The sequence below is a fragment of the Aquirufa antheringensis genome, assembly GCF_004307425.1.
Taxonomy (GTDB): domain Bacteria; phylum Bacteroidota; class Bacteroidia; order Cytophagales; family Spirosomataceae; genus Aquirufa; species Aquirufa antheringensis.
Window position 1 is genome coordinate 1 of the sequence record NZ_SEWZ01000003.1, and the last position, 115,343, is coordinate 115,343.

At 44.0% G+C, this 115,343-nt stretch carries 104 protein-coding genes, 1 tRNA gene and 1 riboswitch (1 of these 106 running past the window's edge); of the genes, 51 read left to right on the plus strand and 54 right to left on the minus strand.

Annotated features, from left to right (window positions below; translation table 11 throughout):
• Nucleotides 1–274 precede the first annotated feature (274 nt).
• The 4 genes from EWU21_RS05850 to EWU21_RS05865 are packed head-to-tail and all read right to left on the minus strand — an operon-like array spanning nucleotide 275 to nucleotide 6,133.
• Complete coding sequence (locus EWU21_RS05850) at nucleotides 275–694, minus strand: Fur family transcriptional regulator (protein WP_130895886.1); 420 nt, start codon at nucleotides 692–694, stop codon at nucleotides 275–277.
• Complete coding sequence (locus EWU21_RS05855; protein WP_130895887.1) at nucleotides 695–2,503, minus strand: ABC transporter ATP-binding protein; 1,809 nt, start codon at nucleotides 2,501–2,503, stop codon at nucleotides 695–697.
• 1 nt (nucleotide 2,504) lies between these two features.
• Nucleotides 2,505–3,509: a gliding motility protein GldB-related protein gene (locus EWU21_RS05860; protein WP_130895888.1), complete on the minus strand. Its 1,005-nt coding sequence runs from the start codon at nucleotides 3,507–3,509 to the stop codon at nucleotides 2,505–2,507.
• On the minus strand, nucleotides 3,509–6,133 hold the full coding sequence (locus EWU21_RS05865) for a valine--tRNA ligase (RefSeq protein ID WP_130895889.1): 2,625 nt from the start codon (nucleotides 6,131–6,133) through the stop codon (nucleotides 3,509–3,511). Before EWU21_RS05865 ends, EWU21_RS05860 begins: the two co-directional genes overlap by 1 nt.
• A 98-nt stretch (nucleotides 6,134–6,231) precedes the next feature.
• Here EWU21_RS05865 and EWU21_RS05870 point away from each other — a divergent pair, with 98 nt between their 5' ends.
• A complete protein-coding gene (locus EWU21_RS05870) occupies nucleotides 6,232–6,669 on the plus strand; it encodes a sterol desaturase family protein (RefSeq protein ID WP_130896486.1) in 438 nt (145 codons plus the stop codon).
• 2 nt (nucleotides 6,670–6,671) lie between these two features.
• On the opposite strand, the gene EWU21_RS05875 is transcribed toward EWU21_RS05870, so the two are convergent.
• Genes EWU21_RS05875 through EWU21_RS05885 form a run of 3 tightly spaced genes read right to left on the minus strand, consistent with a single transcriptional unit; the run spans nucleotide 6,672 to nucleotide 9,554 of the window.
• On the minus strand, nucleotides 6,672–7,922 hold the full coding sequence (locus EWU21_RS05875; protein ID WP_130895890.1) for a sulfate adenylyltransferase subunit 1: 1,251 nt from the start codon (nucleotides 7,920–7,922) through the stop codon (nucleotides 6,672–6,674).
• Nucleotides 7,923–7,943: 21 nt separating this feature from the next.
• Complete coding sequence (cysD, locus tag EWU21_RS05880; RefSeq protein ID WP_130895891.1) at nucleotides 7,944–8,858, minus strand: sulfate adenylyltransferase subunit CysD; 915 nt, start codon at nucleotides 8,856–8,858, stop codon at nucleotides 7,944–7,946.
• 3 nt (nucleotides 8,859–8,861) lie between these two features.
• The gene (locus EWU21_RS05885; RefSeq protein ID WP_130895892.1) at nucleotides 8,862–9,554 is read right to left on the minus strand and encodes a phosphoadenylyl-sulfate reductase; all 693 of its coding nucleotides are present in this window, start codon (nucleotides 9,552–9,554) and stop codon (nucleotides 8,862–8,864) included.
• 86 nt (nucleotides 9,555–9,640) lie between these two features.
• Here EWU21_RS05885 and EWU21_RS05890 point away from each other — a divergent pair, with 86 nt between their 5' ends.
• From EWU21_RS05890 to EWU21_RS05900, 3 genes are all read left to right on the plus strand, one after another.
• Nucleotides 9,641–10,336, plus strand: a complete 696-nt coding sequence (locus EWU21_RS05890) for an AlbA family DNA-binding domain-containing protein (protein WP_130895893.1) — start codon at nucleotides 9,641–9,643, stop codon at nucleotides 10,334–10,336.
• A 166-nt stretch (nucleotides 10,337–10,502) separates the two neighbouring features.
• Nucleotides 10,503–12,464: a KUP/HAK/KT family potassium transporter gene (locus tag EWU21_RS05895; RefSeq protein WP_130895894.1), complete on the plus strand. Its 1,962-nt coding sequence runs from the start codon at nucleotides 10,503–10,505 to the stop codon at nucleotides 12,462–12,464.
• 1 nt (nucleotide 12,465) lies between these two features.
• Nucleotides 12,466–12,861 carry an HIT family protein gene (locus EWU21_RS05900; protein WP_130895895.1) on the plus strand — a complete coding sequence of 132 codons (396 nt, stop codon included), beginning with the start codon at nucleotides 12,466–12,468 and terminating at the stop codon, nucleotides 12,859–12,861.
• Here EWU21_RS05900 and EWU21_RS05905 read toward each other — a convergent pair.
• A complete protein-coding gene (locus tag EWU21_RS05905) occupies nucleotides 12,853–13,878 on the minus strand; it encodes an NAD(P)H-dependent glycerol-3-phosphate dehydrogenase (protein ID WP_130895896.1) in 1,026 nt (341 codons plus the stop codon). The two genes, EWU21_RS05900 and EWU21_RS05905, sit on opposite strands and share 9 nt — an antisense overlap.
• A gap of 86 nt (nucleotides 13,879–13,964) precedes the next feature.
• Here EWU21_RS05905 and EWU21_RS05910 point away from each other — a divergent pair, with 86 nt between their 5' ends.
• The gene (locus tag EWU21_RS05910; protein WP_130895897.1) at nucleotides 13,965–16,676 is read left to right on the plus strand and encodes a glycoside hydrolase family 2 protein; all 2,712 of its coding nucleotides are present in this window, start codon (nucleotides 13,965–13,967) and stop codon (nucleotides 16,674–16,676) included.
• On the opposite strand, the gene EWU21_RS05915 is transcribed toward EWU21_RS05910, so the two are convergent.
• The 3 genes from EWU21_RS05915 to ettA are packed head-to-tail and all read right to left on the minus strand — an operon-like array spanning nucleotide 16,642 to nucleotide 21,502.
• On the minus strand, nucleotides 16,642–18,825 hold the full coding sequence (locus tag EWU21_RS05915; RefSeq protein ID WP_130895898.1) for a glycosyl hydrolase family 28 protein: 2,184 nt from the start codon (nucleotides 18,823–18,825) through the stop codon (nucleotides 16,642–16,644). The genes EWU21_RS05910 and EWU21_RS05915 overlap by 35 nt on opposite strands.
• Nucleotides 18,826–18,875: 50 nt before the next feature.
• The gene (locus EWU21_RS05920) at nucleotides 18,876–19,835 is read right to left on the minus strand and encodes an AAA family ATPase (protein WP_130895899.1); all 960 of its coding nucleotides are present in this window, start codon (nucleotides 19,833–19,835) and stop codon (nucleotides 18,876–18,878) included.
• A 2-nt stretch (nucleotides 19,836–19,837) separates the two neighbouring features.
• On the minus strand, nucleotides 19,838–21,502 hold the full coding sequence (gene ettA / locus EWU21_RS05925; RefSeq protein WP_130895900.1) for an energy-dependent translational throttle protein EttA: 1,665 nt from the start codon (nucleotides 21,500–21,502) through the stop codon (nucleotides 19,838–19,840).
• Between the two features lie 121 nt (nucleotides 21,503–21,623).
• Between ettA and EWU21_RS05930 the strand changes: the two genes are divergently transcribed.
• Entirely contained in the window at nucleotides 21,624–22,898 is a 1,275-nt protein-coding gene (locus EWU21_RS05930) for a DUF349 domain-containing protein (RefSeq protein WP_130895901.1), read from the plus strand.
• Here EWU21_RS05930 and EWU21_RS05935 read toward each other — a convergent pair.
• The gene (locus tag EWU21_RS05935) at nucleotides 22,884–24,254 is read right to left on the minus strand and encodes a UDP-N-acetylmuramate--L-alanine ligase (RefSeq protein WP_130895902.1); all 1,371 of its coding nucleotides are present in this window, start codon (nucleotides 24,252–24,254) and stop codon (nucleotides 22,884–22,886) included. The genes EWU21_RS05930 and EWU21_RS05935 overlap by 15 nt on opposite strands.
• A gap of 103 nt (nucleotides 24,255–24,357) precedes the next feature.
• Here EWU21_RS05935 and EWU21_RS05940 point away from each other — a divergent pair, with 103 nt between their 5' ends.
• Entirely contained in the window at nucleotides 24,358–25,815 is a 1,458-nt protein-coding gene (locus tag EWU21_RS05940; protein ID WP_130895903.1) for a type III PLP-dependent enzyme domain-containing protein, read from the plus strand.
• Between the two features lie 98 nt (nucleotides 25,816–25,913).
• Here the strand turns inward: EWU21_RS05940 and glpK are convergent, their stop codons facing one another.
• Both glpK and EWU21_RS05950 read right to left on the minus strand, forming a co-directional pair.
• Entirely contained in the window at nucleotides 25,914–27,404 is a 1,491-nt protein-coding gene (glpK, locus tag EWU21_RS05945) for a glycerol kinase GlpK (RefSeq protein WP_130895904.1), read from the minus strand.
• Nucleotides 27,405–27,410: 6 nt separating this feature from the next.
• Nucleotides 27,411–28,112: an MIP/aquaporin family protein gene (locus tag EWU21_RS05950; protein ID WP_130895905.1), complete on the minus strand. Its 702-nt coding sequence runs from the start codon at nucleotides 28,110–28,112 to the stop codon at nucleotides 27,411–27,413.
• An 88-nt stretch (nucleotides 28,113–28,200) separates the two neighbouring features.
• Here EWU21_RS05950 and ruvB point away from each other — a divergent pair, with 88 nt between their 5' ends.
• Both ruvB and EWU21_RS05960 read left to right on the plus strand, forming a co-directional pair.
• A complete protein-coding gene (ruvB, locus tag EWU21_RS05955) occupies nucleotides 28,201–29,226 on the plus strand; it encodes a Holliday junction branch migration DNA helicase RuvB (protein ID WP_130895906.1) in 1,026 nt (341 codons plus the stop codon).
• A gap of 9 nt (nucleotides 29,227–29,235) precedes the next feature.
• Nucleotides 29,236–31,338, plus strand: coding sequence for a prolyl oligopeptidase family serine peptidase (locus EWU21_RS05960; protein ID WP_236633192.1), 2,103 nt, complete (start codon nucleotides 29,236–29,238; stop codon nucleotides 31,336–31,338).
• A gap of 57 nt (nucleotides 31,339–31,395) precedes the next feature.
• Here EWU21_RS05960 and EWU21_RS05965 read toward each other — a convergent pair whose 3' ends face one another.
• Nucleotides 31,396–32,199 (minus strand): T9SS type A sorting domain-containing protein, encoded by an 804-nt coding sequence (locus EWU21_RS05965; protein WP_130895907.1) that lies wholly within the window; start codon nucleotides 32,197–32,199, stop codon nucleotides 31,396–31,398.
• 121 nt (nucleotides 32,200–32,320) lie between these two features.
• Between EWU21_RS05965 and EWU21_RS05970 the strand changes: the two genes are divergently transcribed.
• Nucleotides 32,321–34,006, plus strand: coding sequence for a sensor histidine kinase (locus EWU21_RS05970; protein ID WP_130895908.1), 1,686 nt, complete (start codon nucleotides 32,321–32,323; stop codon nucleotides 34,004–34,006).
• Entirely contained in the window at nucleotides 33,990–34,691 is a 702-nt protein-coding gene (locus EWU21_RS05975; RefSeq protein ID WP_130895909.1) for a response regulator transcription factor, read from the plus strand. The genes EWU21_RS05970 and EWU21_RS05975 overlap by 17 nt, the downstream gene beginning before the upstream one ends.
• Here the strand turns inward: EWU21_RS05975 and serS are convergent.
• The 4 genes from serS to EWU21_RS05995 all read right to left on the minus strand — a co-directional run bounded on the left by serS (nucleotide 34,688) and on the right by EWU21_RS05995 (nucleotide 38,526).
• Entirely contained in the window at nucleotides 34,688–35,959 is a 1,272-nt protein-coding gene (serS, locus tag EWU21_RS05980) for a serine--tRNA ligase (RefSeq protein WP_130895910.1), read from the minus strand. The two genes, EWU21_RS05975 and serS, sit on opposite strands and share 4 nt — an antisense overlap.
• Before the next feature lie 10 nt (nucleotides 35,960–35,969).
• Nucleotides 35,970–37,289, minus strand: coding sequence for an aspartate kinase (locus EWU21_RS05985; RefSeq protein WP_130895911.1), 1,320 nt, complete (start codon nucleotides 37,287–37,289; stop codon nucleotides 35,970–35,972).
• An 11-nt stretch (nucleotides 37,290–37,300) separates the two neighbouring features.
• Nucleotides 37,301–37,777 carry a 6,7-dimethyl-8-ribityllumazine synthase gene (ribH, locus tag EWU21_RS05990; RefSeq protein WP_130895912.1) on the minus strand — a complete coding sequence of 159 codons (477 nt, stop codon included), beginning with the start codon at nucleotides 37,775–37,777 and terminating at the stop codon, nucleotides 37,301–37,303.
• A 71-nt stretch (nucleotides 37,778–37,848) separates the two neighbouring features.
• Entirely contained in the window at nucleotides 37,849–38,526 is a 678-nt protein-coding gene (locus tag EWU21_RS05995; RefSeq protein WP_130895913.1) for a tetratricopeptide repeat protein, read from the minus strand.
• Between the two features lie 133 nt (nucleotides 38,527–38,659).
• Between EWU21_RS05995 and EWU21_RS06000 the strand changes: the two genes are divergently transcribed.
• Nucleotides 38,660–40,186, plus strand: coding sequence for a glycerol-3-phosphate dehydrogenase/oxidase (locus tag EWU21_RS06000; protein WP_130895914.1), 1,527 nt, complete (start codon nucleotides 38,660–38,662; stop codon nucleotides 40,184–40,186).
• 2 nt (nucleotides 40,187–40,188) lie between these two features.
• On the opposite strand, the gene EWU21_RS06005 is transcribed toward EWU21_RS06000, so the two are convergent.
• Nucleotides 40,189–40,410, minus strand: coding sequence for a DUF2795 domain-containing protein (locus EWU21_RS06005; protein WP_130895915.1), 222 nt, complete (start codon nucleotides 40,408–40,410; stop codon nucleotides 40,189–40,191).
• Nucleotides 40,411–40,563: 153 nt separating this feature from the next.
• Here EWU21_RS06005 and EWU21_RS06010 point away from each other — a divergent pair, with 153 nt between their 5' ends.
• The gene (locus EWU21_RS06010) at nucleotides 40,564–41,328 is read left to right on the plus strand and encodes a copper homeostasis protein CutC (protein ID WP_130895916.1); all 765 of its coding nucleotides are present in this window, start codon (nucleotides 40,564–40,566) and stop codon (nucleotides 41,326–41,328) included.
• Here the strand turns inward: EWU21_RS06010 and ftsZ are convergent.
• From ftsZ to EWU21_RS06030, 4 genes are read right to left on the minus strand one after another with little or no spacing between them, the layout of a single operon-like run.
• On the minus strand, nucleotides 41,314–42,591 hold the full coding sequence (gene ftsZ, locus EWU21_RS06015; RefSeq protein ID WP_130895917.1) for a cell division protein FtsZ: 1,278 nt from the start codon (nucleotides 42,589–42,591) through the stop codon (nucleotides 41,314–41,316). The two genes, EWU21_RS06010 and ftsZ, sit on opposite strands and share 15 nt — an antisense overlap.
• 51 nt (nucleotides 42,592–42,642) lie before the next feature.
• Complete coding sequence (locus EWU21_RS06020) at nucleotides 42,643–44,121, minus strand: M20/M25/M40 family metallo-hydrolase (protein ID WP_130895918.1); 1,479 nt, start codon at nucleotides 44,119–44,121, stop codon at nucleotides 42,643–42,645.
• A gap of 53 nt (nucleotides 44,122–44,174) precedes the next feature.
• Nucleotides 44,175–45,701 (minus strand): YifB family Mg chelatase-like AAA ATPase, encoded by a 1,527-nt coding sequence (locus EWU21_RS06025; RefSeq protein WP_130895919.1) that lies wholly within the window; start codon nucleotides 45,699–45,701, stop codon nucleotides 44,175–44,177.
• A 41-nt stretch (nucleotides 45,702–45,742) separates the two neighbouring features.
• Nucleotides 45,743–46,648 (minus strand): S66 peptidase family protein, encoded by a 906-nt coding sequence (locus tag EWU21_RS06030; protein WP_130895920.1) that lies wholly within the window; start codon nucleotides 46,646–46,648, stop codon nucleotides 45,743–45,745.
• Between the two features lie 193 nt (nucleotides 46,649–46,841).
• Between EWU21_RS06030 and EWU21_RS06035 the strand changes: the two genes are divergently transcribed.
• Genes EWU21_RS06035 through EWU21_RS06045 form a run of 3 tightly spaced genes read left to right on the plus strand, consistent with a single transcriptional unit; the run spans nucleotide 46,842 to nucleotide 49,355 of the window.
• The gene (locus EWU21_RS06035; protein WP_236633193.1) at nucleotides 46,842–47,444 is read left to right on the plus strand and encodes a glycosyltransferase; all 603 of its coding nucleotides are present in this window, start codon (nucleotides 46,842–46,844) and stop codon (nucleotides 47,442–47,444) included.
• An 11-nt stretch (nucleotides 47,445–47,455) separates the two neighbouring features.
• Nucleotides 47,456–48,226 (plus strand): polysaccharide deacetylase family protein, encoded by a 771-nt coding sequence (locus tag EWU21_RS06040; protein WP_236633194.1) that lies wholly within the window; start codon nucleotides 47,456–47,458, stop codon nucleotides 48,224–48,226.
• Nucleotides 48,219–49,355, plus strand: a complete 1,137-nt coding sequence (locus tag EWU21_RS06045; RefSeq protein ID WP_130895923.1) for a glycosyltransferase family 87 protein — start codon at nucleotides 48,219–48,221, stop codon at nucleotides 49,353–49,355. Before EWU21_RS06040 ends, EWU21_RS06045 begins: the two co-directional genes overlap by 8 nt.
• Here EWU21_RS06045 and EWU21_RS06050 read toward each other — a convergent pair.
• The gene (locus EWU21_RS06050) at nucleotides 49,333–49,605 is read right to left on the minus strand and encodes a DUF721 domain-containing protein (RefSeq protein ID WP_130895924.1); all 273 of its coding nucleotides are present in this window, start codon (nucleotides 49,603–49,605) and stop codon (nucleotides 49,333–49,335) included. The genes EWU21_RS06045 and EWU21_RS06050 overlap by 23 nt on opposite strands.
• A 409-nt stretch (nucleotides 49,606–50,014) precedes the next feature.
• Between EWU21_RS06050 and EWU21_RS06055 the strand changes: the two genes are divergently transcribed.
• The 8 genes from EWU21_RS06055 (at nucleotide 50,015) to EWU21_RS06085 (ending at nucleotide 56,779) form a co-directional block, all read left to right on the plus strand.
• Nucleotides 50,015–50,851 (plus strand): MotA/TolQ/ExbB proton channel family protein, encoded by an 837-nt coding sequence (locus EWU21_RS06055; protein ID WP_130895925.1) that lies wholly within the window; start codon nucleotides 50,015–50,017, stop codon nucleotides 50,849–50,851.
• 68 nt (nucleotides 50,852–50,919) lie between these two features.
• Complete coding sequence (locus tag EWU21_RS06060; RefSeq protein WP_130895926.1) at nucleotides 50,920–51,519, plus strand: ExbD/TolR family protein; 600 nt, start codon at nucleotides 50,920–50,922, stop codon at nucleotides 51,517–51,519.
• 26 nt (nucleotides 51,520–51,545) lie between these two features.
• Complete coding sequence (locus EWU21_RS06065) at nucleotides 51,546–52,061, plus strand: ExbD/TolR family protein (protein WP_130895927.1); 516 nt, start codon at nucleotides 51,546–51,548, stop codon at nucleotides 52,059–52,061.
• Nucleotides 52,062–52,094: 33 nt separating this feature from the next.
• Nucleotides 52,095–52,913: an energy transducer TonB gene (locus EWU21_RS06070; protein WP_130895928.1), complete on the plus strand. Its 819-nt coding sequence runs from the start codon at nucleotides 52,095–52,097 to the stop codon at nucleotides 52,911–52,913.
• A 68-nt stretch (nucleotides 52,914–52,981) separates the two neighbouring features.
• Nucleotides 52,982–53,224, plus strand: coding sequence for a hypothetical protein (locus EWU21_RS11280; RefSeq protein ID WP_161566443.1), 243 nt, complete (start codon nucleotides 52,982–52,984; stop codon nucleotides 53,222–53,224).
• Nucleotides 53,199–54,101 (plus strand): PstS family phosphate ABC transporter substrate-binding protein, encoded by a 903-nt coding sequence (locus tag EWU21_RS06075; protein WP_161566442.1) that lies wholly within the window; start codon nucleotides 53,199–53,201, stop codon nucleotides 54,099–54,101. Before EWU21_RS11280 ends, EWU21_RS06075 begins: the two co-directional genes overlap by 26 nt.
• 156 nt (nucleotides 54,102–54,257) lie before the next feature.
• Nucleotides 54,258–55,943 (plus strand): tetratricopeptide repeat protein, encoded by a 1,686-nt coding sequence (locus EWU21_RS06080; RefSeq protein WP_161566480.1) that lies wholly within the window; start codon nucleotides 54,258–54,260, stop codon nucleotides 55,941–55,943.
• A 62-nt stretch (nucleotides 55,944–56,005) separates the two neighbouring features.
• The gene (locus EWU21_RS06085; protein WP_130895931.1) at nucleotides 56,006–56,779 is read left to right on the plus strand and encodes an SDR family NAD(P)-dependent oxidoreductase; all 774 of its coding nucleotides are present in this window, start codon (nucleotides 56,006–56,008) and stop codon (nucleotides 56,777–56,779) included.
• Here EWU21_RS06085 and EWU21_RS06090 read toward each other — a convergent pair.
• From EWU21_RS06090 to EWU21_RS06110, 5 genes are all read right to left on the minus strand, one after another.
• Complete coding sequence (locus EWU21_RS06090; protein ID WP_130895932.1) at nucleotides 56,760–58,922, minus strand: T9SS type A sorting domain-containing protein; 2,163 nt, start codon at nucleotides 58,920–58,922, stop codon at nucleotides 56,760–56,762. The genes EWU21_RS06085 and EWU21_RS06090 overlap by 20 nt on opposite strands.
• 127 nt (nucleotides 58,923–59,049) lie before the next feature.
• Nucleotides 59,050–59,934 carry a hydroxypyruvate isomerase family protein gene (locus EWU21_RS06095; RefSeq protein WP_130895933.1) on the minus strand — a complete coding sequence of 295 codons (885 nt, stop codon included), beginning with the start codon at nucleotides 59,932–59,934 and terminating at the stop codon, nucleotides 59,050–59,052.
• Nucleotides 59,935–59,953: 19 nt separating this feature from the next.
• The gene (locus tag EWU21_RS06100) at nucleotides 59,954–61,606 is read right to left on the minus strand and encodes a complex I subunit 4 family protein (RefSeq protein ID WP_130895934.1); all 1,653 of its coding nucleotides are present in this window, start codon (nucleotides 61,604–61,606) and stop codon (nucleotides 59,954–59,956) included.
• A complete protein-coding gene (locus tag EWU21_RS06105; protein ID WP_130895935.1) occupies nucleotides 61,603–63,384 on the minus strand; it encodes an NADH-quinone oxidoreductase subunit 5 family protein in 1,782 nt (593 codons plus the stop codon). Before EWU21_RS06105 ends, EWU21_RS06100 begins: the two co-directional genes overlap by 4 nt.
• A 34-nt stretch (nucleotides 63,385–63,418) precedes the next feature.
• Entirely contained in the window at nucleotides 63,419–63,664 is a 246-nt protein-coding gene (locus EWU21_RS06110; protein WP_130895936.1) for a MoaD/ThiS family protein, read from the minus strand.
• A gap of 37 nt (nucleotides 63,665–63,701) precedes the next feature.
• Between EWU21_RS06110 and moaA the strand changes: the two genes are divergently transcribed.
• Nucleotides 63,702–64,694 (plus strand): GTP 3',8-cyclase MoaA, encoded by a 993-nt coding sequence (moaA, locus tag EWU21_RS06115; protein ID WP_130895937.1) that lies wholly within the window; start codon nucleotides 63,702–63,704, stop codon nucleotides 64,692–64,694.
• 15 nt (nucleotides 64,695–64,709) lie between these two features.
• Nucleotides 64,710–65,687 carry a bifunctional heptose 7-phosphate kinase/heptose 1-phosphate adenyltransferase gene (locus EWU21_RS06120; RefSeq protein ID WP_130895938.1) on the plus strand — a complete coding sequence of 326 codons (978 nt, stop codon included), beginning with the start codon at nucleotides 64,710–64,712 and terminating at the stop codon, nucleotides 65,685–65,687.
• A gap of 49 nt (nucleotides 65,688–65,736) precedes the next feature.
• On the opposite strand, the gene EWU21_RS06125 is transcribed toward EWU21_RS06120, so the two are convergent.
• From EWU21_RS06125 to EWU21_RS06135, 3 genes are read right to left on the minus strand one after another with little or no spacing between them, the layout of a single operon-like run.
• Nucleotides 65,737–66,123 (minus strand): RidA family protein, encoded by a 387-nt coding sequence (locus EWU21_RS06125; protein WP_130895939.1) that lies wholly within the window; start codon nucleotides 66,121–66,123, stop codon nucleotides 65,737–65,739.
• Nucleotides 66,113–66,907 carry a uroporphyrinogen-III C-methyltransferase gene (gene cobA / locus EWU21_RS06130; protein WP_130895940.1) on the minus strand — a complete coding sequence of 265 codons (795 nt, stop codon included), beginning with the start codon at nucleotides 66,905–66,907 and terminating at the stop codon, nucleotides 66,113–66,115. The genes EWU21_RS06125 and cobA overlap by 11 nt, the downstream gene beginning before the upstream one ends.
• 4 nt (nucleotides 66,908–66,911) lie before the next feature.
• Nucleotides 66,912–68,987, minus strand: a complete 2,076-nt coding sequence (locus EWU21_RS06135) for a HEPN domain-containing protein (RefSeq protein WP_130895941.1) — start codon at nucleotides 68,985–68,987, stop codon at nucleotides 66,912–66,914.
• 115 nt (nucleotides 68,988–69,102) lie between these two features.
• Between EWU21_RS06135 and EWU21_RS06140 the strand changes: the two genes are divergently transcribed.
• From EWU21_RS06140 to EWU21_RS06165, 6 genes are all read left to right on the plus strand, one after another.
• On the plus strand, nucleotides 69,103–70,584 hold the full coding sequence (locus tag EWU21_RS06140) for a S10 family peptidase (RefSeq protein WP_201738096.1): 1,482 nt from the start codon (nucleotides 69,103–69,105) through the stop codon (nucleotides 70,582–70,584).
• Between the two features lie 32 nt (nucleotides 70,585–70,616).
• A tRNA-Ser gene (locus EWU21_RS06145) sits at nucleotides 70,617–70,704 on the plus strand.
• 345 nt (nucleotides 70,705–71,049) lie between these two features.
• Complete coding sequence (locus EWU21_RS06150; RefSeq protein ID WP_130895942.1) at nucleotides 71,050–71,295, plus strand: DUF6364 family protein; 246 nt, start codon at nucleotides 71,050–71,052, stop codon at nucleotides 71,293–71,295.
• Nucleotide 71,296: 1 nt separating this feature from the next.
• Nucleotides 71,297–71,710 carry a type II toxin-antitoxin system VapC family toxin gene (locus EWU21_RS06155; protein ID WP_130895943.1) on the plus strand — a complete coding sequence of 138 codons (414 nt, stop codon included), beginning with the start codon at nucleotides 71,297–71,299 and terminating at the stop codon, nucleotides 71,708–71,710.
• 65 nt (nucleotides 71,711–71,775) lie between these two features.
• Nucleotides 71,776–72,360, plus strand: a complete 585-nt coding sequence (locus EWU21_RS06160; protein WP_130895944.1) for a 3-keto-disaccharide hydrolase — start codon at nucleotides 71,776–71,778, stop codon at nucleotides 72,358–72,360.
• A 49-nt stretch (nucleotides 72,361–72,409) separates the two neighbouring features.
• Nucleotides 72,410–72,682 carry a rhodanese-like domain-containing protein gene (locus EWU21_RS06165; protein WP_130895945.1) on the plus strand — a complete coding sequence of 91 codons (273 nt, stop codon included), beginning with the start codon at nucleotides 72,410–72,412 and terminating at the stop codon, nucleotides 72,680–72,682.
• A gap of 51 nt (nucleotides 72,683–72,733) precedes the next feature.
• On the opposite strand, the gene lpdA is transcribed toward EWU21_RS06165, so the two are convergent.
• The gene (lpdA, locus tag EWU21_RS06170) at nucleotides 72,734–74,128 is read right to left on the minus strand and encodes a dihydrolipoyl dehydrogenase (RefSeq protein WP_130895946.1); all 1,395 of its coding nucleotides are present in this window, start codon (nucleotides 74,126–74,128) and stop codon (nucleotides 72,734–72,736) included.
• A gap of 81 nt (nucleotides 74,129–74,209) precedes the next feature.
• On the opposite strand from lpdA, the gene prfB reads away from it, so the two are divergent.
• A protein-coding gene (prfB, locus tag EWU21_RS06175) for a peptide chain release factor 2 (RefSeq protein ID WP_394364236.1) occupies nucleotides 74,210–75,284 on the plus strand; the annotation gives its coding sequence in 2 pieces (ribosomal slippage) (nucleotides 74,210–74,260 and nucleotides 74,262–75,284; 1,074 coding nt in all).
• Between the two features lie 137 nt (nucleotides 75,285–75,421).
• Here prfB and EWU21_RS06180 read toward each other — a convergent pair.
• The 8 genes from EWU21_RS06180 to EWU21_RS06215 form a co-directional block, all read right to left on the minus strand.
• On the minus strand, nucleotides 75,422–75,742 hold the full coding sequence (locus EWU21_RS06180) for a hypothetical protein (protein WP_130895948.1): 321 nt from the start codon (nucleotides 75,740–75,742) through the stop codon (nucleotides 75,422–75,424).
• Entirely contained in the window at nucleotides 75,729–76,034 is a 306-nt protein-coding gene (locus EWU21_RS06185; RefSeq protein WP_130895949.1) for a hypothetical protein, read from the minus strand. Before EWU21_RS06185 ends, EWU21_RS06180 begins: the two co-directional genes overlap by 14 nt.
• Before the next feature lie 3 nt (nucleotides 76,035–76,037).
• A complete protein-coding gene (locus tag EWU21_RS06190) occupies nucleotides 76,038–76,421 on the minus strand; it encodes a TraR/DksA family transcriptional regulator (protein WP_130895950.1) in 384 nt (127 codons plus the stop codon).
• A 95-nt stretch (nucleotides 76,422–76,516) separates the two neighbouring features.
• Complete coding sequence (pnuC, locus tag EWU21_RS06195) at nucleotides 76,517–77,074, minus strand: nicotinamide riboside transporter PnuC (RefSeq protein WP_161566481.1); 558 nt, start codon at nucleotides 77,072–77,074, stop codon at nucleotides 76,517–76,519.
• Nucleotides 77,074–77,718: an endonuclease III gene (nth, locus tag EWU21_RS06200; RefSeq protein ID WP_130895952.1), complete on the minus strand. Its 645-nt coding sequence runs from the start codon at nucleotides 77,716–77,718 to the stop codon at nucleotides 77,074–77,076. Before nth ends, pnuC begins: the two co-directional genes overlap by 1 nt.
• Nucleotides 77,718–78,077: a DUF2752 domain-containing protein gene (locus EWU21_RS06205; RefSeq protein ID WP_130895953.1), complete on the minus strand. Its 360-nt coding sequence runs from the start codon at nucleotides 78,075–78,077 to the stop codon at nucleotides 77,718–77,720. Before EWU21_RS06205 ends, nth begins: the two co-directional genes overlap by 1 nt.
• On the minus strand, nucleotides 78,077–78,415 hold the full coding sequence (locus EWU21_RS06210) for a TM2 domain-containing protein (protein WP_130895954.1): 339 nt from the start codon (nucleotides 78,413–78,415) through the stop codon (nucleotides 78,077–78,079). The genes EWU21_RS06205 and EWU21_RS06210 overlap by 1 nt, the downstream gene beginning before the upstream one ends.
• A 240-nt stretch (nucleotides 78,416–78,655) precedes the next feature.
• Nucleotides 78,656–79,255 (minus strand): RNA polymerase sigma factor, encoded by a 600-nt coding sequence (locus tag EWU21_RS06215; protein ID WP_130895955.1) that lies wholly within the window; start codon nucleotides 79,253–79,255, stop codon nucleotides 78,656–78,658.
• A 192-nt stretch (nucleotides 79,256–79,447) separates the two neighbouring features.
• On the opposite strand from EWU21_RS06215, the gene EWU21_RS06220 reads away from it, so the two are divergent.
• Entirely contained in the window at nucleotides 79,448–80,065 is a 618-nt protein-coding gene (locus EWU21_RS06220; protein ID WP_130895956.1) for a hypothetical protein, read from the plus strand.
• A 51-nt stretch (nucleotides 80,066–80,116) separates the two neighbouring features.
• Here EWU21_RS06220 and EWU21_RS06225 read toward each other — a convergent pair whose 3' ends face one another.
• From EWU21_RS06225 to EWU21_RS06240, 4 genes are read right to left on the minus strand one after another with little or no spacing between them, the layout of a single operon-like run.
• Nucleotides 80,117–80,833 (minus strand): pyridoxine 5'-phosphate synthase, encoded by a 717-nt coding sequence (locus EWU21_RS06225; protein WP_130895957.1) that lies wholly within the window; start codon nucleotides 80,831–80,833, stop codon nucleotides 80,117–80,119.
• Complete coding sequence (locus EWU21_RS06230) at nucleotides 80,833–81,825, minus strand: aspartate-semialdehyde dehydrogenase (protein WP_130895958.1); 993 nt, start codon at nucleotides 81,823–81,825, stop codon at nucleotides 80,833–80,835. The genes EWU21_RS06225 and EWU21_RS06230 overlap by 1 nt, the downstream gene beginning before the upstream one ends.
• A 10-nt stretch (nucleotides 81,826–81,835) precedes the next feature.
• Entirely contained in the window at nucleotides 81,836–82,318 is a 483-nt protein-coding gene (locus tag EWU21_RS06235; RefSeq protein WP_130895959.1) for a hypothetical protein, read from the minus strand.
• 60 nt (nucleotides 82,319–82,378) lie between these two features.
• The gene (locus tag EWU21_RS06240; protein WP_130895960.1) at nucleotides 82,379–82,915 is read right to left on the minus strand and encodes a 5-formyltetrahydrofolate cyclo-ligase; all 537 of its coding nucleotides are present in this window, start codon (nucleotides 82,913–82,915) and stop codon (nucleotides 82,379–82,381) included.
• 113 nt (nucleotides 82,916–83,028) lie between these two features.
• Between EWU21_RS06240 and ileS the strand changes: the two genes are divergently transcribed.
• The 4 genes from ileS to EWU21_RS06260 are packed head-to-tail and all read left to right on the plus strand — an operon-like array spanning nucleotide 83,029 to nucleotide 89,716.
• On the plus strand, nucleotides 83,029–86,415 hold the full coding sequence (gene ileS / locus EWU21_RS06245; RefSeq protein ID WP_130895961.1) for an isoleucine--tRNA ligase: 3,387 nt from the start codon (nucleotides 83,029–83,031) through the stop codon (nucleotides 86,413–86,415).
• Nucleotides 86,416–86,419: 4 nt separating this feature from the next.
• On the plus strand, nucleotides 86,420–87,478 hold the full coding sequence (locus EWU21_RS06250; RefSeq protein ID WP_161566482.1) for a tetratricopeptide repeat protein: 1,059 nt from the start codon (nucleotides 86,420–86,422) through the stop codon (nucleotides 87,476–87,478).
• Nucleotides 87,479–87,506: 28 nt separating this feature from the next.
• Nucleotides 87,507–88,316 (plus strand): DUF4292 domain-containing protein, encoded by an 810-nt coding sequence (locus EWU21_RS06255; RefSeq protein WP_130895963.1) that lies wholly within the window; start codon nucleotides 87,507–87,509, stop codon nucleotides 88,314–88,316.
• Nucleotides 88,313–89,716 carry a murein hydrolase activator EnvC family protein gene (locus tag EWU21_RS06260; protein ID WP_130895964.1) on the plus strand — a complete coding sequence of 468 codons (1,404 nt, stop codon included), beginning with the start codon at nucleotides 88,313–88,315 and terminating at the stop codon, nucleotides 89,714–89,716. Before EWU21_RS06255 ends, EWU21_RS06260 begins: the two co-directional genes overlap by 4 nt.
• A gap of 10 nt (nucleotides 89,717–89,726) precedes the next feature.
• Here the strand turns inward: EWU21_RS06260 and EWU21_RS06265 are convergent, their stop codons facing one another.
• On the minus strand, nucleotides 89,727–92,045 hold the full coding sequence (locus tag EWU21_RS06265) for a TonB-dependent receptor (protein ID WP_130895965.1): 2,319 nt from the start codon (nucleotides 92,043–92,045) through the stop codon (nucleotides 89,727–89,729).
• Nucleotides 92,046–92,249: 204 nt separating this feature from the next.
• Here EWU21_RS06265 and EWU21_RS06270 point away from each other — a divergent pair, with 204 nt between their 5' ends.
• From EWU21_RS06270 to EWU21_RS06290, 5 genes are all read left to right on the plus strand, one after another.
• Entirely contained in the window at nucleotides 92,250–92,753 is a 504-nt protein-coding gene (locus EWU21_RS06270) for an RNA polymerase sigma factor (RefSeq protein WP_130895966.1), read from the plus strand.
• A 132-nt stretch (nucleotides 92,754–92,885) separates the two neighbouring features.
• Nucleotides 92,886–94,355: a phytoene desaturase family protein gene (locus tag EWU21_RS06275; RefSeq protein ID WP_394364237.1), complete on the plus strand. Its 1,470-nt coding sequence runs from the start codon at nucleotides 92,886–92,888 to the stop codon at nucleotides 94,353–94,355.
• 1 nt (nucleotide 94,356) lies between these two features.
• Nucleotides 94,357–95,175, plus strand: coding sequence for a phytoene/squalene synthase family protein (locus EWU21_RS06280; RefSeq protein WP_130895968.1), 819 nt, complete (start codon nucleotides 94,357–94,359; stop codon nucleotides 95,173–95,175).
• Between the two features lies 1 nt (nucleotide 95,176).
• Nucleotides 95,177–95,890, plus strand: coding sequence for a sulfite exporter TauE/SafE family protein (locus tag EWU21_RS06285; protein ID WP_236633195.1), 714 nt, complete (start codon nucleotides 95,177–95,179; stop codon nucleotides 95,888–95,890).
• Between the two features lie 8 nt (nucleotides 95,891–95,898).
• A complete protein-coding gene (locus EWU21_RS06290; RefSeq protein ID WP_130895969.1) occupies nucleotides 95,899–96,813 on the plus strand; it encodes an ion channel in 915 nt (304 codons plus the stop codon).
• 31 nt (nucleotides 96,814–96,844) lie between these two features.
• On the opposite strand, the gene EWU21_RS06295 is transcribed toward EWU21_RS06290, so the two are convergent.
• Nucleotides 96,845–99,187: a M1 family metallopeptidase gene (locus EWU21_RS06295; RefSeq protein ID WP_130895970.1), complete on the minus strand. Its 2,343-nt coding sequence runs from the start codon at nucleotides 99,185–99,187 to the stop codon at nucleotides 96,845–96,847.
• 144 nt (nucleotides 99,188–99,331) lie between these two features.
• Here EWU21_RS06295 and xylA point away from each other — a divergent pair, with 144 nt between their 5' ends.
• The 3 genes from xylA to EWU21_RS06310 are packed head-to-tail and all read left to right on the plus strand — an operon-like array spanning nucleotide 99,332 to nucleotide 103,833.
• Complete coding sequence (gene xylA / locus EWU21_RS06300; protein ID WP_130895971.1) at nucleotides 99,332–100,660, plus strand: xylose isomerase; 1,329 nt, start codon at nucleotides 99,332–99,334, stop codon at nucleotides 100,658–100,660.
• Nucleotides 100,661–100,678: 18 nt separating this feature from the next.
• Nucleotides 100,679–103,177, plus strand: coding sequence for a glycosyl hydrolase (locus tag EWU21_RS06305; RefSeq protein ID WP_130895972.1), 2,499 nt, complete (start codon nucleotides 100,679–100,681; stop codon nucleotides 103,175–103,177).
• Entirely contained in the window at nucleotides 103,174–103,833 is a 660-nt protein-coding gene (locus tag EWU21_RS06310; RefSeq protein ID WP_130895973.1) for a DNA alkylation repair protein, read from the plus strand. Before EWU21_RS06305 ends, EWU21_RS06310 begins: the two co-directional genes overlap by 4 nt.
• Before the next feature lie 15 nt (nucleotides 103,834–103,848).
• Here EWU21_RS06310 and EWU21_RS06315 read toward each other — a convergent pair whose 3' ends face one another.
• On the minus strand, nucleotides 103,849–105,651 hold the full coding sequence (locus tag EWU21_RS06315; protein ID WP_130895974.1) for a glycosyltransferase: 1,803 nt from the start codon (nucleotides 105,649–105,651) through the stop codon (nucleotides 103,849–103,851).
• Between the two features lie 5 nt (nucleotides 105,652–105,656).
• A complete protein-coding gene (locus tag EWU21_RS06320) occupies nucleotides 105,657–106,592 on the minus strand; it encodes a N(4)-(beta-N-acetylglucosaminyl)-L-asparaginase (RefSeq protein WP_130895975.1) in 936 nt (311 codons plus the stop codon).
• Nucleotides 106,593–106,702: 110 nt separating this feature from the next.
• On the opposite strand from EWU21_RS06320, the gene EWU21_RS06325 reads away from it, so the two are divergent.
• The 4 genes from EWU21_RS06325 to smpB all read left to right on the plus strand — a co-directional run bounded on the left by EWU21_RS06325 (nucleotide 106,703) and on the right by smpB (nucleotide 110,667).
• Entirely contained in the window at nucleotides 106,703–109,138 is a 2,436-nt protein-coding gene (locus EWU21_RS06325; protein ID WP_130895976.1) for a penicillin acylase family protein, read from the plus strand.
• 3 nt (nucleotides 109,139–109,141) lie between these two features.
• Nucleotides 109,142–109,483 (plus strand): hypothetical protein, encoded by a 342-nt coding sequence (locus EWU21_RS06330; protein ID WP_130895977.1) that lies wholly within the window; start codon nucleotides 109,142–109,144, stop codon nucleotides 109,481–109,483.
• Between the two features lie 68 nt (nucleotides 109,484–109,551).
• Complete coding sequence (locus EWU21_RS06335) at nucleotides 109,552–110,148, plus strand: OmpH family outer membrane protein (protein WP_130895978.1); 597 nt, start codon at nucleotides 109,552–109,554, stop codon at nucleotides 110,146–110,148.
• Between the two features lie 57 nt (nucleotides 110,149–110,205).
• Entirely contained in the window at nucleotides 110,206–110,667 is a 462-nt protein-coding gene (gene smpB / locus EWU21_RS06340; protein WP_130895979.1) for an SsrA-binding protein SmpB, read from the plus strand.
• On the opposite strand, the gene EWU21_RS06345 is transcribed toward smpB, so the two are convergent.
• From EWU21_RS06345 to EWU21_RS06355, 3 genes are read right to left on the minus strand one after another with little or no spacing between them, the layout of a single operon-like run.
• Nucleotides 110,668–111,210: a CopD family protein gene (locus EWU21_RS06345; RefSeq protein ID WP_130895980.1), complete on the minus strand. Its 543-nt coding sequence runs from the start codon at nucleotides 111,208–111,210 to the stop codon at nucleotides 110,668–110,670.
• 1 nt (nucleotide 111,211) lies between these two features.
• On the minus strand, nucleotides 111,212–111,985 hold the full coding sequence (locus tag EWU21_RS06350; RefSeq protein WP_130895981.1) for a polyprenol monophosphomannose synthase: 774 nt from the start codon (nucleotides 111,983–111,985) through the stop codon (nucleotides 111,212–111,214).
• The gene (locus tag EWU21_RS06355) at nucleotides 111,986–112,555 is read right to left on the minus strand and encodes a DNA-3-methyladenine glycosylase I (RefSeq protein WP_130895982.1); all 570 of its coding nucleotides are present in this window, start codon (nucleotides 112,553–112,555) and stop codon (nucleotides 111,986–111,988) included.
• A gap of 80 nt (nucleotides 112,556–112,635) precedes the next feature.
• Nucleotides 112,636–112,828: riboswitch (cobalamin riboswitch) on the plus strand.
• Between the two features lie 75 nt (nucleotides 112,829–112,903).
• On the opposite strand from EWU21_RS06355, the gene EWU21_RS06365 reads away from it, so the two are divergent.
• A complete protein-coding gene (locus EWU21_RS06365; protein ID WP_161566483.1) occupies nucleotides 112,904–115,033 on the plus strand; it encodes a TonB-dependent receptor plug domain-containing protein in 2,130 nt (709 codons plus the stop codon).
• A gap of 95 nt (nucleotides 115,034–115,128) precedes the next feature.
• Here EWU21_RS06365 and EWU21_RS06370 read toward each other — a convergent pair whose 3' ends face one another.
• Nucleotides 115,129–115,343, minus strand: partial view of a DUF4833 domain-containing protein gene (locus EWU21_RS06370; RefSeq protein WP_161566484.1) — the end only. The gene runs 301 nt beyond the window's last position; 215 of the gene's 516 nt are visible here — the last part of the coding sequence; its start codon lies off the right edge, out of view; its stop codon occupies nucleotides 115,129–115,131.

Below are 115,343 nucleotides of genomic sequence, written 5' to 3' on the forward strand. Positions count from 1 at the left end.
ATTAGTCGTCAGTTATCAGTGGGCAGTAATCAGGAAATAGAGTAGAGAGTATAGAGCAAAGAGTAGAGATACGGCATAAAAAAGAGGCTGCCGCCTCGTTTTTTATCCACTCATGAAATATCGCCCCACGCACTCAGCAATTTGAACTTTGCTCTTTGAACTTTGCTCTTTAAACTTTGCTCTTTGCTCTTTGCTCTTTGAACTTTGCTCTTTGAACTTTGGTCTTTGACTATCGACTATCTCCTTTCGCCATCTATCCTCTCTACTCTATTATCTAAACTCGACACATTGAGCATGTCCCCTGTATCAACAAATTACTCTCTTGCTTCGTGAAGCCTGCAGGCAATTGAATACTTGGAATATGAACGGTCTCTAAACAGGTTGTTTGGCCACATTGATTGCACTTGAAATGTACGTGGTCGTGTTGGTGAGTATGATCTCCTTGGTGGCATAGTTCCTTACATAAAGCGTATTTTACGCCACCATTGTCATCTAAAACTTTGTGAAGTAGGCCTTGTGTTAAAAAGGTCTTTAAGGTGCGGTATACCGTTACGCGATCGTATTGATCGCTTAATTTTTGTTCGATGTCGCCTTGGCTTAACGCAAAGTCTACCGCTTGAAAGGTAGCTAGCACATCAACTCTGCAGGGGGTTGATCGAAGGTCAAAATCTGAAAGTGAATAGGATGAATTCATCTAGCCTAAATGTTCGGTTTGTAATTTGACCATATTTTGGTAAATCCCCGATTTTTTCTTCATCAATTCTTCGTGAGAACCGGATTCAACGATCTTACCCTCTTCCATAACGATGATTAAATCTGCCGAACGAATGGTCGATAAACGGTGAGCGATGATCAAGCTCGTCCGGTTTTTCATGAGTTCCTCGAGAGCGGATTGTACCCATTTTTCTGATTCTGAATCGAGGGCACTAGTGGCCTCGTCTAGTAATAAGAACTTGGGGTTTTTAAGGATGGCGCGGGCGATGGCGATGCGTTGTCTTTGGCCACCTGATAATTTAACGCCGCGTTCTCCTACCATGGTATCCCATTTCTCTGGGAATGATTCGACGAATTCTTTGGCATAGGCTAATTCGGCAGCGGATTCGATCTCTGCTTGAGTAGCTCCTGGTTTACCATAGGCGATGTTCTCGCGGATAGTTCCTCCGAAAAGTAGCACTTCTTGTGGGACAAGAGCCACCATTTTACGCCATTCGGTAATGTCGATGTCTGCGATGGAGCGATCCCCTAGTGAGATAGTGCCCGCGTTAGGCTCATAAAAACGCATAAACAATTGCGCTAGGGTTGATTTACCCGTTCCTGAAGTTCCTACTATGGCTACCTTTTGACCGGGTTCAATGGTAAAGTTAATACCTTTGATGATTTGTACGGATGGACGGGAAGGGTAGGAGAACTCGAGGTCTTGAACCTTTATTTGGCCGAATGATACCGCAGAGGCGGATGAATCACGCGTCAAATCAATCTCCGATGGATCGCCCAAGATTTCTAGGATACGATCTGAGGCACCAATGGTCTTTTGTAATTGGGCATAGATGTCACCTAATCCTCCTACGGAACCTCCGATGAAGGCAGTGTAGAAGATGAAGGTCAATAGGTCAGCAAGTATTAAATCGCCATTCGCAACTAAGGAAGCACCATACCAAACCACGCCTACAATGCCGCCAAACAAGGCGAAAATGATGAAACTGACAAATCCTCCCCGCAAGGTCGCCGCTTTTAAGGCCTCGCCTACTACCTTATTTAAGGAAGAGGTGTAACGATCGACTTCGTATTTCTCGTTGGTGAAGGCTTTAACGGCTTGAATGGACGTTAACGTTTCCTCTACGATGATGTTGGTATTGGCTAGTTCGTCCTGTGCCTTTTTGGAGATCTTCCGGATGAATTTACCGAAAACGATTGCTGAAATAACCAATACCGGGAATGTCGCCAGCATAAATAGGGTCAGCTTCCAGGAGATATAGGTAATGAGCGCAACGCCACCCACGAGGGTGAAAACCTGGCGAAAGAACTCTGCTAAGGTAATCGATAACACATCCTGTAATTGGGTGATATCAGAAGTGATACGGCTCATCAATTCCCCTACGCGTCTTTTCTCGAAGTGAAAGATGGGTAGTGTGATGATTTTGGCGTATAATGTTTGGCGAACATCGCGCATTGCTTTCTCTGATACTTGCGCAAATGTATAGATGCGGAAGAAAGAGAGAATGGCTTGTACGATCAGAACCGCGAAGAAAAACAGGGTTACTTCGTTGATCTTATAGGTTGATTTGCCTTCGATGACTTTGGTCATTTCCCCGATTAAAAGGGGAAAACTGAGGGTTGTTAAGTTAGATAACAACAAGAAAGCCATCCCCACGATGAACGTCCATTTGTAAGGAATGACGAATCGGAAGATTTTAATGGCCTTAGATAGACCCTGTTTGCTTACTTTGACGGCATCTTTTGGATCCACTCCTCCGCCTATATCACCGTGTTGTTTTTTTGCCATCTTATTTCTTATCTGCTTCGCCGCGGTAGCCTGAATCGAGGAATAATCGATTGGCTTCTGGGTCGGTCAATATCTTTGCTAATGTTGTTTTAGGCTTTTGTTTCCAATAGGAGTCCACAATGCGCCAGCCTAACCAGCGTCCGATGCTGCCTGGGCAGGCGGGACCGACTTCGGTCGTTTTGGGACGATCATCTAAGTATTTTGCCTTGACGTTTTTATCGCTACTAAATAACAATTTGCGATCGATAAAATGCTCCCAAACTTCTTTTTGAAAGGCATTTGTCTCAGCGATTTCTTGCTGAGAATAACCGAAAATAAGACTGTCAGGGACGGAAGGTAAAATCGTTTTCGTGAAAACGTAGCCTTTGCCATACCAAATCATATCGCTTAATAAACTCGCATCATTCTCTGTTTGTTTGATCAAAAAGGCAGAATATTGTAGGATCACTTGTGCCACTAAGGCTTTGGGTTCTAAACGGCGCATCTGGTACTCATACACATTGGGCGCTTTATAGAGACCGCGAGATCCCATAAAGTAGTCAAGACCAATGATGATCAAGGAGTCTGAAACGACTAGGTTCTGTGCAGTATATTCGCCGCCTCCCACACCTCCGAAACCGGAAAATACCGTTCTGATTTTCGGTGTTTTAACGCCAGGGAATTCCTGTTGAATTTTGGTAAACGCTGTTTTGAGTTCTATTTCTAGTGAATCGCCACCAAAAAAGCTAGCCTCTTGACTTTGATCATAGAATTTACGCAACGCGGGATTAGCATATAATCGATAGAGATCTTGAGCAAGAAAGGGGGTGTTTTCGGTTGTAGCGCCAAAATACCCCACTGTGATCTCCGGGTATTTAGTTAGCACCGCACTCATCTCCGCATCCGATTTAGCTGAGGACATTTCGCGTTCCACTCGCTGAAAATCCCACTGAATGGCCGGCGCTTCCTTTTCTGAAGAACAAGACCATAGTAGCAAACCGAAGAAAATCGCGTAAAGAAATTTCATTATCCTAAACGGGCTAACAATTCTTGCAAGGACTGAATCTTGGTTTCTGCATCCGCTAATTTTTGTCTTTCACGCTCTACTAAATCCGCTTTTGCATTCGCTACGAATTTTTCGTTGGCAAGTTTCGCTTCCACTGATTTTTTGAAACCTAACAGATACACTAATTCCTTCTCTGATTCCGCTTTCACTACAGCTGGATCTTCGTCGTTTGCTAAAGGAACGAAGAACTGATCCGCTTTCACGACAAAGGTTTGGGCATCAGCTACCGCATCCGCTACAAACGTGATGGATTCTAAATTAGCTAGTTTGATCATAATCGCCTCTAGCGGAGCATAGGCGGCTTTATTTTCTGCTTTAATATGTAAGGCCAAAGCCAATTTAGGTGACAATTGCTTCGAATTACGGATCTCGCGAACTTTCGTTACCACTTCGAAAACTACATCGAATTGAGCGACTAACGCCGCATTAACTGGACCTGCTAACGGGAATTCAGCTTTGCAGATGGACTCTCCCGCCTTACGTTCATCGATCACCTGCCAAATCTCTTCCGTTATAAACGGCATGTACGGATGCATTAAGCGCATCAAAGAATCGAATAAACCTAGCGCCGCTTGTAGCGTGTCTGCGTGAATGGGGCTTTGGTAGGCCGGTTTAATGATCTCTAAATACTTACCGCAGAAATCATCCCAAACTAGCTCATATATGCTTAAAAGGGCATCTGAAATGCGGAATTTACTGAAGTGATCTTGAACGTCAATAATGGTTTGGTTTAATTTTGATTCAAACCAAGCCGTTGCTAAAACGTGTTCAGGTAATGAGGCACCTGGAACCACTTCTAAACCGCGTAAAAGTCGGAACGCATTCCAAATCTTGTTCGAGAAGTTACGTCCTTGTTCGCACAATTTATCATCAAATAATAAGTCATTCCCAGCCGGAGCGGAGAACAATAAGCCAGAACGAACTCCATCCGCGCCGAAACGCTCAATCAGCTCCAAAGGATCAGGCGAGTTGCCTAATGATTTGGACATCTTACGACCTTGCTTATCGCGCACAATACCTGTTAAATAGACATTCTTGAACGGCAATTCATCTCTCCATTCGTAACCCGCCATGATCATACGCGCTACCCAGAAGAATAAAATATCTGGTCCAGTCACTAAGTCATTCGTAGGATAATAGTAGTTAATCTCTTCATTATCTGGGTTTTCGATACCATCAAAAACCGAGATAGGCCATAGCCAAGAGGAGAACCAAGTATCCAAAACATCCGGATCCTGTGTCAAATCATCTTCCACTAAGGCATACAATTGGTATGTATCTCTTGCGATGCGCAAGGCTTCTTTTTTATCTTTCGCTACGATCACCGTGCCGTCTTCTAAATAGAAGGCAGGGATTTGTTGCCCCCACCATAATTGACGGGAAATACACCAATCGCGTACATTTTCCATCCAAGAACGGTACGTATTCTTAAACTTCGCCGGGTGTAATTGAATAGTGTCATTCATGACGTTGTCCAAAGCTGGCTTCGCCATCTCCTCCATCTTCATGAACCATTGCAAGGATAGTTTGGGCTCGATGACCGCGCCTGTTCTCTCCGAAGTTCCCACGGTGGATTTGTATTCTTCTGTTTTGGCCAAATAACCTTCTTCGGTTAATTGTTTCACAATGCGTTTACGCGCCTCGAAACGGTCAACACCCACAAATAGGACGGCCTTTTCATTCAAGGTTCCATCGTCGTTTAATAGATCGATGACAGGCAACTTGTGTTTTAAACCTAACTCGTAGTCATTCAAATCGTGAGCAGGGGTCACTTTTAAACAACCCGTTCCAAACTCCGCAGTAACATATTCGTCAGCAATAATCGGAATTTCGCGATCAATCAATGGGATACGAACCTTTTTGCCTTGCAAATGCAGGTAGCGCTCATCTGTTGGATTCACGCAAATGGCTGCATCCGCCATGATGGTTTCAGGTCGAGTCGTTGCAATGGTAACAAATCCAGATCCATCGATTAATGGATAATTGATGTAATGTAATTTGGCCTGAATATCCTTGTAAATCACTTCTTCGTCTGATAAAGCGGTTTTCCCTTGTGGATCCCAGTTCACCATACGCACGCCGCGGTAGATCAAACCTTTGTTATATAAACGCACAAAGGTGTCAATAACCGCTTGGTATAAAGAGGGTTCCATCGTAAAACGGGTACGATCCCAGTCACAAGAAGCCCCTAATTTTTTCAATTGATCAAGGATGATTCCACCGTATTTGTCCTTCCATTCGAAGGCATATTTCAAGAATTCCTCGCGAGTAATGTCGGCCTTAGAGATGCCTTTTTCCTTCAACATGGCCACTACTTTCGCCTCTGTCGCAATCGATGCGTGGTCCGTTCCCGGTACCCAACACGCCTCTTTGCCTTCCATACGCGCCTTGCGAATCAAGACATCTTGAATCGTATTGTTCAACATGTGGCCCATATGAAGCACCCCAGTGACGTTAGGAGGAGGAATGACGATGGTGTACGCCTCTTTGTTCGGATTAGGTTTCGAAGCGAAAAGCTTGTTTTCTAACCAGTAGGCATACCATTTTTGTTCAATTTCCTGCGGGGCGTAATTCTTATCTATCATATGTGTTCTCTAAGCCTACAAAGATAATTGATTTAGGCCAAAGGTCGAGGGTGGATTTTAAAACAATTCGCCGTAATTTTGGTTGAAATAGCGTTATGATGTTAATGGGAATTTTACTTTGGTTAGGTACCTTTCTGGGAATGGAAGGCTTCGCATGGTTTACGCACAAGTACATCATGCATGGGATCATGTGGAACTGGCACGAGTCGCATCACGTGCACCACAAAAATAAATTGGAAAAAAATGACCTGTTTTCGGTTGTTTTCGGAATCTCCTCTACGCTAACTATTATCGTAGGAGCTGAAATTCCAGCCTACTGGCCGCTATTTTACATCGGATTAGGGATTGCAACGTATGGCATCTTCTATTTCATCTTCCACGATATCATTGTGCACCGCCGGATTAAAATCAAGTACAAAGCGGGTTCTGCGTACATGAAGCGCATTATGAAAGCGCATTATGTGCACCACGAGGTGCACACAAAAAAAGGCGCAGAGGCTTTTGGCTTCCTCTACGCCCCTAAAAAATACCAATAAACTTATTTTACGAATCCTACACCGACGGTTGAATTCGAGAATTCATCGATCAGGATGAAGGCTCCATTCGCTGGATTAGCTGCATATTGATCTGCGCTGATCGGTTGTGCCGTGCGCAACGCAATCGTTCCTATCTCATTTAACTTCAGCGTATCTACACCCTGGGTAGACGTTTGAGTCGCTACGTCAAGGCGCTCCGTAATTTGAGAGATTTTGGCCTTCGTTGTATTGATTCCGTGTTGTAATAAGTAGGTCTTACCTGGGCTTAATGCTGTGTGATCTAACCAGCATACTTGTGCTGAAAAATCTTTCAATGCCGGAGCATTGTCCTCTGAAGCTAACACAAGCGTGTTTCCTCTGGAAATATCCACATCCGTCGTCAACGTAATCGTCACAGAATCCCCTGCGATAGCTTGATCTAATTTCGTTTCAAATTTCTCAATGGTCGCAATCGTGCTTTCTTGTCCCGTAGGCAAAACGCGAATCGCATCACCCACTTTGAACGTGCCAGAGCTGATTTTTCCGGCATAGCCACGGAAGTCGTGGTAGGCCTCTGTCATGGGTCTCACGACAAATTGAACCGGGAAACGAGCGGGTGCGTGCGCTAGTGTAGAAGCGTATTCAAAGGCTTCTAATTCACCTAACAGTGTATTGCCCTTGAACCAAGGCATTTCGCTGGCCTTTTGCGTGATGTTTTGGCCGTACAAAGAGGAAATAGGCAAGAAGCTGATTTCCTGTCCTTCGAAAGTGGTCTGTGCTACTAATTCCGCCAAGCTGTCTTTTATCGCATTGAACGTGGATTCTTGGTATTGCACTAAGTCCATCTTATTCACACAAATGATCACTTTGGGGATACGGAGCATCGCGGCGATCGACAAGTGACGCGCTGTTTGTTCCACTACTCCTTGTCGTGCATCCACTAAGATGAGGGAAACTTTCGCGTTCGAAGCCCCTGTCACCATGTTGCGCGTGTATTCCACGTGGCCCGGAGTATCCGCGATGATGTATTTGCGGGTAGGCGTGGAGAAATAAATATTCGCCACATCGATGGTAATACCTTGCTCGCGTTCAGCGATGAGGCCATCGGTTAATAAGGAAAGGTCAAGAAAGTCTAGTCCTTTGCGTTTAGATGCACTTTCTAAGGCTTCTATTTTATCTTTGGTAATCGAATTAGTTTCGTATAACAGGCGGCCGATTAAGGTACTTTTTCCATCATCAACGGAACCTGCGGTAGCTATGCGTAAAATATCCATGTGTTCTTGTCTGAGATTGAATTAAAAATACCCTTGTTGTTTTCTTTTTTCCATCGCCGCCTCCGAACGTTTGTCGTCAATGCGCGCGCCTCGTTCCGAAATTTCGGCAGAAAGAATCTCTTCTATAATCACATCGATATCCGTTGCATCAGAAGCCACAGCTGCCGTACACGTCATATCGCCCACCGTTCTAAAACGAACTGTCGCTTCGAATGGAATCTCATCTGCTTCTTTGTTCAAGTACTCAGAATCTGCCCAAAGCATTCCATCCCGCTCGATTACTTGACGTTGGTGCGAATAGTAAATACTAGGGATCTCCATCTTCTCTTCTTTGATGTAGTTCCAAACATCGAGCTCCGTCCAGTTCGAAATAGGAAACACGCGTACGTTTTCTCCCACTGCGATGCGGCCGTTGAGCATATCGAATAATTCGGGTCTTTGGCGTTTTGCATCCCATTGTCCAAAATCATCGCGCACCGAAAAAATACGTTCTTTCGCTCTCGCCTTTTCCTCGTCACGTCTTGCACCACCGATACAAGCATCGAATTTGAATTCCTCGATCGTATCTAAAAGCGTTACGGTTTGAAGGACGTTGCGCGAGGCATATTTTCCAGACTCTTCCGTCGCCTTTCCTTGGTTGATGGAATCTTGTACATAGCGCACGATTAATTCAGCCCCCGTTTCTTTCGCTAACCAATCGCGGAATTCAATCGTCTCCGGGAAGTTGTGTCCTGTATCGATATGAACCAAAGGGAAGGGAATTTTACCTGGGAAGAAAGCCTTTTGGGCTAAACGAACCAAGGTAATGGAATCCTTTCCTCCCGAGAAAAGTAAGGCAGGGCGCTCAAATTGCGCCGCCACTTCTCTAAGGATGTAGATAGATTCATCCTCTAGCTGGCGAGGGAAATGACCGATTTTGTCTTGTATTGTCTGCATAACTTAAGCGTGTAAACCACATTCTTTTTGGGAATTCTCCCACCACCAACGACCCGCCCGAGGATGTTCTCCTTCCGAAATAGCCCGCGTACAGGGTGCGCATCCGATGGAGATGAACCCTTTTTTGTGCAAGGGGTTTTGGGGAATTTTATGTTCTTGTAAGTAATTCTCTAATTGGCTAAAGCTCCAATCAATTAGGGGGTTGATTTTCCACAATTGACGGTTCTCATCCCATTCGATGATAGGCATATCAGCTCTATTGTCTGATTGTTCGGCTCTTAATCCGGTAATCCAGACTTTCGCCCCCTGCAGGGCCCGATTTAATGGCTCCATTTTTCGAACAAAACAGCATTCTTTTCGGTTCTCTACTGAAGTATAGAAGGAATTGAATCCTTTTTCTGCCACTAAGGTTTCCACCGCGGAGGTGTTAGGGAAAAAAGTTTGTAGCGAAATGCCGTATTTTTTGTTGGTCAAATCCATCAATTCGTAGGATTCTTGGAATTGACGGCCGGTATCCAGCGTGAAAATACCGATGGCCGATTTTGTGCTAGCAATGGCTTGCGTAATGGCCTGATCTTCTTGCCCAAAGGAGGTAGAGAAAACTAGGCGTTCACCCGCAAAATAGGAGGCAATGAACTGAATTCGTTCAGGCAATGATCTGGATAGTAATTCCTTTTCGAGCGTTTTGAGATGCATTTTGTCCTATTTTTTACAAAGGTACACATTGTCTATTGAATAACTATACTAATAAATAAAAAAAATAATTCCTAAATTAGGGCCTTATGCGGATTGGATCAGAAATTTTGTTGGATAGGTCCTTAGGAGATGAGGAGGAGAACTTGTTAGACCTTCGAAATCTGCGAAATCTTGTTCGTCATGGCGAAGGTTTGCGCTTGGAGTTCAAGATGAAGGTTAAGTTCCCGGAGAAGATTATCAAGGAATTGGTGGCTTTCGCGAATACGGAGGGAGGTCATTTATTCATAGGGGTGAGTGATGCGGGGGTAATCGAAGGAGTGAAGTTCGCGGAGGAAGAGCAATTTTTACTGGAGCGCGCTATTGAAAAATTCTGTTTCCCGGCATTCACGTACCGCGCCTATCGAATTCGCTTAGATAATGGCCGCGAGGTTTTGGTCTACCAGGTCTTTGAAAGTGTGGATAAGCCTCATTTTGTTCAATTGGCTGCGGATCCACATCCTATTTGCTATGTGCGGGTAGAGGATCGCACCATTCAGGCAAGTAAGGAAATGAAGCAAATTTTACGACGCCAAAACAATGACGGCATCAGTTTCGCCTACGGGGAAATCGAGCGATTATTGCTAGATCATATCCGGAAAAATGGCCACATCACCCTCGCCCAATTGGTTCAGGAAGCCCAAATCCCTATCTGGCTGGCTTCCAGAAAATTAGTCCTTTTGGTCCTTACGCGTGTGTTAAAAATCGAGCCCGGAGAATCATTCGATACCTACCGTCTAAATTAATTTCAAAGGATATTCATTATCAGGAAATTAAATCTATATTTGCATCCGTTTCTTGAAATATTTCAAGAAAACAGATACAAATAGTACAATTTTGTGCATTTATTGCATTTAATTTTTAAGATAAACAAAGCCGCTTGATAAGACTTTTACTCCCTAGAGATTAATAATGGAACACAAACACAAAAGTAAAGCCACTGCTGCCGGTCTATTGGTAGCAATGGGAATCATTTACGGGGACATTGGAACTTCTCCATTGTATGTAATGCAATCAATCATTGGAGATAATCCGATCAATTCTTTAACCGTTTTAGGCGGGTTGTCTTGTATTTTTTGGACGTTGACCTTACAAACAACGTTAAAGTATGTGATTTTAATTTTAAGAGCGGATAATAAGGGTGAAGGCGGGATCTTTGCCCTTTTTGCGTTAGTAAGACGTCATGCGAAGTGGTTAACCTTACCAGCCATTATTGGTGGTGCGACTTTATTAGCGGATGGGATTATTACGCCGCCTATCTCGGTTTCTTCCGCGATTGAAGGATTAAAAATGCTTCATCATAAGGACGGTACCCCTTTCGTAACAGATACCGTGCCTATCGTTATTGTTATCTTAACGGTTCTATTTATCTTCCAAATCTTTGGCACAAAGGTCGTAGGTAAGCTATTTGGACCTATTATGTTGTTGTGGTTCTCGATGTTAGGATTGACGGGTTTGATCTGGATTGGTCAAGATTGGTCTATTTTCAGAGCTTTATCTCCTGTGTATGCCTGGGAATTGTTAACGACTCATCAAGCGGGATCTGCTGGATTCTGGACCTTGGGAGCCGTATTTTTATGTACAACGGGGGCTGAGGCCTTGTATTCTGATTTAGGTCACTGCGGTAAAGAGAATATTCGTGTTAGTTGGGTCTTTGTGAAGATTGCCTTGATTTTACAGTATTTCGGGCAAGGCGCTTGGTTATTAGCGCACGAAGGCGCTTTGTTAGGTGTTCGTAAACCAATCTTCGAATTATTGCCACGTGAGTTCTTATTTACGGGTATTATGATTGCGACGGCTGCAGCGGTGATCGCTTCGCAGGCCTTGATTTCAGGATCCTTTACCTTGATTTCCGAAGCGATTCGATTGAACTTTTGGCCTCGTGTACGTTTAGTCTATCCATCTGACCAAAAAGGACAATTGTATGTTCCTTCCATCAATATTTTATTATGGATGGGTTGTGTGGGTGTTGTCTTATGGTTTAAGGAATCCGCAAATATGGAGGCGGCCTATGGTCTTGCCATCACGTTGACGATGTTAATGACGACTTCCTTGATGGCCTATTACCTGCATATCAAGAAAGTGGATATGTGGTGGATTCTCTTATTCCTGGCGGTTTATGTCTCCTTAGAAGGATCCTTCTTAGTAGCGAACTTGCAGAAGTTCTGGCATGGAGGTTATGTTTCCTTATTCATTGCTGGGGTCATTATTTTGATCATGTGGGTGTGGTTTAGAGCGACTCGTATTAAGAAAAAATTAACGGAATACGAGAAATTATCGGATTATATCGAGCCATTAAAAGAGTTGAGTAAAGATGAGACGATCCCTAAATACGCGACGCACTTAGTCTTTATGTCTAATGCAGGACGTGTGACGGATATCGAATCGAAGATTATTTACTCTATTTTCCAACGTCGCCCGAAGCGTGCTGATATCTATTGGTTCGTCCATGTGGATACCTTGGATGATCCGTATGCAATGGAATACAAGGTGACGGTCATCGAGCCGGATGACATCATTAAGGTGAACTTTAAGCTAGGTTTCAAAGTAGAGCAACGTATTAATTTATACTTCCGTAAGGTAGTAGAAGAGATGGTTTCTCGAGGAGAAGTGGATATCACTTCTCGTTATAAGTCCTTGAATGAGCAAAACGTGATCGGTGATTTCCGTTTCGTTGTTTTGGAGAAATTCTTATCCTTCGATAACGAATTACCTTTGTTAGACCGAATGGTGATGAAGGCGTATTTCTTTGTGAAGCAGTTTACGCATTCAGAAGACAAGTACTTCGGTTTGGACTCGGATGCGGTAAAACTAGAGAAAGTACCGATGATTATTAAGCCAATCACTAAATGTAATTTAAAACGTATCGAGTAAGATGAGCACGATATTTACCAAAATAGTCAACAAAGAAATTCCTTGTCACTTAATCAAGGAAGACGATCGTTTTCTGGCTTTCTTAGATGTGATGCCTTTAGTGGAAGGCCACGTGCTTGTGATCCCTAAACAAGAGATCGACTATATCTTCGATTTAGAGCCGGAATTACTTGGGGATTTGATGAAGTTCGCTCAAACGATCGCGCCCGCGATTAAAAAAGCGATTCCTTGCAAGCGAGTAGGAGTGGCGGTCATCGGTTTAGAAGTTCCGCATGCACATGTGCATTTAGTGCCGATGAACCGCCTGTTAGACATTAATTTTTCGCAGGAGAAGATGAAGCCGTCGGCTGAATCTTTGGCAAAAACAGCCGAATTAATTCGCTCGTTCTTACTTTAAAAAGCCTTTCAGCTTGTTCATCTCAAGCATCGGATTCGCTTTCTCGTACACGATGTTATAAACCGCCTCGATAATAGGCAATTTGATGTTGTGCTGGCGCGAGATGCTGTAGATACTTCGAACGGCATAATAGCCCTCCGCGATCATATTCATTTCGATTTGTGCTGACTTTACTGAATAACCGCGACCGATCATATTTCCAAAGGTCCGGTTACGCGAAAACTGCGAATAAGCCGTCACCAGTAAATCACCCAGATAGCCTGAGCTATTCAAATCCCGGTTTTTCTCCGGATAAACAACATCTAAGAAGATTTTGATTTCTTGCATTGCATTACTCACCAATACGGCCTGGAAGTTATCCCCAAAACCTAACCCGCGCGTAATCCCGCAGGCCATCGCCACGATATTTTTAATGACCGCACAGTATTCCACGCCATACAAATCTTGAATCGCGTGCGCCTGCAAGAAGCGACTGTTCAATAGATTCGAGAAGGATTGCGCTAAACTTAAATCGGGTGACGCAATGGTCAAATAGGATTGTTTCTCTAAAGCTACCTCTTCCGCGTGGCAAGGACCAGCGATGACACAGGTTTGGCCTAAAGGCAAGTTAAAGGCACGTTCCATCCAGTCTGTCACTAACAGGTTTTCGTCAGGAATCATTCCTTTGATGGCAGAAACCACTTTTTTGCCTTCGAAATGTTTTTTATTCAGGTCTTTTAAGGTACTCGGAATGAAAGCGGCAGGAACGGCAAGAATGATGTATTCTACGCCAGCTAAAGCATCCACCATCTTACTGTAGGTCTTTACTTTGCGTGGATTGATGGCCACATCAGTCAAATAACTCGGATTGTGGTTGTATTTTCGGATGAATTCAACGTCTGATTTACGACGGATCCACCACTTGATTTTCACATTATTTTCAGAAAGGATTTTCACTAAAGCCGTGGCCCAGCTACCTCCACCTAACACAGCTACCTGGGTAGGGATTTTTTTCTTTAATTCCGCTAATTCACTCATTCTGTAAAATTACGCTTATTTGATAAATATCTCGGATTTTTTGCCAAATTTGTACGTCCACCAACCTGGTGCTCAAATCTAAACCTATGAAAAAAATCATTCTATTCCTGCTCGCGGGTTTATCCTTCTGCGCGCTTGCTCAAAAAAATCAACCGCTACCGGAACATCCTCGCCCTGACTTACAACGGGATCAATGGTTGAATTTAAATGGCTACTGGGACTTTACTTTTGATTCGTCGCTAACGGCTCCTACTCGCTATGCGAAGAAAATTCTCGTGCCTTTTCCGTGGGGATCGCCCCTTTCAGAGGTGAAAGATGAGGCCGATGTGGCCTGGTACCACAAGGAAATTAAAATTCCAGTAACTTGGACCGGAAAACGTATTTTTTTTAACATTGGAGCGTCAGATTGGGAAACGACCCTCTTTTTAGATGGGGTACAAATCGGGAAACACCAAGGCGGCTACACGCCATTTGATGCTGAATTAGTAGGGGTTAAACCGGGTTCAGTGCACCAAATCGCTATTCGTGTGGATGATAAGCGTCGGATGTTCACCTTGTATGGAAAGCAAGGGTATGGGAATGCGAGGGGAATTTGGCAGACCGTATATCTAGAGGCTAGAGGCGGAAATTTTATCGATCATTATGCAGTGAATCCGGATATTGACTCGAAAAAGGCACAGGTTAAAGTTTATCTAGGAGCACCTGCTTCGAAAAATCAAGAAGTTAAAATTACCTTATCGAATGGCCAAATGGCCTCGATTTCGATACCAGCAGGAAAACAGGAGGGCGCCGCAGACATAGCTGTAAAAGCGATGCACCTATGGTCTTTAGAAGATCCGTATTTATACGGGCTAAAAATACAGTCGGGTAACGATGTCGTGAACGGTTATTTCGGGATGCGGAAGATTTCTGTGGTGAATTTACCTGGTTCGAAGATTCCGTATATCGGATTGAATAACAAACCTGTTTATGTGCAATTAGCTTTAGACCAAAGTTATCATCCTACTGGATTTTATACTTTCCCATCAGATCAGTTTATGAAAGATGAGATCATACGAAGCAAGCGAATTGGGTTGAATGGGATCCGGACGCACATTAAGGTGGATGTGCCGCGTAAGTTGTATTGGGCGGATAAATTAGGACTTTTGGTGATGTCAGATTTACCTAATTCGTGGGGAGATCCGGACGCAGCCATGCAAAAGGAGTCGGAATATACCTTGCACGAGATGATCAAACGCGATTACAATCACCCGGCGATCTTCTCGTGGATTACGTTCAATGAGACCTGGGGTTTGTTTACGCACAAGGATAATAAATCGATTTATACGCCGGAAACGCAGAAGTGGGTGGCGTCGGTGTATCATTTGGCCAAAACCTTAGACCCCACCCGCCTCGTCGAAGATAATTCCGTTTGCTGCGGTATAGGGCACACGGAGACCGATATTAATTCCTGGCATGCCTACCAAGCCGGTTATGAATGGGATAAATTAGTGGGCGATTATGCCGCAAAGACCTACCCTGGAAGTACCTGGAACTTTGAGAAAGGATACCAGCAAGGATCACAACCGATGATTAACTCCGAGTTTGGAAATGTGTGGGGTTACCAAGGCAGTACCGGCGATGTCGATTATACTTTCGATTACCACAAAGCCTTGAACTCGTTTAGAAACCATCCGCAAATGGCCGGCTGGTTATACACCGAACACCACGATGTGATTAATGAATGGAATGGCTACTACAAATTTGACCGAACAGAGAAAGAGACAGGCCTAAACGCCATCGTCCCTGGGATGTCACTGAAAGATTTTCACGGACCTTTTTACCTGTCTACAGGACAAGAAATCACGTGGGCTGGGAAAGCCGGCCAACAGGTCAAAATCCCTTTGCATCTTTCGTCTATGACAAATACGGCTGGGTCACTTAGCTTAAAAATGTCTTTATCAGGAACGAATGCGGCAGGCGAAAAAGTGAGTCGCTGGTCGAAAACTTCCGCTTTAACTTATGCTGCCTGGGACGTGAAGGCCTTGGATTCCCTATCAATTACCTTACCGGCAGATAAATCGATCAATACCTTAGCGTTTGAATTAAGCGATGCATCCGGAAAAGTAGTGCACCGTAATTTTGTGCATTTGATTGTGGAAGAGGGTGCTTCGCAACCTTTGAAAGGTCAATTGATATCGGTGCCAGTGGAGCGTTATAGCTCATCTAGCTGGCCGAAAAAACAATGGACGGGCGTTTTAGGGCATAAATTAAACGGGGCAGGAGCAGGTTATTTCGAATACGAAATTCCTTTCCCTACGGCTGGCGCTGAGGGTATTAAACAAGTTCGTTTCTTAGTGGAGGCCTCTTCTAAACCCATCCTAGGAAAAGACCGGGATGATGCAGGGAAAATGGATGGTGACTACATGCTAGGCAAAGGAACTTTTGATCCCGGTGTAAATCCGAATGCTTATCCGCAGACCGATCGATACGCTAGTCCTTCAAAATTGAAAGTGAGTGCAAACGGAATGGTTGCTTCTGAAACTACTTTAGCAGATGATCCAGCGGATCATCAAGGAATCTTGTCTTGGCATTACCAGGCGCGAAATAACAAGCTAGACGAAGCTGGAACCTACGGCTACTTAGTGCAAGGTGTGATCCCAGCAGCGGCATGGCAGCAGGCTGCCAAAACGGGGAAACTGATCTTGCGATTCGAGTCCACAGAAGGCGGATTGTCTCTTTACGGAGATAAATCTGGCCGCTATGTGGTCGATCCGAGTATCATTATTGAGCGTTCAGTTTCCAGCGTTTTACGTTGATTAACTCCGGTTTCTTGTCTCCCGTTTGCGTAAAATGAGCATTCGTCAACTGAATATCTGTGGCTTCGATAACACGGTAAGATTGCTTTGCTTCAATGTCTAAATTAGATAATTGGATGTGGTGAATCGGCATTTCTGGCAATCCGCGCACGAGTAATCCGGTTTCTGCTCCTTTAGCTACGACGCGATCCACGAAAATGTTTTTGAATTGCGGAGTCCCTGCATCGACTGGTTTGCTTTCGATTCTAGGTGTTTCGCCTCCATTCCCAAACGTAGCCACCGGATCTTTTCCTTGGTAATACATATCGAATAAGATGGCCTCGCCTGTGATGTTTTTCATACTGATGTCTTGGATATAGACATGCTCGACTACGCCACCACGACCGCGGGCCGTTTTGAAGCGTAAGCCTACATCGGTTCCGAGGAATTGACAATTGGATACGAATAAATCATGTACGCCTCCTGACATTTCACTGCCTACTACGACGCCACCGTGACCGTGAAATACGACACAATTTTCGATAGTGATATGGGCACTTGGGCGACCTCTTTTTCTGCCCTCGGCATCCTTACCCGATTTCAAACAGATGCCATCATCTCCCACATCAAATTTTGAATGACGGACTGAAACATATTCGCATGATTCGATGTCGATGCCATCGCCGTTCTGTGCGAACCATGGATTTTTTACCGTGATGTTTTCCACGGTCAGGTGTTTGCAAAGTAGGGGGTGAATGTTCCACGCTGGGGAGTTTTGGAACGTAACTCCTTCTAGTAAAATCTGCTCGCATTCGCGCAGGGAGATCATATTAGGACGAAGGAATTCTTTGATCTCCTCGGCTTTTGCCTCATTGAAACCTGCGGCGATGACGCCTGGCTGATCCATTTTAGATCCCTTTAATGCACGTTCAGTCGGATACCAAGTATCTTTTTTGTCATCTAACACGCCACCTGAACGAACCAGTTTATCCCATTCGCCAGGTGTTAATTTTCCCTTCTTCACCGGTCGCCAAGCCTCGCCGTTTCCGTCGATGATTCCAGAACCCGTAATCGCAATGTTACGTTCGCCTATCGCCGTAATTGGGGATTGCGCTCTGATGGCATCCACGCCTTCCCAGTTGGTTCTGACAAGCGGATATTGGGCTGCATCCGCGCTGAACTGCAAGACTGCACCTGCATCTAAATGGAAGTTGATATTAGAGCGTAAGGTAATGGCACCCGTCACGAAGAAACCCGCCGGAACGCGTACCACACCACCGCCTTGCTTCGCGGCGATGTCTATGGCCTGTTGTATAGCTGCTGTATTCAACTTGCTTGCTGAAGAAACGGCACCGTAAGAAACGATATTAAACGTATCTTTTTTAAACGCAGTCGTCGCTACGTTCGGTAATTCGAATACATATTTCTGAGAGAAGGACGATTTTTGTAAGAAGCTGCGCAAGTGTTCGTTCGAAGCTAAAATGCCTTCAGCAACCAGGGAGGCTATTTTCTTAGCGCCAAAAGGGGAGAAGTGCGTATCATCCGCCACGCCTTTGCTGAATTTTTTAAAGATGCCAGCTGGGTAATGAAGAAACATCTTCTTTGCTCCCTCAGGTCCTTCTGCTGCCATGTATTTCTTGCTTTCCTTCTCGATGTCGATTAAAAGCACTTTTTCCGCAGTTGCTACTTCGCGAACCACGGCTGGATAATCCGCGTGTTGGTCTACAAAAACACCTGTAGAATCAAATTTTCTGCGTTGAGTGGGAGTTAATAAGACAGGAATTCCTCCTTTTGAACGTGTTTCGCGCACATAGCGTACGAGGTTTTCGCGGAAGTCAGTTTGTGCTGGGGCGTAACGGCTGGTGTCGGAGACTTTGGCATCATTATGGCCAAACTGAATCAACACATAATCCCCTTTTTTGATCTGGTTAAATACCTTCGCCCAGCGTCCTTCACGACGGAAGCTTTTCGTGCTTCTGCCATTGTAGGCGTGGTTTTGGACCTCTACTGCCTCATTGAAAAACGAAGCAAAAGGCATTCCCCAACCCGTCTCCGGAAAATCAGCAGATACTTTATCTGCCATCGTCGAATCACCGATGAGGAAAACGCGCATCGGTTCCGAAGCGGTGAAACTAAAGAAGAAGAGGCAAAGGATAACCAGGTATTTCATAGGATCTAATTTGCTATTAAAGCACAAAAGAGCCCATTTTTACCCAAAAATTATCGATTAATTGCGACGCTACTTAAGATAGATTGGATAATTTGAAGGGTTGTGATGTTATCCGCTTCCGCCACATAATTCAAGATAATGCGGTGATTCAGGATATCTGGGGCCATTTCTTTGATGTCCTCCGGCAATACATAATCACGTCCTTCTAAATAGGCCATCACTTTCGCGGCTAGATTCAGTTGGATACTCGCACGTGGTGATGCACCGAATTGGATATATCCCGCTTCTTGCGTTAATCCATATTCAGCCGGATTTCTGGTCGCGAAAACAAGTTCGATGATGTATTTCTCTAGGGTCTCAGAGATGGTGATTTCGTTAATTTCCTTACTAATTTTAGCGATATCTTCCGCATTTAACACGGTTTTAGGCTCGTAATTGAAGTCCATGTTGGACTTTTGGCGCATCACCGCTAATTCCTGGTCTTTGTCCAGGTAATTCAAGAATACCTTGAGCATAAAACGGTCTACCTGCGCCTCCGGAAGCGGGAACGTACCTTCTTGCTCGACTGGATTTTGAGTGGCTAAAACTAAAAAGGGCTTGTCTAAAGGATAGGTCGTATCCCCGATGGTCACCTGCTTTTCTGCCATCGCTTCTAAAAGCGCTGATTGAACCTTGGCAGGAGCACGGTTGATCTCATCTGCTAGGATGATTTGGGCGAAAATAGGTCCTTTTTTGACTTCAAATTCAGATTTCTTCGGATTGTAAATCATCGTCCCCACTAAATCCGCGGGTAACAAATCCGGAGTGAACTGAATGCGGTGAAAATGGAGGTCGAGAATTTTAGCTAAGGTGTTAATCGTTAACGTCTTCGCTAAGCCAGGCACCCCTTCTAACAGGACGTGGCCGCCCGTAAAAAGACCCACTAATAAGCGATTAATGAGGCGTTCCTGGCCAATGACCACTTTGCCCATTTCGTCAATGACGGCCTGAATTTTTTCTCTCGAGCTCATAATTACTGCAATTTCTTGTAGCGAATACGTTTAGGCGTTGTATCCCCTAAGCGTTTCTTACGTGATTCTTCGTATTCTGAATAATTTCCTTCAAACCAAGTCACCTGTGAATCTCCTTCAAAGGCTAAAATATGCGTAGCAATACGGTCTAAGAACCAACGGTCGTGGGAGATGACTACCGCACAACCTGCGAAGTTTTCTAAACCTTCCTCTAAAGCGCGGAGCGTATTTACGTCCAAATCATTGGTCGGCTCATCGAGTAATAATACGTTGGCACCTTCCTTCAGCATCATAGCTAAGTGAACGCGGTTACGCTCTCCACCGGATAACATGCTGATTTTCTTCTCTTGATCTGCGCCGTTAAAGTTAAATTTGCTGACATAGGCACGCGCATTCGCCTGTTTTCCGCCTAACATCACCCAATCATTGCCGTCAGATATGGTTTCAAACACCGATTTCTCCGCCTTTAATTGATTGTGTTCTTGATCCACATACGCCAGTTTCACCGTTTCTCCCACTTCAAAAGTGCCGGAATCAGGCTGTAATTTATCAGTAATCAGATTAAATAAGGTTGTTTTACCTGCACCGTTTGGCCCGATAATTCCCACAATACCGGCTGGGGGTAAAGAGAAACTCAGGTTTTCGTACAATAATTTGTCGCCAAACGATTTCGATACACCCTGTACCTCGATCACTTTATTTCCTAAACGAGGACCTGCTGGAATAAATAATTCTAGCTTGTCTTCTTTCTGTCTGTTCTCTTCTGAAAGGAGTTTCTCGTAGGCTCCAATACGCGCTTTAGACTTCGCCTGACGAGCTTTGGGCGCCATACGTACCCATTCTAACTCACGCTGCAAGGTTTTTTGACGACGAGATTCCGTCTTCTCTTCTTGCGCTAAACGGTTTTGCTTTTGCTCTAACCAAGAAGAATAATTTCCTTTCCAAGGAATCCCTTCGCCACGATCTAGTTCTAAAATCCAGCCCGCCACATTATCTAAGAAGTATCTATCGTGGGTTACGGCGATCACGGTACCCTTGTATTGACGTAAATGCTGCTCTAACCAGTCTACGGATTCCGCATCCAAGTGGTTAGTCGGCTCATCTAATAAAAGGACATCTGGCTCTTGTAATAACAAGCGACAAAGCGCCACACGGCGTTTTTCACCCCCAGAAAGGGTGCTCACTAAGGCGTCAGACGGAGGACATCGCAAGGCATCCATTGCTTTCTCTAAACGCGTATCTAATTCCCAGGCATTGAAATGGTCCAGCTTCTCTTGGACCTCGCCCTGTCGTGCTAATAATTTATCAAAATCAGCATCTGGATCTCCAAAAGCCTCATTAATCTCATCGAATTCCTTTAACAGGTTCTTGATTTCTACGACCGCTTCTTCCACGACTTCGATCACCGTTTTGTTCGGGTCTAATTGTGGCTCTTGCTCTAATAAACCTACGGTGTAACCAGGTGAAAATACGACATCACCCGTGTAGGATTTATCGATTCCGGCGATTATGCGCAATAAAGTGGACTTTCCAGATCCATTCAGACCCAAGACACCAATTTTTGCCCCGTAGAAAAAGGACAAATAAATATTTTTTATGATGGTCTTTTGAGGAGGGATGACTTTCGACACACGCTCCATCGAAAAGATGATTGTTTCGTTACTCATTAAATTTTATTTTTATACAACCCACAAATATCGCAATTTTTTAAATAAATTAGAGGTGAATTAAGATTTACGATTAACATTTGAGCCAAAGCCCCTGCTTGAAGCTCTTTCCTTAAAACATATGAGCCAGCCCACATCAAACGAGTTTGGATTTTGCCGCGACGGTAAAGTTTTCATCAACGCCTATTTAAGCTATCCTGAGCGCGAAATCGGTTTCGTGCGTCATTCTGAAGAGGAAGCATTAGCCTATTTTGTGAAACGTTTTGACCTCGCCGTAAGCAAGGTAAAAGGTCTATCTGCTGAAATTGAAGCGGCGCAGAATAAAGGTTCGTTTTTGACCAAAGTCTTGCAAATGCAAACCTACCTAATCGAATTCGATGGACTAGGAGACTTCAAGCCACTTTTAGCAGAATTAGAGAAGCACGAGGCTTATTTGAAAGAATTAATTCAGGCGAATCAGATCAAAAACTTAGAAATCAAACGCGCCTTGATTCAAGACGCAAAAGAAATCTCAGAGGAAGAAGAGGTGGTCGAAGCGACGGACAAATTAATGGAGGTGAAGATGAAGTGGGTGAAGACGGGTCCAGTCGATAAACAATTCCAAGATCAATTAACCGCAGAATTCCAAGAGGTGATGGATGCCTTCTTCTTGAAGCGCCGGGCCTATTTCGAAGATAAGAACCGCCAGATAGACGAGAAGATTTTAATCTTGCAAGGCTACATCGATAACGTGCACCAATTGCGTAAGGCTGAGGATATCGATGATTCCGTGGTGAAAGTGAAGGAGATCCAAAAGGAGTGGAAGAATGTAATTGGATTGCCGCCTAAGAAGCAGTCGATGCTTTGGAAAAACTTCAAGAAGGCAAATGATATGTTCTTCGAGAAGTACAACCGTATTAAAGGAATCGATTACAAACCTCGAATTGATCCACGTGTGTTAGAATTAACGACGATGACGGGGGAATTGGAATTGAAATTACGCGATCAAGTAAACATTATAGCGACCGCGGATTTAGCGAAAGCCTACTTAGTGAAGTGGAAAGAGATTTCTTCTCAAATCAAAAATATGGATCGCTCGCTCGCCGAACGATTCAGAACCATTTGCGATAAAATCTTCGAGATGAATTATCTTTTACGCGTCATCTCGTATCGCCACGCGAATTTAAATGAGAAGCCACGGATCGAGCAGTTGAAGATCATGATCAATCAGATGGATTACATGGCAAAAAAGGAGCGAGGAGAACTAGAATCGTTCATTGCTGAATCGGAGGCTACTCGCATGATGGAGGATAAAATTACCTTGAGTAAAATCAATACCCAGAAACGCAAAATCTCCATGAAGGAGATCTTGCTAACGGGCTTTAAAGAAGAATTAGATCAATTATTGAATTCGTAAACCGAGTTCAGTTGCGAATCCAGGAAAATCGAGACCATCGAAGGTGCCAGACGACATCATCAACAGGTTTTGGTTTTCCTGATTTTGTTTTAACAGGATTTGCTTTAGGTCTTCTTGTTCACGTACTACGACCAAGTTTGGGTGATTAAAATAGGACTGAACCGTTTCAGCTTCAATTCTATCCATTTGCTTGATAGCACGCGCGTGTTCGCTTAGGTAAATAATCGCCAAATCCGCATCCGCTAATGTCCCTTTGTATTCCGGAAGAAAAGCGGGATTCAAGCTGCTAAACGTATGTAATTCCAGCGCAGCCACTAATTTCCGTTTTGGGAATTGCGCTTTTAGAGCCTGCGTGGTCGCTTTCACTTTCGAAGGAGCATGTGCGAAATCTTTGTATAGCAATTGCGTATCGGATTCTCCTACCCATTCTAAACGTTTGGCAGCTCCTTTGAATGATTGAATAGCCGTGTAGAATTCCGTTTCATTCACGCCTAATTGCGAACAGATAAGCAAAGCCCCTTGCAAATTTTTCAAGGTATGTTCTCCAAAAACCTGCAGGCCATATTCCTTTCCATCGTTTCCTTTCAAGAAAGTTTGGCCGTTTCTAATGATAGAATCGTGTGCCTTGTATCCCTCTGATTGACAATGCTCTGGGCAGGCTTCGGTGATGGCCTCTAGTGTTTTATCCGTTTTGTCAAAGAATAAATGCCCCGCTTTAGGCATTTCTTTCACTAAATTTTCGAAGGCTTGTGTATACGATTCTAATGTTGGATAGACATTAATATGATCCCAAGCGATGCCGGAAATCAACGCAACGTGCGGTTGATACAAGAGGAATTTAGCTCTGCGATCGATAGGAGAGGCTAGGTATTCGTCGCCCTCGATGATCATAATAGGGGCATCGGTGATAGATGCCATTAAGTCAAAGCCCTCAATGCGTGCCCCCACTAAGTAGTCGAATTTCTTGTTTAGTGTCTTTAAAACGTGCAAAATCATCGAGGTGATACTCGTTTTTCCGTGGCTACCGGCGATGACAATGCGCTGTTTGTTTTTGCTTTGTTCGTAGATGAAGGAAGGGTAGGATTCGATTTTTAATCCTAATTCCTGCGCTTTTAAAAGTTCAGGGTTGTCTGCACGTGCGTGCATCCCTAAAACAATGGTGTCTATGTCCGAGTTTATTTTCTCAGGGAACCAACCAAACTCAGCAGGTAAGATGCCGTGTTTTTCCAAAAGGCTTTTAGAAGGTTCGTAGATTTCATCGTCTGAGCCTGTTATTTCATGACCTTGAGCTAAAAGGGCTAGGGCTAAGTTGTGCATCGCTGCACCACCGATGGCGATAAAATGAATTTTGGACATAATAACTTAATAGGGATTTGTCTTGCAAAGTACATACTTTTATTGCAGTTTTGCACGTTTTTCCACAAACTCGAGGTGAACTCGGGTACATTTAAACAGAAGGATGAAAAATTACATCGATCTAATTGACCAAACCATCGAGTTTCCTACTCGGGAGTTCAATATCAATGAGAACAATGAATTGTTGTTTAACAATGTGCCTTTAATGGAAATCATTAAGCAATATGGTACGCCTTTAAAGGTTTCCTATTTGCCTAAAATTTCTGAACACATCGAGAATGCGAAACTTCTCTTTAGAAATGCGATCAAAAAGTACAACTACAAAGGAAACTATACCTATTGCTATTGTACGAAATCGTCACATTTCTCTTTCATTTTAGAGGAAGTTTTGAAGCAAAATGTACACTTAGAAACGTCTAGCGCCTTTGATATTCCGATCATTCGCGATATGTACAACCAAGGGAAAATCTCTAAATCGACTTACATTCTTTGCAATGGCTATAAACAGCCGTTGTATACCCAATACATTTCGGAGTTAATTAATGACGGATTCAACTGTATTCCCGTTTTAGATAACCTGAAAGAGATCGATTTCTACGAGAAATCGGTGACTGCAGAAAAAGTGAACATCGCTATTCGTATTGCGACAGATGAAGAGCCTGATTTCGCTTTCTATACCTCTCGTTTAGGATTACGTTATTCGGATGTAAACACCCTTTATAACGAAAAAATTAAGCCTAATCCACGTTTTAATTTGAAGATGTTGCACTTCTTCATTAATACAGGAATTAAGGATTCAGCTTATTATTGGTCTGAATTAAGCCGTTTCGTTTACAAGTATTGCGAGATGAAGAAGATCTGTCCAGAATTGGATTCGATCGATTTAGGCGGAGGCTTACCTATCCAGACCTCTTTGCAATTCAATTATGATTACCAAGCAATGGTCGACGAAATCGTTGAGTCGATCTCTTGGATTTGCAACAAAAACAACGTTCCAGTACCTAACATCTTTACGGAGTTTGGATCCTACACCGTAGGTGAAAGCGGCGCTGTTTTGTATGAGATTATTGACCAAAAACTGCAGAATGACAAGGAGCTTTGGTACATGATCGACGGATCGTTCATTACGCAATTGCCGGATTCTTGGGGTATGAACCAGAAATACATTATGTTGCCGGTGAATAACTGGGGTTTACCTTATCAAAAGGTCAACCTAGGTGGTTTGACCTGCGACTCGATGGATTTCTATAATACAGAAGCGCATAGCTCCGATTTATACTTGCCTATTTTTGAAGAGGAATCAGAACGTCAATACGTAGGGTTCTTCCATACGGGAGCCTATCAAGAATCTTTAGGAGGTTATGGTGGAATTCAACATTGCTTGATTCCTGCTCCTAAGCACGTGATTATCGACCGGTTAGAAGATGGTACGATCACGACTCGCTTGTTCTCAGAGGAACAAAAGAGTGCACCGATGTTAGATATTTTAGGATACCAGCATTCAGAACCTGTTACCGCTAAAAAGGAAACACCTGCAAAAGCGAAGTTAGCTTCGGTCTAAGATGAAAAAAGGAATCTTGATTCTGGCTTTAGCCTGCGCATTGATCTCTTGTTCGAGACAAGCCGCTTGCCCAGCCTATGGAATGACCCGTGCGAATACTAATCCTCCCAGTCAAAGGTTTTAGCCACCGCTTTCTTCCATTGCTTGCGGTAATGCGCTCGCTTATCGGAATCCATCGCTGGTTTCCAGGTATGCGCAATGCCCCAATTCTTTCGTAGATCATCCAAGTTTGCCCAATAACCTACGGCAAGTCCAGCCGCATACGCTGCGCCTAGGGCTGTGGTTTCGATAATCTTTGGACAGATCACCTCTTCCCCAATAATATCAGACTGAAACTGCATCAATAATTGATTTACGACCATCCCACCATCTACTCGAAGAGAGGCGATCGGGATGCCTGCATCTTTTTCCATCGCTTCGAGTACTTCCCAAGTTTGGAAAGCCGTTGCCTCTAGGGCTGCACGGGCAATATGTGATTTATTAATATAGCGCGTTAAACCTACTAAAGCTCCGCGCGCATCTTGTTTCCAATAGGGTGCGTATAAGCCTGAAAAGGCGGGCACGAAATAGCATCCCCCATTATCGTCCACGAGTTTTGCTAATTTTTCGATGTCTGGACTATGTTTAATGATGCCCAGATTATCGCGTAACCATTGAACCAGTGCGCCCGTAATGGCCACAGAACCTTCCAGTGCATAATGCACAGGCTCATTGCCTAATTGGTAGGCAACCGTAGTTAAGAGGCCAAATTGGGATGGAATCGCTTTCGTTCCCGTATTCATTAGTAAGAAACAGCCGGTTCCATAGGTATTTTTTCCTTGGCCGGGATTGAAGCAAGTTTGGCCTACTAAAGCCGCTTGTTGATCACCTAAAATGCCCGCTAACGGAACGCCACCAAGCACTCCTTTTGCTTTCGCATACACTAATGAACTAGATTTAATTTCCGGAAGCATCGCTTTAGGGATGCTTAGTACGTTCAGAATCTCCTCGTCCCAAGCACAAGTTTGTAAATCCATTAACTGGGTGCGGCTAGCATTCGTAACATCAGTGATGTGAATTCCGCCATCAACTCCGCCTGTTAAATGCCAAGCGATGAAGGTATCCATGGTACCGAAAAGCGCATCGCCTTTCTCCGCATCCGCTCGCAATCCGTCGATATTAGTTAATAACCAGCGCAGTTTTAAACCACTAAAATAGGTGGCTAGAGGAAGACCCGTTTTAGCTCTAAAACGATCCATTCCGCCATCCTTCGCTAGTTCTGCTAGTTCAGAACCTACGCGTGTATCTTGCCAAACAATCGCATTATAATACGCCTTGCCCGTTTTTTTATTCCAAACGACCGTTGTTTCACGCTGGTTCGTTATTCCTACCGCCGCTAAATCTTTCGCAGAAAGGTTCGCTTTCCCGAGCGCCAGACCGATCACCTCTTGGGTATTTTTCCAAATCTCGTGTGAATCATGCTCCACCCAGCCCGCTTGGGGGTAGATTTGTTGGTGCTCTTTTTGGCCTACAGAAATAATCTCTCCAGCCTTATTAAATATGATGAAACGAGAACTCGTAGTCCCCTGATCAATCGATCCTACGTACATAGTTTTTTAGTTGAGGGTCAAAATGAAAGCACCTAAAACAGCTCCCGCCGCTGGACCTAACACCGGAATCCAAGCGTAGTCCCAGCCAGAATCACCTTTGTTTGGGATCGGCAAAATAGCGTGCATAATACGTGGGCCTAAATCACGTGCTGGATTAATTGCATAACCGGTCGTTCCACCTAAACCAAGGCCGATCGCCCATACTAAAATTCCCACCATAAAGGGCCCTAAACCTGTTTCAATCGTAGAAAAAGTCCCTAAAGCGACTACGGCGAGGGCAGAGGCAAAGGCTTCTGAAATAAAATTGAAGGGGGTATTTTTAATCGCTGGATCCGTGCAAAACGAAGCGCGAATGGCACCTTTATCTTCTGTTACATCGTAATGAGGCTTGTAATGCAACCAAACCAATAGTTGACCTAACATCGCTCCTAAAAGCTGAGCCCCAATAAACGTAGGGAATAAACTCCAATCCCCTGATTTCACACAACCTGCAATCGTTACGATGGGATTTAAGTGAGCCCCTGAGCTACCAAAATAGGTAGAAACATAGATCGCAACCGTTACTGCGAAGGCCCAAGCCGCTGCGATGGCTAATAAACCAGTGCCATTTCCTTTTGTGTCTTTTAATAACATATTGGCAACAACGCCATTTCCGAGGTATAATAAGGTAGCAGTTCCGGCGAGTTCGCCGATGAAAATGGATGACATAGGTTGAGGTTCTATTTTTGGTTTTCCAAAACTATAAAATCTTCGCAATAAAAAAATTATCTTTGATTTCAATTTAGCTGAATGCCCTATGCGCGAAGATTATTTAACTGGAGATGCAGAATCCTTAAATCCACAGGAAAAGGAGTTTGACAAAGCACTACGTCCGCTGAGTTTTCTCGATTTCTCTGGACAAGGTAAGATTGTCGATAACTTGCAAATCTTCGTAGGGGCTGCGAAAGCGCGCGAGGAGGCATTGGATCACGTCTTGTTGCACGGGCCTCCGGGTTTAGGAAAGACCACCTTGTCGCACATTATCGCGAATGAATTAGGTTCTAGTTTGAAGATTTCATCTGGTCCAGTGCTCGACAAACCCTCTGATTTAGCGGGTTTGCTAACGAATTTGCAACCCTACGACGTTTTATTTATTGATGAAATTCACCGCTTGAACCCCATCGTCGAAGAATATTTGTATTCTGCCATGGAGGATTACAAGATTGATATCATGTTAGATTCTGGTCCGAATGCGCGCAGTATTCAGATTGGTTTGAATCCCTTTACTTTAATTGGGGCTACAACAAGAGCCGGTCTTTTGACCTCTCCTTTGCGTGCGCGTTTTGGGATTAATGCACGTTTAGAATATTATGACGCCGCTTTATTGACCAAAATCGTAAAGCGCTCTGCCTCCATTTTGGATATGCCTATCGACGAATCAGGGGCCTACGAAATTGCCAGACGTAGCCGCGGTACGCCACGTATTGCGAATAATTTATTGCGTCGCACGCGGGACTTTGCCCAAATGAAAGGCAATGGTTCGATCGATGTCAAGATCGCCGAAATAGCCTTGAATGCCTTGGATGTAGACCAAAATGGTCTGGATGAGATGGATAACCGCATTCTTTTGACCATTATTGAGAAATTTAAAGGTGGTCCAGTGGGCCTAACGACAATTGCAACGGCCTGCGGCGAGGAGGCTGAAACCATCGAAGAAGTGTATGAACCTTTTTTAATCCAAGAGGGATTCTTGAAGCGTACCTCCAGAGGGCGTGAGGCGACAGAGAAAGCTTACCGCCACGTAGGGATTGCGCCTAGAGCTGAAACTGGATCGTTATTTTAATCTATACCTATGTCAACAAGAAAAATGTTAATCGCAGGAATGATGTTTGTTTCTGCGTCTGCTTTGGCCCAAATGAAATACCCACACACGAAGAAAATCGATCACGTCGATAACTACCACGGAACGCAGGTCGAGGATCCTTATCGCTGGTTAGAGGACGATAATAGTGAAGAAACGAAGGCTTGGGTGAAAGCGCAAAACGAAGTTAGTTTCGGTTATTTAAACCAAATTCCGCTTCGCGAAGAATTCAAAAAGCGCATCGAAGCCCTCAGTAATTATGAAAAGATTTCCGCTCCTTCCCGCAAAGGAGAATGGTATTATTTCTACAAAAACAGCGGTTTGCAGAATCAATCGGTGTTATTCCGTCAAAAAGGCTTGAACGGGAAACCAGAACAAGTCATTGACCCGAATACCTTATCAAAAGACGGTACCACTCGTTTAACCGTATTTTCGTTAGATAAAAAAGGTAAATATGCCTGCGTGGGATTAAGCCTAAGCGGCAGCGACTGGCAAACCTATTACGTTCGGGATATGGAAACGGGTAAAAACCTCGCGGACGAATTGAGCTGGGTGAAAGTGAGTGGTGTGGCTTGGAAAGGCAACGGCTTTTTCTATTCACGCTATCCTGAACCGGGTAAAGGGAAAGAATTAAGTACGAAAAACGAGAACCACCAAGTGTGGTTTCACACGGTAGGAACGCCGCAATCACAAGATCAATTAATTTACGAGGATCCTAAAAACCCACAAAGATTCCATACGGTTAGCACCTCGGATGATGAGCGCTTTGCGTTCTTGACGATTTCGGATCGCGGGAAAGGTTTAGATGGAAATGCCTTGTGGATCATGGATGCGGCTAAAAAGGAAACGAAATTCAAGCCAATCGTCGCGGAGCCAGGTGAATATGATTTCAGTATCGTGGATAACGACGGCGACATCTTGATCTTAGAGACGAATGAGGGAGCACCGAATAAGAAAATTGTTCGCGTGGATCCGGCGCATCCTGAAAAAGCGAATTGGAAAACCATCGTCGCCGAAAAGCCGGAGCCTTTGCAAGGAGTCAATACGGTGGGGAAACGTTTGTTTTTGAATTATTCAAAAGATGTGACATCTCGCGTGATTAGCTACGATTATAACGGGAAAGAATTGGGTTCGGTTAGTTTACCAGGCCTAGGAAATGCCGGCGGTTTTGGCGGAGAGAAAGAGGATACATTTACCTTCTATACCTATTCTTCCTTCAATTTTCCACCCACGATTTACCGATATGACTTGGCGACTAATACGTCGACGGTATTCCAGAAGCCAACCTTAGCTTTTGATCCCACAGATTATACAGTTGTTCAAAAGTTCTATCCATCGAAAGATGGTACTCAAGTTCCGATGTTTATCGTCAGCAAAAAGGGTATTGAATTAAACGGTAAAAATCCAACGATACTGTATGGTTACGGCGGATTCAACATCAGTTCTACTCCTTCTTTCTCGGCTAGCCTTATTCCTTGGTTAGAAAAAGGAGGTATCTATGTGGTGGCTAATTTACGTGGCGGAAGTGAGTATGGCGAGAAATGGCACGAAGCGGGAATGAAATTGAAAAAGCAAAATGTGTTTGATGATTTCATTGCCGGAGCAGAATATTTGATTCGGGAGAAATACACTTCGCCAGCTTATCTAGCGGCCTCTGGTCGTTCAAATGGTGGTTTGTTAGTAGGGGCAGCGATTAACCAGCGTCCAGATTTATTTGCGGCAGCCTTGCCGGGTGTAGGTGTAATGGACATGTTACGTTTCCAAAAATTCACCATCGGCTGGAACTGGGTCGCAGATTACGGCAGCAGCGATAATGCGGAGGAATTCAAAGCCTTGTATGCATATTCGCCTTTACACAACATTAAAGCAATGAATTACCCAGCCACGATGGTCTTTACATCGGATCACGATGACCGAGTAGTTCCGGCTCACTCCTTTAAATATGCAGCCACGCTGCAGGAGAAGAATACGGCGGCTAAACCAATGATCATTCGAATTGATACGAATAGCGGACACGGTTCGTCGAACACCGCGAAGTTGATTGAACTGACGGCTGACTCCTATGCCTTCGTCCTGTATAACATGGGGAAATAAATAAAAAAAGCCTGGAAATAAATCTCCAGGCTTTTTCATTCTCAAACCTCAAGCGGACTATTTTACTTCTACTCTTCTAACTGCTCCGTCATTTCCTTGTGTAACGCGTAAAAAATAGACGCCTGCAGCGGCTTTCTTTAAGTCAATTTGTCCTAAGTAATCGCCTTGGAAATCTTTCACTGTTTCAGTTGCGATCTCTTTTCCGTTCACATCTGAAACGGCGATCGATACATTTCCTTTCGTAGGGGCTGTGAAATGGACATTGATCTTACCATTAAATGGTTGATTTTGCTTGCCAGAAAGACCTTGGATAGTTTTAGAACCTGTATCTTCTGCCCATTTTTGTAATTTTTTCAAGCCTTTCATTTTCATTCCTGGACCACCCATTGGGCCATCTAATTGAATGTTGAATTCTTTTTCTACCCCCTCAGGACCTCCTTCTCCGCGAAAGATCATCACATTAGCATCTCCTCCGTTAGCACCTGGAGCTCCCGGAGCCATAGCCATTCCTGGTCCACCGCGGCGAATAATTACACGCTTGTCAGCGCCCCCTTCTGCTCCGCCTTCGATTTGTTCGATGATGACATTGCCTGGATGGCCTGACATACGGGAGTGAGATTTGTTTACATCGACGCGAACGATTTTTCTCTTACCGCCTGATGAAGTCACGTTGATTTCTAAGGAGTCACTTAATTTTTTAACTTCGGCATCTACCTGATCGAGGTCATTGAATTTTTTCTCGATGATGCGTTCTTTGCCGTTTTCGTTGATGACGATTTTAACGGTTGCTTCTTTTTTTTCTTGTGCGAAAGCAGCTGTGGAAATACAAGCGGCTAAGGCAGTGATGAATAGGATTTTCATGAATTTGTTTTTTGATCCGATGCAAACTTACGAAAAGCGGTAGTTTACTACCTGTTAAAGAATGTTAATGTGATGAGCGGCTGCCATTAATCCATTACATTTGTAGCGAATTATTTTCTTTATGTCGAAACGTAAAATACGCTTGCTGATTGCCTTAATGTCGTTTGCCCTGTTAGGATTAATTGGGTTTCAGGCCTACTGGTTGCGTTTTATGGTAGAAGCAAAGCGAGAGAATTTTGCCAAAGACGTGCGCAATAGCCTCGAGCAAGTGGTCAGAAAACTGGAGAAGCAAGAGATTTTAGTATTAGCCGAACGGCAAAAAAAATTCGAAAGTGTGGCCACTAAGACGGCTAAACCGAAGCCGACTCCGGCATACGTTCCAGATCCCGTTATTCAAGAAGAACATCCCGTGCTAATACAACCACGCCAAGATGTTATTTTCGTTCGTAAATCATTTATGTTGCCGAACGGTCAATTAGCGGAGGTAACAGAGGAATATACGGTGGATGAAGATCCAGAAGAGTTAAAACAGCGCGTGCAAGTGGAAAAAGAGATGAATCGAATCATCAAACGCGAGCAACAAAAAATCTTAAAAAAGATGCGCCGTCGTTCGAATCGCGTCATTCAAAACTTGGGAGATCGCCAGTCTCAAATACAGGCAAAATTAGTGCAGGAGAAATCGGAGCGCCAAGATTTAGAGAAGGTATTACAGAAAACACAGTTAGCTAAAGAAGTATTCTCCGATTTCTTATTTAAAGAAAGACCGATACTTCAACGCATTCAACCAGGTTATTTAGATAGTTTGATTCGAAAGGAATTAGACGATAAGGGGGTGAATTTAACGTATTCTTTTGGTATTCAAAGTTCCCCTAAAACCTGGTCCTATATCTCCTCGCCAGAAATTAAGCAACAAAAGGCCGTATTTGAGGCAGCCTTGTTTCCGAATGATATTCACCCCTCTAAAAATGTGTTGAAGATTTATTTTCCAGACAGTGGTACGTATATCTGGCAAACGATGGGCCTCAGTTTAGCGGGTTCCGGTCTGTTATTATTGGTGATGATCGGCTGTTTTTACTTTGCTGTTTTGACGATTCTACGCCAAAAGAAATTGGCCTTAGTGAAGAATGACTTCATTAATAATATGACCCACGAGTTTAAGACGCCTATCACGTCGATCTCCCTGGCTACGCAATTATTACAAGAAGAGCTGAAGCCGGGAAAAAACGAGTCGATGCTGCGTTATTTGGGAATCATCAAAGAGGAAAATACGCGTTTAGGACAGCAAGTAGAACGGGTATTGCAGACTGCTCAAATGGAGCGGGAGGAAATCACGCTTAAACGCAAATCGGTCGATGTGGCGGCTCTCATTCAACACGTGGCAGAGATTAATGGGCCATTGCTTGATTCGGTCAATGGGGTTTTGTCGCTTCAATTAGCTGATTTGCCTCCCCATATTTCCCTCGATGAAGTACATATATCTAATGTGTTGAATAATTTAGTGGATAATGCGGTGAAGTATAGTCCTGCAAATCCGAAGGTTGAAATCAAGGCGCGAGAGCAGGATCAAGGAATTGTAATCGAAGTGAAAGACCAAGGAATGGGCATGCCTAAAGAAGCACTCAGCAATATTTTTGATGCCTTTTACCGCGTGCCTACAGGTAATGTCCATAACGTAAAAGGTTTCGGTTTAGGACTAAGCTACGTAAAGAAAATTGTGGAAGCCCACGGTGGAAAAGTGAACGTGAAAAGTAAATTAGGAGAAGGAAGTACATTTGAAATCTATTTGCCCTATGTCAAAGACGCCTGAAATTTTAGTCGCGGAGGATGATCCAAATTTAGGATTATTGTTAACAGAATTCTTGAAAAAGAAAGGTTATGCCGTTTCATGGGCCCAGAATGGGGACGAAGCGCTTGATTTATTCGTGAAGGGAAACTTCGATTTATGTCTATTAGACGTGATGATGCCTAAGAAAGACGGTTTTTCTTTGGCCAAAGACATCAGAGCAAATCACCAGCAAGTACCCATCATTTTCCTAACCGCGAAGTCGATGGAAGAAGACACCTTACAAGGCTTTAAAGTAGGGGCCGATGATTACTTGACCAAGCCCTTCTCCATGGAGGTGTTAGTGGCAAGAATGGAGGCCATTTTACGCAGAAGCCATTCGGATAAGTCTGTGCCTAGTTTAGCGGACGAAATTGCCTTAGGGAACTACACCTATATTCCGGGTAAAATGCGCTTAATAATCGGAGAAACGGAGCTAAAGTTCACCCCTAAGGAGAACGAATTAATGAAGCTTTTGTGCGAGAATCTGGGTCGTCCAGTGAGCAGAAGTTATGCCTTAAAGCTGATTTGGGGGGATGATACCTATTTCAACGCCAGAAGTATGGACGTATATATGACGAAGTTGCGCAAGATGCTAAAAGAAGACCCTCGCGTCCAGCTATTGAATCTGCACGGCGAGGGTTTCCGATTGAGTGTAGAAGGGCTCTAGTTAATGTGTGTGAAGCCCGTGTAAGGCACTAATGCTTCTGGAATCTTGATTCCGTCCGGGCCTTGGTTGTTTTCTAAGATAGACGCCACGATGCGAGGTAGGGCCAAAGCCGATCCATTCAACGTATGGCACAAGATCGATTTTCCATCGATTTTCGTTCTTAATTTCAAGCGATTCGCTTGGAAGGTTTCGAAGTTACTGACAGAACTTACCTCTAACCAACGGTTTTGGGCACCTGACCAGGCTTCCATATCGTAGGTTAAAGCCGAAGCAAATCCCATGTCTCCACCGCATAAACGCAAGACGCGGTAGTGCAATCCTAGCTTTTGAAGTAATCCCTGAACGTGTAGCGACATTTCTTCTAGAGCCGCATACGAGTTTTCTGGTTTGTGGATTTGAACGATTTCAATCTTGTCGAATTGGTGCAAGCGGTTCAAACCACGTACGTGTGCACCCCAAGATCCTGCTTCACGACGGAAACAAGGCGTGTGCCCCACGTTTTTAATCGGTAATTCTTTCTCATTGACGATGACATCTCGGTATAAGTTCGTGATAGGCACCTCAGCCGTCGGAATTAAGAATAAGCCCTCTTCTTTTGTGACATACATTTGGCCTTCTTTATCAGGCAATTGTCCTGTCCCAAAACCCGAATCTTCATTAATTAAGATGGGTGGTTGAATCTCATAATAACCCGCTTTGATCGCCTCATCTAAGAAGAAATTAATTAATGCGCGTTGTAAACGAGCCCCTTTTCCCTTGTAAACAGGGAAGCCGGCGCCTGTAATTTTATTGCCTAAATCGAAATCGATGATGTCGTATTTCTTGATCAAATCCCAGTGAGGCTGTGCGTCAGCAGGCAGCTCAGGTAGAGAGCCCCAGGTCAAAACGACCTCATTGTCATCCGCCGTTTTGCCTTGTGGCACAGAGCTGTGGGGAAGGTTAGGCAGAGTGACTAATAAATCAGTCAATTCTTTTTCTGCGGCTTTAGCAGCCTCTTCCATCTCCTTAATCGATGCTTTTAAGGCAGACGTTTCGGCACGCTTGCCTTCGGCTAATTCTTTTTGGCCGGATTGCATTAACGCACCTATTTCTTTCGCCGCCGCATTTGATTTCTCTAATGCGGATTCAGCTTGCTGCAATAGGGCTTTGCGTTGATCGTCTTGTGCGATCAATTTCGCAACGATTTCCGCCGCATTCGCCACATGCTTCTTTTGTAAACCGGCGATCGTGGTTTCTTGATTCGCGCGAATAAAGGGTAAGGTTAACATAGCTCGGTTTTTAGAAAAGTCCTTCGTTTAATGCGTTTAATGCGTCATTCTTGTGGGAAGCATCCACTAATAAAGAGATATTGTGCTCCGAAGCGCCATACGAAATCATGCGAATAGGAATCTTCTTGATGGCCTCTAATACCTTAATGGCAATGCCCTCTTTATCTGCCCAGAAATTACCCACGATGCAGATAATCACTTGGTTCATATCGGGATCTTCCAATTCTGCAAATTCACGTAATTCACTCATAATCGCGTCTAAATGCGTCGTTTGGTCGATGGTCACACTGACAGAAACTTCTGAAGTGGTGATCATATCCACCGGCGTTTTGTATTTTTCAAACACTTCAAATACGCGTTTCAAGAAGCCGTAGGCATTCAACATACGCGTCGAGTGAATGTAAATCGCAGTAATATTATCTTTTGCAGCAATCGCTTTAATCTCAATATCAGTCGATTTTTCTGAAATCAAGGTCCCAAAAGCACTCGGCTCCATCGTATTTTTCAACCGAACTGGAACGCCTTTCAACTTAGCCGGTGTAATCGTGCTTGGGTGTAGAATCTTAGCGCCAAAATAAGCTAATTCTGCCGCTTCAGCGAACGATAGCTCGCGGATAGGGAAGGTATTCTTCACGATACGAGGATCGTTATTGTGCATTCCATCGATGTCTGTCCAAATCTGGACCTCCTCCGCTTGAATGGCACCTCCAATAAGTGAAGCCGTATAATCCGATCCGCCACGCTTCAAGTTATCTACTTCACCAGCTGGGTTGCGGCAGATAAATCCTTGTGTAACGAATATTTGCTTATCCTTGACAGGAGCTAAAACTGCGGCTAGTTTTTGTTCGATAACTTTTAAAATGGGCTCGTTGTCTTCATCGATCACCATGAAATCTAAGGCGGGTAATAAAGCAGAGCTGATGCCTTCTTCTTGCAAGAATGCTTCGAAAATTTGGGTAGAGAGCAATTCGCCCAAGGCCACCATTTCCTTTTCCTGCTTCACTGTATAAGGCGAAGTAGCGATTAGGCTATCAATAAATGCAAACTCCTTAGCAACGATTGCCTGGCCTTGACCAAGTCCCGCAGGAGTGCTGTATAATTCGGTTAAGAATTGATCGTAATGTGCGCGCAATTCGCTTGCTTTCGCCTTTGCTTCTGACGGATTACCCGCGTTGAGCGATTCTGAAATCGATAGCAGGGTATTCGTACTGCCAGAAAGAGCAGAAAGTACCACGATTTTGGGTTGGCCATCTTCCGTAATTAGTTGACGGATAGACTTCATTCTCTCGGGTTTTCCTACGGAGGTACCTCCAAATTTCCAAACTTGCATATGTTCTCGTATTATATTCCTAACATTTTGATGGCAGTAATGGCCGCCTCATCGCCTTTATTTCCGTGCTTGCCGCCTGCGCGATCCATCGCTTGTTCTTGCGTATTAGGAGTTAAAACCCCAAAAATCACCGGCTTGTCAAACTTCAAACTCACATTCGTAATCCCATCCGCCACAGCCTGGCAGATGAAATCAAAGTGCCTTGTTTCACCTTGAATCACACAGCCTAGGCAAATGACCGCATCGATATTCGCCTGCTGCGCCATCTTCTGAGCGCCTAGGCTTAATTCGAAGCTACCTGGCACTTTGGCACTTATAATATTTTCTTCTTTTGCCCCGAACTTCAATAGCGTATCGTAGGCACCTGTATACAAGGCGTGGGTCACGTCGGTATTCCATTCAGATACGACGATGGCGAAGGTTTTACCGGAAATATCCGGTAGATTATCCGTTGTAAAATCGCTTAAGTTTTTTAACGCTGAAGACATAGTAGGGGGTTAAAAAAACAAGGGATAAAAGCTCAAGCTCTTATCCCTCATCCTATAATCTGTTCTAAAAATTATTCAGAGATAGAGCTTTCTAAGATCGCTTTGTATTTCTTCGCAGGGATTGATTCAGACGACTGACCGTATTTTTCTACGATGATGGAATACGTATCCACTGCTTCTTTCACTTGTTTATTTGCTTCGTAAGCGTTCGCTAATTTTAACAAATAGGTAGGAGTGAAGAATTTGTTCGGCTTGTGGTCCGCTGCTTTCTTATAGTAATCAATTGCGTCAGCGAATGATTTCTTTTCAGCATACGCATCTCCGATTAAAGAATAGGCGCGAGCTTGAACTAATAAATCTGAGCTAGAGAAGTTTTTCAATTTCTCAATCGATTGATCGAATTTTCCTTGCTTTAATAAGGTAATACCTAAGTATAAATCAGCTAAGTTTTGTGTATTTCCACCAAACTCGTCTGATACTTTCGCTAAATCTTTTGAAGCTGCTGCTAAAGAATCAGATTCAAAGGCATAAACCGCTTTGAATAATTTCTTCTCGCCTTCCGCATCTTGTGTAGCTGAATACCATTGGTATCCGAAATAGGCTGCTACCACTACTACGACTACGCCTAAGATCGTTGCAACGCTCGTTTTATTTTTGTCTACTAGTTCAGTCACTTTAGAAACTTCTTGTTGAAGCGCTTCAGGACTTTCGATAATTTCAATTGATTCTACTTTTTCTTTCTTTGCCATAAGGTCATTAATTCGGTTGGCAGATTGTTATAGGTGCCAAAGGACTGCAAAATTATAAAATCTCTTTCATTTTTATCCATATTAATGGAATCTTTTGCATTTTATTTTTCAATTTAGGGGTAAATAAACCTATATGTCCTTTAATCGCCTTGACCAGCTCCGTAAACTCAACGAGTCCTTCGATGTTTGTATCATCGGTGGCGGCGCAACGGGCGCTGGAGTAGCTTTGGATGCTACCTTGCGAGGCTATAAAGTCCTCTTAATTGAAAAAGGTGATTTCGCTAGCCAAACCTCTTCTAAATCGACCAAACTAGTCCATGGCGGCGTACGCTACTTGGAACAGGCGGTTCGGAATTTAGATTGGCATCAATTTAAAATGGTTTACAAGGCTTTGCACGAACGCAAGACCTTACTGCAGAACGCTCCCCATTTAGCGCATCCACTCGGTCTGTTAACACCTTGCTATACCCGCTGGGAACGCTGGTATTACCGAATCGGAATGTGGTTGTACGATAAAATCTCCGGAAGCACGAATTTGAAATCAAGCCGTGGTCTCAGTAAAAAAGAAATACAAACCGAATTCCCATCCATCGAATCCCATCATTTAAGAGGGGGCGTTTTGTATTATGATGGCCAATTGAATGACGCTCGCTATGCCCTAGCGATTTTAAAAGAAGCGGAGCGTTTAGGTGCTTGCGTATTGAATTACGCGCGTTTGGATTCGTTTGAACTAGGTCCTAAGAGTTTGAAAATAAAGAAAGTGCTTTTCACGGATCTTCGCTCAGAAGCCTCTTACACGATTCCTGTAAAGGCGGTGGTTAATGCGACTGGTCCGTTTACGGATTCCGTTAGAGTGCTCGCAAATCCGCGTTTGAAGCCTCGGATGAAAGTGAGTCGTGGAGCACATATTGTGTTGCCTGCTGAATTTTGGCAAGGAGAAACGGCCTTATTGATCCCTAAAACCGATGATGGTCGAGTGATTTTCGTCATACCATGGCGCGGTGCAGTCTTAGTAGGGACGACAGACGATCCAGATACCTTATCGGAAAACCCGGTTATTTTAGAGGCGGAAAAGGAATACCTCATCACCTATTTTAATCGCTATTCTGCGAAGAAAGCAAGCTTGACAGACATCGGTGCGACTTTTGTAGGCCAAAGACCGCTCTTGCAAGTCCAGCTCGATTCAGCCATGAATACCGATACAAAATCCTTAGTGCGTGATCACGAGGTGGAAGTGGATGGACGGTCTAAATTAGTGAGCATCATGGGTGGTAAGTGGACGACCTATCGCGTCATGGCTTCTGATACGCTTGACGTGTTAGAAAAGGAAGTGCTACACGTTTCTGCGAGTCCTTGTTTGACAAAAGATCATTCGCTTATTCCGCTCGCGTCAGTGGAGTTGCCATTAGGTGTTGCTGAGGATATAGTAGCCCATTTAGAAGAACTCTATGGTCCGGCAGCTGGCGAGGTGTATGCTTTCGGTTCGGAACGTTTACTGCCCAGCGAACCTTATCTTTCTGGAGAGTTAATCTACTTAAAGCAACACGAAATGGCGGAGACATGGGACGATGTGTTAGCGCGTCGTTGGGGTGTTTCGCTCAGAGATGAGGTACTTGCGGAAAAACTGCAAGCCACAAAAAAAGAGGCTTTCGCCTCTTGATTTTAATATTCGTCTTCGTTAAAGAAGAAGTCATCTTTCGTCGGATAATCCGGCCAAATTTCTTCAATACTTTCGAATGGTTGACCATCGTCTTCTAATTCTTGTAAGTTTTCAACCACCTCTAGTGGTGAACCCGTACGGATGGCGAAGTCGATTAATTCATCTTTTGACGCTGGCCATGGCGCGTCTTCTAAATAGGAGGCAAGTTCTAGTGTCCAATACATAGTTTATAGCTAATTTTTATTTCTAAAATAAACGAAGGGTTTTGCTTTAGGTAAACCCTTCCTGAGTGCAAAAGTAAAATAAAAATGTATTTATGAAAGATTTATTTTTTAAATTTTCATTAATTATCAAAACCTTGATTTAAACCCCCTTTTATGCGTTCATCTACTCCCGTTTCAGTTGAAGTCTGTGCTTATTCTTTGTTTTCTTGTCTTGCGGCAGATCGAGCGGGCGCACAACGGGTTGAACTTTGCGCATCCCCTTGGGAAGGCGGGACGACACCCAGTGCAGGGCTGGTAGAACAGGCGCTACAAGAAACTTCTTTAGAGATTCATGCGATGGTTCGCCCACGTGGGGGGGATTTTGTGTACGATGAAACGGAAAAGCAGACGATGCTAGCAGAGGCTCGTTCATTGATCGCTCAAGGGGTTCATGGAATTGTGGTAGGAGCACTCAAACCGAATGGAGATTTGGATGTGGAGTTTATGCAGGAGTTTCGCAAAATAGCGGGAGACCGCGAGCTAACTTGCCACCGGGCAATCGATGTGTCACGTGATCCCATTCAAGTGATGGAGGAACTAATTAGCCTTGGTTTTAATCGAATTTTGACTTCAGGAGGAAAGAATAAAGCCTTAGATGGAATAGAAAATTTGGCCGAATTAGTGGCGGCCGCTAAAGGACGCATTCAGATCATGGCTGGTAGCGGCGTTAACCCAATGAATTGTTTGGACTTCGTCCACATAGGAGTGGATGCGATTCACCTCAGTGCAAGAACCACGCGTAATTCGGAAATGGAGTATAGACGTCCGGGAATTTCGATGGGAGGAGTGGCGGAGATTTCGGAATTCGAGGTAGCCTACTCGAGCGAAGAAATCATTCGAGCGGCTATCCTTAAAATTCAAGATTTATTCAGCGAATAGATCCGTTGTTTGCCACGCCTTCTCAGGCATAGTCGTAATGTCATATAAACCTACTTCGGTACGCTTGTAGGTAGGGATTTTGAATTCGGTGTCAGAAACGTTTCCATTTTTGAATTTCTCGATCATCAAAGCAAAACGCGCTTCCTCTGAATCTGCTGCCGCCGGAGTGGCTGTTTCTAGTTCACCATCTAGTTCAACGCTATCGCCAGGATTTAAGAATACGGGAGCCGCTTTCTTTACCACTTTGCGCATACCGCCATCCATTCCACTCGAATCTTGCTCGAAGCCGGCTGCGATAACCGTTAAATATAAATCATCACCTAATTCTTCATCGGTTGAGAATCCGAATTTCACCATATCGGCTTGTGCATCGATTCGTTCGTTTAGGTATTCGATAATGGCGTCTTTTTCCCAAATCAACAAATCCTTCTCGCTACTCGTAGAAACAGTCACCAGGATGCGTTTCGCCCCTTTGATTTCTTGAGAGTTTAATAGGGGAGAATTCAACGCTTCGACGATCGCCGCCTTCGCTCTTTCTTCGCCTTTACCTAAAGCAGAACTCATCATGGCTTGCCCAGCATTCGTTAATACCTTTTTCACGTCCATGAAGTCCGTGTTGATATCACCTGGTTTAGCAATCACATCTACTACAGATTTCACCGCTTTCGCTAGTACGTCATCTGCTTTCGCGAAGGCGTGCTTTACCGCTAAATCCTTGTAGTGTTCTGATATTTTGTCATTCATGATCACCAAAACCGTATCGCAATACGCCTTCAGTTCTTCAATTCCGTCTCTTGCATATTGGATTTTCTCTTTTCCTTCCCAGTTATACGGGAATGAGACAACCGCCACCGTTAATAAATCACGGTCTCTAGCGATCTCTGCAACCACCGGAGCAGCCCCAGTTCCAGTTCCACCACCCATACCTGCGGTGATGAAAACCATCTTCGTTTCGTTCGAAAGCACCGCTTTGATCTTCTCTTGACTCTCCTGAGCGGCCTGCTTCCCTACTTCAGGATCCGTACCAGCTCCTAAACCCTGCTCACCTAATTTGATCTTCGTGCGAACCGTATTAGAGGCCAAAGCCTGTGAATCCGTATTGCAAATAATCAAATCGGCACCCTTTATCTTCAGGTTGTCCATGTGCTTCACCGCATTGGATCCGCCACCCCCAATTCCGATCACTTTGATGATGGATTTGAACGAGGTTTCCGGTACTACTTCGATTTGATGGTTAAAAAAGGAAGGATTTTGGCTACTCATAAGTCAAGGTAAATTTTCTAAAACGTAAAAATAATAGAATTCTGCTAATTTTTAGTTCCCCCAGCGCCATTCGTTGCCTAACTCTAGTTCGTGGCGAAGGTTGTGCTTGATGAAAAATTCTTTCGTTGAATAAAAGTCTAATTTCTTAGCGGGGATCTGATCTGCATTGCCTAAGGCATATAATAACATAGCGGTGTATTTCACCGTATTCTCCATTTCTTTTTTATTCACTAAGCTGAAGTCGTCGCAATTTGCGTGGTAGCAATCTAAGACGCTTCGGGTTAATTTTCCCAAAGGATCAGCCGCCGGAATTCCTTCCATTAAGAAAGTCTGGTTATCCGAATGCAATCCTGGTGAATTTTCTAATAGATTACCAAATTCCCCATCAATTGCCTTGATTTGATCCCCAATGGATTTCAATATAGGCATCATTTCATCCCGACCGCCGCCATTGAAACCATTGACGTTATTAGTCATGTCCAGATTGATCATGTATACCACCTCGTCCAGTTCGCCTAGTTTTTTAGCTCGTTCTACATAGGCTTTCGAACCTAAAAGACCTTCTTCCTCCCCCATAAAGGCTACGAATTCAATGGTTCGCTTGCTGCTTAATCCAAGGGCTTTGAACGTTCTAGCTATATCTAACACCGAGAAAGATCCAATTCCATTATCAATCGCGCCAGTAGCTAAATCCCACGAGTCTAAGTGTCCGCCGATGATAATTTTCTCGTTTCTTAATTTTGCGCTCGTTCCTTTCAGGGTGGCGACAACGTTTCGCGCCTTGATCGGTTTGCTTACATTATGCATTTCAATCAAACTTAATAAGCCAGGTTGATCTTTCATCCAACTTCTGATTTCAGTTCCGTTTTCTAACGAAATACAAACCGCTGGAATCGAAATTAAATTTCCGGTTACCGAAGCTGTGCCTGTTAATAGTACTTGCCCTTTTACTGTGTTAACAAAAATGACTCCTATGGCCCCATGTTGAATCGCTAAAGCCGTCTTTTCAGAGCGGTGTAAGTTTTTCGTTCCTGCGGCAGCCTCTAATAGACCGATATTTGCTAAAACCACTTTCCCTTTCACGTCTTTGCCCGTGTAATCAGCATCTAGGCCATTGCCTACATCCACTATTGTACCTTGAATGTTTGATTCTACAGGAGTCATGGCTAAAGACACGACAGGGACTTCTCTGAAATCATCTGATTTAGGAGGAGCAATGGATAAAGTTACCGTATCGCGCGCCCAAGCTTCCACTTGAAATCCTTGAAACTTAGTATCTTTAAATCCATATTCCTTGAGTAAACGATAGGCGTATTCTTCGGCCTTTTTTCCTTTGTCACTACCGGTTAATCTATGGCCTATGGTCTTGCACGCATCTCCTAACGTTTTGTACGCTTTCGAGTGCATTTCAACTTCTTCTTTGATTTTTTTGAAAACGCCTTTCCATTCTTGTTCTCCCTCCACAGGAGTAAATGAACTGGTGAAAAGGGTCACCGATAAGGCTAAAATTCCAAGGGTCAATTTTCTCATACTTGATTTTGAATTATCACCTTAAATGTAGGCTTTTTCGTCGAATAACGCAATTAGCCTGACCAATTTTCACGATCTAAATTTCGGTAAGTGATGGCCTCAGCAAGATGTTTCGCTTGTATCGTTGACGAATGAGCGAGGTCTGCAATGGTTCGTGCCATTTTTAAAATTCGATCGTGAGCTCGAGCGGATAATTGCAGTTTTTCAATGGCGCTTTCCAAGAGATTAGAGGAGGGAGAATCGAGTAGGCAAACTTGTTTAACCTGCTCTGAATTCATCTCCGCATTCGTTTGAATTTTACGGGTATTTTGAAATCGGAGGAGCTGTTTTTCTCTAGCTGCAATGACCCGTTCTCGAATCAAGGCACTTGATTCACTCGCCTTCCCATTAAACATTTCAGGATATTTTAATGGAAATACCTCTAAATGCATATCGATGCGGTCTAATAAGGGACCAGAAATGCGGTGCAAATACCGATCTACTTGAAAGGGTTTGCAGGTACAGGGTTTATCAGGATGATGGAAATAGCCACAAGGGCAGGGGTTCATCGCGGAGATCAATAAAAAATTGGCTGGAAATTCTACCGTCCCGTGTGCACGGGAAATAGGTACTTTTCGTTCCTCCAAAGGTTGCCTTAACAGTTCCAAAACGTGGCGTTGAAATTCCGGGAGTTCATCTAAAAATAAGACCCCCTGGTGTGCAAGCGAGATTTCGCCAGGGTGAGGATTCGTGCGTCCTCCAATTAAAGCTGGCGCTGTGATGCTGTGGTGCAGGGCACGAAATGGCCGTTCTGTAACTAATGGGTTTTCGGAACTTAGCTTTCCCACGATTGAGTGGATTTGTGTAGTCTCGATGATCTCCCGAAGGCTCATGGGTGGCATAATAGAAGGGATACGCTTTGCCATCATCGTTTTGCCTGCGCCTGGAGGACCTACTAGAAGCAGATTGTGTCCGCCAGCTACCGCAATTTCGATCGCACGTTTTGCCTTTTCTTGGCCTTTAATTTGGGAAAAATCATCTTCGTATAGAATCGCCTGTTGACCGATGTTAGGTGCTTTCACAGGCGCTTGCGTTCTGCCATGCAAGAAGCGAATCGTGTCTCGCAAAGTAGCCATGCCAAAAATCGATATTCCATCAATCAAGGCGGCCTCGATGGCATTTTCACGCGGGAGGATGAGCGATTTGATGCCTTGCTTTTTAGCCTCAATCGCCATGGAAAGCGCGCCTTTGATGGGTCGAATTTCTCCAGTTAGCGATAGCTCTCCCATAATTAGATAGTCAGAAAGTCCAATCATCTTTGTCTGTTCAGACGCTTGTAGTAATCCCAATGCAATAGGAAGGTCGTATCCTGAGCCTTCCTTGCGAATGTCCGCGGGGGCGAGGTTGATGACCACTTTTCGGCGAGGAAAGAAATAGCCGATTTGCTTGATGGCAGATTCGACGCGTTGAATGGATTCCTTAATGGTGGAATCGGGGAGGCCCACTAAATAACATTTGGATCCTTGACCTACGTGGGTTTCAATGGTGATAATGGAGGCATGAATGCCTACGAGGGCACTGCCAAAAGTTTTTGCTAACATAGTGGTCGTTTAAGACACAATGTTAAGCGAACAATTCCGAATTACATATCAGTTAATTGGACACCTTCCGTATTTACCAACAACTTGGTTTTTACCCCTAAAACCAACGGCTGGTTATTGGGAATATGACCCGCCGGAAAATCGAAAGCGATGGGGAAAGAAGTCCCAGAAGTGTGTTCCGCTACTAATTCGAAAGCTGTTTTACCAATCGTCAGACTGGCTTCCTGACAGTCCGTAAATCCACCCACGATGAGACCGGCTAGGTTTTGGAACATACCAGCTCTTTTTAGTTGCAAAAGCATCCGATCTACGTGGTACAAACGTTCGCCTATTTCTTCTAAAAATAAGATTTTCCCAGCTGTTTGAGAAAAAGTAGGGGAGCCCACTAAATGGCATAAAAGCGATAAATTTCCACCAATAATCTCTGCGTAGGCCTCACCTAAGCGGTTCAAGGGGTGCGCTGGAGTTGATACCGATAACACACCCTCAAAGAGCGCAGTATACAAGTTTTGGAGGGCAGATTCTCCGCCACTTTGGCAAAAATTATGGGGCATAGGACCGTGGATACTGGCAAAACCTAAGCGATCTACCTCGCATAAAAGGGCGGTGATGTCAGAGAAGCCAACAATCCATTTGGGATTCGATATAAAACCTGAAAAATCCAGCGAATCTAACAATCGAGAGGACCCATATCCACCTCGAATTGGGAAAATGGCCTTAATCTGAGGGTCATCCAGCATTTGCTGCAAATCAGTTAGACGTTCAGCATCCGTGCCGCCTAAACCAAAATGCCGTGACAAATAATGGGGCGCCTTCCGCACGCGAAGTCCCCAGCTTTCTAACACCGCTACTCCTTGTTTCCAATTTTCCGTGGGAGGAAAAGAAGCAGGAGATAGAATCGCGACTTCGTCGCCAGGTTGTAAATACGGGGGAATAATCCGAGTCATAGCGTAAATATCTGCTTTTTTTTAGGATCCTCAAATGCTAAATTTCGTAATATTGTAAAAAAAATCCCTTATCGCACCCATTGATTTAAATCTTGTCCATCCTATTTACAACCCGCATCCGGGCTGGGCGGAGGAATTAGTGCATTATTATACTTTATTTAAGGAGGCGATTCCTTCTAAAACGATTGTTCACATGTTTGTAGTGAATGATGGAAGTAAAACAGGGATTTGTCCGGAGGATATCGACTTATTAAAAACATCTGTTTCTGGATTTACCTACCTTGATTCACCGGTGAATCAGGGGAAAGGTGGGGCACTCAGGGATGCAGTTCGCCTAACGACTGGTAAATACGTCATTTATACCGATGCCGATTACCCTTATCTAATTGAGAATGCCGTGGAGATGTATCGCTTGCTATCTGTAAATGCGGCAGATGTGGTCGTGGGGGTACGCGACGAACACTATTATGATCAACTGCCTGTAGGGCGTAAACTTTTTTCCCTTTCGTTGAAATGGATGAACTACCTGTTTTTTCCTCAATTAAAGGTCAAAGACACGCAATCCGGACTGAAAGGATTTAATCAAAAAGGGAAGGAAGTATTCTTGAATACTCGGATCCCGGCTTTCTTGTTTGATATGGAGTTTTTGGTTTTAGCCTCTAGAAGAACTGACATTCGCATACAATGGATTTATGTGAAAGCTAGAGAGGGAATCGTCTTTTCGACGATGCGCGCGCAGACTATTTTGACCGAATTAGCCAATTTTGCTTCCATCTTATTTAGCGGTAACCGATGAAAACGCGAGAAATGAAACCAATTCTGATCACGATTGATGTGGAGGAATGCGATATTCCTTTAGAATACGGTTTTTCGATACCTTTAGAGGAGCAGCTGGCTATTTCTAGAGAAGGTTTAGCGTATTTTATGCAGCTAGTGGAGGAGGCCGGTGTCCCTGTTACTATTTTTTGTACGGGTGTTTATGCTGAAAACAATCCTGATTGGATCAAATCGCTGAATCCGATGCATGAATTAGCCTCTCACGGCTATTTTCACGGACATTTTGAGGCGTCGAAAGATCTGAAAAATTCGAAGGATTTACTGGAAAAACTAAGCGGAAAATCCGTCACTGGTTTCCGCATGGCTCGTATGCAATATGTGGACGAGAGCGAGATTTTGAAGGCGGGATATGCTTATCATTCGTCTTTAAATCCTACCTGGATTCCGGGTCGCTATGATCATCGAGATAAACCAACGAAACCATTCTTTGAAAAAGGGTTATGGAATGTGCCCGCTTCCGTGAGTCCTTGGTTGCGGATTCCGTTGTTTTGGCTGGCATTTAAGAACTTTCCATTGTGGATTTATACCTTGTTAGCGAAGCGAACCCTACGCAAACAAGGTTTTTTAAATATCTATTTCCATCCCTGGGAATTCGCGGACTTGAGTAAGTATCCGCTACCTATTCACGTGAAAAGAGGTCATAATGGACCTTTACGCGATAAATTGCGTTCTTTTTTGCAGCAGATGAAAGGGGAGGGGAAATTTACGACGATGGCTAAAATGCTAGAGAATAATGAATAAGAAATCCACCTTACTGATTATTTGGGCGTTAGCAGGGTTAGTGACTGGCTGGAAGCAGTTTTCTTTAAGTGCTGTTCATTCGCACATCAATAATTTTCAGATTTTCAAGGCAAGTTTCGGTCATTTTATCCACCGAATGCCGCTTTATCTAACGTATCCTACAGAATATTTTGACCTCTATCTCTATGGTCCTGTTTTCGCTATTTTGATGGCTCCATTTTCAATGATTTCCGATGGACCTAGTGTTGTATTGTGGAATCTGTTGAATTCGGTGGTGTTGTTTATAACGCTTTGGCATTTGCCTATCGTAGAGAATAAACGGGTTGCCATCACCTGGATTGTGTTGAATTCCTCGATTACTGCCTTGTTAAATACGCAGTTTCATGCGCTCTGTTTGGCCTTAATTATCTGGTCTTATATCTGCGTAGAGAAGAAAAATTACTTCTGGGCGACGCTTTGGATTGTTTTAGGAATCTATATTAAGTTGTATGGGGTCGTGGGAATTGCTTTTTTCTTTTTTGCCAAAGAGCGCCTCCGTTTCGCCGCCTACTTCGTTTTCTGGATGATCGTCATCGGTTTTATTCCTCTCGTTTTAGGCGGATTCGATTATGGGATCCAAACCTACCGCGAGTGGATAGGCATCTTAGCGCATAAAAACGAGTTGAACGAAAACATTAAAAACATCCGCACGGATGTCTGCGTAATGGGCATGATCCGTCGTTGGACGGGCGATCCTAACATCTCTAATCTTTGGTTTTTAATCCCTTCCATGATTCTGAACATCTATTTGTTCTTCCAAACAAAAAAATGGTCAGACCCAGACTTTAGACTGCGCATGTTAGCCTTCGTACTACTTTATATAACGCTCGCTAGCACCGGTACGGAATCGCCCACTTTAGTGATGGCTTTTCCGGCGGTTGGAATCTGGTTTGTTTTGGGGGAGAAAACGAAGGAACGCTGGGCGATGTTGATCTTTACCTTATTGATTTCGAGCTTTTCTCCTACCGATTTATTCCCAGCCTATATAAGGAATGAATTGATCAATCCCTTGGCTTTAATGATCATTCCTTTAGTGGGAGTGTGGCTTTGGCTAGCTTGGGATCTATCTACAGAAAAACAACCTCAGTAATGATGTCTTGCTGAGCTGTTTTGTTCAACAGTTCGATCATTTTCTGTTTGGCCATTAGCAGTTCCTTTTTCAAGGGGGCTGAATCCAGTCCTAAAAAGAGCTTTTTATCCTTAATAAAGACTTTTGTCGTTCGAGCGGCGATAGGTTTGCCCATAATCTCCTCCCAATGCGCTACGATATAGGTCTCGTCGAACTTATTTTGCAATTGATAGACTCGCAATAGCGACTCAATGGCTTCTTTTAAGCTCATGTTATCCTTGCTTCTAGTCGAAGCTCGTGGGCCTTTCGGATTGAATGGAGAGTCTATCATTGTTCTTATTGTAGGCCAAATTTATTCAATTATTGGGGTATTAAAGAGATTTTTTTCCTTCAGGGGAATTTTTTTTTGATTTTTTTAAAATTTGATAATCCCAAAATAGTACCCTAATTCTTTCGATAAATTGAAGAAAATATCAGATTAGTACAATAGTCTTCTTTCGATGACCTGAGAGGAACCTCCTAATGATTATTTAAAGGATGAAAATTATATTAGAATTCTATTACTTTTGCCTTTACTGAAAAGGAAAGCGAAAGTCTAAACTATGAAAACTACGATCGCCGCATTTTCTACAAGTTTTATTAACAAAAAAATAATTCTTTAACCCCAAATTACCAAACTAATGAGTACACAACAACCAAAGCCAGCTGCTAAGCCAGCTGCAACCGAAAAAAAATCTGGCGGTATTTCTGCAGGTTTAATTCTAATTGTCCTTTTCGCGATTGCTATTGCAATTTACACTTTCGTAATGGGAGATGGTTCTCACTTTGAAGGCGGAACAAATGAAGGACACCCACTTCCAGGTGACTACTTTGGTGTAGTTTACAAAGGTGGAGTTATCGTGCCAGTTTTGATGACTTGTTTCTTAACTGCATTAACATTCTCAATTGAGCGTTTATTCACAATCGGTAAAGCAAAAGGTACTGGTGATGTAAATGCATTCGTACGTTCGGTACAAGCATCTTTAGATAAAGATGATGTAGAAGGTGCATTGAAAGCTTGTGATAAGCAAAAAGGATCTGTAGGTAACGTAACTTTAGCTGCAATCAAAAAATACAAGGCTTTAACTACTGAGAAATCATTAGATAAAGAGCAAAAATTAGCTGCATTGAGCAAAGAAGTGGAAGAAGCTACTTCATTAGAATTGCCAATGTTAGAGAAAAACTTAACCATCATCGCGACTTTAGCGTCCGTATCAACTTTGATCGGTCTATTAGGAACGGTAATTGGTATGATCAAGGCCTTCGCGTCATTAGGTAACTCAGGTGGATCAACTGATTCATCCGCTTTAGCAAATGGTATCTCTGAAGCCTTAATCAACACGGCATTAGGTATCGGTACTTCAGCGATCTGTATCATTGCATACAACGTATTTACAGCGAAAATTGATGAGTTAACTTATAGCATCGACGAAATCGGCTTAAGTGTTAACCAAAACTACGCTACGCATCACAATTAATATTTGAACTGATTTAGGGGCTTAGCCCTTTCATTCAATTTTATTCACCGTTCAAAAAAATAATTGTTATGCCAAAAGTTAAAGCTAAACGACATAGTGTCTCACTCGACATGACAGCGATGTGTGATGTGGCTTTCCTTCTTTTGACGTTCTTCATGTTAACCGCGAAGTTCCGTCCAGAAGAGGCAGTTACAATCACTCCTCCATCTTCTATCTCAGAGAAACCTTTGAATACGAAAGATGGTATGCTGATGGTTAGTGTTTCACCAGAAGGTGGCGTTTATTTGGCAACTGATGATCAAATGGCTCGTGAGTTTATGTTAGAGCGTATGGCTAATCGCTATGGTATCGCTGTAACGGCTGAGATGAAGAAGAACTTTATGGCTTCAGAAATCGTAGGCTATCCTCTAGGAGCAATGCGTCAGGTGTTAAATATGAAACCTTCAGAAGCGAAAGCACTAAGTAAGGGGATTCCAATTGATTCATCTAATAACGAACTTTCGTATTGGGTGGGTTATGCGAAATTGTCTAATCCAGAGTTGAAAGTTGCTATCAAAGGAGATAAAGAATCTAACTACAAAGTGTTTGCTGATATTATCGGTACTTTGCAGGCTCAGAATATCAATATCTTCCAATTAGTAACTGGACCGGAAAATAAACCGAAATAAGTTTTCATTTTTAATTACGAAAAGAAATGGCAGAAATAGATAGCTCCGGTGGCGGGAAGAAAGGCGGAAAGAAGCGTAGTAAGAAAATGTCGACCAAAATCGACATGACACCTATGGTGGACTTAGGCTTCCTTTTGATTACTTTCTTTATGTTAACTACAACGTTAGCAAAGCCCGTTACCATGCAATTAAACATGCCTGATAAAACGGATACAAAGGAAACATCACCTGTTAAATTATCAGAATCACTTACGGTGTGTCCTGATGAAAATAAGGTGTATTATTACCAAGGTATCCCAACTGAGGCAGGTACAGTAATGCAAGTTACTAACTATTCGGAAACAGGAATTCGCAAGGTTATCGCGGACATGAAGGCGAAAGTGGGTAATAATTTTACTATCGTGATCAAGCCAACCAAAAAAGCGAAGTATCGCAATATGATTGACATGCTTGATGAATGTGCGATTACTAATAATAAGCGTTATGCTTTATTAGAAATCGATCCGGATACGGAGGCACTGATTAAACGATCAGGAAAATAAGGGTATAAATTAATTTTAAATTAAACGAATATTATGTCACAAGTAATAAGCCAAGATGCTACTTTGGACGATATTATCTTCAAAGACAAGAACCGTGAATTCGGTGCCTTCGTTCTGCGCAAGACATATCCTAAAGTAATGAAGCGGTCCGTATTACTAGGCTCTGCACTCTTTGTCGGTGCTCTTTTGATTGCAGCTTTCTGGAAACAGTTAACTGCCGTAGCGGAAGATAAGACTGAGGTGACTGCTGAAGTAATGAAATTGGATAAGCCAGCTCCTACCAAAAAGATAGAGTTGCCTCCTCCGCCGCCGCCGCCACCACCCAAGGAAATTCCTAAGGTGACAACGACGAAATTCTTACCTCCAGAAATCAAACCTGATGAGCAGGTTACAAAATCTGAACCACCGCCAGAAACGGTTATTGGAAATACAGCATCGGAAACGGTGAAAGGCGAGACGGAAACGTATGAGCCGCCTGTAGATCCAGATGCAAAGGGAACAGAACCTGTTGAACCTCCTAAGCCAGCTGAAGATGAAATCTTCACGGCAGTAGAGCAACAAGCTGAATTCCCAGGTGGTGCGGGTGCGTGGGGACGTTTCTTACAGAAAACGTTGAAATACCCATCTGCTGCTCAACGTGCAAACGTAGGTGGTAGAGTATTCGTCTCATTCGTTGTTAATACGGACGGTACTGTTCAAGACGTACAAGTTTTGAAGGGTGTTGGTTTCGGATGTGATGAGGAAGCTATTCGTGTGATCAAATCTATGCCAAGATGGAATCCTGGTAAACAATCTGGACGCGCGGTTAGATCTCGTTTTACACAACCGATCACGTTCGTTTTATCTGAATAAGAGCTAAACGATTAACCATAGACAGACCTGCTGAATGTATTTTTAGCAGGTCTGTTTTTTTAAAGAAAATGAAAAGACCTGTTGCTATTTGGATTAATGTTGGATTTCGTTTACTAGTTGCGTTAGCCTATTTTCTTGTAGGACTCTATGTCGCTTTTTTTTCGGAATTTGATTTAGGTATGAACTTTGGCATACCTACGATTGTATTATTTGGACTACTTTTTATGGCCTATGGCTTGTTTCGGATTTGGAGAGCTTATGCCTATTTTAACTCAACTGAGGAAAATGATGAAGAATACCAGGAATATTAGTCTAGTCCTTCTAGGGCTATGTTTTTTTCAATGCTCTACAGATAAAAAGGAGACGCCCACGGATTCAGCTACTGTGGGAGAAATTACCTTAGGGGTAGATGAATCTTTTGAACCTCTGATGAAGGCGGAGAAGACCGCATTTGAAGAGCAATACAAATACGCGAAAATTAAGTATAAATTCAGTCCAGAGAACGAAATCATTGCGGATATGCTGAATGATAAGATTCGGGGGGTAGTTGTGACGCGTGATTTGACGGCCAAAGAAAAAGAAATTTTTACGCGCAAGTCTGTTACCTACCGCAGCTTCAATATTGCGGCAGATGGCATTGCCTTGTTAGCGAATAAATCCAATTCAGATACCTTACTGACTTTAGCTGATTTAAAGGATTTAATGGTAGGGACTTCCTCGAAATATACGCTTGTAGTAGACAAGGCGAACTCAAGTAATTTGAAATTTTTAGTAGATAAATTAAAGATTGCAAGCTCGGAGAATTTGCATGTAGTGGCGGCAGGTTCTAACCTAGAAGTCATTAATCAGGTAAAAAAGGATCCGCGTGCGATTGGAGTTGTGGGATCTAATTGGATTAGTGATGGAGATAATCCCACTTCGCTTGGTTTTATTCGCTCCGTGAATGTCGTATCTGTGGCAGAAGCTAAAGGTATGCCTTATACTCAGCCATTTGGATATAATCTAGCCCTTAAAAAATACCCTCTGCGCCGGGAAATCAAGTATATCTTGAAAGAAGCCCACCAAGGTTTAGGTACTGGTTTCTTGAATTATGTGTCGGGTGATCTCGGACAATTAATCGTTTTGAAGGCTGGATTAATTCCATTAACCCGACCTATCACGATTCGTACGTATCAAATCAATCAATAGTGCATTTTTATTCGGTTTAAAGTAGGGAAAATAGAAGATTGTTTTTATTTTTGTTCCTCTTAAGATTTTATTTTAAGTGTATAAAATTGGACATTTCGGTGTTCGATGCCTAGGAAAAATATTGAAAGCTATTAATTAAAAGACAAAATGAAGAAAATGAAATCGTGGCTATTGGCAATCAGTTTATTGGTTACCAATTTGGCAATGGGTCAAACTATCGCAGACGGATTACGCTTAATCGATCGCGATCAACCTAGTAGAGCTAAACAAGTTTTTGAAGGTTTAGTGACTGCTTCTCCTACCGGTGAAAATTATTACTATTTAGGTTATTATTATTTATCTCGTAGAGATTGGGCGGGTGCGGAAGATGCTTTCAAAAAAGGCTTAGCTGCTGATCCTAAAAATTATTTGAATCAAGTAGGTTTAGCTTCTATTAAAGTAGGACAAAATAAGGTGAATGAGGCGAAAGTAGATTTTGACCGCATTTTATCTGAAACGAAGTATAAGAACGGGGATGTTTTGCATCGTATTGCTGAGGCTTATGCGATGTTCTATATATTAGGACGTGATCCGGAGTTCAATGCGAACAACAACGATCCGGCTGAAGCGATTCGCTTGATTGATTTGATGTTAGAAAAAACAAAGAAAGGTCCTAACGCAGAGCAAATGATTGTTCGTGGTGATGCATTCTTGATTAAGAATGACGGTGGTAATGCTGTTTCATCTTATGAGCAAGCCTTAATGCAAGATCCTAGAAACGTGAAAGCGAAAGTGAAGATTGGAACGGTTTTCTTACGTGGTAAAAACTACCGGGAGACACAATCTCGTTATAAAGAGGCGATTGAGCTAGATTCAAACTTTGCTCCAGCTCATAAGCGTTATGGAGAGTATTTGATCGTGGGTAGCCAGTATAAAAATGCGTCACGTTATTTCAGAAAGTATTTAGAAAAAGCGGAGGCTACTCCAGAGGTGACTTTGGAAACAGCAAAATTATTATTCTTATCTCAAGATTACGAAGGTGCGATGAAGTACACGGATGAGGCAGACAAGAAAGGCGTGAAAGACAACGATATCTTCCGTATGCGTGGATATTCTAATGTCGAGATGAAGAACTACCAACAAGGTATTGATAACTTAGAGGGTATGGTTCGTTCAGGAGTAAAACCTTATTTCATGGATGATTTATACTTCGGAAAAGGATACCAAGGTTTAGGTAAAGATTCAGTGGCTTTAACTTATTTAGAGCGCGCGGCACCTTTAGATACGAACAATAACGTGTACAATATCATTCACGATATTCGTTACAAGCAAAAACGTTACAATGATGCGGCGAATGCAGCGTTGAAAGGAATTGAGTGGAAGCAAAAGAAAAATCAAGCGATTGGATCAGGAGATTACTTCAAGGCAGCGATGGATTATTATTTTGTAGCAGCTTATACGGCTAGAACGGATACGATTAATCGTCCATTGAATGCAATGAAAGCGGATACCTTGTTTGCTAAAGCTATTTCAGTTAACGAAAAATGGCCTCCATTCTACCTGAATCGTGCAAGAGCTAATAACTTAATTGATTATACTGGAACTAAATGGTTAGGTGTTCCACACTATGAGAAATTCTTAGAGACGATTGCTAAGTTGAAAGAAGAAAAATCAACTACGTTTAAAGAAGATAAGAATCAATTATTTGAAGCGTACAAATTTTTAGGTGGATATCATTTAACGGTAACCAAGGATGATGCGAAAGTGAGAGACTATTTCACGAAGGCTCAGGAGATAAAATCGGATGACAAAGAAGTTAACGATTATTTGAATCCTGCTCCAGCCGCGGCACCTAAGAAATAAATAGAAATTAATCATCGAAAAAAGCTGCTCATCGGGCGGCTTTTTTCATTTACACTAGCACGATGTCATACGCAATCATTACCGGAGGAAGTAAAGGGATAGGCAAAGAAATTGCCTTGCAATTAGCAGAAAGAGGGTATAACCTGTTATTAGTAGCTCGTAATTCGTATGAGCTTCAGCAGGTAAAAGAGGAGATTCAGAAGAAGTATTCTCTAGAGGTGGATTACCTAGTGGCAGACTTAGCGGATCCTGCCGCTGTCAACACGCTCTATGATTGGGTGCTGGCGAAGCAGATTGATTTGCGTATTTTAGTAAACAATGCGGGCTATGGTCTTGTGGGAGAATTCGAAAGTTATTCCTTTGAAGACATCCATAAAATGATGCAGGTAAACATGAATGCGGTAGTGGAAGCGTGTTACCGCTTCTATCCGATGCTTTCAGGGAAAGGTCAGGCCTACGTTCTTAATATCGCAAGCTCGACTGCCTATCAAGCTATCCCGTTAATGAGCGTATATGCGGCCTCTAAAGTATTTGTCTTGAACTTCTCTCGTGGCTTGTTTCACGAGTGGAAAGCAAAAGGTATTTCCGTAACGGCAGTAAGCCCGGGGGCTACTACTACAAACTTTAATGACCGAGCGAACTTGCCTGCAAAGGCTAGTAAGGCGGCCGAGAAAGTAACGATGACTCCCGCTGTTGTGGCAAAGTTAGCAGTCGATGGCATGTTTGCGAAAAAGCAAGAAGTGATCACTGGATTTATTAATAAATTAGGCGCGTTCTTGGCTTGGGTAGCACCTAAAGCGATTTCAGAGAAAGTGGCTAAAGGGATTTACGAATAGTTTTTTCTTGACTTATTCCATCTGAGATCAGTCGGATTACATAGGTTCCAGCAGGGAAACGGGAGATATCCCAATCCATTCTCCTGCTGGAATTTTCTATTTCAGTGGAGTCCAGTAATTTGCCTTTTAAATCAAATAGGTAGAGCTCTGCATCCGCCGTTTCATAGGCAATTTCAATGGATAGTATTCCTTGATTCGGATTAGGATAGGCCGCAAATTCGTAGCTCGCAGGCTGATCTACATAATACACATTCGAATAAGGAGAAAAGCAGGAGAGGCTTTTGTGCATCCATTTGGCTCGAACATAGAATTCGCGCCCTTCCGTTATTTTGCGAATGGATGAAGTGTCGTAGGATTTGGTTTGGTCGATGAGCCATTCGGGGATTCCGAGTGACCGAGTCTTCACAAAATAGGCACCCAATTTTTCCACGTAAGGAGCGGGAGGATTTTCTCTTCTCTCCAGTAGGATTTTCTCCGAGCGATAGAAGCAACCATTTTCTTCTAGAACGGATTGGTATTCTCCACTGGGTAGAAGGCCTTTTAGGTTTTTATCGGTTGCGAATAGATGGCCGTTCATTTCCCAGCCCATGAAATGAACGCTAGAGTCTGCTATAAGGCTAATACTTGCGCTGTCCGCTTTGCAAATGGGACCGGTAAAGGATTTGTGAATGAGGGAACTTGGTTGCTTTAAAATGGGCAAATTCAGCAATAATGTATCTGTTTCTCCATCGTTACAGAGGAAGGTGTAATTTCCGCCGCTCAAGGTGAAATCTGCCGATGTGGATTCGTAACGTTTGCTCCCCGTTATGGCCGAGGTTTTCAGAGGGCAGCCACTGATTCGAATGCGATAATTGCTCGTTAGGCAATTGGTTTCCATTTGAGCGGTTAATCGGTGGATAATGGGGCCGTTTCGCACGTAATGTACTTCAGTGGTGTCTTTCGCTGTACAGCCTAAAGAATCGATGACCGTGCGAAACAAGTATCCACTCGTAGTGAAGGGGCCTAAAGGGCTTTTGGCGGTGGAACTATACGAGATCCGGTAGGGCAGTGTTTCAGGTATAATAATGGTTTTTTCACCGGTGAGTGAAATGGGATTTAAAGGTCGTAAAATGATTCGAGGCTTGATGCGAATCTCCACTGGAATGCGGGCGCTCTCGCAATCGTTGATTTTGACGGAAGCAAATCGGACTAGTAGCGAATCATTTCTGCCGGAGTTTGAAACGGCTTTCATGGCTAAGGCAGTTGCGGTACTAAGACTAGACTTAGCGGACTCGGATTCATACCAAATATTATTCAAGCCCCCGCTGGCCTGTAATGAGAACGGTGTATCTGAGCAAAAGTAATTGGAGGAGGTATTCAGCGGCGGTGGTGGAATAGGGTAGATGGTCGTTTTTACCCCATTCGACAGGGGGCCCTCGCAACCGGATTTAACACAAGAGGCTCGGTAAAACGAGCTATCTGAAGCAATTAATGGCAATCGACTACCTTCGCCTATTTTATGGCCATCCGAATTATACCAATAAGTTAGGGAGGGTGAACAGCCGGTCGCATTGAGCGAAAAAGGTAATCCTACACAGGCTTTGACCAGCTTCACGGCATGTGATGGAGCAGCTGGAAGTGTGGTAATAATCAACGAAACCTCATTAGAAGCTAGCACACAGGATCCCAAAGGAAGAGTCGGAAAGCGTACGAATGCCTTTATTTTTGACCCATTCAGTGTGGGAGTTGCAATAATTGAATCCATAGCCTGTCCATTGAGTGTCCAGGGATAAGGAAAAGAAATAAGTGTCTTTTCACAGGCGCTAACACTTGAAATCACAGGTGCTTTTCGGAGCACCACCAGTACAGAATCTGAATAGCTGATGCATTTCCCTGAAGTGATTTTTAGTCGATAATAAGATCCTGTGGGATGCGTGGCTCCGCCGGAAAGAAAGGTGTAGCGCGTGGCACGCGCGTTTGTGATGCTGGTGAATTTGGGGTCTGAGGGTCTACGTTTTTCCCATTGAAAAGTGCCGCCAGAACTGACCACGATGAGTCGAATGGAATCCCCCTCACAGGTGATTTGGGGGAGTGGCTGGGTGCTGATGGTGGCACATTGTGCGAAAGACAAGAAAGATAAAAAGAGAAAAAAGAGCGTTTTCATGACTCGAAATAGAGCAGAAAACGAGGGCTAAACAAGCCGAAGAAAATCAATATCAGGAACCCGATAAATAAAAAACGCAAACGACTCGAAGCGAGCCGTTTGCGTTTTTATCAAGGTGTTGGTATTCTTAGATGTCGCAGATTTTTACTGCTTGTTCTAAGGACGCCATTTTGTCTTTACGGGCTGGAATAAATTCCTGTCCGATAAAGCCTTTGTATCCTGTGTTGTAGATAGCACGAATGATGGCCGCATAATTTAATTCTTGCGTCTCATCGATCTCGTTACGACCAGGAACACCACCTGTGTGGTAGTGAGAGATGTATGGGTGGTATTTTTTGATGGTCGCAATTACGTCCCCTTCCATGATTTGCATGTGGTAGATATCGTAAAGCAATTTGAATTTATCAGAACCCACCATCTCACAAAGTGCCGCACCCCATTCGGTTGTGTCTGCTTGGTAGTCTTTGTGGTTTACTTTGGAATTTAATAACTCCATGGAGATCGTTACATCGTAGCGTTCTGCCGTTTTCATGATGCGTTGTAAGCCCTTTTTGCAGTTGATTAGGCCATCTTCGTCGCTCATGCCATCTCTGTTTCCAGAGAAAGTGATGATGTTTTTAACGCCGGCTTTCGCTGCTTTAGGGATGATATCTTCGTAGAAACCGACTAAAGCGTCGTGGTTTTTTGTCCGGTTAAAGAAGTTCGGGATGTTCATGCCGTCCGGGTATTTCCCCCAGCCGATGGCCGCCGTCATATCGTGTTTTTTCAGGATTTCCCACTCGTCGGGACCTGTTAACTCGATAGATTGTAAGCCGATTTTTTTGGCATTAATGACTAATTCCTCAAACGGAATGTCTAGGTAGCACCAGCGACAAGCTGAGTGATGCACTTTTCCTTTTAGGTCTAGGCCCGCTTGGATGTCCGCTTCTTGAAAACGATGTCCCATCATTCCAAGGCCAGCGAATCCAGCAGAGCTTTTTAGGATGTCTCTGCGGCTGAATTTGTTTTCCATAGGTTTATTTTTAATAGGTTTATTTTAGCAATCCGGTGACGAATTTTTCACTGAGCTCAAATAGTAAGCCCGGGTAAACGCCTAGCAATATACTGATAATTCCTAAACCAAAAAGGCTAAGTAATTCTAATTTAGTTAAATCCGGTAAAGACCAGTCGGCATTTTTTTGGTAGTGTTTTCCCAAATAGATTTTTTGGAAGGTCCATAACAGGTATCCAGCGCCTAATAATAAGCCCAAAGCTCCAAACACCGCAATCCCTGGATGCACAAATGGGCTCGTGAAGGCGCCCATCAGGCTGAAGAATTCTCCAATGAATCCCGAGAATCCCGGTAAGCCCAAAGATGCAAAAATAGCGATCCCGGAGATGACCGTGAAGCGTGGCATCAAGGTAACTAAGCCGGAATAAGCATCGATTTCGCGGTTGCCGGTACGGGAGTATAATACACCCACCATCAAGAATAAAAGTGCGGATAAAACCCCGTGGGAGATGGTTTGGAAGATCGCCCCTTGCCATCCTTCAGCTGTAAAGGCCGCGATTCCGACGAGCACGAAACCCATGTGAGAAACGGAAGAATAGGCCACTAATTTCTTTAGATCCGTCATGGCAAGCGCATTGTAGGCGCCATAAACGATGGACAGGGCACCTAAGCCGGCCAAAATATTCGCCGCTTCAGTGGCTTCTGCTTGGAAGAACGGAATGGTGATTCGCAACCATCCATATGCCCCGATTTTTAATAAAACACCCGCTAATAAAACGGAAATAGGTGTGGGGGCCTCAACGTGCGCATCGGGTAACCAAGTATGCAAAGGAACCATCGGTAATTTGATGGCGAATCCGATGAAAAGAAGCCAGAATCCCCATTCGCGCGCGCTCAATCCGGCTAAAGCCCAGCCTGAGCTGGCGTGTAGAATGCTGGTAATTTGGCAATTATTGGAGTCTGCTAAAGCCTGCATGTCGAAGCTATGCACTAAAGAAGATGTCGCTAATTCTTGTGACTGAATCAGTTGCTGCACCGCTTTCAAGGCCTCTAAGTTAAAGCCTTGTTCCGGGCGAATCAAGCCATTCAATAAAGCCGTTTCGTAGGGATCCACGTAAGCAACGCCCATTCCGAGCATCACGATGAGGATCAAAAGGGATCCCACTAAGGTGTAAATAAAGAACTTTAAGGACGCGTAGTTTCTACGTGGTCCACCCCAAATTCCAATCAGGAAATACATGGGCAGTAACATGAACTCGAAGAAGACGTAGAAGAGGAAGAGGTCTTTGGCCAAAAAACAACCCATAATAGACGCATTCAGAAGCAAAACCAAGGCATAATAGCCGCCTATTTTCTCCTTGATGTCTGTCGAATTCCAAAGCGCCACCCAGGTAATTAGCCCAGTTAACAGAATCAGGGAAATGCTCAAACCATCAACTCCTAGCGTGTATTTGGACATAAATTGCCCCATTGATCCGAGTGAAATGGAGAACCAGTTGTGCGTTTCGTTGAATTGAAATAAGCCAGATGTTTTATCGAAGGTGCTATAAATGTAGCCCAAAAGCGCTAATTGCAGCGTCGAAAGGCCGATGGCAATGCTTCTCGCTTGTTCTTTTAATTGACCCAAACCAAGCGCTAAAGCACCGAGTAGAGGCAATCCGATTAAAAGCGATAATAGAGGTAAATTCGTCATTGAATAAATAGCGCGTAAAGTAAAAATAAGGCAAATGTCACAATAATCATAGCCCAATAGCTTTGGACTTTAGCTGATTGCCAGCGACTTAAGATTCTTCCGGTACCAGCACTCAAACCGGTACTGCCACCCACTAAAATGCCGTCCACGATGTGTTTATCAAACCAGGCGGTTAGATGGGCAATGATCACTTGCAGGGCAGCAATCCCATTCACGAAGCGGTCAATGAATTGCGTTTCGAAAACCTGTGCAGATCTGCTCTTCCAGCGAATAAAGCGGAATAAGGAAGGCCAAAAGCGAGGCAAGAATTGGTAATTCCCAGCCGGAATCCAGTTTCTTGTTACATACGCTCCCGCAATTCCTAGCACCCAGGTGGCAGCTGTGATGTACAACCAGAATGATGGGATGTGGTAAATGCTTATTAACGTATTTTCGTGCATTTCCAATGGATTTACCGAAATCCAAATGAAGAGACTCGCTATGATCAGTATACTGATCGGCAGTGCGAAATCGAAATGGCTTGAGCCCTCTTTCAATGGCCCCATAAAAATCAAATAGAACTGTCGGCTGATGTAGAAACTGGTTAATACCATCCCTAGCGCTAAAACAACTAGCAATTCTACTTGACCTGATGTGTATAAATATCCTGCGATATTTTCCTTGCTAAAAAATCCACCCGTAAGCGGTAATCCCATTAATCCGGCACCGAAAACGAGGTAGGCTAAAGCCGCCACTGGGGCTTTCTTGCGAAGGCCGCCCATGTCGTTTAGGCTTTGGGAATGTACGGTGTGAATAACCGCACCGGCCGCTAAAAAGAGGCCCGCTTTGAAAATTCCGTGTGTCAATAAATGAAATAAAGACGCGTCAGAACCCATTCCCATCCACATTAAACCCAGCTGGGAGATGGTGGAATAGGCGAGTGTTTTTTTGATGTCGTTTTGGAATAGAGCGAAAACAGCTCCTGCTAAAAAGGAGATCGCGCCGATGATTCCCATAAAAAGATGGGTCTCCGGTCCGGTGATGTCGAAAACGCGAACGCCCACAAATACACCCGCGGCCACCATCGTAGCGGCGTGAATTAGAGCGGAGGCTGGCGTAGGCCCTTCCATCGCATCAGGAAGCCAAGACATCAAGGGGAATTGAGCTGATTTAGCCATTCCGCCCGCAATAATCGCGATTCCGATGAGGGCAGGAGCAATGCCATGCATCGCTGAAAATTGCCAGGTATTGAAATGCAATCCGAGGGCAATTAATCCGAACAATAAGACAATATCTCCTAGGCGATTAATTAAAAAAGCTTTTTTAGCGGCTTGTATGGCGGCCGTTTTTTGGTGCCAAAAACTAATCAACAAATACGAACACGCCCCCACTAGTTCCCAAGCCCCGTAGAAAATCAGGATGGAATCGGTCAGCAGTAAGAGCGTCATCGAACCCACAAATAGGTGTAAATACAGGTAATATCGACCGATGGAAGGATCGTCTTTTAGATACGATTTGGAAAACAGCTGTACACAAAAAGAAACCAGAGCCACTAAGCCCAGGACCAATTGCGCAGAGGCATTCGCCCAAAAACTCGCATTCAGCGACTGCCCACCTAGATTAAACCAAGGATAAGCGATTTTGAAATCAATAGCTGCGGTGGTGCAAAAATACAATGCAGCAACGCTAAAAATTGCCGAAAGAGAAATCGAAAAAAGAGGTTTGGGAAAAAGAGCCACCAACAGCGCGGACGCCCAAGGCAATAAAAGCACTCCAAGAAATAGGAGATTTAATCCCATATACTTTGTATAGATTTAAAAACAAATATACGGATTATCCGCCACTCACGGGTGGAATTAAGGCAATTTCCATCGTATCAGATAGGATAAAATCCGGTTCTGGGAACCGATGTTCGGCTGCAAGACGTAAAGAAGGTAGATTTTTTAAAGCCGGATGCAATGAGCGCAGCGTTTGTAACATTTCCTCCACGGTCACCGAGCCCTCTTTTTCGATCGAAATCGTGGACGATTTTAATAAATCCCGGCAAATACCGAACAGCAAGATGTGGTAGGTTGACATCGTTTTTTGTACCTTTGGTAACTATTGAACAAATATATTGGATAATCCTCAGCTTTTAGATAATCACGGCCGCGAATTGACGTATTTACGTCTTGCGGTGACAGATCGTTGCAATCTGCGCTGCACCTATTGTATGCCGGCAGAGGGGATTAACTATATGCCGGAGCGCGAGTTGTTGAGCTGGGAGGAGATGTTTCGCTTGACCCGCATTTTACACGAAATGGGGATTAAAAAGGTTCGTATTACGGGAGGAGAGCCCTTTGTTCGCAATGGTTTGCTGGATTTTCTAACGAATTTAGCGGGCTTGAAAGACCTAGAAATCTGTTTGACGACGAATGGCGTGTTCATTGGTGAGTACATAGAGGCGCTGAAAAAGCTAGGTGTTCGTCACATCAATTTAAGTCTAGATTCGCTCGATCGGGATCGCTTTCATCAGATTACCAGGAGAGATGATTTTGCCAAAGTCTATGCAAATCTGATCCGCTTAATCGACGCCGGTTTCAAAGTCAAGATCAATGCGGTCGTGATGCAGGGTAAAAATGAAGATGATATACTTGCTTTGACGGAGTTCGCTCGTGAGTATCCGGTATCAGTGAGATTCATCGAAGAAATGCCGTTTAATGGTTCCGGACTGGTAGAAGAAAAGCTATTTTGGGATCACGCCCGCATTTTAGAACGTATCCGTTCGCAATTTCCGGACTTAAAAGCGAGACCCTTTTTGTTCGGGGAAACAGCAAATACCTATGATATTCCTGGATTTAAGGGTAATGTAGGTATAATCGCGGCCTTTACCCGGACTTTTTGCGGAAGCTGCAATCGCATTCGACTAACGGCCAAAGGTCAAGTCAAGACTTGCCTCTATGATGATGGCGTTTTTGATATGAAGCCGTATCTTCGTAGTGAAGTGAGCGATGAGGAGGTGAAAGCACAATTTTTGACATTATTTAAATCGCGTCCTTTGGATGGATTTGAAGCAGAAAATAAACGAAAAGGAGTCATCACCGAATCGATGACGACTATTGGAGGCTAATTAAGTAGTAAGTTTATGAATCCATTATCTACTCTGATTGAGAAATTTTCAAGCCTGCGCGTTCTGGTGATAGGTGATTTAATGGTGGATGCCTATACCTGGGGAAAGGTGAATCGCATTTCGCCGGAAGCACCTGTTCCCGTTGTGAACGTGATTAAGCGTGAATCTCGCTTAGGCGGAGCCGGAAACGTGGTATTAAACATCGCGAGCCTTGGCGCAAAACCCTACGTTTGTTCGGTCATCGGAGACGATTCCACAGGTGAAACTTTACAAGGAATTTTACAAGCCGCTGGTCTTTCCACTTCAGGTATCATAACCGAAAAAGGTCGTCCTACGACGGTCAAAGAACGTGTCATCGCTGGATCCCAGCAATTGATTCGTGTGGATTCGGAAACGGAGGCGCCTGTTTCGCTTGCTTCGTCTAAAGCCTTATTGGAGCAAGTGAAAGCGTGGTTACCAGAGGTCGATGTGATTCTTTTTGAGGATTATGACAAAGGAGTTTTAAGCACAGAGTTGATTCAGGAAATTATCTTGATGGCCAAAGCGAAGCAAATACCAACCGTCGTAGATCCGAAGAAAAAGAACTTTTTCGCCTATAGCGGAGCCACTTTGTTCAAACCCAATTTGAATGAATTACGGGATGGTTTAGGTTTAGATGCCTCAGCCATTGCTCCAGAAGCCATCGCGAAAACAGTGGCGGATTTCAAAGCTGCGCAATCATTTACGGGTCTATTTGTGACGATGTCTGAACGCGGTGTCTATATGGATTTCGCAACTGACCAAATTCAAATTCCCGCACACATCCGCCAAATCGCTGATGTATCAGGTGCCGGTGATACCGTAATTTCCATCGCGGCTTGCGCTCTTGCCGCTGGCGGATCTGCTGCGCAAATCGCGGAGCTCGCTAACTTAGGCGGAGGCTTAGTCTGCGAATCTCTGGGAGTGGTTCCGATTGACGTGGAGTTGCTGAAAAAAGAAGCCGCAAAAATATAAAAAAAAGCCCCGAATTTTTGTTCGGGGCTTTTTTACGGGCTTATTAAATTTATCCCACCCAAGCCGTAAACTCAATCTCCACTTTATATTGCGGAGCGATCAAGGCTGAAATTTCATAAATCCCAGTCGTAGGTTTGATGTCTCCAAAGAAATGGGCGTGAGCTCGAGCGATGTCTAAATTCTTGGAAATATCTGTCGTGAAAATACGCGTGCGGACTACGTCATTAAGAGACGAACCAGCCTCTTCTAAAACCACCGCGATGCGTTCGATGATGTTATAGGTTTGGGCATACAAATCGTCAGCCGTTATTTTTTCGCCATCCACTAGGGCTACTGTGCCGGAGATTTCTAGCAAGTTTCCTGTCTTTACCGCGCGGCAGTAGCCGAAGGTATCTTCGAAGGGTGAACCGCTGGAGATGTTAATTCTATTGCTCATTTTCTTTACTGATTTTCGTGATTTGTTGCCATAATTCCGGCTTTGCGTGACGCACAACCTCGCCTATGACGATGACAGCCGGATTGCTCAAGCCTTCTTTCGAAGCCATGGAAGCTAATTCTGCAGCTGAAGATACGCCAATTCGTTGATTTTTCATCGTTCCGTTTTGGATAATGGCGGCGGAGATGTCACCTTTGCCATATTTTTGGCATAAATCTGAAATCTCTTTTAGCTTATTCATCCCCATGAGAATGACTAAAGTGGCAGAAGATTGCAAGCCTAAAGCTAGGTCAGCTGTCAAAGAGCCATCCGATTTCGTCCCCGTCATCACCCAAAAGCTCTCGTTCACCCCCCGAATCGTTAAAGGAATTTCCGCGCTTCCCGCCGCCGCATAAGAGGAGGAAATGCCTGGAATGTAATCCGTTAATAAACCAAAACCACGCGCATATTCGATTTCTTCTTGACCACGGCCAAAGACAAAAGGGTCGCCGCCTTTCAAGCGAACCACGTGTCCTAAAGCATAGGCTTTCTCAACAATCAACTTGTTTATAGCCTCTTGGGAATGGCTTTCGCCTGCACGCTTACCCACATAAATCTGCTCGCAGGTGGGGGAGCAATGTGCTAACAAGCTTTGGTCAACTAAAGCATCGTATAAAACGGCCTGCGCTGACGCGATAGCTTTGATGGCTTTCAAGGTGATCAACTCTGGATCGCCGGGGCCAGCACCCACCACCGATAATTTCGGGTGAGGTTCTAATGTTCTGAAATGGCTTAAGTTCTTCATAGGATTAAGAGCGGGCTATTTTGGCAGATTGTAAAAAGGCGTGGGCTTGCGCTGTATAAGAGGCCGCAAATTCCGCTGACGGTTCGTTTTGATTAATCTGTAAGACTAATTCAGCGAAGCTAGGAGCATCTACGGCAAATTCGCCAGTAGCTACAAAGTTTTCATCGAACTTGTTAATGACCGAAGTTTGAGTAGGGACGGAAATCGATTTATCTAATAAGAGCGCTTTCGCCGCCGAAATAAACACGCTATAGGCATGGTAGATCGCATCTGCATAGCGTTTGTCTTCTAGTGCCGCCGCTGTCCATTCGTATTTTTCGTCTGATTCAAACAAAAGCGTTGCGACTAAGTCAATCACGACACCCGCACATTCTCCCACCCCGATTTCGGTAGCGAAGTTTTCTGAGGCGCCCCAGTCGATGAAATCATCATCCACCAGTGTGCTTAGATCTGCGATGGGCTTTAATAAATCGTAGAAGTATTTCTCGCCTTGGCGATCGTAATAGCTGTGGAAATACTCGTCTGCCAGTGCGTTCTCTTCGAAGTTATTTAATAAGGTGCGCAAGACTTGAGGACCTCTTTTCGATGGAACTTTAATCACTTTATCCGCGATTTTTCCTTCGCCATTGCCTAGTGTCGCGCCGCCTAATAAGACCTGCAAAGCTGGTAAAACGCGTTTGTCCGCGGCTTTCAAAGAAGAGCCGTGGAAGCCGATCGACGCCATACTGTGTTGTCCACAAGCGTTCATGCAGCCGGAAATTTTGATCTTCATCGCGCTGTCGTGAATCAAGGATGGGAATTCTTCGGTGATGACCGCCTCTAATTTCGAGGTGATATTCGTCGAATCAGAGATCGCTAAATTACACGTGTCCGTTCCCGGGCAAGCCGTGATGTTCGCGATGGAATTAGCGCCCGGAGCCGCTAATCCGTGTGCGTCTAATACGGAGTAGACGTAGGCCAAATTCGCGGTAGGCACATATTTTAGCATCAAGCCTTGGTTAATCGTGATGCGAATATCATCGCCGATATAGCCAGTAAATGCCTCGATTAATGAGCGAGATGTTGTACTGGAAATATTGCCGTTCAGGATGCGCACATAGACCGCGTGGAATCCTTTTTGCTTTTGTTCAAAGGTGTTGGTCGCTAACCAAGTGGCGTAGTCTTCAGTAGCTGGTGTGGCAACGTTTGCTACTAAAGTAGGCGGAGTAACCTCCCAAGCCGTAGCCGATGGAATCTCGAAAGAATGATTTTTTAAGGCTTTCGATTCAGCTTTTACTAGGTCCATAAAGGCCTCGAAACCGATCTTTTGGATCAAGAATTTCATACGCGCCTTGTGGCGGGAATTGCGTTCGCCGTGGCGATCGAATACCCGTAAAATCGCTTCGATGAAGGGGATTACGTTGTTTTCTGCTAGGAATTCGTGTGCCACGTGAGCCAGCATCGGTTGTGCACCTAAGCCACCACCCACGACTACTTTGAAGCCGCGTTTGCCGTCCACGATTTTGGGAATAAAACCCACATCATGTAAATAGGCCAAAGACGTATCTTCATCTGTATTCGAGAAAGACATCTTGATTTTACGACCCATTTCTTGGCAGATCGGGTTACGCAAAAAGTAACGGAACGCCGCATCGGCGTGCGGGCTTACGTCAAAAAGTTCTTTCGGATCAATTCCCGAAGTAGGGGAGGCCGTGATGTTTCGCACGGTGTTTCCACAAGCCTCGCGCAAGGTGATATCGTCCTGCTCTAATTTTGCCCAAAGTTCCGGCGTACGGTCCAGCGACACGTAGTGAATTTGGATATCTTGACGTGTTGTTAAATGAAGGTTGCCGGTCGAGTATTCATCTGAAATATTTGAAATGCGCTTCCATTGGTGGAATTGAATCTTGCCATAGGGCAATTTAATACGGATCATTTGCACTCCCTGCTGGCGTTGTCCATAGACGCCGCGCGCCAGGCGAAGACTTCTGAATTTTTCCTCATGAATCTCGCCAGCCTTGAATTGAGCGATTTTTTTCGCTAAATCCAGGATGTCTTTTTCAACAACGGGGTTTTCTATCTCAGAGCGGAAACTTTGCATAATTTATTCTTAATTGTTTATAAAGTCTATATAATATATAGAGTAGGTGCAAATCTACGAAATAACCTTTTATTGCCAAAGAATTTTTATATTCGTTTTCATAAATCTTCTATCGATGAAAAAATTATTGACGATTCTTTTTTGTGCACTTACGCTTAGCATGTATGCTCAAACAAATGCGCAAATCGGGAAAGACCCGGCTGGCGTACAGGTTGTGAAGACGAAGCACTCGATTACGATCGCCGGCAAGGTGATTAACTACACGGCGACCACGGGTTACATGCATATGAAGGCGGATACGGGTAAGGTTTTGGCCAAAATCTTCTTCACCTACTACGCTAAAGACGACGAAGACGGCGCCAAACGCCCTGTCACATTCACTTTCAACGGTGGCCCAGGCTCAGCCTCTTTATGGTTACACATGGGCGGCGTAGGTCCCAAGCGCGTAGTCTTGAAAGACGACGGCACCGCCACCGCAGCCCCTTATTCCTACATTCCCAACGAATTTTCTTGGTTAGACAAAACGGATTTAGTCTTCATCGACCCCGTTTCCACCGGCTATTCCCGCGCTGTGGGCGAGTCCGCAAGCAAATACCACGGTTATGTCGAGGACATTAAATCCGTGGGCGACTTCGTGCGCAACTTCCTGAGCCGCTACGACCGCTGGGCCTCGCCTAAATTCTTAGCCGGCGAAAGCTACGGAACCACTCGTGCCGCCGGATTATCGAAATTCTTGCAAGACGAACACCGCATCTACATCAATGGCGTCATCTTAATCTCGGCGGTATTAAACTTTGGCACAAACGATTACAACATCGGAAACGATCTACCTCGTGCGCTATATATCCCTTCTTACACAGCCGCAGCCTGGTACCACAAAAAATTAGCGCCAGCCTTACAGGCGAGACCCATCGCAGACGTATTAAAGGAATCCGAGCAATGGGCGATCGGGCCCTATGCCACCGCATTAATCAAAGGCGGTTGGATGTCTGATGCAGAAAAAACGGCCATTGCTGAGAAGATGGCCTACTATACGGGCCTTTCTAAAGAGCTTTGCCTTCAAGCAAACCTTCGCCTCGACGAAAACCGTTTCTACAAGGCTCTACGCCGCGCGGACGGACTTTCGATCGGTCGTTTGGATGCTCGTTTCACTGGCCGTAACCTAGACGACGCTGGCGAATACGTCGATTTCGATCCCTCATTCACAAACATCGACGGACCTTTCACCGCCACGATCAACGACTATTTATCTAAAGAATTGAAGTTCACGGAGGAGAAAGGCTACAACGTCTTCGGCGAAGTATACCCTTGGTCTTACAAAAACGTCCAAAACAAATACCTGAACGTCGCGGAAAGTCTTCGGGATGCGATGGCCAAAAACCCGAACCTAAAAGTCTACCTCGGCTGCGGCTACTACGATTTCGCGACCCCGTACTTCACGGCGGTCTACGACATCGAGCACATGTTTTTGCGCCCGGAGCAACGCTCCCGCGTAGACATTAAATACTACGAATCAGGCCACATGTACTATATCCACAAACCATCCTTGATCCAATTCAAGAAGGATATCGATTCCTTTTTCGATTCGTCGAAATAATTTGCTATTTTTGCAACCCCACGGACTCATCTAGAGGGGTGTCCGAGTGGTTTAAGGAGCACGCTTGGAAAGCGTGTGTAGGTCTCAAGCTTACCGAGGGTTCGAATCCCTTCCCCTCTACAAAGCCTCTCAGCGTTAGCTGAGGGGCTTTTTTTATATGGGGCCGAGTAATGTGCTTGCATAGTTAATCGGCCCCATATGAAAAAAGAACAGGATTCGCGAAGCGAATGCTGTAGGCTTTGTGCTAGATGCCCTGCGGGCTGACAGCGGAACGGAGTGGAGCTGTCACTCCCTGTTGCAAATATCAAGTAACTGATAATCTGATCAAGATATCATCCCCTTTCTTGTTGTTCTAGATCTCATCGGCTACTTTCACGGCAGATTAATTTAATCTTCTAAAAGAGCGTCTTTTTGAAAATTATACGTACAAATTAATTATATTTGCACGTATAAAATCTAAAAGCTATGGATGCTAAACTAACTTTAAAGCTAAATCAAGACATAATTGAGCAAGCAAAAAACTATGCTAAAATGAAAAATACAAGTCTTTCTCAGCTAATTGAGTCTTATCTAGGGATGTTAGTGGAGCCTCGACCTATTCACGAGGTCACCCCCTTTGTCAAAAGTTTATCAGGAATAGTCAATCTTCCTGAGAATTTTGATTCAAAAGAGGCATACAAAAAATATATCCAAAACAAATATTCGCAATAGAATGACAAACGTATTTGTTGACACGGATGTATGTATTGACCTCTTGTCTGGGCGGCAACCCTTTGCTAAACCGGCAGAAATTTTATTTTCACTTGCCGATTTAGGTAAGATTAAATTACATGTATCCTCTCTTACTTTCTCCAATATTGATTATGTCTTAAGGTCTCAATATTCTAGTAGTCAGTCTCGACTCACTTTGTTGAAATTTAAAACACTTGTTCATGTTTTGACAGTTGATAGCAAGACCATAGACTTAGCTATTGCTTCCGATTTTACTGATTTTGAAGACGCGATACAATATTGTTGTGCATTGGAAAATTACCTGAAAATCATTGTGACGAGAAATCTGAAAGACTTTAAAAAGGCTAACATTCTAGTAGTAAATCCCGAAACTTTTATCGCATTAGAATTATAATTTACCTTTCATTTTTAAACTTTTAAGTTCATATTTACCTCCATAAATTAAACCTATAAGTTAACATGAAGAACCTTTTTCTCCTTCTCCTCTTACTAAACTTCTCCGCCCACGCCCAATGGGTCGAACTATTCAACGGCCGCGACTTAACAGGCTGGAAAGCCAGTGAAAATCCAAGTTCATTCCAAGTAAAGGACGGCGAATTACGCATCGAAGGCCCCCGCGGACATCTTTTCTATGATGGACCTGTTGGAGACCATTCCTTTAAAAACTTCGAAGTAAAAGCCCTGATTAAAACCTATCCTGGAGCGAACTCTGGCTTATATGTTTGCACGGCATTTCAACCCAGCGACTGGCCCTCTCAAGGCCACGAAATACAAGTCAATAATTCCCACACGGATTGGCGCAGAACGGGTAGTCTCTATGGCATTATCGACACCGCGGAAAAATTAGTGCACGACGAAGAATGGTTCGAATTATACATAAAAGTAGAGGGGAAACACATCACCACGAAGATCAATGGGAGAACCGTAGTCGAATACGATGAGCCAGCAGATAAGAAAAGAATTCAACCCGGAACGATCGCCATTCAGGCTCACGATCCTAAAAGTAAGATTGACTACAAAAGCATTCAGGTGCGTCTGAATTGATTTTTACATTTGTTAAATTTTTTTGCTGAAAAAATGTCCAACTTGGGTCATGATCACGCAAAAAGAAGTAAAATCCAATTTGAATACTGATCGCATTATTCTTGTGGACGTTCGTTCAAAGGAAGAATACGATGCGAAACATATCCCGTCAGCCTTACACATTCCTCTCACGGAATTAGCCGAGCGGATGAATGAAATTCCGACCTCCCGAAAAGTGGTAACGGTCTGTGGAAAAGGAGGAGGCAGATCCGCTGATGCTGCAAAACTTATTCCAGGTGCCGATTGGCTAGAAGGAGGAACAGAGGCCTATTTCCAGCCATAAAAAAAAGAGGAGCCTTTTGAGCTCCTCTTTCTATTTATACAATGCTGTAGATTACAAATCCACTGCCTCTCCATAAGCCGCTTCTGTCGCGCCTTTGAAGGCCTCTGACATCGTCGGGTGAGGGTGAACTGTTTTCATAATCTCGTAAGCCGTGCTTTCTAACTTGCGAACCACAACCGCCTCAGCGATCAATTCTGTTACGTTGTAACCGATCATGTGAGCGCCTAATAATTCACCGTATTTGGCATCATAAATAACTTTTACGAAACCATCACGAGCACCGGCAGCCGTTGCTTTTCCAGACGCTACGAATGGGAATTTACCCACTTTGATATCGTAACCTGCTTCTTTGGCCTTCTTCTCCGTCATACCTACCGAAGAAATTTCCGGGTTGCAATACGTACAGCCTGGGATGTTTGTGTAGTCCAAAGCCTCTGTCTTGTGACCCGCCATTTTCTCTGCACAAATAATCGCTTCTGCTGAGGCAACGTGTGCCAAAGCCGGACCCGGAGTCACATCGCCAATCGCGAAATAACCAGGGATATTCGTTTCGTACCAAGCGTTTACTGGAATACGGCCTTTGTCTACGATAATACCCACTTCTTCTAAACCGATGTTTTCTAAGTTACAGATCACACCCGCTGCAGAAAGAACGATATCGCATTGGATTTCTTGGTTACCTGTTGGAGTTTTGATGCTCACTTTGCAACCTTTCCCTTTCGTATCCACTGACTCCACGCTCGAAGACGTCAAGATGTCGATACCCATTTTCTTGTATTGCTTCGCTAATTCTTTCGAAACATCTTTGTCCTCTACAGGAACGATGTTTGGCATGAATTCTACGATCGTTACTTTCGTTCCCATCGCCGCATAAACGTAGGCAAATTCAACACCGATCGCACCTGAACCGATCACGACCATCGAATCTGGACGTTTTTCTAAGCTCATCGCCTTGCGGTATTCGATTACTTTTTCGCCATCAATAGGCACATTAGGCAATGCACGAGCGCGAGCACCCGTTGCAATCATGATATTTTTTCCTTCGTAAACGGTTTTCTTTCCGTCTGCGTCTGTTACTTCGACTTTCTTACCAGGTTGGATTTTTCCAAAACCCATAATTACGTCAATCTTATTTTTCTTCATCAAAAACTGAACGCCTTTGCTCATGCTATCCGCCACGCCACGAGAACGGGAAATAACCGCAGAGAAATCAGCTTCAGCGCCTTTTACGGTAATTCCGTAATCAGCCGCGTGCTTGATGTATTCGAAAACTTGGGCAGATTTCAAAAGGGCTTTGGTAGGAATACATCCCCAGTTTAGGCAAATACCACCTAAGGATTCTTTCTCTACAATTGCACATTTTAAACCTAATTGAGAAGCTCGGATAGCTGCTACATAACCCCCCGGGCCTGAGCCTACCACGATCAAATCGTATTGTTGCGCCATTTTATTGCTTGATTTAAATGAATGAGGCCGCAATTTAGCACAAAATCGGGTATATTTGCACTTTATTAAGTAGAAAAACACATGACTAAAGACAGGTTCAATGACCTGAAAGCCAGAATAGAGGCTTTAAGGAGGTATCTTTGACTACGATCACAAGAAATATTTAATCTCTGAATTAGAGACGGTCACCTTGGATCCCGAATTTTGGAACAATCCTGACAAAGCCGAAGGCACGATGCGCGAGATGCGTGGGCTGAAGTTTTGGACAGATGGGTTCGATAAACTCGCGAACGCACAGGGTGATTTAGAAACCATCTGGGAATTTTACGAAATGGGTGAAGCCACCGAGGCGGAAGTGGATGCAGAAGGCGAAAAGCTGGAGGCAAACCTGGAGGCTTTGGAATTCCGCAAAATGATGTCTGACGAAGGCGACAATATGAGCGCCGTATTAGAAATCAATGCGGGTGCTGGTGGAACCGAATCCCAAGACTGGGCAGCCATGTTATTGCGCATGTACCACATGTGGGCAGAAAAGAACGGCTTCAAGGTACGTTTAGTGGATGAAAATCCGGGGGACGTAGCTGGAATCAAATCCGTAACCATCGAGGTCGATGGTGAATTTGCCTACGGTAATTTAAAATCAGAAAACGGTGTGCACCGCTTAGTGCGTATTTCTCCTTTCGACTCGAATGCGCGTCGTCACACGTCGTTTGCCTCGGTCTACATCTGTCCTCTAGCGGATGATACCATCGAAATTGAAATCAATCCAGCCGACATCGATTGGGATACCTTCCGTTCCGGTGGCGCAGGAGGCCAAAACGTGAACAAAGTCGAAACCGCGGTTCGTTTAACTCACAAACCTTCTGGAATCATCATCGCTTGCCAGCAAGAACGTTCGCAATTAATGAACAAAGAAGTGGCATTGCGCCTTTTGAAGTCCAAATTATACCAAATCGAAATTGATAAACGCAACGCTGCGCGCGCCGAAGTGGAGGCTGGCAAGAAGAAGATTGAGTGGGGTTCGCAGATCCGTTCCTATGTATTAGACGATCGCCGCGTGAAAGATCACCGCACGAATTACCAAACATCAAATACTGATGCGGTGTTAGACGGGGAGATTAATGAGTTTATTAAGGCGTATTTGATGGAGAATTAAGTCGGGAGTCGCTAGTCGATAGTCACTAGTCGGGAGTCGATAGTCGCTAGTCGATAGTCGGGAGTCGATAGTCGATAGTCACTAGTCACTAGTCGGGAGTCGATAGTCACTAGTCGATAGTCACTAGTCGGGAGTCGTTAGGCTTTGTCTGATGATTCTTCTACTACCGCGGTTTCGGTTTCTGCTTCCAATGACGCCAGGTAATCTACTAGTAAGTCCTTTGCGTAGGAAAGTGCTAGCGCCAGGGCGTAAGATTTAATGGCATCGCTCACGAAGGAGCCTTTCTTTTTCGAGCCCGAGAACATGGAATAAAGTAAATAGCCACCTGCTACGATGCCGCCTGCGATTAACAGCTGGTTGCCTACCTTTTTGTATTCAGTAACGGTCTCAGTTAATTGCTCTTGAATTTCAGCCGCTTGGCTTTCTAATTCTGCTCTCTTTTCTTTATTCTGACTCATTTTCGCTCGGTTTTAGGGATAAGAAAAGAAATAGGCTGGCTAGGCCCATAATGCCAGCCATGATGAAATAGCCGATAAAACGGCTCTCTAAAACTTGGTTGATCCACTCCGATCCTCCTAAAAGAAGGAAAAATAGGGTAATTGTGAAACCCGCTGCCACAAAAATAAGTTTGAAAATTCGAACAAGAATCTCCTCTAATTTTTCCTGAATGTCTAACTTGATAAGCTCAAATTGCGTTTTGAGATAATCCGTTATCAATTCTACAAGGCGGTTATTTTCGAAAAAACCCATGGTTTATTTTTGCTTTAACTTCGCTTCAATCGAGTGTTGCGTGTGCGGTACTAAACGCAAACGTTCTTTGGAAATTAACTTTCCTGAATCAATACATATCCCGTAAGTCCCATTCTTAATGCGCATTAAGGCATTTTCCAGGTTCTTCGCGAACTTTTGCTGACGAACAGCTAATTGATTTAAGTTTTCTTTCTCTGCGGTGTCAGCCCCGTCTTCCATCACTTTCGAGTTTCCGGAGGTAGCGTCTGTACCCGTATCATTCTTTTTATTCAATGACTCGCGTAAATACTTTAATTCAGCATTCGTATCATCTAATTTAGCACGGATAATTTCTTCAAACTCTTTTAATTCTTCGGCAGAATATCTTTGTTTTTCTTCGTTGGCCATAAATCTATCTAAATTGTAGTCTTTTACCTAAACACAAATATAAAAAGGCTGAGCTTAATAAGGTAATGAATCCGATAAAATCTCTGACAAATTTTTTAGTCCCTGTTTTTCAGGGGCTTAAGCCAGTCGATGTAGCCTTTTAAGGCCAAAGCAATAAAGACAAGGTAAAGTGCCGCCGTGCCCCATAACCCTTTGTTTACATACATTCCCACGTAGACGATGTCCACTCCGATCCAGACAATCCAGTTTTCTATTTTACGTCGCGTTGCCAGCCAAGTCCCGTAAATACTTAGCCCAGTAAGGGTCGCATCTAGAAACGGAAAACTGACCGAGAGGAAATACTGCTGATGTAAAAAGCCGGATCCTGCACCGAAAAGCAAGGCCACCGCTAATCCCGTAAATAAGGTGCTGCGCCTCGATTTTTCAGGCACCCAATCTGGCTCGGATCTCGACCAAGTCCACCAGCCATAGATGGCCATTAGGATAAAGAAACCCTGTAATTCCATGTCGGAATACAGACCATTTTGATAAAAAATGTACCCGTAAAGACCTGAGGCAATGATGTTGCAAACCCAAGCAAGGTTTTTCTTCGCCATGCTGAGAAGCACGCCAGCTAATGAGGCAATGATCGCTAAAATTTCGACCAAGCTCATCATTTGTGGTTTTTCTGGTAAAAGGCGCAGAAATGCGTGATATCGCATTTCGCGCACTGAGGTGTCCTAGCTAAACAGACATAGCGTCCATGTAAAATCAACCAGTGGTGGGCCGTTGCGATGACTTCGTTAGGTAAATTTTTAATTAAGGCCATCTCTACTTTTAGCGGTGTATTGGCTGTTTTGGGGACTAAGCCCAGTCGCTGAGATACCCGAAAAACGTGCGTGTCCACCGCCATGGCGGGCTGGTTGTAGATGACGGAAGCAAAAACGTTCGCCGTTTTTCTGCCCACGCCGGGTAAACTTTGCAAGTCTTCCATCGTTTCAGGCACTTCGCCTGCGAATTGGTCGGTAATCTTTTGGCCTAAACCTAAAAGGTGTTTGGCCTTATTATTCGGATAGGAAACGGAGCGGATGTAGGAGAAAATTTCTTCTACGCTCGAATCTGCGAGGGCTTTTGCATCCGGATACCGCTGAAATAGGGCAGGAGTAACTTGGTTGATACGTTTATCCGTGCATTGCGCGGACAATACCACCGCGACTAATAGTTCGAATGGGTTCGAATAATGCAACTCGGTTTCCGCTTCTGGAAAACGAGTGGAAAAGTGCTCCACAAATGCCTGAAATCGCTCTTTTTTTAACATTATAATCCCTTAGATATTGACCAAACCCAATTTAATACAAGCAATACAATCAAAATAACTGCCACCACGGGCTGTCGAAATTTTTCCTCTAGCCAAATATACATCCGAAATACCCGATCACCACGCGTAAATAGGTCAAAAATGACAAGAATGGGTAATAACATGGTTGCCCCTACGATAATCCCAAGCGGGTTTCCATGAGTGAAATCGCCCAGGATAAAGCGCGTCGTTCCGCAAGCGGGACAAGGAATGCCGGTGATGGTTTTGAAAAAACAGGTAAAGGCAAATCCTGTCCACAGGTAGAAAAAACCGGCACTACAAGAAAGTAGAATGATGAAATAGAGCTTCTTCCGGCTCATTAAACTAGATATGGTTGCAGTGTTTTGAAATTGTGTTCACGGGTGGCATCCATAATGAGAAACCAATCGATAATGGTCCAAATACCCAATCCTCCGCACGTAATCAGCTTTCCGACGCCTAGACCAATGTCTCCCAGGAGAATACGGTCTACACCGAAATGACCACCCACAATAGATACAATCAGTGAAACGGTAGGGTCTTTTATGTTTATGCTTTGGAGGATAATCCATTGTGAATCATCTAGAGCAAGCAATCTCTCACGTATATAGGACAAATGATGCGTTTCGAAGCTCTTCGCATGTGTCATGATGAATAAGTCAACTTTAGCTGCGTCCATAGGATTTGATTTTTGCTAAAATTACCCAGAATTTTCGAATAAAAAAGCCCCTAGTGTGCTAGGGGCTTTTTAGAAGTACGCGCGTGCTCGAGAATTTTCTCGAGGCTCCTTTCGGAGGGCTCTGTGTAAGCCGAATTCAGCAAGTTTTGGACCTGTTTTAAACGAGCAAGTTCTTGCTTCTCGTCTTCATTTAATGTTTGCTGGAACCCTGTTTCAGGTTCATAAAGGTGTTTAATCAGGTCATTTGGGGTAGAGCTTTTTGTCATAGGCTAACTCTTGTTTGTCTAACATTTTACGAAGGTTAATTAAAGCGTAACGCATACGCCCTAATGCGGTATTGATACTAACTTGGGTTAATTCGGCGATTTCTTGGAAGCTTAATTCTTCGTAATGGCGCATCACGAGGACCTCGCGTTGCTCAGTAGGAAGTTTTTTTATCAAGTCCCTGATATTAACGATCATATCTTCTTTTAATTGTTTGTCCTCCGAACTTTCTTCTGCAAATTGAAAACTGTTCCACAGCGGCGAGCCATCGTCTAACACAATTTTGGGATAGCGCTTCTCTTTCCGGAAGTGATCGATCGCCATATTGTGTGCGATGCGGACGATCCAAGGAAGGAATTTGCCTTCTTCGTTATACTTGCCTTGGTTGATGACGTCCAAAGCTTTGATATAGGTCTCCTGCAAAAGGTCTTCCGCGATGTAGCGGTCCTTTACAATTAAATAAATAGTCGTGTATACTTTTGATTTACTACGATTTAGTAGTGTTTCGAATGCCTTAGAATCACCTTGTATGTAGGCAGAAATTAACGCTGCATCATTAACGGGTATTTTGCTCATAAAAAAGTAAAATGGTTAATGTAGAGGTTTATCTCATGCAATAGGGTCTAAATGGGCGAATTGATTGTGACGCAATATGATAGAAATCTTTTTTACATCCAAAATTTTAATCGATTTTGAATAAAATTGAGTGACAAAATTTGGAAGCTCATTTAAATCCTTAATTTTGGACTCCTAAACTTTAAAGAAAAAATGAAAAATCTACGTTCTATTGTGTCAGCTTTGGCCCTGACTTGTTTGGCCTTCGTTTCCAATGCTCAAAAAGCCGCTGATTATGCTGGTGAATACACCATGAGCGATAATCCTTACGTGAAAGTCTTGAAATTAGCGGACAAAGAAGGTAAGTTAATCATGTCTGCAGAAGGTTTTCCAGATACGGAATTAACGGCTGGAGCGAAAGCAGATGCGTTTGTATTAGGTGGAATGGGTGGAGATATCGTCTTTACACGTGAAGGTGGTGCAGTGACTAAATTAAAGATTGAAGCGCAAGGTCAAACCTTAGAAGGCGTGAAAGCAGGTGCAGCTGCATCAGCAGGTGGATCTGAATACGCAGCTTCTTATAAGATGGCTGATAACGAATACGTGAAGAAAATGATTGTCGTTTCTAAAGACGGTAAATTATTAATCTCATCTGATTCCAATCCATCTGAAGGCGCTGTTCTAATAGCGGCATCTACGCCAGATACGTTTGCTACAACCTTGCAAGGCTATGAGGCAGAAATTACGTTCGGTCGTGCGGCTGGAAAAGTAAAAACGATCAAATTATCTGTTGCTGGTGGTGCTGTGGTATTAACTGGTGATGTAGAGTAAATAATTCTTCCTTCAAAAAAAAGGGCTTCGTTAGATAACGAAGCCCTTTTTTTATTTCAATTGTCTGCGGTAGAGTTGAATCGTATTCTCTAATCCGTAATAAAGTGCATCGCAAATGAGTGCGTGTCCGATGGAGACTTCGTCCAGAGGATTGACGTTTGCCTGGAAAAAGGCTAAGTTTTCTAGACTTAAATCGTGGCCGGCATTAATGCCTAAACCTAATTGATGGGCTCTAAAAGCAGCTTTTCGGTATGCGGCAACAGCTTGCGTCGGATTGGTAGGGAAATCATTCGCATAAGGTTCCGTATATAGTTCGATGCGATCAGTGCCTGTAGTGGCAGCGGCCTCGACCATTTCTAAAACAGGGTCCACGAAAATGGAGGTGCGAATGCCCGCTTCCTTAAAGGGAGCAATCAGGCGCTTCAATAATTCTTGGTGTTCGATGGTATCCCAGCCGTGGTTGGAGGTGATTTGGCCTAAAGCATCAGGGACTAAGGTCACTTGCTCCGGTTTAACCGCTAAGACCAATTCCACAAAAGAGGCTTCTAATGGATTTCCTTCGATATTAAACTCCGTCTTCACCGCTTTTCTCAAGGCATACACATCCGCGTAGCGAATATGGCGTTCATCTGGTCGCGGGTGCACCGTGATGCCCTGAGCACCAAAACGTTCGCAATCCAACGCCACCTGGATCAGATCCGGGTTATTACCACCTCGCGAGTTACGCAAGGTGGCAATTTTATTAATATTGACGCTGAGTCTAGTCATTAGATCAAGTGGTTTGCCGCTAAGTATTCGGCGATCTGAACCGCGTTTGTAGCCGCTCCTTTACGCAAGTTATCGGCAACAATCCAAAGGTTTAACGAGTTCTTTTGAGATTCATCGCGGCGGATACGACCTACGAAAACCTCATCTTTACCGTGTGCCGTGATCGGCATTGGATACACTAAGTTCTTCGGATCGTCTTGAACGATAATTCCCTCTTCTTTTTCTAAGATGGCACGAACTTCCGCTAAATCGAAATCGTTCTCGAACTCGATGTTCACCGCTTCGGAGTGTCCTCCGATGGTAGGAATACGAACCGTGGTGGCTGTCACCTTGATGGAGTCGTCCATCATGATTTTATTTGTTTCTAAAATCATCTTCATCTCCTCTTTCGTGTAGCCGTTTTCTAAGAACACGTCGATTTGAGGAAGAACGTTTAAATCGATTTTGTAAGGATATACTTTCGCGTAATCCGTCTTTCCAGCGCGCTCATCAAATAATTGATCGACAGCTGCTTTACCCGTTCCTGTTACGGATTGGTAAGTAGAAACGACCACACGCTTGATTTTGTATTTTTTGTGCAAGGGATTTAACACGACTACCATTTGGATGGTCGAGCAATTCGGGTTTGCAATGATTTTGTCCTCTGGAGTTAAGGTGCTCGCATTGATCTCTGGAACGACTAATTTCTTAGTAGGGTCCATACGCCAAGCGGAAGAGTTGTCTACTACGGTGATGCCGGCAGCCGCAAATTTGGGAGCCATCTCTAATGAGCTGCTTCCACCAGCAGAGAAAATAGCCACGTTTGGTTTCATCGAAATCGCTGTTTCGTAGCCTACCACCGTGAAGTCTTGGCCCTTAAAATTCACCTTTTTACCGATCGAACGCTCGGATGCTACCGGGATTAACTCCGTGACAGGAAAATTTCTTTCCGCTAATACTTTCAAAATTTCTCCGCCTACTAGTCCAGTGGCGCCTACAACTGCAACTTTCATTCTGTTTATTTTATAATGGATATGTGATTCCTACTGATACTCCTGTTTGCCCCGAAGAGCTTAATTTTAGGCCCATTTGAGCCTTACTTAATTCATTATATCGTTTTAACGCTTTGTTGAAGTGTCTGTTACTCACGGCTCCGATGTAGACGTTTGCTAAAGCCACGCCGCCCACCGCTGACCAATAAAAGCCCTCTGATATGCTTCCTTTACTCAAATAGGTAGAAAAAGCGAATACAGTAGAGAAACCGGCTAACCAGCCAGAAAGTTTATGCTGACGTTTGAATTTCAAGAATTCGACATTGACTTCTGGGTCTCTGGCCTCCATTAAAGGTATTTGTAAGGCCAAAGGATGGTCAACTAACTGCCTGTCATACATAAATCTCCTCGTCCAAACCCCTTGCACTTCTTCAATGGGAATTAATTTCTTTTCCTGCGCCATAGCGCCGCCTGAGGCCAATAGTAGAAAGAAAAGTAAGCTCCTGATTTTCAAAGCAAAGCTGGGATTTAAGCCTACAAAATTAGGGCTTAAAATGGGGAATCGAAAGGAAAATCAGCGAAAATCGTACAATTTCGCTGGGCAAATCGCAATGTCCAAGGGTATATCATGGCTTTCCACCTCCTCGATCAAGTCAACTGGATCGAACAGGCTGATGCCTATTTTAAGGCAATCTGGCCTACATAAAGCTAGGTAACGATCATAAAAACCTTTGCCATAACCTACCCGGTTGCCATTAAGATCAAAGGTTAAAAGGGGCAATAGGACAATATCGAAATCGGTCGGTTTTACCACGGTCCCGCCCACTGGTTCGGGAATGCCCCAGTCCGAGTTAGCAAATTCTGCCGCCAGCAACATCTCCATCGAACCCTCCGCGTCTGAAATAACGCGCGGAAAAGCAAAGTCGCCTTCGAGTGAATCTAAACTAATTTCATTGCGATGGGGGATGGCTTTGAAGCTGGCGATGGTTTTCGCGGGATTTAAAAAAGGAGCCAAAGTTTCGATGACGCGCTGGGAGCGCTCACGGAATTCTTTTTCTGTAAGTTCTGTGCGCTGCGCCAACACTATTTTTCGAATCTCGGCCTTCTTCATATTCAAACCTAGTTAATTGCGTTCGGAATACAAATCTTCACGTGAGATGTTCCGTATAATTTTGTATTTTTGCCTCAATTTTGCCAATTTTTTCATTTTAACCCCACACGTCTGTGAGCTTTAAGGAATACAAAAATTTAGATTACGCCGCTTTGGCAGATGAAATTCTAGATTTCTGGAACGCGAATAACATCTTTGAAAAATCCATCTCCACCAGAGAGGGACAGCCTACGTTTACGTTTTTTGAAGGACCTCCTTCTGCTAACGGAACGCCGGGGATCCACCACGTGATGGCGCGGGCGATTAAGGATATTTTTTGCCGCTACCAAACCCTAAAAGGGAAGCAGGTAAAGCGTAAAGGGGGCTGGGATACACACGGTTTGCCGGTGGAATTGCAGGTGGAGAAGGAATTAGGCATTACAAAAGAGGATATTGGTAAGAGCATTTCGGTCGAAGAATATAACAAAAAGTGCCGCGAGACGGTGATGAAATTCACCGATCAATGGAATAGTTTGACGGAGAAGATGGGCTACTGGGTGGATCTTGAAAACCCCTACGTGACTTACCAGGCGAACTATATTGAGAGTGTTTGGAACTTATTGAAGCGTTTATACGATCAAGGATTATTATATAAAGGTTACACGATTCAGCCTTATTCGCCAGCGGCGGGAACGGGTCTTTCGTCCCACGAATTGAACCAGCCGGGTTGCTACCGCGATGTGAAGGATACGTCCTTGACGGCGCAATTTAAGGCGATCAAGAACGCGAAATCGGAATTTTTATTTAAGGCTTCAGGCGATGCACCGGTCTATTTATTGGCTTGGACGACCACGCCTTGGACCTTGCCATCGAACACCGCTTTGACGGCTGGAAAGAATATTACGTATGTATTGGTGAAGACCTTTAATCCCTACACCTACGTGCCGGTGTATGTGGTGCTAGCCAAAGACTTAGTCAAAAACTACTTCCAAGCAGCCGCTGAAAACAGCGACTTTGCCGCTTACGAAGCAGCGGAGAAAAAGCCACAAGCGATTCCTTATGAGATCGTTGCGACTTGCAAAGGATCGGATTTGGAAGGAGTAGAATACGAGCAATTAATGCCGTATGTACAGCCATCGGCGCCCGCATTCCGTGTGATTTTAGGGGATTTTGTGACGACTGAAGATGGGACGGGTATGGTGCACACCGCGCCGACTTTTGGAGCAGATGACTTTAGAGTGGCTGCCCAAAACAACATTCCAGCGCTTTTAATTACCGATGAAAACGGCAAAGAAGTGCCATTAGTAAATCGCCAAGGCCGTTTTGTGGCTCAGGTGACGGACTATGCTTTGGAACCCGTAAAAGAAGCTTACTTAACGGATGAGGAGAAAGAAGCGGAGCGCGTGAAGCAAGGCCGCGACAAATATTTGTCCGTGGATGAGCGTATTGCGATTCAATTAAAGACCGAAAATAAAGCGTTTAACGTTCAGAAATTTGATCACCCGTATCCACATTGCTGGAGAACGGACAAGCCGGTCTTGTATTATCCATTGGATTCTTGGTTCATCAAGACGACGGCGGTAAAAGATAAATTAATCGCCTTAAATAAGACGATTCAGTGGAAACCGGAGTCGACAGGAACGGGTCGTTTCGGGAACTGGTTAGAGAATTTAGTGGACTGGAATTTGTCTCGTTCTCGCTATTGGGGAACGCCATTGCCTATTTGGCGGACGGAAGATGGCTCGGAGGAAATCTGTATCGGTTCTTTAGAGCAATTGAAAACGGAGATTGAGAAGGCGCAGGCTTCTGGGACTTTGACTGACGTTCAGACCAAAGGTAACGCAGCGTTTTTAAAGGCTTTAGCGGCTGGCGAGGCAGACTTGCACCGCCCATTTGTGGATGAGGTATTCTTGCTTTCAGCGACAGGCAATGTATTAACAAGGGAATTGGATTTGATCGACGTTTGGTTCGATTCAGGTGCGATGCCGTTTGCCCAGTGGCACTATCCATTTGAAAATCAAGATGTATTCAAGCAGAGTTATCCGGCGGATTTCATCTCGGAAGGGGTGGATCAGACACGTGGTTGGTTCTTTACGCTGCACGCGATTTCGAGCATGGTGGAAGATTCTGTGGCGTTCAAGAATGTCGTTTCGACGGGATTGGTGTTAGACAAAAATGGAAACAAGATGTCCAAACGCCTAGGCAACGCCATCGATCCATTCGAGACCCTGAAAGCTTACGGAGCGGATCCGACGCGTTGGTACATGATCACGAATGCGCAGCCTTGGGATAACTTGAAATTTGATTTAGCTGGGATTACGGAGGTGCGCAACAAGTTCTTTGGCACACTGACAAATACCTATAATTTCTTCGCTCTTTATGCTAATCTCGATGGGTTTGAGCAAAAAGGCATTAAAGAGGAAGATTTAACGGAATTAGACCGTTGGATTCTATCCAAATTAATGAATTTGATCGCGGAGGTCGATGAGGCTTTTGAGACCTACGAGCCTACAAAAGCAGGTCGTGCGATCCAAGATTTCGTGTGTGATCATTTGTCTAACTGGTATGTTCGTTTGTCACGCCGTCGCTTCTGGAATCCAGAAACGGCGAATCAGGTGATCACCGCGGACAAGCAAGCGGCTTACGAGACTTTATACCACTGTTTAGAGACGGTGGCGCAATTAATGTCGCCGATCGCGCCGTTCTACGGAGAATGGTTGTACAAGAATTTGACGGGCAAAGAATCGGTTCACTTGACGCATTTCGCGAAAGTAAATCCGAGCCTACAAAACCCAGCCTTAGAAACGTCGATGGAATTAGCGCAAGGTATTTGTTCGCTGGTTCACTCGATTCGCAAGGTACACCGCCTGAAAGTGCGTCAGCCTTTAGCGCAAGTCTTAGTGCCGGTTTTGCAAGAGTCCGTGAGAGACCAAATTCGTCGCGTGGAAGATCTGATCAAATCAGAGGTAAACGTGAAGGAGGTTAATTATTTAAATGACGCTTCTGGGGTATTGAACAAGAAAGTGAAACCTAATTTCAAGGCTTTAGGCCCTAAGTTCGGGAAAGATATGAAAGTGGTCGCGGAGGCCATCACGGGAATGTCTTCGGAGGATTTAGCGTTGATCGAATCAGCTGGATCTGCGAAGATTCAAGGTTTTGAGATCGCACTAGCGGACATTGAAATCTTGACAGAGGATATGCCGGGTTATTTGACGGCAAGCGAGGGTGGATTGACGATCGCGTTAGATAATACCTTAACGCCAGAATTAGTTCGTGAGGGGAACGCACGTGAATTTGTGAATCGTATCCAAAACTTACGTAAAGATTCTGGTTTCGATGTGACAGACAAAATATATATCCAAGTGCAGCGTTCGGACGAAGAATGGACGGCCAGCTTGAACGAATTCAAAGCCTATATCTCGCAGGAGGTGCAAGCCTTGAGTTTGGAATGGGTGGATTCGGCTTCGACGGAACTTACTTTTGAGGAGTCTAACTTGTTCGTGAATGTCACGGTAGCTTAAAATGATGCGAAAACTCACTTATTTGATTTTACTTTTAGGGGGGTTTTTTTCTGTGGCTGCGCAGTCTGAAGAACTCATGGTGGATGGGATGCGGGCGTATATGAAGGAGGATTTTGGCGAGGCAATTCTTGTTTTCGAGAAGCTCGCGAAAGTGAAGTCGCAGGAGCCGGCGGTCTTCTATTATTTGGCCAAAAGCTATCTGTCCGACAAACAACTCACCTCAGCCCGCTCAAACGCGGAGAAAGCACATCTGTTATCGCCTTACTCGTTTGATTATGGTCTTTTATATGGAGACTTGCTTTTAGCGAACAAGGAATACAAAAAGGCATTGGAATGCTTCGAAAAACTGCTGGCCTACGACGACCATCGCTTCGATGCAGAACCCGACATGATTCGGGTGAAGCAATTCGTCTTTTTGTCTAAAGGCGATGAGTCGAAAGACCTCGCCGATAAAAATACCTACTATCTACAAGCAGCGAATTTAGGGCCTGTTCAAGAAGAACTTTGGGTGCGCATCATTCAACTGGACTGGGAATTAAATCGAAAAGAGGCCGTGGTGGAACACGCCTTAGAGGCTTTAGAAAATTACCCTCGAATGGCTCCCTGGGTGTTTCCTATTTTAGGAGATGCTTACCAGGCTTTAGGCAATCATGCAGCGTCCGATGCCGCTTTCGATAAAGCCTTAGCTGCGAATCCGAAAGATGACCATGTGCTCAATAATTACAGCTATTTCTTGTCAATCAGGAAGGAGAAATTAGCCTTAGCCGATTCGCTTTCTGCCCGTTTAGTGGCGGATCACCCGCGTAACGGCACCTATTTAGACACGCGGGCATGGGTGTTGTTTGAACTGAAACGTTATCCGGAAGCGCGCGTGGCGATGGAGGCGGCTTTGAAAGATAAAGAAAATGCGTCTGCCACCTTATGGGAACATTATGGCGATGTGCTTTTTCGCTTGAAATTAGTGGAAAAAGCACTAGAGGCTTGGAAGGAGGCACTTCGCTTAGATCCGGCTCGTGAATCTGTAGATAAAAAGATTCGAATGCGTCAAATTCCCGAAAATTGAGCTATTTTTGTTTCCAAAATTCCTTCCTATGCGGATTCTTTTCAGTCTAGTTTTTCTTTCTCTGCTGGGTGCCTGCGCACCTAAAGCGACAGTGGCTACGACAAATCCGGTGCAGGGGGATACCATACAGGTAGATTCTGTTCCCGTCGTGGCGGCGCTTTCCCAGGCAGATGTCCTTGATCAACAGTCCACTTCTGATGATTTGAATTTTACCTATTTAAAGGCGAAATCGAAGGTGATGTGGAAAACGCGCACGAACACGGATAATTACATCGTAGATATTCGGATGAAGAAGGACAGTATTATTTGGGCGAATATTTCCGTTTCGATGATTTCTGGTGCTGCTGTTTTGTTCACTAAAGAACGCGTTCAATTCTACCATAAGATTAACAACGAATACACGAATCTGACTTACGATAGTTTGAGCACAAGTTTGGGCTTTAAAGTAAGTTATGATTTGATTCAAAATATGATTGTAGGCGACCAGCCCTACAAGAAAAATAATACGCGCCGTGTCGTTCGAGAGAACGAAAATTTCTTAGTCAAACAGCAAGAGGGGCACGTGGAGGTGAATAATTGGGTGGGGCCTAATCGGAAATTAAAGAAATTGTCCGTGAGTGATTTACCTTCATCGAACAAGTTAACCTTAGATTACGAGGATTTTGCGAGTTTAAATTCAGCGATTTTCCCGTTCTCTAGCTCGATTACCTTAGATGTAAAGAACAAAGAAAATCAGGTGAATCAGACCTTGATATCTATTAAATATTCCAAAGTAGAGTTGTTAGATACCCCTTTGGAATTCCCTTTTAAAGTGCCAGCCAAACTCTTAAAGCCTTGAAATACCTTTTCCTTCTATTCGCGTTCCTATTTACGAGTTCGTCTTTCGCTCAGGCAGACAAGAAAGCCGCTTTAGAGCAGCAGAAGAAAGATAATTTGTCCAAAATTAAGGAGCTGAATTCCATCATTTCGCGAACATCCAAGAAGAAAAAAGCCTCGATTGGGAAACTCAATGTACTGAAAGAACAGATCGGAGTGCAGAAAAAGCAGATTTCAGTTTTGGAACAAAATCAACAAATTTTAGCAGAGGAGGCACAGAAATTGCGAAATGAAGGCGATGTGTTAAAGGCAAAATTAGAGCGATTGAAGAAGCAATACGCTTTGATGATTTATGAGGCTCAAAAAACATCCTCTGTGTACAATAAGATGAGTTTCTTGTTATTGTCGAATGATTTAGGGGAATTTGTTCGACGTTTTGATTACCTACGTCACTATTCCACGAATCGAAAGAAACAGGCAGATTTGATCTTTAAGACTCGTCAAGATTTGATGACGAAAGAGCAAAAAGTGGTCTTCAAGAAACAAGAGGAGCAAAAGGTCATTGTAGAGAAGGAAGGGGAGAAGAAGAAGTTAGAGGTCTTGAAAACCAAAGAAGACCAAGTAGTCACAGTCTTAACCCAACAAGAGAAGAAATTAAAAATTGAATTAGAAAAAAAGAAATTATCCGTTCGCAAATTGGATAATTTAATTGCAGGAATTGTACAGCGGGAGATCCAAAAAAGTATTGAAAGGGAGCGCAAGCTTCGTCAAGCACGTCAAGTGAAGAAAGTGGAGGTAGCTAAACCTACTTTACCGGAACTAAAGAAAGGGGAGACGACGAAGATCTTGGCTGAAAAACAAGTAGAAAAGAAGGAGTCTCCTAAAGAAGAAAAGAAGGCAGCTGTTGCGGAGGCTAAAAAGTCGAAAGCGGAACCCGCTCCAGCGGCAGCGGTCGAGGAGAAAAAGATCGAAAGCAATACCTATTATATGAATGCGGATGAAGCAAAATTAGCTAGTTCCTTTGCGGCACTGCGCGGTCGAATGCCATTCCCGGTTCCATCGGGTTTTATTTCGGATCACTTTGGCGTTCATAAACATCCCCTGTTAAAAGGGGTGATGATCAATAACAATGGAATTGATATTCAAACTTCCCCTGGTTCTCCGGTACACTCCGTGTACGATGGCGTAGTACAATCCGTGGTCAATATTCCGGGGATTAATATGGTGGTGGCGATTCAACACGGTGACTATTTTACCGTCTATAGTAAGCTGGCGAATGTATCTGTGAGTGTAGGAACGCGGGTGAGAACGGGTCAACGCATCGGTTCTGTAGCCTCGGATGAGGATGGAACGGCAGAGATTAATTTCCAGGTTTGGAAAAATACGGTGCGCCAAAATCCAGAATCCTGGCTTCGTCGCTAAAGCTTCGTCGCTAGATCGAATACGAAACTTTTAAGCTGATATTTCTACCTTGATCATCTGCATAATAGCGGAATCGATTAAGGTAATCGCGGTAAGCGGCGTTTAACGCATTGGAAACGCTCAGGTTTACTTCTAGCTTTTTATACGTCATCCCCCCATTCACCTGTACTAAAAAGTACCCTGCAGGCGGGACAGCATAATCAGAGCCCCCTTCCACCCGTGTCTGTTTGGACACCTGAGTAATTCCACCGCTCACATAGGCCTTATTCGATTTAAAAGCATACCGGAGGAGGTATTCAAATCGATCAGCTGGTATATTGACCAGGTATTGTTCGTTTAGGGTGTCAAAAGCCCGTACGATACTCGTCTTTTGTTGCACCGTTAGTCGCGGACTAAGCGAATAAGTCGCTTGGAAATCTATTCCTTGAAAACGAGCATCGATTTGCTGGTAGCTGAAAATGGGGAAGACCCCTCTAACCGTGGTCGCATATACGGCATTCAAATTGATCACAGAAGGGCGTAAATAGATGAAATTGCGGATGTGATTCGAATACAATCCCACTTCAATGTCCCAACGCTCCGGCTTGTAATTCGTTGAAAAGCTGAAGTTCGTTCCTGTTTCTCCTTCTAAAGTAGGATCCCCTATTTCATAGGCTCCGGCACCGTGGTGAACGCCGTTTGAGAATAATTCATTCGCACCGGGTGCCCGGAAGGCACGCGAAATAGTGAATAGCGATTCCGTCAAGGGATTCCAATGGTAAGTCAAGCCTAGACTGCCCGAAACGCCTGCAAAATGGTGTTTGCTTCGAAGAATACTTTGGGAGAAATTGGCTTTGGGGCGATGCGTTTCTATTTCTTTTATATCATACCGCAGACCCGCTTCTAGTTCCCACTTTTCTGTTACTCTTCTTTCGATGGCGAAAACACCTAGATTTTGTAAGGAATAATTAGGAAGAAGGCTGGTGGTTAAGACAGGGTTTTGGACTTTATTGCCGGAAGTGATGTTGCCTTGATCCAGAAAGGTGAAACCAACCTGTCCCTTCCAGCGCTTATTCGTGTTCGTTTCATCATACACGAGCTCTCCGCTATGCGTATTTAAATTAAAACGGAGTGTATTGATGTTTTTTCCTGCCCTTAATACATCTAATTCCCAGCGTTCATCTGATTGTGCCGCAACGGTCGCTCGTAAAGTAGCTTGATTAGGGAGGTGGTAGAAGGCTTTGACTTTGGCCAAATCATGCCACACATCCTGATTAGGGCGATCAATTCGACGGATAAATTCAGCCGGTGTAAAGGCCGCTAAAGGTCGAGACAGCGTAATGGATCGCTCTAAATCCGAAATATTTCCAATATGAGAACCCTCGTAGATACCGATGACCGTATGGAATCGGCTGACGAAAAAATCCGCTCCGAATCCAGCGGATTTATAGCCTATGGCCATCGAAACATTTTCTTCTTTCACCCCCGTATTGCTGAGGTAGTAATCAGCTGTTCGGACGTTTCCGCCATCCTTTAAAGTACCTTGAATGCGCCAGCCCCAGCCTTTCAGTCGAGGGATTCCTCCTTCTAAGAGTCCGGAAATAACGCCCTGCCGACCATTGCTAAAATAGATACTTTGAACGGATCCATGAATGACAGAGCTGTCAGGTAGCGCATTGGGTTCCAGCATGACAATGCCACCAATAGCATCTCCACCATAGCGAAGTCCACCAGGACCTTTGATTACTTGAATGTTTTTAGATACGAAGGGGTCGATTTCAGGCGCGTGTTCGCTGCCCCAGTTTTGGCCTTCTTGTCTGACTCCTTGATTTAAAATGATCACGCGACTGGAGTGCAAGCCATGAATCACGGGTTTAGAAACGGAACTTCCCGTTTGTAGACTCTGAACGCCTGTCAGTCCTTTTAGCATTTCTCCCAGGGACAAACCTTCTTTTTGAGAGCGTTCCTCCGCGCTCAAGGCTGACTTCATTTGAGACGTAATTTCTTGCTTTCTTCCTTGGACAAAAACCTCCTGCAAATGTTCGTCGTGCGTACTTAATAGAAAATCTTCTTCTTTTTCGTCTTCTAGATAAATTTCTGTTTCGATCAGGTCAAAACTGGCCATTTGGCAGACGAGCGTGTATTTTCCGGGACAAAGATCTTTTAAAATGAACTGTCCTTTAGCATCCGAAGTCGTTGATTTCTTCGTGCCTTTCAGGTAGACATAGGCGCCAGGAACCTTTTCTTTATTCTCTTTCGATGCCACAATACCTTTTAAGGTGCAGTGGCAATTCGTTTGCGAAAAGCTTGAAAACGAATAGAGTACAAGAAGTAGGTAAAGGTATTTCATGGGAATAAGAGGGTTAAAGATAGGTTAAAACCTGCTTTTATGCGAATCTTCCTTTGCTTAAAAGATGAATGGATTTTCTCTATCGATGAACGCGACTTTTTTGGCAACTAAAATTTTTGTTTAATTTTTTTTGAAATTTTTTAAACAAAGTATTTGTTTTGTTTAATCTTTTTATAAATTTGTTGAACAAAATAGAACATCGATATGACAGCTCTTGAGTTTACTTACCAAATAGGCACTTTTTCAAAGTTTTTACGCCCATTCGCGCTTCGTTTGACGAAAGACGGAGATGATGCAAATGACCTGGTGCAAGATACTTTAGTGAAGGCTTTCACGAATCGGGATAAATACCAAGACGGGACAAACCTGAAAGCTTGGTTATTTACGATTATGAAAAACACCTTTATCACCCAATACCAACGTATGGTGAGACGTAACACCTTTATCGACACGACTGATAATTTACATTACATTAACTCGATGGAATCATTGCAGGAAAACAAAGCAGTGAATTCCTTTATCAATGAAGATATCCAAAGTGCTTTGTCGAAAATAGATTCGATGTACAGAGTCCCTTTTATGCTTTACTTCGAGGGATTTAAATACCACGAGATTGCAGAAGAATTGCAGTTACCTATTGGTACTGTTAAAAATAGAATATTTATGGCGAGACGTGATTTGAAGAACCATCTTCACATGTACGCTTAGGTTAGTATTAATAGGTTTTGATTAGTTTTTTGGTTAACAGAAGGAGGTTAAAAAGTCAGATTTTATCTGACTTTTTCTTTTTAGGCTTTGGGCCAAAAGAAAGATCGGTATATTTGTTAAATTAGCGTAATTATGAAGAAAGTAATCGTCATAGGAGCAGGTTTTTCTGGGCTTTCAGCAGCGACAGAATTAGCTTCAAAAGGATATGAAGTCCAAATTTTAGAAAAGAATGATCACGCAGGTGGCCGTGCTCGTGTTTTCCAATCGGAAGGTTTTACTTTTGATATGGGGCCGTCTTGGTATTGGATGCCGGATATTTTTGAGACTTATTTTAATCGTTTCGGGAAAAAACCAGCGGATTATTATGATTTAGTTCGCTTGGATCCATCCTATTCAGTGATCTTGTCAGAGACGGAAAAAATCGATCTTCCAGCTAATTATGCGGATTTGAAAACCTTATTCGAGTCCTATGAACCGGGTGCTGCAGCGCAATTAGATGCGTTTATGGAACAGGCGGCCTATAAGTACAAAGTGGGTATTCAAGAATTTGTATGGAAACCTTCCCGCAAAATCACCGAATTTCTCAGCCTGAAATTACTCATTGACGCGATTCGTATTGATGTCTTTTCTTCGTTTTACAAGCACATTCGCAAGTTCTTCACCTCGCCTACTTTGTTGAAATTGATGGAATTCCCTATTTTATTTTTAGGGGCGATTTCACAAAATACACCCGCGATGTACTCGCTGATGAATTATGCAGAAATCAAATTAGGTACATGGTATCCAATGGGGGGCATGCACCATATCGTCAAAGGGATGGTGGCCTTGGCAGAGGAAAAAGGGGTCAAGATTACGTATAACGCTGAAGTGCAAGGATTCGAAATCGTCAAAGGAAAAGTAATAGGAGTTAAGACGGCTGCCGGATTACAAAAGGCGGATGCTTTCGTGGCTGGCGCAGATTACCACCACGTAGAAGAATTACTAGGCGATGGATTGCGTAATTACGATGAGGCTTATTGGGATAAGCGCGTGATGGCACCTTCCTCTTTGTTGTTTTATCTAGGAATCTCGAAGCGCTTACCTAATTTAAAGCACCACAACTTATTCTTTGATCGTGATTTTACCGTGCATTCGCACGAAATTTATACCGATCCGGCTTGGCCTTCCGATCCCTTATTTTATGCCTCAGCACCATCGGTGACTGATCCATCTGTCGCTCCGGAAGGATGTGAAAATATCTTTTTATTGATTCCAGTGGCTCCAGATTTAGAGGATACAGAAGAAGGTAGAGAGAAGTATTTCGAACAATTAATGGATCGATTAGAAGCACATTGTGGCGTCTCTATTCGCGATTCAATCCTATACAAACGTTCGTATGCACACCGGGATTTCAAATCGGATTACCACGCCTACAAAGGCAATGCCTATGGCTTAGCGAACACGCTGATGCAGACGGCAATTTTGAAGCCTACCTTGAAAAACAAGCACCTAGATAACCTGTATTATACAGGTCAATTAACGGTTCCAGGTCCTGGCGTGCCGCCATCCTTGATTTCAGGGATTGTGGTGGCCACTGAGGTCGATAAAGAATTAAAAGGATAATATGGATTTATACTTACAAGTTTCCCTTGCCTCGAGTAAGTTATTGACGAAGGCCTATTCGACGTCCTTTTCGTTAGGTATTCGAACGCTGGATGAAAAAGTGCACGATCCCATTTATGCCATCTATGGTTTTGTTCGATTAGCGGATGAAATTGTGGATACCTTTCACGATCAGGACAAAGCTGCCTTATTGCAGCGTTTTCGCGAAGATACTTACCGCGCCATTGAGGAGCGAATTAGTTTAAATCCCATACTTCATTCTTTTCAATGGGCGGTGAACAAGTTCGGGATGGAACGGGAATTGATTGACGCTTTTTTGTACTCGATGGAGTTAGATTTAACAAAACGCGATTATAATCCAGAAGAGTACAAGCAATACATTTATGGTTCAGCGGAAGTAGTCGGTTTGATGTGCTTGCGTGTTTTCTGTGAAGGAGATACAGCAGAATACGAGTCTTTGAAGGCGGATGCGTGCGCCTTAGGTTCTGCCTTCCAAAAAATCAACTTCCTCCGAGATATCCGTTCTGATTACGACGAACGAGGTCGGGTGTATTTCCCGGGAGTCGATTTTACGACTTTCACGGATGCGGAGAAAAAGGAAATCGAAGCAGATATTCAATTGGATTTTGACGCGGGTCTACGTGGTATTCACCGCTTACCTACCGTCGCCCGTAAAGGCTGTTTGTTAGCCTATGAGTATTATATTCGCCTTTTTGAAAAGATTAAAGATTTGCCTGCCTCTCGCATCAAAGAAGAGCGTATTCGCGTAGCAGACTGGGAAAAGATGTTTATTTATTTCCAATTAGCCATCCGAAAATAGTGTGGAATTAATTATACTATTGGCCATCATGGCCTTTTTATATGCCTCCGTGGGACACGGTGGCGCTAGCGGCTACCTTGCTGTGATGGCTCTATTTGCTATCGCACCGCCGCTCATGAAACAAACGGCTTTGTTATTAAATCTGGGTGTTTCGTTGATGTCATTTCTTGCCTTTTATCGGCAAGGCTTCTTTAGATGGACTTTGTTTTGGCCTTTTGCCCTCGGATCCATTCCGGCCGCTTTTTTAGGCGCACGTATTCCATTGACTGATTCGACGTATAAACAGATTTTAGGGGCCTGTCTTTTTTTAGCAGTTATTCGAATGGTGATTTCGTTGAAAGAGGCTACTCAAAGGAGTTTGCCTGCTGTCTTAGGCATTTTCACGGGAGCGGCTATCGGTTTACTCTCCGGTATGATTGGAATTGGCGGAGGAATTATCTTAAGTCCACTGTTATTACTTTTCCGCTGGGCTTCGTTGAAAGAAGCGGCAGCCGTTTCAGCTCTATTTATTTTCGTAAATTCCGTGTCAGGTTTAGCCGGTTTGAAAACCTGGATTCCGCTAGATCAATCTCAACTGTTGTATTGGCTGTTTGCCTCCCTGGTGGGCGGTTTTTTGGGTGCGCGTTGGGGAGCAGGCATCGCATCGTACGCGAAAGTGAAATGGATATTGGCTTTGGTTCTTGTGATTGCATCGCTTAAATTGTGGTTCATATAAAGAGCGCTATGAAAGAAAATGTGAATCAGGACACGGGATTTGGAGAAAAAAGCACCGATATGGGTGGCCGAATGGTCAATAAAGATGGATCATTTAATATCAAGCGGAAAGGGATTAGTGTAAAAGATCGAGCCAGTGGATACCAAAGTATGCTGACGATGTCGCGCCCGCGATTTTTAGCCACTATCTTTTTGTTTTATTTTTTAATGAATTGTTTTTTTACGGCTTTGTATTGGCTTGCGGGCCCTTCAGGGTTAGAAGGAGTGCAGAAAGTTGAATTTTGGGATAGAATAAAAGAATTGTTTTTCTTTTCCACTCAAACATTAACCACCGTAGGTTATGGAAGAATTAACCCCATCAGTGAGGCTGCGAATTGGATTGCTGCAGTCGAATCTCTAATCGGATTTCTTTCCCTTGCCATAGCTACGGGTCTATTGTATGGTCGTTTTTCTCGACCAAGAGCCTTTATTCGGTTTTCGGATTTTCTAGTATATACCCACTATAAAGGAACTAAAGCGTTGATGTTTCGGCTGGTTTGTTACAAGGATGATCACCTGTTAATGAATGCTGAAATTAAAGTGAACGTACGTATTGTTACGAATGATCATTCCTATCGATTTTTCAATCTAAAATTAGAGCGGAGTAGAGTGGATAGTTTAGTTTTAAATTGGACAGTGGTTCATCCAATTGATGAAGAAAGTCCTTTTTATGGTTTATCCCAAAAAGAAATTGTGAATCTTCAGCCTGAAATTTCGGCCTATCTGACGGGCTTTGATGAGGTATATTCCTCTATTGTAGTGGCTCGTATTTCGTATGCGATTCAAGATTTTAAGTTCGGATTCAAGTTTTTACCTATGTATTTCAGTAAATCGATGCGGACGGATTTGGACTTATCCAAACTGAACTTAATTGACCAAGAGTAAAAAAAGCCCCGATTGCTCGGGGCTTTTTAATTTAATTTTTAGATCCAGTGACCGCACCCGCCTTTTTGGCATTTTGTGCTTCTTGCATTGGATTAACTCCTCCGCTGTAGGTTCTTCCCTGCATCTTGAATAACTGAACCTTCGTAGGTTGTGCTGGTTCCCGAGGGAAAGCATTGTCTTCCGTATCAATATCCGCGATTTCAAAGAATGGATCTAATGTCCACTTTACGACTTTCTTAGACGTTGGGATGATTTTCTTTGCTGTCACATCGTTCAAACGCCAAACCTCCGCCGGGAAACGCAATACCTCTTCTGTACCATCTTCATAGTTCAAGCGAACGATCACAGGCATGGGTAAACCGCCTTTGTTCTTGAAGTTCACCACATAGAAGTTTTTACCCTCTGACACTAATTTCTTCTCGTCGTCATTTAAGGACGCCATGTAGTCTTGGTATTTCTTTTTATCGGCCTCCGTAGGAGCGAAGCGATCGTAGGTATTATAGAAGTCCGTCAAATCAGGATTTTCCTCCACAACCGTGCGCTTGATATCTGTTTTGTTGCGAATCGCAGACATCGTTTTGCCTTTTGCTTCCGCCACTGCTTTTTCTCCTGCCTTTTTGATGGCCGGATCTTGCGTATCGATTCCGAACCATTCCACCGTCTCAATCGACTGATTCACGGGCTCCGTTCCGTAGAACCAACCTCTCCAGAACCAATCCAAATCCACACCTGACGCATCTTCCAACGTACGGAAGAAGTCAGCTGGATACGGTTGTTTGAACGCCCAACGACGCGCATATTCTTTGAAGGCATAATCAAATAATTCGCGACCCATCACGGTTTCGCGTAGGATATTTAAGGCCGTTGCTGGTTTGGCATACGCATTATTTCCAAAATCCATGATATTCTCCGAGTTCGCCATAATAGGCACCTGGTTCTTCGAATCTAAACGCATGTAGGGAACAATCGATTGAGGCTCGCCACGACGTGCCGGGAAGTTGCGATCCCATTCTTGCTCCGCTAAGTACTGGCAGAAGGTATTTAAACCCTCATCCATCCAAGACCATTGGCGCTCATCAGAGTTAATAATCATCGGGAAGAAGTTGTGACCCACTTCGTGGATAATCACCCCAATCATCCCGTTTTTCACGTTCTCCGTATACGTTCCATCTGCTTCTGGACGACCGCCATTAAAGGAAATCATCGGATACTCCATTCCACCACCCGCTGTGGCGTGGCAAGAAATCGCTACTGGATACGGATATGCGACCGTTCTTTTCGAGTACGAACGAAGCGTGTGCGCTACGACCATCGTCGAATATTTACCCCAAAGTGGATTTCCCTCTTTCGAATAGTAGGACATCGCCCATACTTTCTTGCCTTCCACATCCACTTGCATCGCATCCCAAATAAACTTGCGAGATGCGGTGAAAGCAAAGTCACGCACATTATCCGCTTTGAATACCCACGTCTTTTTTCCTGTTGGAACACTTTTCTCTGCTTTGATCGCTTCGTCTTGTGTTACAATTTCCACCGGGCGAGTCGCCGTTTTGGCTTGCTCCCAACGCTTTAATTGCGTCGCAGTCATCACCTGATTAGGGTTCAATAATTCCCCGCCCGCACCTACGACGATGTCATTTGGCGCTGTGATGGCTACTTTATAATTGCCAAAATTCAATGTAAATTCACCTTGGCCCATGAACTGCTTGTGCTGCCAGCCATATACGTCATTGTATACCGCTAAGCGAGGGAACCAGTGTGCGATAAAGTAGTTTGCAATATTGTCTTTGCCTAGAATTTCTAAACCAGAGCGACCATAGTAGGCTGTGATCAAATAATTCCAATCAATACCAAAGCTCACCGAAGCACCCGATTTCAACGGAGTGGGTAAGTCTATACGCATCATTGTTTGATTGATCGTGTGACGCAATGGATTACCTTTTGCATCTTTTACAGCTGTGATTTTGTAGCCGTAATCTTTCGGGTCTGTCAATTCTTGGAAGGCACCAGCGCTGATGCCATTCTTGATTTCACCCGTCTTAGTCGTTTTACCTGGGGAGTTTTTTTCAAATAGATTTTGGTCTAATTGAATCCATAAATACGGTAAATCATCCGGTGAATTGTTGTAATACGTGATCGTTTCTGATCCAATGATCTTGCGATTAATGTCATCTAGTTCCACTTTGATGTCATAATCCGCACGTTGTTGCCAATAATCTTTACCTGGAGAACCACTCGCGGTCCGGTAGGAATTAGGCGTAGGCAAAGTCGATTCTAATTGCTCGAATCGGTTGTTTGCGTTAAATGAGGTTTGAGCTTTCGCGGGCAGCAAGAAGACTGACAGCGCGATTAGCTGGAGTAGTTTTTTAAGCATGTTGAAAAGGTTATTTAATGCAAAATAGTAAATTTATTTCAATTTTGTAGCTGTGCTAATCTGTGCTAAAATATATTTGTATATAATAGGTATAATATGTAGTTTTGGGACTTTAAGAAGAAACAACATTAAGCATTATATATCATGAGTGTAATCATTGGTCAAAAAGAGTATTTCAAAGGCATTGGTCAAATCAAATTTGAAGGTGCAGAATCAGATAATCCTTTCGCATTCCGTTACTACGATGAGAATCGCATCGTTGCCGGCAAGAGCATGAAGGAGCACCTTCGTTTTGCGATTGCGTATTGGCATTCGTTTTGCGGTGACGGAGCGGATCCTTTTGGACCAGGAACACACCACTACCCTTGGGATGTGGCTTCAGATGCACGTCAGCGTGCGGCAGACAAAGCCGATGCAGCATTCGAATTCATCACGAAGATGGGTGCGCCATACTATTGTTTCCACGATGTGGATGCGATTGATGGGCATAATGATCCCAAAGAATTTGGTGATCGCGTGAAATTCATCACGGATATATTTGCTAAAAAACAAGCAGAAAGCGGCGTAAAGCTTTTGTGGGGAACAGCGAACTTGTTCTCGAATGAGCGCTACATGAACGGCGCGTCTACGAACCCGAACTTTGAAGTAGTGGCTCACGCAGGTGCGCAATTAAAAGGCGCTATTGATGCGACGATTACCTTAGGTGGCGAAGGCTATGTGTTCTGGGGAGGTCGCGAAGGCTATATGAGCTTATTGAATACCGATATGAAGCGTGAGCGCGAAAACTTCGCTCGCATGTTACATACCTGTGTGGAATATGCGCGTCGCAATGGTTTCAAAGGTAAGTTCTTCATCGAACCTAAGCCTTGTGAGCCTACGAAACACCAATACGATTATGATGCGGCAACGGTGATTGGTTTCTTACGCGAGTTCGATTTATTATCAGAATTTGGCCTAAACTTAGAAGTAAACCACGCCACTTTAGCTGGACACACCTTTGCACACGAATGCCAAGTGGCTTCAGACGCAGGTATGTTAGCGTCTATCGATGCGAACCGCGGAGATACGCAAAACGGCTGGGATACGGATCAATTCCCGACGGACATTTACGAATGGGCGGAGGCGATGTCAATCATCTTGAAGCAAGGCGGATTAGCCGGTGGTGGAATTAACTTTGACGCAAAACGTCGCCGTAATTCAACGGATATGGCGGATTTATTCTATGCACACATTGGTGGTATGGATACGATTGCACGTTCTTTATTGATCGCAGAGAAAATCGCGAAACATGGCGAGATGGATCGCTTGAAAGCGGAGCGTTATGCAAGCTTTAACTCGGGTAAAGGAGCGGATTATGCAGCGGGCAAATTGAAATTAGAAGATTTATACAAAATCGCGATCGAGGTAGGGGAACCAGCTCAGATCTCTGGCAAGCAAGAATACTTAGAGAATTTGTTAGGCCGTTTTGTTTAAAAATACGTAATTCGAGGTATGAAAAGAATTGTTTTTCTCCTCCTGTTATTTACCTCTAGATTTATAGCGACAGCAGGGTCATCTGATCCTGCTGTTTTTTCTACCGCTAAACCCTGGGCTTATTGGTGGTGGCCGGGGAGCGCTGTAACGGAGAAAGGGATCACGCATAATCTGGAGAATTTTGCCAAAGCGGGTTTTGGCGGTCTCCACATCATTCCCATCTACGGGGCGAAGGGCTCAGAAGCCTTATTTCAAAATTATTTAAGTTCGGGCTGGCAAGCGAAATTCTTCTTTACGTTGAAAGAGGCGAAGCGTTTAGGTCTTGGAATCGATATGACGATGGGGACGGGCTGGCCTTTAGGTGGACCAACGATCACAGAAAAAGAGGCGGCCAAAAAATACCAATTCGTAGATGGCGTATTTAAGACAGGATTAACCGGCCAAAAAGTTAAACGCGCCGCTCCCGGAGGAGAGGGATTCGTCCTTGATCACTTCGACATGAAGGCCTTCGCCAAATACAGTCACACTTTTGTTCCCCTTTTAAAGAAGTCACATTCTCCCTTACGAGCTATTTATAACGACTCTTACGAGGCTTATGGGTCGAATTATACACCGGATTTGTTTTCTGCTTTTCAACGATTGAACGGTTATGATCTGCGCAAACACTTCGATGTGCTAGCTAAGAAAAAGTCTGAATCAGAAGAAGAGAACCAGATTTTCGCGGATTACCACCGGACGATGTCCACCTTGTTGCAAAACAACTTTGTGTTGCCATTTGATCATTGGATTAATTCGATGGGCTTTACCTCCCGAAATCAGGCCCACGGTTCCCCTGGTAATTTGCTGGATATTTATGCGGCGGCGGATATTCCGGAGGCGGAGTTTTTTGGTTCGAAACCTTTCGATATTCCAGGCTACCGCGTGGATCCGGAATATGATTCCACCACGTTTGGGATTCCGGATATTCGGGCGTTGAAATTGGCGAGCTCGGCGGCGAATTTGACCGGGAAGAAATTAGTTTCGGCGGAAACGGCGACTTGGTTAGGCAATCACTTCAAGGTTTCGATCGCACAAGTGAAACCGGTATTGGACCAAGTTTTTGTGGGTGGGGTGAATCACGTGTTCTTCCATGGGGCTACCTATTCGCCACCTGAGGTTGCGTGGCCGGGTTGGTTGTTTTATGCGAGTACGAACTTTAATCCCCAAAGTCACTTTTGGGAGGCGATGCCTGCGCTGAATAAATACATTGAAAATGTGCAGACGATGTTACAGGCGAATCCGACGGATAGCGACGCCTTATTGTATTTCCCGATGGAGGATGTGTGGCACAACAATAACGGATCAGGCAAATTGCATACGCTGGAATTGCACGCGAATAGCAGGGAATGGTTGAAGAATACGTCCTTCGGTCATTGGGCAGGATTATTACAGGACAAAGGTTTCTCGGTGGATTATATTTCGGATGACTTGTTGGCTGATTTGGAATTGACACCTGCGAAAACCTTTAAAACGAAGTCGGGCGGGAATTATAAAGTCTTGTTAATTCCGGCGGCACATTATGTTTCGGTGGAGACTTTAGAGCGTTTAGCGAAATGGGTGAAACAAGGTTATCCCGTGTATTTTTTAGAACATTTACCCCTTCATTTGAATACATTTCATCAAACGAAAGAGGCCAAAGAACGTTGGGAGTCTGCCCGCAGCGCCTTAATCATGCGCGTGCTTTCAGACCCGGCAGATCAGCTCGCTCGTTTAGGAGTTTCTACCGAGCCGATGGCCGCTAAAGGCTTATCTTTTATTCGAAAGAAGACTCCAAAGGGCGCCGCCTACTTCGTGACTAATTTGAACGCTCGATTCACAGAAGGAAGTATTTCCTTGAAGAAATTATCGGGTAATGTAGAGATCTGGGACCCTTTAACGGATTCGAAATCGTATGGAAAAAAAGGTTCGGATGTCTGGCTATCTTTAGCACCTGGCCAAAGTGTGATCATTCAGCCTGTGGTTAAAATTCCTTCTTTAATTGTTCCAGCGGCTCTTAAAGTTAGAACAGAAATCGAACCTACCAATCTGCGCGTTCAGATCGATTCTAAAACGATCGCATTGCCAGATTTTAACTATTATACCTCGCTAGACACCTCGCTGGCCGCAACTCCATCAGCCCGCTATACTTTCGATCTGACCTTATCAGCCGATCAAATCGCTAACGCGAAAGTGCTTCATTTATCTGAATTGCGCGATATGGCAAAAGTGCGAATCAATGGGAAAGACATCGGGATGATCTGGTCTCTTCCTTTCCAACTTACCATTCCTGACGGAATCTTGCAGGAGCAAAATCAAGTGGAGATAGAGGTTATTTCAAATTCCGCGAATCGAATCCGGAAGATGGATCAGCAAGGAGTGGTGTGGAAGAACTTTTATGAAATCAATTTTGTGGATATCCGCTACAAGCCTTTTGATGCTTCTAAGTGGGCTATTGAGGATGGAGGAATGAAAGGTAAACTCTATTTGACGAACCGATGAAGCCCTTCGTTAAAGCCATAGCAGAAGCCTTACACGACCTAGCGGATGCAGATAACGCGTTTTGGATGTGCAAATACATGCGTGAAAAATACCCTTTTCTGGGGGTGAAAAAACCAGAGCGTCACGAGGTTTTTAAGGCCTTGTACAAGCAATACGGATCTTCTGAAGATTGGTTTGAAGTTTCCACACAACTATTTGCGATGCCAGAACGCGAGTTTCAGTATGTGGCGATGGACTATGTGATGAAGGCCAAAAAATCCTGGGACAACCGCGTGCCTGCCTTGTGCGAACAATGGATAGGCCAGGAATCTTGGTGGGATGTGGTGGATAATTTAGCGCCTAAGATCCTTGGGCCTTATTTTCTGCAATTTCCAGCGGAGCGTGATTTCTGGATTCAGCGCTGGATGGATTCTGGGAACTTCTGGTTGCAACGGGTATGCTTAGTTTTCTCTTTAGGTTATAAAGACAAAACAGATACCGTTTTGCTGGCGAAAACCATTCAGGCATTGAGCTCTTCCAAGGAATTTTTTATTCAAAAAGCCATCGGCTGGGCACTTCGCCAATATGCGCGAACGGATGCGGAATGGGTATTGGATTTTGTCGAGAACAATGCGTTGGCCCCGCTGAGTAAACGCGAGGCCTTGAAGCATCTCTAAGTATCTTTTTAGGAATTATCTCTTCTTTTTAATGATCGCTAGTTCGTGCGCCGTGTCATAATACGAGCGCAGGTTCGACCAGTCAAATGTATCCGCGATACTCTCTACGCGGTTACGCTGAGTGATGCGATCGCGCTGGGATTGCTGAACGAATTTGAATAACAGATTCGCTAATTGCTCCGCCGCTTCTTGGTATGATTGCGTCTTGCGATTCACCACGCTCACGCCCCATTGTTCGTAATCGCGCATAATCTGCATCATATAATCGCCAAAACCCGATAGATCCGACGTCACCGTAGGTACCCCGCGCGCCATACATTCCAGCGGTGTATAGCCCCAAGGTTCGTAGTAGCTAGGGAAAACGCCTAAGTGGCAACCGCGCACGAATTGGCCATAATCTAAGCCGAAAAGCGGATTCGTGGAAACGATAAAGTCTGGGTGGTATACCACTTTAACCTTGTCGTCTGGGTTATTCAATAGATTCGTCCGGTGTAAATTCCGGATGATATCGTCCTCTTGTTTTAATAAGTGGGTGACCACTTTTGGTCGCGCATTCGTTTTCCAAGTCTGCACCGTTCTACGCAAACGCATCCGCCAATATTCATCCACAAAGGCGTTCAAATCCGGCATCTGTAGATCGCTGGATGAAGCGGAGGCCTTGAATAAATGTTCTCCTACTTCTTTCTCGATCGCGTGGCAGTTCTCTCTAATTTCATCTAACACAGCGCGGGAATGCAAGACCTCGGGATCAATGGAATGATAGGGTTGCTTGGTCACAAAGAACATCACCACCGTTTTCTTCGATCCCGCCTCTTTCATCTTGCGATTCAAAATCGCCAAGGCATCTAAGGTAATATCGTATCCTTTGTTCGAATATTCGAAACGTCCGGAGGTGAATAGGTAGAGTGTTTGATCTAGGTCAAAAGGCTGGCTTTGGAAGAAATGCCCCATCACGAAGTTCGAAATGCTCTCTTTGTATTTTGAGTGCAGGTTCTGGTGTTCGTGCAAAGCGGCAAAACGTTGGATGTTTAAGCCGTTTGGCAAAATTAATTCCGGAATGCGGCCTAAGAAATACTGGCATTCTTTCGCTGTAATATCGCTGACGGTGGTTAGCACATCGGCTTTTTGGGCTGCGGCGCGTTCGAAACAAGCTTGAGCCTCGATGCCATAGTGTTTCGCCTCTTTGTGCCAATCAAAGTTCTCGATGACATCATAGAAGTTAGGTACATTGCCCGCTAAATAGCGGCCTAACATAGTCGCGTGCGTGGTGAAGACGGTTGAAATTTTGACCTTGTCCTTCTTCAGGTCGGGTAAGCCAGTAGACGCCATCCACTCATGGAAATGCGCCACCAATTGGGTTTTATTTTTATTTTCTTCGGCCACCTCGGTTAAAAGGAGGCGAATCATTTCACCAAAAACAATCGTTTGGTCCACTAAATCCTCTACCCCTAAGGTCGAGATCTTGTGATTATCCCAAATACGTCCTTTGATCTCATTGACATTAGGCAATAAGGTTTCCAGTTCAAAGAGTACGATTTTAGGCTTTCCCGTGATCAACCAATAGCCATAATGAATGCCTAAACCTTTTTGGCGCAAGCTACTAATCGCGCGACCCAGCGGCGTTTCATCGGTAACTGGAATGGGCTCAAATTCTGCGGAGGCAGTTTGGGGAAAATAGGGTCCTAATAAGGCGTAATCTTCGCCCCATTTTTCGACCATCGAGGGAACTTTGGTCCGAATTACCGTGTAAATTCCGCCTACTTGATTACAGGTTTCCCACGCAATCTCAAACAAATATTTTTTCTTCTCTGCTGCCATAAAAATTACATGTAGGACGCACTTTCAATTACCTGCGTTTTTCCGTTTTTCGTGATGGTGTAATTAAATCCTTTTTGGATGGCATAAGCGCCATATTCTCCTTTTTTATTGAGGGCCAAATACCCGATTTGGAATTCCTTGTATTTATAGCGTTTCACAATCCGCATCACAGCCTCTTCACACGCTTTTTGAGGGGACATGCCCTGTCTCATTAATTCGACAATCAAGAAGGATCCTAAGGTTTTCATTACAAATTCGCCTAATCCGGTCGCACACGCACCACCTACCTCATCGTCACAAAAAACAGCTCCACCGATGATGGGGGAGTCGCCTACACGTCCATGCATTTTGAAAGCCAATCCGCTCGTTGTACAAGCGCCAGCAATTTCTCCTGCTTTTCCGATGCCCAATAAACCGATGGTGTCGTGTCTTTCAATATTAATGACAGGTTCGTACTTGGATTCTTTTTTCCACTCTTCCCAAGCCTTTTTAGAGCTTTCTGTTAACAGATTCTCCACTTTAAATCCTTGGTCTAAGGCGAATTTTAAAGCACCAGCGCCTGACAACATGACGTGTGGTGTTTTTTCCATCACGGCTCTAGCCACAGAAATGGGGTGCATGATGCCCTCAAGAAAGGTAACAGATCCTGCATTTCCTACATGGTCCATGATGCAAGCATCCAAGGTCACATGGCCGTCGCGATCTGGATAGCCACCGTAACCTACAGACGTATCGTTCGGATCTGCTTCAGGAATGCGCGCACCGGCTTCAACACCATCGAGCGCTTTGCCCGTTTCCATCAATTTATTCCAACCCGCGATGGTCGCTTTTTCGTTTTTCCAAGTCGCAATGATGAGCGGTTCAGAGCTGGCCGCTTTTGCGGTGGCACCTAAGCTGGCGCCTAATAGGGTGGATGTTTGAAGGAAGGTACGTCTTTTCATATCGCTTTAAAGATAATTTATTTGGGCTTAAAGGAACAATTTTGTAAAATTGTCTTTCTAAAATAGAAAAAAATCTTCGGATATTTCATTTATCTCCCTCTATTTCATCAATGAAAATCATAAAATCTGCTTTTCCTTTGGTAATCGCCCTGTTTTTAACCTATGCGATGAACCAAAGCTGGGGAACTTTGCCTCCCCTCGGTAAATTATTTAGTCCTTTCCACGGCTTTTGGATGAATGCAGAAAGCCCGGAATCAGGTGAACCCACAGAAGAAACCTTGCAAATCGCGGGTTTACATCAACCCGTTCAAGTCGTGTACGACGAAATGGGTGTGCCGCATGTTTTTGCACAGGATGACCACGATTTGTTTTTAGCGCAAGGGTATTTGACGGCCAAAGACCGTTTATGGCAAATGGAATTCCAAACGCATTTCGCAGGTGGTCGCATCTCTGAGATCGTAGGCGAAAAAGGTATCGCATCTGATCAGTTCCAACGGAGAATGGGTTCAGTTTATGGTGCGGAGAAATCCTATGAAGGAATGAAAGAAGATCCCATGGCTAAAAACGCTTTGGAAGCTTATTCTGCGGGGGTTAATGCCTACATCAATTCCTTATCTGATCGTGAATTACCTTTAGAATACAAATTATTAAACTACCGCCCGGAGCCTTGGACGCCTATTAAGAGCGCCTTGTTCTTAAAGAATATGTCCTTCGTGCTAGCTTCAGGAACCGACGATTTGAAGATGACGAACATCTTGCGCAAATACGGCCGTGAGGTGGCAGAAGACCTTTTCCCTAATTACCCTTTCCAAGAGAGTCCGATCATTCCCGTAGGATCGCCAGTCGATTTCAAACCGGTACCTATTCCAGCGGGTCCTGCAGACTTTACCGGTTTAGGTAGCTCCATGACGACACCAGAAAAAGATCCGAACATCGGTTCGAATAACTGGGCGGTAGCCGGAAATAAAACGGTTTCGGGTTTGCCTATTTTAGCCAATGACCCACACTTGACTTTGTCATTACCATCGATTTGGTACCAAATGCAATTAGTCGCTCCAGGGGTGAATGTCTATGGTTCAACGATGCCGGGAACACCCAATGTGATCATTGGATTTAATAAAAATGTTGCTTGGGGAGTGACAAATGTAGGTTCTGATGTTTTGGACTGGTACCAAGTGAAGTTCAAAGATGCCTCAAAGCAGGAATATTGGCACGATGGGAAATGGAAGAAAACCACCATGCGCATCGAAACCTTCAAGATCAAAGGAAAGAAAGAGATGGTAGATACCATCTTCTTTACACACCACGGACCTGTCGTGTATTTATCCCACGAAAAACCGTTTCGTTCGAACATTCCGGTAGGCCACGCCTTGCGTTGGATCGCCCACGAAAAATCACAAGAACTAACGACGTTCTACCAATTGAATCGCGCGAAAAATTACGAGGATTACCAGAAGGCCTTGACCTTCTATTCTGCACCGGCTCAAAACTTCGTGTTTGCTAGTAATGAAGGCGATATCGCTTTATGGGTGAACGGTAAGTTCCCGTTGAAGTCGAAACAGCAAGGAAAGTATTTATTAGATGGAACGGATGCGGCGGCTGATTGGCAAGGATTTATCCCTCAGGCGCACAATCCGCACGTGAAGAATCCGGTTCGAGGTTTCGTGAGTTCGGCGAATCAATTCTCAACAGATCCTTCTTATCCGTATTACTTAGGTTGGCAATATGCGCCATCTGAGCGTGGCCGTCGCATTAATGAGCGTTTAGCGGTGATGGAGAAGATTACGATGGATTCTTTACGAGGTCTCCAAAACGATAATTACAACATCCGTGCCCGCGAGTTATTGCCTTTGCTTTTCGCTCAAGTGAAATCACCTACATCGGCTCAATCAAAAGCTATTGCAGCTTTAAAATCTTGGAATTTAGTGAATAGTCCAGAGTCTGTGGGAGCCACTATTTTCGAAAACTGGGTCTTGACTTTGCAGTCTTGTCTTTGGGATGATGAATTCGCAGCAGATGAAAAAGCACCGATGAATCGTCCATCGATGGATCGCACGATTCAATTAATCAAATCGGAGCCTAGTGCGCGCTGGTGGGATGACATTAAGACAAAGTCTAAAGAGTCGATGTCTGATATCGTCATGAAGTCATTGCAAGCGAATGTGGACACCTTGGTGAAACAACACGGACCTCAGGGGCCTGAGTGGGCTTGGTACAAACACAAGCAAACGGGGGTTCGTCACTTGATCCCAGGAATGGATGCTTTATCTCGCTTGAATATCCCGATCGGTGGGGGAGGAACCATCGTGAATGCGGCTACGACGAAGACGGGGCCTTCTTGGCGTTTAGTGGTGGAGCTTTCGAAGGAGGGGAAACCTAGAGCCTATGGCGTTTACCCGGGTGGTCAATCGGGTAATCCGGGAAGTAGTCATTATGATGATTTGATTGATACGTGGGCCAAAGGTGAGCTAAAGCCACTCTTATACCTCGAATCAGCCGATCAAAAATCGAATCGTTTACGCAAGAAAATCACTTTATCGAAATAAGCTATGAGTAAGTTAATCTATAGTATCATTTTAGTCGTTATTGGCGCTTTGGTAGGCATTTACCTGCCTTGGTATGCGATGGGCGTGGCTTTTGGGCTGGTGGCTTTCGTATTAAATATGCCCTTGAAATCGAGTTTTTTGACTGGTTTCTTAGCAGGATTCGTCTTGTGGGTGCTTTCAGCCTTGTGGCTTGATTTACAGCATCCTAGTACGTTACCTAGTCGGATGGCTCAAGTTTTCCCTCTAAAAGGAAATGTGTTCGCTTTATTTGTTCTGACTGGCGTGCTAGGAGGCTTATTTAGTGGCATTTGGACCTGGGCTGGAGCCAGATTAAGACAGAAATAATAATTTTTTAGGACAAACGATACAGACCTTGTATATTTGCCGTCAATCCAATAAACAAAATTAAACACGTGAAAAATTTACCATACGCTTGGTTGGGCGTTTTAACCATCGCAATTGCCTTTTTATTTTACCAAAATTCAGGTAGCTCGTCTGCAGGCTTAGGTGCCTCGACAGCTGATGGAAGAAGTATCGTATTCGTAAATTCAGATTCGTTATTAACGAATTACCAGTTTTACAAAGACGCTCAAAAAGAGTTCGAGAACAAAGGATACCGTTTACAAGTAGACTTAGGTCAAAAAGAGCAATCACTTCAAGCAGAGTTACAAGCGATTCAACAACGTGCCTCAGCTATGACTCAAGCAGAATTGCAAGCAGCTGATATGACGTTGAAGAAGAAAGGTGCTGAATTGCAGCAATATTCTCAACAAAAGCAAGCGGAGTTAGGACAAGAGCAAGCAAAGAAAAACGAAGAGTTGTATAACAACATTCGTGATTACATCTCGAAGACAAACAAGGCTAACAAATATGAATTCGTTTTAGGATATTCTAAAGTAGGTGGTGGAATTTTATTCGCTGATCCATCTGTCGATGTTACAAACAAAATCATCGAAGGATTAAACAAAGAGTACGCTGCTACAAAAGGCGAAAAGAAAGAAGATAAATAAGAGCAATAAGCTATATTTAGCCACGCAGTGATTCGCTGTGTGGCTTTTTTTATTCCAATGGCAAAAGAAAAAATCCAAAAGACAGTTGAAATTAAGAACCGTAGGGCTTCCTTTGAATACGCATTCATGGATACCTTCACGGCTGGCTTGGTATTGACAGGTACGGAGATTAAATCGATCCGCCAAGGGAAAGCCAATCTGACTGATGCCTACTGCGTATTCTTTCAAGAAGAATTATTTGTTCGCAATATGCACATTTCGGCCTACGACGAAGGAACCCATTACAATCACGATCCCTTACGTGATCGTAAGTTATTGCTATCTAAGCGTGAGTTAGGGAAACTGCAGAAGGAATTGAAGAACGTGGGTTTGACGATTATTCCTACCCGTCTTTTTATTTCAGACAAAGGCTATGCTAAGTTAAACATCGCACTCGCGAAGGGAAAGAAGACCTTTGATAAACGAGATGACATTAAAGAAAAAGATGTGAAGCGGGATCTGGATCGATCTATGTCTTAATTAAGCCTTGTTTCGGATTTTTTTGACGATCGTAACCGCCGCCATAATCACAATCGCAAAAACCACAAACCCTCCTAATCCATACATCCAGTCTAGTGTATTTTTAGCCACTACTAAGAAAACGACCGCAACTAATAGAATCGTCGCAATTTCATTATAAAGCCTTAGTTGTGTTCCAGATAGGATGAAATTCCCTTTTCTGAATTGAAGAATCAAATACCGGCAAACAAAATGGTAAACCGTGATGGCTACCACGAAGCCTAATTTCAAATGCAACCAGCCTTGAGATCCGAAACTACTCAACCAAGCTACGTAGATTAAAGACAAGCCGGTGATCCAAGTCAAGAACATGGCCGGAATCATAATCGCATTAAAGAGGATCTTTTCCATCTTTTCGAATTGCTTCGATAAAATACCTTTTTCGGGTTCTCCCTTTGCTTGTGCTTCCGCGTGGTAGACCAGCAAACGGGGAAGGTAGAATAAGCCAGCAAACCAGCTGACAACGAAGATAATATGGATGGATTTTAAGACCGTATAGCTCATGTTAGGCTTGGTAACGCTTGAACAAACTATTGACTTTCATTTGGATTACCCCGAAAATCGCTTCTTTAAAAATATTCGCGGACATCTTACTCGTCCCTTTCGTGCGATCCGTGAAAATTATGGGTACCTCGACTAGCTTAAAGCCATACTTCCAGGTGGTAAATTTCATTTCGACTTGGAAGGCATAACCGATAAATTTGATTTGGTCCAAAGGAATAGTTTCTAACGTCTTTCTGCGGTAACAAACAAATCCAGCGGTCGCATCTTGTACATTCATTCCGGTGATAAAGCGAACATAAAATCCTGCAAAATAGGACATTAGTACACGTCCCATAGGCCAATTGACCACGTTTACGCCATTAATGTAGCGGGATCCGATAGACATATCGCCATTTCCAGCCTCTTCTTCAGGTAGGTTTTCCTCCTTTAACTCTGCGGGTGTCGCACAGGCTTTGAACAGGCGAATTAAATCATCCGGGTTATGGGAAAAGTCTGCATCCATCTCAAAGATGAAGTCGTAGCCTTTAGAAAGGGCGATTTTAAAGCCTTCAATGTAGGCGGTACCTAATCCTAATTTGCCTTTTCTCTCGAGTAGGTGAATACGTCCTTCATTTGCTTGTTGTAGGCGTTTTACTTGTAGCGCAGTGCCGTCAGGAGAACCATCATCCACAATCAAGACATCAAAAACAAGGTCTAGGCTCAAGACCTTCAAAAGGATGGCTTCGATGTTTTCAATCTCGTTGTAGGTGGGGATAATGACTATCCGTTTGTTCATTTAGCTATTATTAGGATGGCGAAAGCATTCGGTGGTATGATCGTTCACTAATCCAGCGGCCTGCATCAACGCATAACAAATGGTAGGGCCGACAAATCGGAATCCATTCTTCTTTAGAGATTTGCTCAAAAGGACAGAAATTTCTGTGCTGGCGGGTAAGTCTCCGTGTTGGGCAAAGTGGTTTAGGATGGGCTCATGGCCCACAAACTCCCAAATATATTGGTTAAAGCTACCAAATTTTTCCTGAATTTTAATAAAAGCCAGCGCATTCGTTCGAACGGAACTGATTTTCAGGCGATTTCTGATGATGTGTTCGTTCTGCATTTGGGCTTCGAGCTGCGCATCTGTCCAGTTTGCTAACAGGTGGTAGTCGAATTGCGCGAAGGCTTCTCTGAAGGCTTCGCGTCGTTTCAAAATGGTAATCCAGGAGAGGCCGGCTTGGAAGCCTTCAAGGATGAGGAGCTCAAAAAGTGCTTCATCGCGGTGTTCCGGATTACCCCATTCAAGGTCGTGGTAGGTTTGGTATAATTCATCTGAACCACACCAGCGGCAGCGTATTTTGTTGTCCATCATTTGAGTTTCTTTTTACAAAATAGGAGAATATATTTCGAATCTTTGGCCCAACAAATTGATAAAATAGAAATTGAACTACCTTTGTGGTAGCGAAAGGTTCTGCGCCGCTTCGAACGGCGTTGATTAATAGGGAATTTGGTGAAAATCCGAAACTGTCCCCGCAACTGTAAATTTTCAAAAAGCTTTTCAATCTAGGGTCACTGGCGTCGCTGGGAAGGCCGAAAAGCAAGGGAAATGAGTCAGGAGACCTGCCTTTTACTATTCTTGACCTTGTTTTACGGAGGATGATCCGAGGTCGAGCGTTCGATTACCTTTTTATTTCACAGGCCCAGATGGGCAAAAAACATGTTAAACGTATTAATTGTCGCTGGCGCGTTAGCTTCAGTGGGAGTCACTAGTCGGGAGTCGCTAGTCGATAGTCGGGAGTCGCTAGTCGCTAGTCGGGAGTCAATAGTCGACAGTCGGGAGTCAATAGTCGCTAGTCGGGAGTCAATAGTCGATAGTCGGGAGTCGCTAGTCGCTAGTCGGGAGTCGCTAGTCGATAGTCGGGAGTCGCTAGTCGCTAGTCGGGAGGGTTCATCCACCATTCAGGAATCATCCACCATTAACCATTCACCATTCACCATTCAAAAAGATTCTACGCTCGCAGAGGTCACCATCTCCGCTCCCAAGTACCCAGAAAAACTGGATCGCTCGGGGAAAGTGGTTTCGGTGATTTCGGCCGAAATGATCCAGGCCAATCAGGGGAAAAGTCTAGGTGAATTACTCCAGCAAAGTGTAGGTGTCGCAGTAGTAGGCGCGCGCAGCGCGCCGGGGACAAACCAGGAGATTTATGTGAGGGGTGCGAATACGGGCCACGTTCTGTTGTTGATGGACGGATTTCCACTGAATGACCCATCCCATATTTCGTCGGTGATGGATTGGAACTTGATTTCTTTGGCAAACATCGAACGCATCGAAATCCTGAAAGGAGGCCAATCTACGCTGTATGGATCAGATGCGATGGCGGCTGTCATCAATTTAGTGACAAAGAAAAATGCGAAAGGATTGAATGTCGTACTTCAAGGTGGCGGCCTGGGGACTCATCAAGAACAAATTTCTTGGTCTACAACTCGAGGGAATAACCAGTTTCAAATACAGGCCCAAAATTACGCGACGGATGGTTTTTCTTCGGCCAAAATAGCTCAAGGAAAAGCGGAGGCCGATGGATTTAAGCAGCAAAGTTGGGGGTTGAAATGGGGGCGTGATATGGGAAAATTAGGTAACCTAGATTTCTCCTATTCGTCACAGTTGTATCAAGGGAATGTAGATAATGGTCCCTTTGTCGATGATCGAGATTACACTTCGGAGGCCGTAAGTCATTCGTTCAGAGCGCAATACCAGGTGAGTAAATTCACAATTCGTGCCTTTCAAGATCTAATTCATCGGGAGTTTCGTAACGATTCTTCGGATGTCGCTGCAAATGCTTGGTCGAAATTTAGTCTTTCGAGTTATGTAGGTTTAAATCAAGGATTGGAAGCTTTTGTGAAGATTCCCGTAATGGAAAATGCCACTTTGTTAATTGGTTCTGAATATAGACGCCAAAAAACGGAGCAAAGCGATCTTTCCATCAGCGACTATGGTCCTTACGTTTCACCTGATTTAGCAGAGAAACAAAAGACTCAGCAAATTGTGGGAACTTATGCGACCTGGCAGCAGAGTTGGGGTAAATTTGGTTACGAGGTGGGGGCGCGATGGAATGCGCAATCGACTTTTGGAAACTATTTTACCTATAATCTGAATCCGTATTGGGCTATTTCGCAGACAGCGAAATTCTTTGGGAATTATTATACGAGTTTTAAAACTCCTTCGATTTATCAATTAGCGTCTCCTTATGGCAACTTGGATTTACAACCAGAACAAGGGAAAACGATCGAATTTGGGGCAGAGAAGAAGTTGAAAGCTTGGAGAATTCGTGCTGTTGCCTTTGAAAATCAAGTCAATCAGGGTATTATTTTTCAGGCGATGGATATCGAGCCTTTTGGCAAATACCAAAATATCTCCCAGCAGCAAACCCGCGGAATCGAATTCGAGATTAGCTACCAGACTTCGAAATTTCAAGCGGATTTCAATTATACCTATTTGAAAGGGGAGATGATCGACCGCGATTCGACTTATTCGTCCTTGATTCGCCGCCCAACGAATGCCTGGAATCTGTATTTGCAGGCAAAGTTGACGAATAAATGGTCGGTGGGAATATCAAATCAATTGGTAGGCCAAAGAGCGGATTACTTCTACGACGAGTCCACCTACTCCGTTCAACCGAACCCTATGGCTGCTTATATCTGGACTGATATTTCGGTTCATTATCAAATCAATACCAAATGGAAGGTTTCAGCCGTGTTAAAAAATGCGCTGAATCAAGAAATAATGGAGATTACGGGGTATAGCGGGCAACCGAGGAATTTACAGATTTCCCTACTGGGAAATTTGTAAATTTCAAAGCTCAAATTTCAAAGATCAAAGTTCAGAGTAAGCCTATTTGAACTTTGCTCTTTGGTTTTTGAAATTTGAGCTTTGCTCCGCAAAGCCTATGGCTTAAACTTCTCATACACATCCCTCCCCGTCACCGGGTCCTTCCCAAAAAGTTCGATGTAGTTCACGGTGGTCATGAATTTCGAATCGTCCACACTGACGAAGACACGCTTGAGGATTTGCATCTTTCCGTTGATGGGAAATAACGCGATAGGGTCACCGGTTGCGTCTTGTTTGACCATAAACTTCCGTTTTCTGTAAGCTAAGAAAT

Excerpts from the sequence above, each read along its gene's own strand:
- EWU21_RS05850 (WP_130895886.1), bottom strand. The coding sequence starts at position 694 with ATGAATTCATCCTATTCACTTTCAGATTTTGACCTTCGATCAACCCCC.
- EWU21_RS05855 (WP_130895887.1), bottom strand. The coding sequence starts at position 2,503 with ATGGCAAAAAAACAACACGGTGATATAGGCGGAGGAGTGGATCCAAAA.
- EWU21_RS05860 (WP_130895888.1), bottom strand. The coding sequence starts at position 3,509 with ATGAAATTTCTTTACGCGATTTTCTTCGGTTTGCTACTATGGTCTTGT.
- EWU21_RS05865 (WP_130895889.1), bottom strand. The coding sequence starts at position 6,133 with ATGATAGATAAGAATTACGCCCCGCAGGAAATTGAACAAAAATGGTAT.
- EWU21_RS05870 (WP_130896486.1), top strand. The coding sequence starts at position 6,232 with ATGTTAATGGGAATTTTACTTTGGTTAGGTACCTTTCTGGGAATGGAA.
- EWU21_RS05875 (WP_130895890.1), bottom strand. The coding sequence starts at position 7,922 with ATGGATATTTTACGCATAGCTACCGCAGGTTCCGTTGATGATGGAAAA.
- cysD (WP_130895891.1), bottom strand. The coding sequence starts at position 8,858 with ATGCAGACAATACAAGACAAAATCGGTCATTTCCCTCGCCAGCTAGAG.
- EWU21_RS05885 (WP_130895892.1), bottom strand. The coding sequence starts at position 9,554 with ATGCATCTCAAAACGCTCGAAAAGGAATTACTATCCAGATCATTGCCT.
- EWU21_RS05890 (WP_130895893.1), top strand. The coding sequence starts at position 9,641 with ATGCGGATTGGATCAGAAATTTTGTTGGATAGGTCCTTAGGAGATGAG.
- EWU21_RS05895 (WP_130895894.1), top strand. The coding sequence starts at position 10,503 with ATGGAACACAAACACAAAAGTAAAGCCACTGCTGCCGGTCTATTGGTA.
- EWU21_RS05900 (WP_130895895.1), top strand. The coding sequence starts at position 12,466 with ATGAGCACGATATTTACCAAAATAGTCAACAAAGAAATTCCTTGTCAC.
- EWU21_RS05905 (WP_130895896.1), bottom strand. The coding sequence starts at position 13,878 with ATGAGTGAATTAGCGGAATTAAAGAAAAAAATCCCTACCCAGGTAGCT.
- EWU21_RS05910 (WP_130895897.1), top strand. The coding sequence starts at position 13,965 with ATGAAAAAAATCATTCTATTCCTGCTCGCGGGTTTATCCTTCTGCGCG.
- EWU21_RS05915 (WP_130895898.1), bottom strand. The coding sequence starts at position 18,825 with ATGAAATACCTGGTTATCCTTTGCCTCTTCTTCTTTAGTTTCACCGCT.
- EWU21_RS05920 (WP_130895899.1), bottom strand. The coding sequence starts at position 19,835 with ATGAGCTCGAGAGAAAAAATTCAGGCCGTCATTGACGAAATGGGCAAA.
- ettA (WP_130895900.1), bottom strand. The coding sequence starts at position 21,502 with ATGAGTAACGAAACAATCATCTTTTCGATGGAGCGTGTGTCGAAAGTC.
- EWU21_RS05930 (WP_130895901.1), top strand. The coding sequence starts at position 21,624 with ATGAGCCAGCCCACATCAAACGAGTTTGGATTTTGCCGCGACGGTAAA.
- EWU21_RS05935 (WP_130895902.1), bottom strand. The coding sequence starts at position 24,254 with ATGTCCAAAATTCATTTTATCGCCATCGGTGGTGCAGCGATGCACAAC.
- EWU21_RS05940 (WP_130895903.1), top strand. The coding sequence starts at position 24,358 with ATGAAAAATTACATCGATCTAATTGACCAAACCATCGAGTTTCCTACT.
- glpK (WP_130895904.1), bottom strand. The coding sequence starts at position 27,404 with ATGTACGTAGGATCGATTGATCAGGGGACTACGAGTTCTCGTTTCATC.
- EWU21_RS05950 (WP_130895905.1), bottom strand. The coding sequence starts at position 28,112 with ATGTCATCCATTTTCATCGGCGAACTCGCCGGAACTGCTACCTTATTA.
- ruvB (WP_130895906.1), top strand. The coding sequence starts at position 28,201 with ATGCGCGAAGATTATTTAACTGGAGATGCAGAATCCTTAAATCCACAG.
- EWU21_RS05960 (WP_236633192.1), top strand. The coding sequence starts at position 29,236 with ATGTCAACAAGAAAAATGTTAATCGCAGGAATGATGTTTGTTTCTGCG.
- EWU21_RS05965 (WP_130895907.1), bottom strand. The coding sequence starts at position 32,199 with ATGAAAATCCTATTCATCACTGCCTTAGCCGCTTGTATTTCCACAGCT.
- EWU21_RS05970 (WP_130895908.1), top strand. The coding sequence starts at position 32,321 with ATGTCGAAACGTAAAATACGCTTGCTGATTGCCTTAATGTCGTTTGCC.
- EWU21_RS05975 (WP_130895909.1), top strand. The coding sequence starts at position 33,990 with ATGTCAAAGACGCCTGAAATTTTAGTCGCGGAGGATGATCCAAATTTA.
- serS (WP_130895910.1), bottom strand. The coding sequence starts at position 35,959 with ATGTTAACCTTACCCTTTATTCGCGCGAATCAAGAAACCACGATCGCC.
- EWU21_RS05985 (WP_130895911.1), bottom strand. The coding sequence starts at position 37,289 with ATGCAAGTTTGGAAATTTGGAGGTACCTCCGTAGGAAAACCCGAGAGA.
- ribH (WP_130895912.1), bottom strand. The coding sequence starts at position 37,777 with ATGTCTTCAGCGTTAAAAAACTTAAGCGATTTTACAACGGATAATCTA.
- EWU21_RS05995 (WP_130895913.1), bottom strand. The coding sequence starts at position 38,526 with ATGGCAAAGAAAGAAAAAGTAGAATCAATTGAAATTATCGAAAGTCCT.
- EWU21_RS06000 (WP_130895914.1), top strand. The coding sequence starts at position 38,660 with ATGTCCTTTAATCGCCTTGACCAGCTCCGTAAACTCAACGAGTCCTTC.
- EWU21_RS06005 (WP_130895915.1), bottom strand. The coding sequence starts at position 40,410 with ATGTATTGGACACTAGAACTTGCCTCCTATTTAGAAGACGCGCCATGG.
- EWU21_RS06010 (WP_130895916.1), top strand. The coding sequence starts at position 40,564 with ATGCGTTCATCTACTCCCGTTTCAGTTGAAGTCTGTGCTTATTCTTTG.
- ftsZ (WP_130895917.1), bottom strand. The coding sequence starts at position 42,591 with ATGAGTAGCCAAAATCCTTCCTTTTTTAACCATCAAATCGAAGTAGTA.
- EWU21_RS06020 (WP_130895918.1), bottom strand. The coding sequence starts at position 44,121 with ATGAGAAAATTGACCCTTGGAATTTTAGCCTTATCGGTGACCCTTTTC.
- EWU21_RS06025 (WP_130895919.1), bottom strand. The coding sequence starts at position 45,701 with ATGTTAGCAAAAACTTTTGGCAGTGCCCTCGTAGGCATTCATGCCTCC.
- EWU21_RS06030 (WP_130895920.1), bottom strand. The coding sequence starts at position 46,648 with ATGACTCGGATTATTCCCCCGTATTTACAACCTGGCGACGAAGTCGCG.
- EWU21_RS06035 (WP_236633193.1), top strand. The coding sequence starts at position 46,842 with ATGTTTGTAGTGAATGATGGAAGTAAAACAGGGATTTGTCCGGAGGAT.
- EWU21_RS06040 (WP_236633194.1), top strand. The coding sequence starts at position 47,456 with ATGAAACCAATTCTGATCACGATTGATGTGGAGGAATGCGATATTCCT.
- EWU21_RS06045 (WP_130895923.1), top strand. The coding sequence starts at position 48,219 with ATGAATAAGAAATCCACCTTACTGATTATTTGGGCGTTAGCAGGGTTA.
- EWU21_RS06050 (WP_130895924.1), bottom strand. The coding sequence starts at position 49,605 with ATGAGCTTAAAAGAAGCCATTGAGTCGCTATTGCGAGTCTATCAATTG.
- EWU21_RS06055 (WP_130895925.1), top strand. The coding sequence starts at position 50,015 with ATGAGTACACAACAACCAAAGCCAGCTGCTAAGCCAGCTGCAACCGAA.
- EWU21_RS06060 (WP_130895926.1), top strand. The coding sequence starts at position 50,920 with ATGCCAAAAGTTAAAGCTAAACGACATAGTGTCTCACTCGACATGACA.
- EWU21_RS06065 (WP_130895927.1), top strand. The coding sequence starts at position 51,546 with ATGGCAGAAATAGATAGCTCCGGTGGCGGGAAGAAAGGCGGAAAGAAG.
- EWU21_RS06070 (WP_130895928.1), top strand. The coding sequence starts at position 52,095 with ATGTCACAAGTAATAAGCCAAGATGCTACTTTGGACGATATTATCTTC.
- EWU21_RS11280 (WP_161566443.1), top strand. The coding sequence starts at position 52,982 with ATGAAAAGACCTGTTGCTATTTGGATTAATGTTGGATTTCGTTTACTA.
- EWU21_RS06075 (WP_161566442.1), top strand. The coding sequence starts at position 53,199 with ATGATGAAGAATACCAGGAATATTAGTCTAGTCCTTCTAGGGCTATGT.
- EWU21_RS06080 (WP_161566480.1), top strand. The coding sequence starts at position 54,258 with ATGAAATCGTGGCTATTGGCAATCAGTTTATTGGTTACCAATTTGGCA.
- EWU21_RS06085 (WP_130895931.1), top strand. The coding sequence starts at position 56,006 with ATGTCATACGCAATCATTACCGGAGGAAGTAAAGGGATAGGCAAAGAA.
- EWU21_RS06090 (WP_130895932.1), bottom strand. The coding sequence starts at position 58,922 with ATGAAAACGCTCTTTTTTCTCTTTTTATCTTTCTTGTCTTTCGCACAA.
- EWU21_RS06095 (WP_130895933.1), bottom strand. The coding sequence starts at position 59,934 with ATGGAAAACAAATTCAGCCGCAGAGACATCCTAAAAAGCTCTGCTGGA.
- EWU21_RS06100 (WP_130895934.1), bottom strand. The coding sequence starts at position 61,606 with ATGACGAATTTACCTCTATTATCGCTTTTAATCGGATTGCCTCTACTC.
- EWU21_RS06105 (WP_130895935.1), bottom strand. The coding sequence starts at position 63,384 with ATGGGATTAAATCTCCTATTTCTTGGAGTGCTTTTATTGCCTTGGGCG.
- EWU21_RS06110 (WP_130895936.1), bottom strand. The coding sequence starts at position 63,664 with ATGTCAACCTACCACATCTTGCTGTTCGGTATTTGCCGGGATTTATTA.
- EWU21_RS06120 (WP_130895938.1), top strand. The coding sequence starts at position 64,710 with ATGAATCCATTATCTACTCTGATTGAGAAATTTTCAAGCCTGCGCGTT.
- EWU21_RS06125 (WP_130895939.1), bottom strand. The coding sequence starts at position 66,123 with ATGAGCAATAGAATTAACATCTCCAGCGGTTCACCCTTCGAAGATACC.
- cobA (WP_130895940.1), bottom strand. The coding sequence starts at position 66,907 with ATGAAGAACTTAAGCCATTTCAGAACATTAGAACCTCACCCGAAATTA.
- EWU21_RS06135 (WP_130895941.1), bottom strand. The coding sequence starts at position 68,987 with ATGCAAAGTTTCCGCTCTGAGATAGAAAACCCCGTTGTTGAAAAAGAC.
- EWU21_RS06140 (WP_201738096.1), top strand. The coding sequence starts at position 69,103 with ATGAAAAAATTATTGACGATTCTTTTTTGTGCACTTACGCTTAGCATG.
- EWU21_RS06150 (WP_130895942.1), top strand. The coding sequence starts at position 71,050 with ATGGATGCTAAACTAACTTTAAAGCTAAATCAAGACATAATTGAGCAA.
- EWU21_RS06155 (WP_130895943.1), top strand. The coding sequence starts at position 71,297 with ATGACAAACGTATTTGTTGACACGGATGTATGTATTGACCTCTTGTCT.
- EWU21_RS06160 (WP_130895944.1), top strand. The coding sequence starts at position 71,776 with ATGAAGAACCTTTTTCTCCTTCTCCTCTTACTAAACTTCTCCGCCCAC.
- EWU21_RS06165 (WP_130895945.1), top strand. The coding sequence starts at position 72,410 with ATGATCACGCAAAAAGAAGTAAAATCCAATTTGAATACTGATCGCATT.
- lpdA (WP_130895946.1), bottom strand. The coding sequence starts at position 74,128 with ATGGCGCAACAATACGATTTGATCGTGGTAGGCTCAGGCCCGGGGGGT.
- EWU21_RS06180 (WP_130895948.1), bottom strand. The coding sequence starts at position 75,742 with ATGAGTCAGAATAAAGAAAAGAGAGCAGAATTAGAAAGCCAAGCGGCT.
- EWU21_RS06185 (WP_130895949.1), bottom strand. The coding sequence starts at position 76,034 with ATGGGTTTTTTCGAAAATAACCGCCTTGTAGAATTGATAACGGATTAT.
- EWU21_RS06190 (WP_130895950.1), bottom strand. The coding sequence starts at position 76,421 with ATGGCCAACGAAGAAAAACAAAGATATTCTGCCGAAGAATTAAAAGAG.
- pnuC (WP_161566481.1), bottom strand. The coding sequence starts at position 77,074 with ATGAGCTTGGTCGAAATTTTAGCGATCATTGCCTCATTAGCTGGCGTG.
- nth (WP_130895952.1), bottom strand. The coding sequence starts at position 77,718 with ATGTTAAAAAAAGAGCGATTTCAGGCATTTGTGGAGCACTTTTCCACT.
- EWU21_RS06205 (WP_130895953.1), bottom strand. The coding sequence starts at position 78,077 with ATGAGCCGGAAGAAGCTCTATTTCATCATTCTACTTTCTTGTAGTGCC.
- EWU21_RS06210 (WP_130895954.1), bottom strand. The coding sequence starts at position 78,415 with ATGGACGCAGCTAAAGTTGACTTATTCATCATGACACATGCGAAGAGC.
- EWU21_RS06215 (WP_130895955.1), bottom strand. The coding sequence starts at position 79,255 with ATGAGCAAAATACCCGTTAATGATGCAGCGTTAATTTCTGCCTACATA.
- EWU21_RS06220 (WP_130895956.1), top strand. The coding sequence starts at position 79,448 with ATGAAAAATCTACGTTCTATTGTGTCAGCTTTGGCCCTGACTTGTTTG.
- EWU21_RS06225 (WP_130895957.1), bottom strand. The coding sequence starts at position 80,833 with ATGACTAGACTCAGCGTCAATATTAATAAAATTGCCACCTTGCGTAAC.
- EWU21_RS06230 (WP_130895958.1), bottom strand. The coding sequence starts at position 81,825 with ATGAAAGTTGCAGTTGTAGGCGCCACTGGACTAGTAGGCGGAGAAATT.
- EWU21_RS06240 (WP_130895960.1), bottom strand. The coding sequence starts at position 82,915 with ATGAAGAAGGCCGAGATTCGAAAAATAGTGTTGGCGCAGCGCACAGAA.
- EWU21_RS06250 (WP_161566482.1), top strand. The coding sequence starts at position 86,420 with ATGCGAAAACTCACTTATTTGATTTTACTTTTAGGGGGGTTTTTTTCT.
- EWU21_RS06255 (WP_130895963.1), top strand. The coding sequence starts at position 87,507 with ATGCGGATTCTTTTCAGTCTAGTTTTTCTTTCTCTGCTGGGTGCCTGC.
- EWU21_RS06265 (WP_130895965.1), bottom strand. The coding sequence starts at position 92,045 with ATGAAATACCTTTACCTACTTCTTGTACTCTATTCGTTTTCAAGCTTT.
- EWU21_RS06270 (WP_130895966.1), top strand. The coding sequence starts at position 92,250 with ATGACAGCTCTTGAGTTTACTTACCAAATAGGCACTTTTTCAAAGTTT.
- EWU21_RS06275 (WP_394364237.1), top strand. The coding sequence starts at position 92,886 with ATGAAGAAAGTAATCGTCATAGGAGCAGGTTTTTCTGGGCTTTCAGCA.
- EWU21_RS06280 (WP_130895968.1), top strand. The coding sequence starts at position 94,357 with ATGGATTTATACTTACAAGTTTCCCTTGCCTCGAGTAAGTTATTGACG.
- EWU21_RS06290 (WP_130895969.1), top strand. The coding sequence starts at position 95,899 with ATGAAAGAAAATGTGAATCAGGACACGGGATTTGGAGAAAAAAGCACC.
- EWU21_RS06295 (WP_130895970.1), bottom strand. The coding sequence starts at position 99,187 with ATGCTTAAAAAACTACTCCAGCTAATCGCGCTGTCAGTCTTCTTGCTG.
- xylA (WP_130895971.1), top strand. The coding sequence starts at position 99,332 with ATGAGTGTAATCATTGGTCAAAAAGAGTATTTCAAAGGCATTGGTCAA.
- EWU21_RS06305 (WP_130895972.1), top strand. The coding sequence starts at position 100,679 with ATGAAAAGAATTGTTTTTCTCCTCCTGTTATTTACCTCTAGATTTATA.
- EWU21_RS06310 (WP_130895973.1), top strand. The coding sequence starts at position 103,174 with ATGAAGCCCTTCGTTAAAGCCATAGCAGAAGCCTTACACGACCTAGCG.
- EWU21_RS06315 (WP_130895974.1), bottom strand. The coding sequence starts at position 105,651 with ATGGCAGCAGAGAAGAAAAAATATTTGTTTGAGATTGCGTGGGAAACC.
- EWU21_RS06320 (WP_130895975.1), bottom strand. The coding sequence starts at position 106,592 with ATGAAAAGACGTACCTTCCTTCAAACATCCACCCTATTAGGCGCCAGC.
- EWU21_RS06325 (WP_130895976.1), top strand. The coding sequence starts at position 106,703 with ATGAAAATCATAAAATCTGCTTTTCCTTTGGTAATCGCCCTGTTTTTA.
- EWU21_RS06330 (WP_130895977.1), top strand. The coding sequence starts at position 109,142 with ATGAGTAAGTTAATCTATAGTATCATTTTAGTCGTTATTGGCGCTTTG.
- smpB (WP_130895979.1), top strand. The coding sequence starts at position 110,206 with ATGGCAAAAGAAAAAATCCAAAAGACAGTTGAAATTAAGAACCGTAGG.
- EWU21_RS06345 (WP_130895980.1), bottom strand. The coding sequence starts at position 111,210 with ATGAGCTATACGGTCTTAAAATCCATCCATATTATCTTCGTTGTCAGC.
- EWU21_RS06350 (WP_130895981.1), bottom strand. The coding sequence starts at position 111,985 with ATGAACAAACGGATAGTCATTATCCCCACCTACAACGAGATTGAAAAC.
- EWU21_RS06355 (WP_130895982.1), bottom strand. The coding sequence starts at position 112,555 with ATGGACAACAAAATACGCTGCCGCTGGTGTGGTTCAGATGAATTATAC.
- EWU21_RS06365 (WP_161566483.1), top strand. The coding sequence starts at position 112,904 with ATGTTAAACGTATTAATTGTCGCTGGCGCGTTAGCTTCAGTGGGAGTC.